A 113,724-nucleotide genomic window follows, 5' to 3' on the forward strand; every position below is an offset into this window, starting at 1 on the left:
GGCTGCACGATGATCGTTCGTCCTGCGGACCTGACTCCGCTGACGGCGCTGGCGCTGGGTGTTCTTGCCGAAAAGGCTGGCATTCCCGCCGGGGTCCTGCAGATCGTCACCGGCAAGGCGCGCGAAATCGGCGCCGAGCTGACGAGCAATGAAACGGTGCGCAAGCTCTCCTTCACAGGATCCACCGAAGTCGGTCGCCTGCTGATGGCGCAATGCGCGCCGACCATCAAGCGCATCTCGCTGGAACTGGGCGGCAACGCGCCGTTCATCGTCTTTGACGATGCCGATCTGGACGCAGCCGTCGATGGCGCGATGATTTCCAAATATCGCAATGCGGGACAGACCTGTGTCTGCGCCAACCGCATCTATGTGCAGCGCGGAATTTACGACAAGTTCGCTGAAAAGCTCGCGGCGAAGGTCAAGGAACTCAAGGTCGGCAACGGTACGGAGCCGGGCGTCGTCATCGGGCCGATGATCGAGCCGAAAGCCATCACCAAGGTCAAGGCCCATATCGATGACGCCCTGTCCAAGGGAGCGAAGCTCATCACTGGCGGCAAGGAACTGGGTGGCCTGTTCTTCGAACCGGGCGTGCTGACCGGCGTGACCGCCGACATGATCGTGGCCAGGGAAGAAACCTTCGGTCCATTGGCCCCGCTCTTTGCCTTCGACACGGAAGAAGAAGTCATCGCCATGGCCAATGACACGATCTTCGGGCTGGCAGCTTACTTCTATACGGAGAATTTCAGCCGCGCGATCCGTGTGAGCGAGGGGCTGGAATACGGCATGGTCGGCCATAATACCGGGCTCATTTCCAACGAAGTCGCGCCGTTTGGTGGCGTGAAGCAGTCGGGCCTCGGTCGTGAGGGCTCCAAATACGGCATCGATGAATATCTCGAAACCAAATATATTTGCAGCGCCTACAAGCGTTAGCAAAAGCCGGTTTCCAGTCCGTTCCCGAACTGTCCGGTGCAAAGCAATATCAAAGAGGATGGCGCGCATTGTTCGCGCCATCTTTTTTATCTATAGACGGTGTAATCGCTAATATGGCTTTCGCCGAAGATAATCCGGAAAATATATGCTGCGCCGCCTTTACGACTGGACGATTTCGCTTGCCGCAAGAAAATCCGCCGAATGGTGGCTGGCCATCATCGCATTCGTGGAAAGCTCCGTCTTTCTCGTACCCGCCGACGTCCTGTTTCTGCCGATGGCGCTAGCAAGGCCGGAGCGCGCCTGGCGCTACGCCTTCATTGCCACGGTTTCATCCGTCCTCGGCGGCATTGCAGGCTGGTATCTGGGCTATCACGCCTATGAACAGATCGCCAAGCCGGTGCTCGAAATGTACGGCAAGCTCGACACGTTCGAGCAATTGCGTGGCACGACCAGCGCCGACGCGATCCTGTTGATGCTGATCACCTCCGGCCTCGCGCATCTGCCGCCAATAAAGGTGGTGACGATCCTGTCCGGTGCAGCGGGCATCAATATCTGGCTGTTCATCGCATCGGCGATCGCGGCGCGCGGCGCACGCTTCTTCTTCCTAGCCTGGCTGCTGCGCCGCTATGGCGAACCGATCCGCCATTTCATCGAAAAGCGCCTGGGCCTGATCGCAAGTGTGGTGGCGGTTGCCCTGATTGCGCTGTTCTTTGCTGTGAAATACCTTCACGCCTGAGCGGTTCGCCCAAACTCGGTCAAAATGAACTGCTTGGAAACAAGGCAGATTTTGCGCTTAGATATATCCAGAGCACCTTTTCAGGGAAACCCACATGGCGTTTGCACTCAATAATCCGGTCGGCAAAACACAGGCATGGACCGCGGGCATAATGACCATCGGCCTTGCCGCAACCGTCGGCACGGCGCTGGGTTTCGAACATCTGGCTGGCTTCATGCCCTGCAAGCTCTGCCTCGAACAACGCACGCCTTATTATATCGGCGTTCCGGTTCTGGCGGCGGCGCGGGTCTCCTACGGCCTGAAATGGCCCCCGATCCTGACGCGCGGCCTGATTCTCATCGGCGCGCTGCTGATGACCTATGGGCTGGCGCTTGCGATCTATCACACCGGCGTCGAACTGAAATACTGGCCCGGCCCGATCGATTGCAGCGCCGCGACCATGAAGGTCACGCTGGATGCGGGCAATCTTCTGAGCGACCTCAATTCCACGCGCCCGCCCGCATGCGATAGCGCGCCGGGCCACTTCCTCGGCCTGTCCTTTGCCGGATGGAACGTCGTCGCAAGCCTGCTCTTTGCAGCGATCGGCTACTACGGCGCTTTTGCGAAAAGTGGGAAGTAAGAGCGGAAAACTATAGGAATCAAGGCTCCAGTTCGACATCCCAGTACAGAAAATCGAGCCAGCTGTCGTGCAGATGGTTGGGAGGGAAAAGGCGTCCGTTATTGTGCAGATCCTGCACGGTCGGCATGACCGGCTTCTGGCGCGGCCACATATGCGCGACGGCGGGCATCATGCCGCCCTTGCGCAGATTGCATGGTGAACAGGCGGCGACCACATTTTCCCACGTCGTCTCGCCGCCATGGCAACGCGGGGTAACGTGATCGAAGGTCAGGTCATGCGGCGACCCGCAATACTGGCACTCGAAACGATCACGCAGGAAGACATTGAAGCGGGTGAACGCGGGATAACGCGGCGGCTTCACATAATCCTTCAGGCAGATGACGCTCGGAACGCGCATGGAAAACGATGGCGAGGAAACGATGTGATCGTATTCCGCCACGATATTCACGCGTTCAAGAAACACCGCCTTGATCGCATCCTGCCAGGACCAGAGCGAGAGGGGATAATAGCTGAGCGGGCGATAATCCGCGTTCAGAACCAGCGCGGGCAAGCCACTGGTCGAGACGGTTCTGGGCGAGACGGCAACAGTCAAGGGCGCACCTCCTTCAGAGCAACTCCGAAAAAGGGCGAAATGGCTCTCCATGCGGAATTGCGCTTCTCATCGAAGCGCCGCGCGTCCATTTGGGCGCAACAACGACGCTCCAATCTCATGAAGACGGTGCGGCGATGCGCAGACAAATCAAGCTTCTGCGAATCGAAATACCGTCATCAGCCGATGTGGATAATGTAAGCCCGACGTGACAGGATTGTGAAGCGGAAACGCATTTATGCTTCGGGAAACACGCAAGATTTACAGAAGCGGCGCAGCCTCGCGTCCCTTGATAGCGGCATAATAGGCCCAGAACAATCGCGCCGCCACGCCACGCCACGGCGCCCAGTCTTCCGCAAGCTTGCGAAGCGCCACTGCATCGGGCCGGGTCTCGTGCGCAAAGGCATGGCCGACCGCCGTCTGCAACGCCACATCGCCCGCCGGAAACACGTCCGGATGACCGGCGGCAAACAGCAGATAGACCTCCGCCGTCCACGGGCCGATGCCCTTGATCGCCGTCAGAGCCGCGATCGCTTCCCCGGCAGGGAGTTCGCAAAGCCCGTGCAGGTCGAGGCCATCCCGGGCAAGCGCTTCGCTCACAGCCAGAAGCGTTCTCTGCTTTGGCCGCGAGAGACCGGCAAAACGCCAGGCCTCCTCCCCGCCCGCAATATAGGCTTCCGGCGTCAATGGATCGATTGCCTGTTTCAGACGCGCCCAGATCGCGGCCGCGCTGGCCGTCGATACCTGCTGCGCGACAATGATCGAGGCGAGACTTTCAAACCCCGGTTCGGACCGGCGCAGCGGCACCGCATGGGAGCGGCTGCGAATATCGGCGAGCCGCGTATCGGCCAGAACCAGCGCCTCCAGCCCGGCTTCAATATCGCTCAATGTATCGATCCGCCGCATCCCCTGGCCTTTCATTTCTGCGACGGGCACCGTACCAATGGAATCAGATGACAATCAACTGACATCGGCAACTGACCCGGCAACAGACATTGAACCTGCCATGACCCAACCCGTCTTCCGCTTTGCTCCCAGTCCCAATGGCCAGTTGCATCTTGGCCATGCCTATTCCGCCCTCCTGAATGCGGATATGGCGGCAAAGAGCAACGGACGTTTTCTGCTGCGCATGGAAGATATCGACACCGCGCGCTGCACACCTGCGCTGGAGCAAGGCATTTACGACGATCTTCGCTGGCTTGGCCTGACATGGGAAACCCCTGTCCGCCGCCAGTCGGAGCATTTTGGCGAATATCGCAATGCCCTCACCAAACTTGCCGACAAGGGCCTCGTCTATCCTGCCTTCCTCAGCCGGGGCGAGGTTCGCGAGCAGATCGGCGAAGCTTTCGCCAAGGGCGAGGAATGGCCGTCCGACCCGGACGGGACGCCGCTTTATCCGCAGGGCGAACGCGATCTGACCGAAAAGGAACAGATGGAGCGCATCGCTTCGGGCATGCCCTATGCGTGGCGGCTCAATATGGACAAGGCGCTTGGGGCAATTGCCGCCGCAGGCGAACCGCTGTTCAAGCCCCTGACCTGGAATGAAAGCGGTGCGGGTCCGGAAAATGAAACGGGATGCGTCGTCGCCGACCCCGCACGCTGGGGCGACGTGGTGATTGCGCGCAAGGACACGCCGACCAGCTATCACCTTTCCGTAGTGGTGGACGATGCCCTGCAAGGCATCACCCATGTGGTGCGCGGGCGCGATCTGTTTCACGCGACATCCGTGCACCGGCTCCTGCAGAAATTGCTCGGCCTGCCGGAACCGCTCTATCACCACCATGATCTGGTGCTGGGCGACGACGGATTGAAACTGTCGAAAAGCCGCCGGGATACCGCGCTCGCATCGCTGCGCGAACAGGGCTTTACCCCAGACGATATCCGCGCCAAGTTATCGCTATAGAAGCTATTTTCGCCGCAGCGTCACAGATGATGTGCCCGCGCCCCGATTGACGAACGCACGTCAAAGCGGTTCAAAGGCGGCATGACGGCTGGCACTGAAGAGTGCCGGCGGCGATTTTGTTTATTTTGAAGGAGGCGGAGCCATGGTTTCTCAGAAAGCCGGTAATTACGTTGAGATAGAAGGCTTGCGCGTTGCCCCCGAACTGGTGGAATTTCTGGCCAAGGAGGCTGCGCCCGGCACCGGTGTGGAACCGGAAAAGTTCTGGAAGGGCTTTGCCGCTATCGTCCGCGATCTCGCACCGAAGAACCGCGCCCTCCTCGCCAAGCGCGACGACCTTCAGGCCAAAATCGACGCCTGGTACAAACAGAACCGCGACAAGGGTTACACCCAGGCCGACTACCAGCAGTTCCTGAAAGACATTGGCTACCTCCTGCCGGAAGGCGGCGAGTTCAAGGTGTCGACCGCCAATGTCGATCCGGAAATCGCCCATATCGCCGGTCCGCAGCTCGTCGTTCCGGTCATGAACGCGCGCTATGCGCTGAACGCTGCCAATGCGCGCTGGGGTTCGCTCTATGATGCGCTCTACGGCACCGATGCCATCTCCGACGCCGATGGCGCGGAAAAGGGCAAGGGCTACAATCCCAAGCGCGGTGAAAAGGTTATCGCCTGGGCGAAGAACTTCCTCGATGAAAGCGCCCCCCTCGCCTCTGGCAAATGGGCCGACGTCGCCGGTCTCTCCGTGAAAGACGGCAAGCTTGAAATCAGGCTCGCCGACGGTTCGGCAACCGCACTGAAGGATGAAAGCCAGTTCAAGGGCTATAATGGCGATGCCGCCGCCCCGACGAATGTGCTTCTCGCCAAGAACAACATGCATGTCGACATTGTCGTCAATGCGGACCACCCGATCGGAAAGACCGATCCGGCGCATATTGCCGACATGGTTCTGGAATCGGCCATCAGCACGATCCAGGATTGCGAGGATTCCATTGCCGCCGTCGATGCCGAAGACAAGGTTGCGGTCTATCGCAACTGGCTCGGCCTGATGAACGGCAAATTGGAAGACACGTTCGAAAAGAATGGCAAGCAGATGACCCGCCGCCTCAATGGCGACCGCAGCTATAAGGCTGCCGATGGTTCCACGCTGACGCTCAAGGGCCGTTCGCTCATGCTGGTGCGCAATGTCGGCCACCTGATGACCAACCCGGCCATTCTCGATGCCGAGGGCAATGAAGTGCCGGAAGGCATCATGGATGCTGCCTTCACCAGCCTGATCGCGCTGCACGATATTGGTCCGAACGGCCGCCACATGAATTCGCGCGAAGGTTCGGTCTATATCGTCAAGCCGAAGATGCACGGCCCGGAAGAAGTGGCTTTCGCCAACGAGCTTTTCACCCGCACGGAAGAAATGCTCGGCATGAAGCCCAACACCCTCAAGATGGGTGTGATGGACGAAGAACGCCGCACGACCGTCAACCTCAAGGAGGCGATCCGCGCTGCCAAGGATCGCGTCGTCTTCATCAATACCGGCTTCCTTGATCGCACCGGCGACGAAATCCATACTTCGATGGAAGCTGGCCCGATGATCCGCAAGGGCGACATGAAGCAGGCCGCATGGATCGGCGCTTACGAACAGTGGAATGTCGATATCGGACTGGAATGCGGCCTTTCCGGCCACGCACAGATCGGCAAGGGCATGTGGGCGATGCCCGACCTGATGGCCGCGATGCTGGAGCAGAAGATCGTGCATCCGAAGGCCGGCGCGAACACTGCATGGGTGCCGTCGCCGACCGCTGCCACGCTGCATGCGACTCATTATCATCAGGTGGACGTTGCCAGCGTTCAGGAGAAACTGAAGAGCCGCCCGCGCGCCAGGCTGGACGATATCCTGTCGGTGCCCGTCGCAACCCGCCCGAACTGGACGCCGGAAGACATCCAGAAGGAAATCGACAACAACGCACAAGGCATTCTGGGTTATGTCGTGCGCTGGGTCGATCAGGGCGTCGGCTGCTCCAAGGTGCCGGACATCAACAATGTCGGCCTGATGGAAGACCGCGCAACGCTGCGCATCTCCGCGCAGCACATCGCCAACTGGCTCCATCATGGCGTCGTGACCGAGGCGCAGGTGATGGAAACCATGAAGCGCATGGCAGCAGTCGTCGACAAGCAGAACGAAGGCGATCCGCTTTATCGCCCGATGGCGGCGGACTTCGACAAGTCCATCGCCTTCCAGGCCGCCTGCGATCTCGTCTTCAAGGGCCGCGAACAGCCGAACGGCTACACCGAGCCGGTCCTGCATCGCCGCCGCCTAGAGTTGAAACAGGCGTCCTGATATTCATCGCCTCCTCCCCCTCATCCTGAGGAGGTGTCCTGAGCGCAGCGAAGGAAACCGTCTCGAAGGGCTGAGGGGGGCGAGCGACCCGGCGGCAATCTTGCTGCCCAAACCGCTCGGTCAGGATTGTCGTGCGTTTCCCTTGCGAGGCTTCGCTCAGCACCTCAGGATGAGGGAAGAATGCGCTTGCCAGATGGATGCAATTGTTGACGGCGGGAGAAATCCGGCCGTTTTCTTTTACATCGTGGATCAAGAGGACTATTTCAGTAAAACCTATCGCTATCGACAAGGCCCCCGCAATGAACCTCCTCATCCGCCACGCGACAGAAGCAGACCTCCCCGCCCTGCTGGCCATCTACAATGATGCCGTCGAAAACACGCTTGCCATCTGGAACGAAACGCTTGTCGATCTGGAAAACCGCCGCGAATGGCTGAAAGCCCGCAACCGCGACGGCTTTCCGGTGCTGGTTGCCGAGCGCGATGGCGCTATACTCGGCTATGCGAGCTATGGCCCGTTTCGCCCGTTCGAGGGCTTCCGCCATTCCTCCGAACTTTCGATCTATGTGGCGAGCAATGCCCGCGGCGGTGGCATCGGACGCGCCCTTTTGGCCGAACTTGTGGAGGAAGCGCGCGAGCGCAAGGTGCACGTGCTGGTTGCCGGCATCGAGGCTGGCAATGCCGCGTCCGTCGCCTTGCACAAATCGCAGGGTTTCGAGGATTGCGGCACGCTGAGACAGGTCGGCCAGAAATTCGGGCGCTGGCTCGATCTGACCTTCATGCAGAAGATTCTCTGAATAGTAATGTTCAGGAAAGAGCGCAGCTGGTCATTGCCCTGCTGCGCTCTTTTTGTTTATACAAGCGTATTCGCAAGGACCCGGTGAAAGCCCGGGTGGCTCTTCTGGCCGCCTATCCGCCAGACAACGCAACAACATCCCCCATTTTTACAATCGGCCATGTTGATACGGGCATTCCTGTCCGTTTTCTATTTGCGGAAAATTCAATGACACGTCTTGCTGCCTACCGCCGCGAGTGGTTCTCCAATATTCGCGGCGATATTCTTTCCGGCATCGTCGTAGCACTTGCCCTCATTCCGGAAGCCATCGGCTTTTCGGTCATCGCAGGCGTCGACCCCAAGGTCGGTCTTTTCGCCTCCTTCGCCATTGCCTGTGTTTCGGCCTTCACCGGCGGACGTCCCGGCATGATCTCGGCTGCGACCGCCGCAACCGCAGTTGTGATGGTCTCGCTCGTCAAGGAACACGGGCTGCAATATCTCTTTGCCGCCACCATCCTGATGGGCATTTTGCAAATTCTTGCAGGGTTTCTGAAACTGGGCCGTTTGATGCGTTTCGTTTCACGCTCGGTCATCACCGGTTTCGTCAATGCCTTGGCGATCCTCATCTTCATGGCGCAGTTGCCCGAACTCATCCATGTCCCGGTCCAGACCTACTGGATGATCGCAGGCGGTCTCGCCATCATCTATCTGTTCCCCCGCGTCACCAAGGTGATCCCCTCGCCGCTTGTCGCCATTGCCGTGCTCACCACGCTTGCCTGGACGACCGGCATGGATTTGCGAACCGTCGGCGATCTCGGCGAACTGCCCTCCGCACTGCCGGTCTTCGCCCTGCCGCAGGTGCCGCTGACGCTGGAAACCCTGCAGATCATCCTGCCCTATTCGATCACGCTTGCGGCAGTCGGTCTGCTCGAATCGCTGATGACCGCCCAGATTGTCGATGACATGACGGACACGACCAGCAACAAGAGCCAGGAATGCATCGGTCAGGGCACCAGCAACATCGCCTCGGCGCTGATCGGCGGCATGGGCGGTTGCGCCATGATCGGGCAGTCGGTCATCAATGTTTCCTCCGGTGGTCGCGGAAGGCTGTCGACCTTCGTTGCCGGATCTTTCCTGCTGTTCCTGATTCTGGTTCTCGACGATCTGGTGCGCATCATTCCGATGGCGGCGCTCGTGGCAGTCATGATCATGGTCTCCATCGGCACCTTCTCGTGGCGTTCAATCCTTGACCTGCGCCGCAATCCGCCATCCTCCTCCATCGTCATGCTGGCAACCGTTGTTACAGTCGTCTCCACCCATGACCTGGCCAAGGGTGTTCTGGTGGGCGTTCTGCTTTCCGGCGTGTTCTTCGCAGGCAAGGTCGCCAGAATGTTCCGGGTAAGCGAAACCGCGAGCGCGGACGGAAGCGAACGCGTCTATACGGTGGAGGGCCAGATTTTCTTCGCCTCGGCGCAAAACTTCATCGCAGCTTTCGATTTTTCAACGCCTGCACGCAAGGTCACGATCGATGTCAGCCGCGCTCATCTGTGGGATATCACCTCGGTCGGCGCGCTCGACAAGGTGGTACTGAAATATCGCGCCAGCGGCACGGATGTTTCGGTGATCGGCTTCAATGAAGCAAGCGCCGACTTGATCGACCGGTTTGCCGTCCACGATAAGGAACCCGGTGCCGCAAAGCTCGCGGCACACTAAGCATATATCCCAAAACCGGTTCCCACTTTGGGATAAAGACATGCGCAAAAGAAAGGGCCGCTTTCGCGGCCCTTCTTCTCAGTTCGGCTGTGGAACGGCAGTCCCGGTCGAAAGCTCCGTCAGACCGATCTCGCCTTCGACCTGATCGCTGCGGGCCATCAGGTAGAGGCCAAGCCCGCAGGTCAGAACGGCGATGAACACCAGATACCAGGCGTGGGCCATTGGGTTGACCGCCAGAAGCGAGGTCACGATCACCGGCGTCAGACCGCCAAAGACCGCATAGGAAACATTGTAGGAAAACGACAGGCCCGAGAAGCGCACCGGCGCCGGGAACGCGCGTACCATCACATAGGGAACCGCGCCGACCATGCCGACCGAAAGCCCCATTACCGCATAAAGCGCGAAGAGGACGGGCAGGGAAACCCCCGCATAGGTGTAGAAGACGAAGGTCGCGACACCGAAGAAAATGCCTGCAACGGCGAAGAAGCGCCCGCTGCCGATCCGGTCCACGATAGCGCCTGCGGCAACCGTGCCGAACATCAGGAAAAGCGTGCCGAAGCTTGTGGCGGCGAGCGATTGCAGCGGCGTGTAACCGTAGAGCTTCTGCAGGAAGGTCGCGGTCATCAGCGTGGTGACGACGATGCCGGCCGACAATATCCATGTCAGCAGCACGGAAATGACGACACCATGCATATGGTTGCGCAGCACCGTGCCGAGCGGCAGCTTGTCCTTGAGCAGATGGCTGTTCTTCATTTCGGTGAAGATCGGCGTTTCCGCCAGCCAGCGGCGCAGGTAAACGGCAAACAGCCCGAAAATACCACCGATGAAGAACGGAATGCGCCACGCAAAGGCGGACAGTTCTTCCGGCGTGAAAATCCAGTTGATGGCAGTCGCGATCAGCGAGCCGATCATGATGCCGAGCGTCAGGCCCGAGCAGAGGAACCCGCAGGCCATGCCGACGCGATTGGCCGGAACGTGTTCGGCCACGAAGGTCCACGCACCCGGCACTTCGCCGCCAATGGCAGCGCCCTGCAACATGCGGAAGACGATCAGCAGGATCGGCGCACCGACGCCTAGCGTCGCATAGGTCGGCAGGCAGGCCATGGCCAGCGTCGAGATGGACATGAGAAAGACAGAGAAGGCGAAGACGCGCTTGCGGCCGAACTTGTCGCCGAAATGTGCCAACACGATGCCGCCCACGGGGCGCACCAGATAGCCGGCTGCGAAAATGCCGAAGGTCTGGATCAGCACCAGCCAGTCCGGCATGTCGGGCGGAAAGAACAGATGGCCGATGACGCTGGCAAAGAACACGAAGATGATGAAATCATAAAACTCCAGCGCGCCGCCAAGGGCCGAGAGGCCGAGCGTGCGGAAATCCTGCCGGTCAAGCGGACGCGGACTATTGCTTGTGTGGAGATTCGTCGATGCCATCGATTCGCTCTCTTCTGATCGGGTCGCTGATATGATGCCCCTCATTTCCGGGCCGGGTTTTAATGCGCCAATTGTGTCCGCACTGCAAGACTTGACTTCCGGATGCCGAGGCATATTTTAGAATCATTCTAAACTTTGGATTCCCAGGATGCTCAGCCGATTCTTCCGCAATGACCGCCGTCCCTTCGATTCGCTTTCCGAACAGGAAATTCTGGCGCTCGCCATATCCTCCGAGGAGGACGATGCGCGCATCTATCTCGCTTATGCCGACGGCCTGCGCGACGAGTTTCCGCAATCGGCCAAAATCTTCGAGCAGATGGCAGCGGAGGAACATGGCCACCGCGATGCGCTGATCGAACGTCACAAGGCCCGCTTCGGCGATCGAATTCCGCTGATCCGCCGCGAGCATGTCAGCGGCTATTATGATCGCAAGCCCGACTGGCTGGTGCGTCCGCTTGGCATCGACAAGGTGCGCGAAGCCGCATCGGAAATGGAAGAACAGGCCTATCGCTTCTATGTCGAGGCGGCCAGGCGCGTCAGCGACGCGGACACACGCAAGCTGCTGGGCGACCTCGCCCAACAGGAAAAGCAGCACGAAGCCAAGGCTGAATCGCTGGAAAGCACGCTGACGCCGGATGACGTGCAGGACGAGGAGCGCGCTGCCGAACGCAAGCAGTTCATCCTCACTTATGTCCAGCCGGGCCTCGCGGGCCTGATGGACGGCTCCGTATCGACGCTCGCCCCGATCTTCGCCGCCGCCTTTGCAACGCAGGACACGTGGCAGACCTTTCTGGTCGGCCTGTCGGCCTCGGTCGGCGCCGGTATTTCGATGGGTTTTACCGAAGCGATCCACGACGACGGCAAGCTGTCGGGTCGCGGCTCACCGGTCAAGCGCGGCCTGTCCTGCGGCATCATGACGACGCTGGGCGGCCTCGGCCATACCCTGCCCTACCTGATCCAGGATTTCTGGACCGCCACAAGCATTGCCGCGATTCTGGTCTTCTTCGAGCTCTGGGCCATCGCCTTCATCCAGAACCGCTATATGGAAACACCATTCTTCCGCTCGGTGCTTCAGGTGGTTCTCGGCGGCGCGCTGGTGCTGGCGGCGGGCATATTGATCGGCAGCGCCTAGGCTTCGAAGCCGCTCTAAACTGTCACGGCATCCTGCGGTCGGGAAATCGGTTCCTCGAAAGCCTCGATCGCAATGCGCCCCTGCCGGGAAACAGTGACGAAACTGTTTGCCGGCACCGCCATCCAGTTGGCAGCTTCGCCATCGAGCGGCTCCGACACCACGCAAATGCCCGACGACCCGCCCAGCGTCGCCGTATAGAGCGTCGGCGCAAAGGCATCGGTCGCATAGCGGATGGCATAAAGCTGGCTTCCGTCGGAGAAGGCGGCGGTCAGCCGCAGAAATGGCGGCACGCCGCCGCGGACCGCTTCCTCGACAACCGTTGCCACCATGCGCTTCATCGCCAGAACGGGGTCATTGTCGAGGCCGAATTCCAGCATCAGCAGGAAGATCAGCTCCGAATCGGTGGCGCCGTGCTTCTGGCCGTAGATCGCATCGCTCAAATGGCTTTCCAGCCTGCGGCGCAACCGGTCGAAATGCCCGATCTGGCCGTTATGCATGAAGCTCCAGCGGCCGGAAACGAAGGGATGGCAGTTGGAACGGCTGGTAAGCCCCCCGGTCGAAGCCCGCACATGCGCAAGAAAAAGGCGCGACCGTATCTGTCGCGCCAGGCTGCGGAGATTCTGGTCGGACCATGCGGGCAGAATATCCCGGTAAAGGCCCGGCTCGTCGCGATGGCCGTACCAGGCAACGCCGAAGCCGTCGCCATTGGTCCGTGTTTTGGCTTCATGCGCATCGTGGCTTTGCGCCACGAGCGAATGGCAGGGAGACGAAATGATGTCTTCCAGATAGGTTTCAGGTCCGAGATAGGCGGCCCAACGACACATTTTTGCTCCGGCGATTACCGGCCCCGGTTATGCGTCCGCTCATAAAGCTGGCGAACGATCGTGCTCGCCGTCTTCTCGAACAAAAATGGCAAAATTGCATGAATGAGTGCTGCAAAGGCTGCACAAAAAAGCTTGAACGAAAAACGACCGGCAAAGGCCATATGTTCGAAATAGGTTTCGTCAACCGACTGTGGATGTTCGGTGAAGAGGCGTGTGATGCGAGTGGTCATTGGAAATACTCCCGTCAATGAGCAATTCGTTCCCTTTTGTCCGGCGCGGCAAGCACCTTTCTGAAAAATCATTCTAGCAAATGCATTCGAGATGAAATCTCAAAATATCCTTGCCAAAGTGGATTTATTGGGACAATCATCCCACGATGAAGCCATTTCTTGACGAGATTGACCGTAAAATCCTGGGGGAACTGCAAATCGACGGAACCTTGTCCGTTGATTCTCTCTCGGAGCGCGTGCACCTCTCCCGCAATGCCTGCTGGCGGCGGGTAAAGCGCATGGAGGATGAAGGGATCATCAAGGCGCGTGTCGCCTTGGTCGATGCCGAAACGGTGGGCTGCGGCCTGTCGGTCTTCATTCTGGTGCGCACATCGAGCCATGATCCTGACTGGCTGACGAAATTTCGCGCCGCCATGGGCCGCTTTCCGGAAATTGTCGGCGTTTATCGCATGACAGGTGATCTGGATTATGTGCTCAAGGCCCGCGTTTCAGACGTCAAGGCCTATGACCGTCTTTACCAGCGACTGATTGCGAGCGTGCCGCTCTCGGACGTTTCGGCCTCTTTCGTGATGGAGGAGATCAAGGAAACCACCGCCGTGCCGTTGAAGGAATAGCGGATTGTGCGGGACCGCTTGATCGGCCCCCCGTTCTTCGCGTCTGTCCCGGCACCTCGAGCATGATCCGTCCGGAGTGAACGAGGACGATCAGGATATGCTTCGAATGGAAGAGATGGGGTGCCGAATCTGATTCAATCGGATCGAAACACGCTCTAATGGCCAGCCATTTCGCGGCAGATGGCCGCGCACTGCTCGCACGCTTCGACGCATTTTTCCATGCCGCCGACCTCGCGGCAGGATTGGGCACAGGCTTCGCAAATCTTCGCGCAGGCTCCGCAGGTTTCACGATGAAGGGGCGTGTCGAGCAACATTATGTGCGCTGCCGCGCGGCAGCTTTCCACGCAGGCCAGCATGATGCGGTAATGTTTCGGCTCGACATGCGCCCCGCCTTCTTCAAGGCAGTGGCTGGAGGCCGTGTCGAGGCAAACGCGATAGCAATCAAGGCAGGCATCGATACATCTGGTCATTTCGGGGCTCGGCATTTTCAAATCCTCTTTCCTTCGACACGAAGTCCAACAGGCCAAGGATGGATTTGTTCCATGGGCGCGATCGGGCGTTTTTCATTCCCGGCGGACATTCCCGGTGCAAATTGCATGACCCTGTGCCGTACTATCATTGCAAAACGCCAAATAGGCGGTACACCTTTCATTGGTTTTCACGTATGAGCGTCGCCAGTTTGAGCGCATCGGGAAAAGTGTGAACGTTTTCCAGACAGATGCGCCATGAAACAATGTCTCTCGCAGGCTAATTGAACTCTCGCAGGCCAACTGAACTCTTGCAGGAAAGGCTCCCTCATGACCGCAGCATCCTCTTCCGCGCCAACGCTCGGCATCATCCGGCTCGAACATGCGAAGGACCTTGAACTCCCGGCCTATGAGACGTCTGGCTCGGCGGGCATGGACCTGCGGGCAGCCGTTGCCGAAGATCGCCAGATCGTTCTCCTGCCGGGACGTCGCACGCTGGTGCCGACCGGCCTGATCTTCGAGATTCCGGAAGGCTTCGAGGTGCAGATTCGCCCGCGTTCCGGCCTAGCCTTCAAAAACGGCATCACCTGCCTCAACACGCCCGGCACCATCGATTCCGACTATCGTGGTGAAGTGAAGGTTCTCCTGATCAATCTGGGCGATGACGATTTCCGCATCGAACGAGGCATGCGCATCGCGCAGGCTGTTTTCGCGCCGGTCGTCCAGCCGAAGATCGAAGAGCGCACCGAAGTGACCGACACGGCACGCGGTGCAGGCGGTTTCGGTTCCACCGGCACGGCATAAGCGCACCAATCGCAGACAAAAGCCCGGCTGAGCCGGGCTTTTTATTGCCGTTTTCTCACTGTGTAAGAACGGCGCGTTGACAGAGAACCCCGGTCACCTGAACGTCAGCCTCGCCCAGTTTGACACCGAGCAAGTCGAGAATTCCGAAGAGCAGGTTGTCAATTACCGGGGCAACAGGCGTCAGCAAAACTCCCAACAGCCCCACCACATCTCCTAGCGGCAGTTTTATTATTTTTAGCAGTGTCAAATCGATATCAATGTTCTTGAGAAGCGAGCTTGAAAGCGAAGACACCAAATCGTCCGAATAAGCAGTCTTGATCTTTTTATTCTGAATATCATTGTAGTTGAATGTCAGCGACGTTGTCTTTTCTCCCAGTTTCACTTCAGCTTTTGCGTCAAGGTCGACCAGTCCGATTGGAAGCCCCAAAAGGTATAACTGCACCTTAGCTATACTCGTTTTGCTTACAGAGGGTTTCCGATTCAAATCACTGAAGGAACTGACCTCACCAAGGTAAATGCCGACGATCCCGGGCTTTGCCGCAATCGTGACATTGGCGCCCGTGGGGCCCGATGCACAACTTATATTTCTGAGTTCTCCTTCACCCGAGGCAATATCGATCGCTATCGGCAAATTGACATTAAGGAGTTCCACACCGAGCAAAGGATTGCCTGATTGCCCTCCGACGCGGATACCGAGTTGCAAACGGATCTGCGCTGTGCGTACGAAAGTCCCGGCTGCACCAATTCTGAAAAATGGAGTGCCCACCGGTGCTTCTCCCACCAATACTTTTAGAGTAACGCCAAGCAGTCCTGGAACGTTCAAGCCCGACGCAATATCCACTTGGTGCTTGCCTCCAATCATGACCGCAGCTGAAACCAGCTGTAGAACATTGGCGGTTATGTTGTATCCGGCTCCGGAGCCTAAGGAAGCGTTAGCCAACGATCCGAGCCCCAGCAGCTTTCCGACCGGCAGTTTCGTAGCCAATGCAACAGCATCCTTGCCCAAAATGCCGAGTGCTGCTTTGGCCGTCGGATTGTTCGTCACCACCTCGGCCAGCACGGTCGCCAGCACGCCGACCGAAACATCCGTATTCAACAACTGGTCGTAGGTTCCAGCCGTCAACCCAACTTTGGGAGCAAGCTTGTCCAGAAAGCCGAGGAGATTGATATCGGTCGCAGCCAAGGCATTGTAATCAATAAGCTTCAGATTAAGGGAGGTTCCCAGAAGCCCGCCCAGAAGACCATTCAGCACGCTTTGATCGGTATTCAGGCTCAACAATCGCGAACCGACCGAAAATGCCGCTTCCGCCTTCGTTGCCGCCGTTCCGGTCGCTCCAAGCGCTGGTCGGCTGATGAACGACTGGCCGAAATAGAGATTGCCCGGACGCGCCAGCCGGACGCGAACCGCATCCGGGTTTGCACCGCCCGCCACGAAACGGTCTTCGACCGCACGACCCTTGTCGGGGAAATAGTTGCCCTTCTCCACCCAGACCCGCGTTTTATTGTCGGCTTTCCCGTTGACGATGGACGGGTCGTAGCCGTCTGTCATCAGCACCGGATCGACGCCGTTCGCCTGCAATTGCCGCAGCACCGCTTCATTGGCCTGCGAAAGCGAAGCCGCTCCCGCGACGGCTGCAAGGTCGGCCATGTTCTGCAACTGCCGCCGTTCCAGAAACAGCGAACTCGTGTCCACGCAGAAGGCCGCCACCGCCAGGAACAGCGGCGAGACCAGCGCGGCCATCGTCGCCAGATTGCCGCCCCGCGCACCCAGGAAACGCGATACAAAACCCCGCATGACTTATGCCCCCCAGCCCGTTTCAGATTCCGCCGAGCCTTATTGTCGATGCCCTCGTGATGATCGTGTCCGGAAGCGGCAGGCCCGTCATCAGGTTCCAGATCGGCAGGTTTTCCGCATCATATTGGATCGTCACGGTGAACTGGTTCGGGTCGGACTGAGCATTGTCCACGTTCACCTGCATCTTTTCAGGATCGATCAGCGAATATTTCGCCGCGTTCTTCCGGATATAGCTGGTCGCCAGCGCGAGCCGCTCCGGCGGATCGATGCCCGCCAATGCGGTCCGCGTCGCATCAGCCGCAAGCTGCTGCACGGCGTTCGCCACGCCTAGATAGAGGCCGAACGCAATCATGCCCATCAATATCAGAAGAAAAACCGGCGCCAATATTGCGAACTCGACCGCCGCCGTGCCGCTTTTATTACGATTGAAAAACAATAGTAATGGTATTCTTCGAAACCTGTCCGTTACGAATGAAAACCTTTTCCGCCCCATAATAAGGTAAGCCATTTGCCCTCCCGTCCAAGAGCATCGAAACCTTATTCTCATGCCATTTCCAAGCAACATGCATCATGCATGCGCCGACCATCCGCCTTCGCGGACAGGTCACATTCTGAATTATTCTTTCTACTTTCATATTTTTCTTTCCCGGCGTTATTTAACCGTGAGATAATTTAAGAACACTTAATCTGACTAATAATTTGGCTTAAACCATTCTTTTTGAAAAGAATAACCGGAAGTTGTATATTGACGCCAACTTTTCAGCATTTCACCGCTTGCTGTGGAGACAATTGACAAGGCACGGACAAGCCTCCGGCCATTGTGCCAAAGGCAATTATTGCATGACAAATAATTAAGATGAAATCCTGAGCCGGGAAGCATAGATATCCGGGAGGCAATGTGCCATCGAAGCGCGCCCTGTCCCGCTTTGGTTGCATGGTGCAAAAAATTATGCGGGACATGGTGATGAATCTCCGATGAGCGGCGGTTCAGAAAGTTTGAGGGTTTGACGGTGCTTACATCTTCCGATTCGTCCAAGACCGGGCAGCACAAGGCACCGTCGCCAAAGCGCGCGCCGCGCAAGGCGCGCCGCTGGTGGCTGTGGCTGCCGATTGCGGCAATCGCGGTGGGCGCGGGCTGGTATTTCTACGGCTCGGGGGAAGCTGGCGGCCAGAAGACGAACTATCTTGCCGAAACGGTCACGCGCGGCGATATCGAAAACGCCATTACCGCCGTCGGCACGCTCAGCGCACTGCGCAGCATCAATGTCGGCGCGCAGGTTTCCGGCCAGCTTAAAAGCGTGAAGGTCGAGGTGGGCGATCAGGTCAAGCAGGGCCAGCTCATCGCTGAAATCGACCCCTCGCCCTTCGAGAAGAAGGTGGAAATCGCCAGCGCCCAGCTCGATAATCTTAAGGCGCAACTCCTGAGCAAACAGGCGCAGCTCACGCTGAAAAAGGCCAATGCGGCACGCCAGCGCTCGCTTTTGGCCACGCGCGGCGTCTCGCAGTCCACAGTCGATCAGGCCGATGCCGACCTCGCCATGGCCGATGCTGACGTGAAGGCGCTCGGCGCGCAGATCCGCCAGCAGGAAGCCCAGCTTGCCAGCGACAAGGTCGATCTCGGCTACACCAAGATTTACAGCCCCATGGAAGGCACGGTCGTCGATCAGGCCGCCAAGGAAGGCGAAACGCTGAATGCGGTGCAAAGCGCGCCGACCATCGTCACCGTGGCCGACCTCAAAGTGATGACCGTGGAAGCGCAGGTGTCCGAAGCCGACATCGGCAGGCTGAAGCCCGGAATGCCGGTCTATTTCACCCTGCTCGGCCAGCCGGAAAAGCGCTTTACCGGCACGCTGCGCCAGATCAAGCCGACGCCCGCGACCGAGAACAATGTGGTTCTCTATTATGCGCTGTTCGACGTGCCGAACCCGACCGGCGAGCTGATGATCAATATGAGCACGCAGGTCTATTTCATTCTCGACGAGGCAAAGGATGTGTTGATCGTCCCTTCCTCGGCGCTGAACTACAAGCGTGCCGATCAGAATCAGAAAGCCCAGAACCAGAATGGCAAACCGCAGATTTCGGTGAAGGTCGTAAGCAGCAACGGCGCGGTGACCGAACGCGAGGTTCAGATCGGCGTGCGCAATCGCGTGCAGACAGAGATCATTAGCGGGCTGGAAGAAGGCGACAAGGTTATCGTCACCAGCGCTTCCAGCGGGGCCGAAGCCGCCGCCGGGCAGCGTGGCCGCAGGCCCGGCATGCGCCTGTTCTGATGAGCCGCCTCATGCCCGATAATCCCATGACCGACACGCCGCTCATCAGGCTCACCGATATCCGCAAGACCTATCACAACGGCGATCTTGCCGTTGAGGTGTTGCACGGCATCACGCTCGATATTCAGGCTGGCGAATTCGTTGCGATCATGGGCGCATCCGGCTCCGGCAAGTCGACGCTGATGAACATTCTGGGCTGTCTCGACAGCCCGAGCGGCGGGCAATATCTGCTCGACGGCGAGGATGTATCGACACTGGATGCCGACGCGCTGGCAGCATTGCGGCGCAGAACCTTCGGCTTCGTCTTCCAGAGCTATAACCTGATCTCGACATCGACCGCGCAGGAAAACGTCGAAGTGCCGGCGATCTATGCGGGACTGCCTGCCTCCGAACGCCATGCCCGCGCCGCCGAACTGCTCAACCAGCTGAAGCTCGGCGACCGTCTCGACCATCGCCCCAACCAGCTTTCAGGCGGCCAGCAGCAGCGCGTTTCCATCGCGCGGGCGCTTATGAATGGCGGGCGCATCATCCTTGCCGACGAGCCGACCGGCGCGCTCGACAGTCAGAGCGGTGAAGACGTGATGGAACTGCTGCGCTCCATGCACCAGCAGGGTCACACGGTCATCGTCATCACGCATGCCCGTGAAGTCGCCGAACGCGCCGACCGGCTGATCGAAATCCGCGATGGGCAGATTCTTTCCGACACGGTCAAGCGCGCAATTCCCGATACGCAGGCCCCCTTCCGGCTGCAGGAAAGCCTTGAAGGCAGTTCAGCCCGCATCGCCGATGTTTCGGAAGCGGTGAAGATGGCGATGCGCGCCTTGCGGGCCAATATTTTCCGCACGGTCCTCACCCTGCTCGGCATCATCATCGGCGTCAGTTCCGTGGTGACGATGCTTGCCATCGGCACCGGCGCGCAGAATTCCATTCTCGACCGCATCAATGCCATGGGCACCGATCTCATTCTGGTTCGCCCCTCCATGGCCGGTTTCCGTGGAACAGGCTCGATAGCGACACTGGTTCCCGAAGATGCCACCGCCATTCTGGAACTGCCGAACATCAAGACCGCCGTGCCGGAAGTGACCGGAACGGTGACGCTGCGGCGCGGCAATGTCGATTACCAGTCGCAGGCAAACGGCACTGTTTCCGCCTTTTCCGAAGCCAAGTCGTGGAAGGTGGCGACCGGCGATTTCATCAGCCAGAGCGATATGGATAACTATGCGCCCGTCGCGGTGCTGGGCAAGACGGTCGTCAACACCCTGTTCCCAGATGGCAGCAATCCCATCGGCCAGTATATCCTGATCCAGAAGATACCGTTTCAGGTGATCGGCACCCTGGAGCCGAAGGGCGCGGGCTTTGGCGGTGCGGATCAGGACGATGTGGTGATCGTGCCGCTTTCGACCGGCAATCTGCGGCTGTTCGGCCAGAAATATGTGCGCACCATCACCGTGCAGGTGAAGGATTCAGACCTCATCAACACCACGCAGGAACAGATCCAGGACCTGCTCGACCAGCGCCACAAGAAACCGGATACGATGATAACCAACATGTCGTCCATCCGCGAGGACGCGACGGCAATGGGCAACACGATGACCCTGTTTCTGGGGTCGGTCGCGGCAATCTCGCTTCTGGTTGGCGGCATCGGCGTGATGAACATCATGCTGGTGAGCGTGACCGAACGAACCCGCGAAATCGGCGTGCGGATGGCAACGGGTGCGAGAAGGCGCGATATCCTGCTGCAATTCATCACCGAGGCGCTGACCGTCTCGGCCATTGGCGGTGCCTTCGGCGTCGTGGTCGGGCTGGGCGCGGCAGCCGTCGCGGGCTGGGCCGGGCTTTCGGTCGGCTACAGCGTGGGGCCTGTCCTGCTGGCCTTCGCCTGCGCTTTCGCGACCGGCCTCATCTTCGGCTTCCTGCCCGCGCGCAAGGCTTCCCGCCTGCTCCCGGCTGTGGCACTGTCGTCCGAATAACCAATATCGGAAGGCAGCACAGCGATGATTCCCGTCAAGCGAACCCTGTTCGCTGCCGCAATAATGGCGGCTGCGATTGCTGCCCTGACGCAGCCGGGCCGCGCCGAAAGCTGCAACCGCGCGACCTTCGAGAACTCGGATTCTATCGTCTGCGACGCCGGAGCCGACGGCACCGGCCTGCACCTGTTCTGGAAAAATGCGGATGGCGAGCCTTACCGCAATTTTTCAAATCTGGCCGACACTGCCGCGAGCCAGGGCAAGACATTGGTTTTCGCGCTCAACGCCGGAATGTACCAGCCGGACTTTTCGCCAATGGGCCTCCATATCGAGGATGGCCGCGAACTTCGCCCGGCGAGCAAGGCCGCACCCGCCCGCGGTTCCGGCCCCGTGCCAAACTTCTACAAGAAGCCGAACGGCATCTTCTATCTGAGTGACAAGGGCGCTGGAATACTGCCGACAGACGGTTTCATGAAACAGGGGATGAAGCCGCGTCTGGCAACCCAGTCCGGGCCGATGCTGGTCATCGGCAACAAGGTCAATCCGATTTTCATCGTCGGCTCAACCGACAGGACGCGGCGCAGCGGCGTCGGCATTTGCAAGGGCGGCGTGATCCGCTTCGCGGTCAGCGAGGATGCGGTCAATTTCCACGATTTTGCAAGATTGTTTCGCGACCATCTTCACTGCCCGAACGCCCTGTTTCTGGATGGCGGCGGTGGCGCAGGCATCTACGTCCCGGCGCTGCAGCGCAACGACATATCCTGGCACGGTGGATATGGCCCGATGTTCGGGTTTGTGGAGTGATTGCGAGCAATGGAAAAAGCCGGTCTGATTAGCAGACCGGCCTTTAAAATCGCGCTTGCTTCATGGCCTACTTGAACAGCAACGGCAAGGTGATCGGCATACGCGCCTTGGCAACAGCGGCTGGCGGTGCAGGCACCGGCGAGGCTCGGCGCGCCGCTTCCAGTGCCAGTTGATCCACGTCTGGATTACCTGACGAACCGGCCAGACGGGCGGAAAGCACATTGCCCGATGGGTCAATCACGAAGGTAACCTGAACAAGCCCCTTGGCATTGCGTGATTTCCGCTGCAGGAAACGCACATTGCGCGCCATATGCGACTGCAGTTTCGAGGTCCACTTGGCGGAACTGACACCCGCGGATGCAGAGTTTTCACCTCTACGATTTGCGGCAGCACGAGCGCCATTGTCAGCATCCATCTGCGGCGCAGCGGCCTGACGGGTCTCCGGTGCTTTCTCAGCCTTCTTGGGCTTGGGCTTTTCAGCCTTGGGCGGCTTTGGCTTCTCCGGCTTTGGCTTCTCGACCTTTTTCGGTTCCGGCTTCGGCTCTGGCTTGGGTTCCGGCTTCACTTCCGGCTTTTCAACGGGCATGGGCACCGCGACTTCCGGCTTTTCCGCCTCGACCACGTCCGGAACGACTTCTTCCGGTTCCTGAACGGCTTGCGGTTCCGGCGCGGGTTCGGGCGGGGTCGCCTCTTCCGGCTCGGGCGGCGTTGGTTCTTCCTGCACGGGTTCCGGCTGCTGGGCCGGTTCCGCCAGTTCCTGCGGCGCTTCAGCCGTTTCCGGCTGGGCTTCCTCCGCCACCTGTTCTTCCATCGGCGCTTCCGGTTCAGGTGCCAGTTCCACCACCATGGCGGCAACCTGCGTCCCGTCGGGCTGGTCTTCTTCCTGCGCCATGTGGATGGCATAGGCCCCGGCGGCGTGAACGGTCAGAACAAGAATGCCCGCGCCGAGCCAGCGTCCCGCATCATGCCAGAAGGAATGATGGTGAACGTCGGTCGAAGCCACCTTTATTGGGGGATGCTCGGGCGGGAGTGCATTCATTGCGCAGCTCCCTGCGGTGCCTGCGTGGAAGGTGCCGTTCCAGGTGTCGCAACCGCCGGAGCGGTCCCGGCGTTCGCACCAACGGTTTCAAGCCCCACCAGCGCGATCTTCAGGTAACCCGCCTCACGCAGAAGGTTCATCACCCGCATCAATTCGCCATAGCCGACATTCTTGTCGGCGCGCAGGAAGATGCGCGCTTCCTTGTTCTTCTCCGACAGCACGTCCAGCGCACCGCCGAGGCGCTCGCGGTCCACGACATCGTTGCCGACGCTGACACTGAGGTCTTCCTTCAGCGTCACGTAAAGCGGCTTGTCGGGGCGCGGTGCGGGCGCTGCCGTCGAGGCAGGCAGGTCCACTTTCACGTCAACCGTGGCCAGCGGTGCCGCCACCATGAAAATGATGAGCAGAACCAGCATGACGTCGATGAAGGGCGTCACATTGATCTCGTGGTTCAACTCGAGATCGTCACCGCCGCCTTCGCGAACTTTACCAGCCATGGCGCCTACTCCGCTGCGTGCAGCGTGCCTTCACGCACACCGGCCGTCCTGAAATCGAGGTCGCGGCTGACAAGGCGCTCCACGCCCGCCGAAGCATCGGCGAGCAGCGACCTGTAGCCGGTGATCGAACGGGCGAAAACGTTATAGATGACCACGGCGGGAATAGCCGCGACGAGGCCGATGGCCGTTGCAAGCAGGGCTTCCGCGATACCCGGCGCCACGACCGCGAGGTTGGTGGTCTGCGCCTGGCTGATATTGATGAACGAATTCATGATGCCCCAGACCGTGCCGAACAGACCGACAAACGGCGCAACCGAACCAATGGTCGCAAGAACGCCGGTGCCTTTGGACAGGCGGCGTCCGGCCTTGGCTTCGATGCGCGACAGGCGCGAGGATACGCGTTCCTTGAGGCCTTCGCCGCCAGCGCGGGCAAGCGCCGGACCGGAAAGGCGAACTTCGTCTTCCGCAGCACGGACCAGAACCGCACCGGGCCCCTTTGCTCCGTCAAGCGCACGTACCGCTTCGGCAAGCGTTGCCGAATGCCCGATAACCTTCAATGCCTTATAGGCGCGGCGACGTGCACCGGCCAGTTCAAGCGATTTGGCGACCCAGACCGTCCATGTGGCAAGCGAAGCCAGCGCCAGACCGATCATCACCGCTTTCACGACCCAGTCGGCAGCCATGAACATGCCCCATGGCGACAGGTCGTGTGGGAGGATGAGGCCATTTTCGCTTTCGACCGGCGCGGCGGCAGGAGCTGCCGTCTGCGACTGGATCAGTTCAGGCGATGGCGCAGCAGCGGGAGCAGCAGCAGGCGCCGTATTGGCCGGTGCGGGACTGGAAGGCGCTTCGACGGCAGGGGTCGCCGGTGCGTTCGTCGGGGAGGATGCATCCTGCGGCGCGTTTTGGGCCAATGCAGAAGCCGCGCCCAGCAAGCCGATGCCCATCGCCGCAGCCATGAAGCCTTTTCGCCAGAAACCAGTCATTTTGTTCGCCTTTTGATTGTTCAAATCCGCGCGCACATGACCAAACCCTCATGCAGGCCGTCGCGCCGCCTGTTGGGCCTCTTCTTAACTCCCAATAATATGATGACGCAAGTCATGTTTTCATTTGAAGGGCATTTTCATCATGCAAAATTGGGGGCGGGGAAGATTTTTCGGCTCGCGCCTTTTTGCCAGTTGCACATTGGCGTCAAATCAGACCTGATAGGATGACCGAAGCGCTTCGGGATTGGTTTTAAAAACAAATTCCGGCGCGAGGGGAGGAAATGCAATTCCGCTTCGACCGGAATTTCGGAGGACATGCCAATGATGCTCAAGGATATCCAGACGCTTGAACATGCGGCACGCACTGCCATGGCTGGAAATGACGATCCCTTGCCGGTGCAGCAACGTTCGCTGAAGCCTGCCCATGTCGGACTGGCCGTCATCATGCTGGCAAGCGCGGCTTATCTGCTGCTGGCCTAGGTAGCAATTACAACCTGAAAGGGCGCCGGCCTCATTTTCGCCATTAAAAAGCCGTGCCCTTCACAATTTTGACGCTTCAATAACACGGAATTTGAGCGGAACTGAAACCGTTTCCCCTCGTTTTTTCTCCTGTTGATGGCGAGATTCGCTCTCGCCTTCGGTTTGCCTTAATTACCGACAGGAGTTTTCATGAAACGATTTCTCGCCTCCACGGCTCTTGCCGCGCTGATCGCCCTGCCCGCTTTCGCTCAGGACCGTTCGCCGATTTTCTCCGATGAGAAACAGGAAAAGCCGATCGCCAGCGAGAATGGATATTTCGTTGCATCGCCCGGCCAGCTTCTGGTGTCGGGCTTCATCGGACAGGCGGTCTATAACGGCCCCTCCAATGACGCCGCCAATATCGGCACGGTCAATGACATGATCCTCGGCGCCGATGGCAGCCCGCAGGCGGTGGTGATCGGGGTCGGCGGCTTCCTCGGCGTGGGCGAAAAGAACGTCGCAATCGGCTTCGACCGCCTGTCATGGGTGGTTCGCGAAGACGGCAAGCGCTGGCTGATCGTGGATGCCACCAAGGAACAGCTTGAAAAGGCACCGGCCTTCGACCGCAACACCGCTTTCGCAGCCGATGGCGCGCCGCGCGCCGAACCTCCCGCCGCCGAAAAGACGATCACCACCCAGAAGGCGGACAGGGTCATGCCCGAGGGCATGAAGCCGGTGCCGTCGGAAGGACTGAGCGCCGACAAGCTGATCGGGGCGACTGTTTTCGGCGCGGACGAAACCAAGATCGGGACAGTCGGCGATGTGCTGATGTCCGCCGACGGGCAGACGGAGGCATTCGTCGTGGACGTCGGCGGCTTCCTCGGCATCAATTCCAAGCCGGTGGCCGTATCCATCGCCAATCTCGATGTGGCGAGCGGCAAGGACGACAAGCTCAATGTCTTCACGCAGTTCACCAAGGAACAGCTTGAGGCGCAGCCCGCCTATTCGGACGAAGCCTACAAGAAGGACCCGGAAGGCACGATCCTGCACGGCGAAGCCGAGTAAAGCCTTCGCACTATGCGCGGAAGCATTGCAGGCGATGCTTTCGCGCCTTCCAGCCGCCATTTACCATGCCTTGCAACAACCGCCCGGTCTTGTTGCCGCTGGCGGCTTTGCATGCAACCATTGGGCGGGCAGCACGTTATCCGAACGATCAGACAAAGAATGAACAGGAGAGCCGATATGGCGCGAGCATCCGCGAAAACGAGCAAGATCGAAGAAAAGATCGAGGAAGCGCTGACCGATGCCAGCGCGGAAGACCTTCAGGCACAGGTCGAGCAACTCAAGGAAGACATTGCCGCCATCGCGGCGACACTGGCCAATCTCGGTTCGCAGACGGTCCGCGACGCCAAACGCAGCGCGAAGGAGACCTACAAGAGCGCCTATATCCAGGGCGAGGACGCCATCGATGATCTGCGCAACAAGGCCCAGGATCTCGAAGCCCAGCTGACGGCAACGGTGCGGGAACGCCCGATTGCCTCGCTCGCCACTGCACTCGGCGTCGGCTATCTGCTGGCCCTGCTCTCGCGCCGCTGAGGCGGGTCATGCTGAAAGCTCTCATGCCCCTTTTGACTGCAATGGCAGGCGAGGAACTGAAGTTCGTGGCGGGCCAGACGAAACGCGCCGCGATCTTCGGCGCGGCCATCGCGATCTTCGCGATCATCGCAGTCACCTTCCTCTGTGTCGCCGCTTTCCTGGCGCTTGCGCAGAGCTATGGCGGTCCGCTGGCGGCTCTCATTCTCGCGGCTTTGTCGCTGATCGTGGCGCTTCTCATCCTCGCGGTGATGAAGATTCAGGCTGCGTCAGAGGCCCGAAAGCGCAAGGAGAAAATGGAGGCGGACAAGACGGCCATGATGGCAACGGCCGCAATCGCAACCGTTCCCGCCATCCTCAAGCGGCCCATACTGGCCGCCGCCCTGCCGCTTGCGGGCATTGCGCTCGTCTCGCTGCTTTCCGACAAGAAGAAGCGCCCACCGCGAAGCTGATCCGCCTGATCGGGACACGCTGTCCAAACCTTGAAAACGCCGGCCTCATTGGGCCGGCGTTCGTCGTTCGGAACCCAGGGGCTTCTATTGGCCAGCCGCCTTGTCGGAGCTTTCGAGGAGCGAGGACAGACGAACGATCACTCGCGTTCCAACACCATTATCGGTCTTGCAGTAAACCGGCTTTTCGCCGAACTGCATGCAAAGCTGCTCGATGACGAGCGTCCCGAGACCGTTCTTTTCGCCGAACTTGTGATGATCCAGCCCGACGCCGTCATCTTCCACGACCAGCACGGGAACGGCATCCTCGCCCGGCTTCAGGCTGATGCGGATATGGCCTTCTGTGCGCCCCTTGAATGCATGCTTGATCGCATTGGTGACGAGTTCGCCCAGAATGATGCCGATCGTCGTCACATCGCGGGCTTTCAGGTCAAGCGGCGCCAGATCGGTGGTGAACTCGATCTTCCGGTCCTGCCCGATGGCGTTGCGGATATCATCGATGACGGTGCCGAGAAAATCGTCCACGCGGGCTGATTCCATGTCCTCGCCCAGACGCAGGCGGCGATGCGCCGTCGATACGGTCTGGACGCGGTCGCGGGCGGCGGCTAGCGCGGCGCGCGCATCCTCGCTGCGGGTCTGGCGCATCTGGAGGCCAAGCAGCGATGACACGGTTGCCAGCGAATTGCCGATGCGATGGTTGGTGTCCTGCAGCAGAAGCTCGACCCGCTGGCGCTCGCGCTCGGCGATGCGGCGCTCCTCTTCCAGCTCGGCGGTCCGTTCCTTCACGCGCTGCTCCAGCAACTGCTTTTCGGAGCGCAGCACAGTCTGCCCCTCGAACATAGACCGCGCATAACGCTGCACGCGGCTGAACAGCAAAAGCGCCAGCATGGCGGCGGAAGCCAGCGCCACGATGGAGGTGGCGGTCATCCAGTAGCGCATGCGGTTGATGCGCTTGTTGCGCTCGAGAAGCTGCTGTTCTTCCGCATCGATGAATTGCGTCACCGTGCTGGCAAGCTGGTCCATCAGCACCTTGCCCTCGTCGCCGCGCACTTTCTCCACCGCTGCCGCCACATTGCCGGCCTGCGCAAGACCGACCGTCTCGCGCACATCTTCCTGTTCACGTTCGACCAACGCGCGTATCTGCTTGACCCGCGCATCCTGCAACGGGTTCTGGTCCGTCAGGGCTTCAAGATCGGCGAGCGTCTTGTCGACGCTCAGGATCGTGTTGCGATAGAGATCGAGATAGGTCTCATCGAGCGTCAGAAGATAGCCGCGTCGGCTCATCTCAATATTGCTGGCAAGGCGCGCAACCTTGTCGACCTGCTGGCGCAGGGCATAGTTGCGGGAAATATCGATCACCTGGTGGTTTACGCCCGACGACAGAAACAGCGTCATGATCGCCGACAGAAGCACGAGCCCAAGCGAGACGATAACCGCAACCGGCTTCGACGTCGATTGAAGCAGTTTTTTCCACAAGGCTGATGGCAAGACGCAACCCACAAACAACAATCACTGCGCCGACAAGAAATATCAGCAACCGCTAACCTACAAGTGACTGGAGATAAAAAGCAATCGCTGCGAGCAAAAACCCGCACAGGTCCGGGTTTTCTGCAACAAAAGCTCTCCCCTGTCCGGCGGACAAGGGCATCAAAGATGCATCATGCGAAGCTTCTCAACGTGGCCCGCGATGAATCCGCATCGGGACCGTAATCGCTTTCGCCCTCGATCTTGAGGATTTCCTGCAGGCGCGTGCGGGCACGGCTGACGCGGCTCTTGATGGTTCCGACGGCACAGCCGCATATTTCGGCAGCTTCCTCATAGGCAAAGCCTGATGCGCCGATCAGGATGATCGCTTCGCGCTGGTCATCCGGCAACTGCTCCAGCGCCGCACGGAAATCCTGCAAGTCGAGCGTGCCATATTGGGAAGGATGCACGGCGAGCTGCTCGCTGAACACGCCATCCGTGTCCTGCACCTCGCGGCCGCGCTTGCGCATCTGCGTGTAGAACTCATTGCGCAAAATGGTGAACAGCCAGGCCTTCATATTGGTCCCCATCTCGAAGGACTCCTGCTTGGCCCAGGCTTTCATGATCGTATCCTGTACGAGATCATCCGCCTTGTCATGCTGGCCGATCAGCGACACCGCGAAGGCGCGCAGGCTCGGCAGCGACGACAGGAGTTCTCGCTTGAACTGTGCATTACTCTCAACCGACGGACCGGGTGCTGTGTTCACGCATACTCTCCTGTTCAGCCTGATCGAGTTTTTCGAGAAGATCGAGGAAGCGATCCGGGATCGTCTCGTCCTGTATCGAGGTGTACAGTGCCTTTAGTTTCAATCCGACTTCACAATTTGGTCCTAATATATCCTTCTGAACGCGGCGGGTCGACCGAACCCCGGCTCCGTTCATAAGAAGGTTTTCTTTTTCTGCCATATCTTGATCATTCCGGGCTGATTGCCCTACCCTATTAATCTAAGCCCCTGCTTGTCCGGGAAATGCGCGGGTTTCTAAAAAGTTCCCGATTATATTTCCAACTTGCGGAACTTTTTTCAAAACGCCCCGTTTAGGGTAACATAATGCTGCGCTCAAAGCATAGGCGGGAGAGGGTCAAACCTGTTCGCCAATGTGCATTCAATGAACGAAAGCGGCAGTTGAGGAGTTCCATTACCATGACGTTATCGACGCGTATCGCGCCGCACCTTCCCTATCTTCGTCGTTTTTCCCGCGCTCTTACCGGCTCGCAGGCTTCCGGCGATGCCTATGTGGCGGCGGCGCTTGAAGCATTGATCGCCGATGTGAGCATATTCCCGGAGGGTTCCTCCGACCGGATCGGTCTCTATCGCCTTTTCTGCAACCTCTACAAGACGGCCTCCGTCCGCGTGCCGGAACCGGCGTCGGAATTTGCATGGGAACAGCAGGCGGCAAGAAATCTTGCCCATATCGCCCCGCTGCCGCGTCAGGCCTTCCTGCTTGTGGCAGTAGAGGGTTTTTCCGACAAAGAAGCCGCCGAAATTCTCGAACTGGACGACGCCGAACTGAGCCGCGTCCTCTCGGTCGCTTCCACCGAAATTTCGCGCCAGGTGGCGACGCGCATCATGATCATCGAGGATGAGCCGCTGATCGCGATGGATATCGAGCAGATGGTGGAAAGCCTCGGCCATGAGGTCGTGGGCATTGCGCGCACCAGGGACGAGGCGCTGGCGCTCTACAGGCAGGAGAAGCCGCGCATGGTGCTGGCCGATATCCAGCTTGCCGATGGCAGCTCGGGCATCGATGCGGTGAATGAAATCCTGCAGAACGATGCGATACCGGTCATCTTCATCACCGCATTCCCGGAACGCCTGTTGACGGGCGAACGCCCGGAACCGACCTTCCTCGTCACCAAGCCGTTCAATCCGGATATGGTGAAAGCACTGATCAGCCAGGCGCTCTTCTTCGAGGAAGCCTCGCAGGTCGCAGCCTAGCGGCAGGGAGCGAAGCGATTGCCTTGATACGAAGTCCCGGAAGGCATGCCTTTCGGGACTTCGGCCCGTTAGCACTTCGCCCATCTGTCAATCACCCCGCCTTACGCCCCGTTATGAGTATTTAGAGTTGTGAGCGCGCTAATTTTCCCCGGACCACGGAACAAATACCGCTTGGATGGCGTTTCTTCTTCACCCAATAAAGAGGAGACCGAAAATGCTTTACTATGCGCTTGTATTTCTCGTGGTGGCACTCGTAGCAGGTGCGCTTGGCTTCGGCGGCATCGCTGGTGCGTCGGCTGGTATAGCGCAGATTCTGTTCTTTGTGTTCCTTGCCTTGCTCGTCATTTCGCTCATCGCGTCGGCGATCCGCAAGGCCTAGACCGCACAAAACCGAAGGCTGTTTTTGACCTCCTGAAAGCCCAGCCTATATTAGACTCCAGTGAAGGTGACCGCCGCATAAGCCATGCGGCGGTTTACCGATTTAAGGATTTGGGCCGGTTCAAGGACCGGAAAATGAAGGCTCGACCGCGACCCGCCAACCGGTCGAAGAAAACGGACGCCATGGCACGCAGATTTCCGATCAGTCTTTCCGGAGTTTTTGACGTGTCGCCAATGGGCGGTCCGGCTATTTGTTTCGTTGCATCCTCCACCGCAAAACCGCTTGGCACTTTTGCTGGAAATGCGCTGAGTGGGCTGCGGGTTGAATGAGGCAGACATGACAGCTGGCACAAAATTCAACCTGCAGGATGCCGAGCCGGACGCAGCGCGTCTGCGGGCCCTGTTGCGGGCAGTGCGCAACAGCAATGTCTGCGTGCTCTATCAAGGCCCCGACCTCGCCTATTCGTGGGGCGAGAACATTCCGCTCTACTGGCAGGAAAAGTGGAAAGTGGGCGGCAACGACTGCGACTTCATCTTCTCCGCAGCCCTGCACAAGCTTGTCGGCGCCAAGCAGGCGGCGCTTGATACGGGCGAAGCGCAGAATGTGGAGATCGCCATCAATGACGGCGACAAGCTGCGCTGGATAGAGTTTCATGTCGATTGTGACCGCGACGACGAGGGCAATATTCAAGGCCTCGTCACCACGGCGATCGAGATCAGCGAACTGAAGCGGCGCGAGCAGGTGCTGAAGACCCTGCTGCGCGAAGTGAGCCACCGCTCCAAGAACCTTCTGGCCATCGTGCAGAGCATCGCCAGCCAGACGGCGCGCTTTACCGACACCATCGATGATTTCCTGCTGAAGTTTCGCGGGCGCATCCAGTCGCTGTCCTATTCGCAGGATCTGGTGACGGATTCGAACTGGCGCGGGGCATTGTTTCGCGATCTCGTGCATTCCCAGGTCGAGAAATATATCGACGTCAGCGACGAGCGCCTGAGCATCGAAGGGGATAACCCCTATCTTTTCCCGGGCGCGGCCCTGCATGTCGGCCTTGCGCTGCACGAACTCGTGGTCAATGCGACCTCTTTCGGCGGTCTTTCCATCCCCTATGGCCGGGTGAAAATTTCGGCGAAGGTCCTTCATCTGACGGGCGGCGTCGACCAGCTGGAATTCCTCTGGGAAGAAACCAATCCGGCGATGCCCGAGGTTTTCGAGCATGACCCGCGGTTCGGCAGCGCCGTGTTGCAACGCATCGTCCCCGCCTCCGTCAATGGTCACGCCGATTATCGCATAGACGGTACCGGGGCGGTCTATTCGCTCACCATCCCGACGGAGCAGTTCGACGCCTGATGCGTAAGGCGTTAGAGCATTTCCAGCAAAAGTGTGAAACGGTTTTGCGTTGGATAATGCGATAAAACAAATAGTTAGAGCGGTTCCGGCGATTCTGTTAGAACAGGAACCGCTTTAGTGGGCGTTCCGGGGCATTCCAGGAAATTCGAGGGCATTTGGGAGATCAAAAAAAGCCGCCATGGTCCGGCCTTGAGCCTGAACCACGGCGACTTGCTCTGAATTTGCGGAACGCCAGCTGCTTAACGTTTGACGGTCAGCGCGGCATTCTCGCCGCTCGCCTCGTGCGGGGAGGTTGAGGCGAACTGTGAAGACCGCGTTGTGGGGGCGGGGTCACGGCCTTCATGGGCGCTAAACGCGGCAAACGAAATTTGGTTCCGTCAGTTTCCGATTTTTTTGCAATAAAGTTCGAGCCGGTGATGGACGATCTCGTAACCGAGCGACCGGGCGATTTCTTCCTGCAGCTTTTCGATCTTGTCGGAGCGGAATTCGACCACCTCGCCGGAATCCATGTCGATGATATGGTCGTGATGCGCGCCGCTTGCCTGCTCAAAACGCGAGGGCCCGCCCGCAAAGGCGTGCCGGTGAATCGCGCCGCGCTCTTCCAGAAGCTTCATCGTTCGATAGACGGTCGACAGCGAAATGCTGCTGTCGATCTCGACCGCCCGGCGGAAAATCTCCAGCGCGTCGGGGTGATCTTCCGTCTCGGTCAATATGTTCAGGATGATCCGGCGCGGCCGCGTGATGCGGACGCCTGCCTGGCGCAGTTCCTGTTCATAATCGGGTTTCTTGTACGATTCACTCATGCGGCAATTATGCACTGTCCGGGCTCCAGTTGCAAATTTTTGCAACTGGCAGCGCAGCGATCTCCCCAGCCCTTGTTGGGATTGCGCATGGGAGCGCATGTCGATCTGGTTGAATCAGATCGGCGCTCCCAATTTCGTCTGTTTGAAGCATGATCTTGTCGATCATCGCTTCACTCCGGCCGGATCATCCTCCAGTGACCGGGCTCAACCTGCGAGCCGGACACTTTGTCGTTCAAATGGTATTGTCCCCTGCCCACCCGCACGAAAAGCGCATCGCCTTCCGGTTGATTGGCGGTACAGTTTTCGGCGAGGAAGGAGAAGTATCTGGAGTAAGGCCAGCCGGGAGCGACGCGACGCACGTCTCTCGGTGTGAAAGGTTCGGCAAGAATGCCCTTCACCCTGACCGCATTATGGATTTGAGGATAAATAGTCGATCCAATTTTCCACATGTTCCGATACTATCACTACCATGCGTAGCATTCATATCCCGTGAACACGGGATGCGCGTTGGAATATGTTACTTGGAGCGCCTATGGATTCAGCCGGATCAGCCCTTCGATCTACGCTTACCCCTCTTCCGCTCCCTGTCTGGCCGATATCCACGCTATCGCAAACGCGAAACGATCCGACGGAAAGAAAATACTGAAGCACTCTAAATAATAGAAAGACGGAGCCGGAGTAGACTGACATCGTCTGCGATTCTCTTGACAACGCCGCAGCAGATCCGCATCAAGAGAAAGATATTACAATCTCAACGATACTACACAACATACCGCCCTTTCTTTCAAACTATCTAAATTAGTATTGTTCAATGCCGAAGGTCAGCGTTGTAATTCCAGCCTTTAATGCGGCAAGCTCCATCGGCAGAGCCCTCAACTCGCTGATGCGTCAATCGCGAGACGATTTCGAAATCATAGTGGTGGACGATAGAAGCACCGACGAGACGATGGAGATCGTCAGTCAACACATTCTCGCGCTTCAAGGTAAATTGCGCGTCTACTCGCAGCCCGACAATTACGGACCCGCCGCGGCTCGCAACATGGGTTGGTCCTTGGCCCGCGCGGATTATGTGGCCTTTCTCGATGCCGATGACGCCTGGCATGAAGACAAGCTGAAGAGGCAAATCGCCATCATGGAAGACGGCGCCGATATTTCCGGCCATCGAACACCCCTGATCCACTCCGAAATCCGGCTCAGCGAGACATTGCTCCGAGCAGTGACGGCGAGAAATCTCCGCCGCTCGGACGTGCTCCTCAAAAATCCGTTCAACACCTCTTCGGTTATTGTCCGTCGCGATCTGCCTCTTCGCTTCTCCGAACAGTTGCGATGCACCGAGGATTATCTGCTTTGGTGCGAGATCGTCATGGGAGGGTATCGGAGTGTGGCGCTCGATCCGCCCTTGGCGTTTGTATTCAAGCCGTTCTATGGACATTCTGGCTTGTCGGCGGATTTGCGCGCCATGCAACAGGGGGAACTAACCGTCTATGATCGATTATATGAGGCGCGACAGCTGTCAAGCGCAGCATGTCTCGGGTTGAAAGCCTGGTCCTGCATCCGATATTGGCGGCGATGCCTGATTAGCCGACTCAGGACACATCAGTGCCATGACCGATAAGTCGCTTCGGGTATATTTCCTCTATGTCGGTTTTGTCTGCCTGATATTTGCTGTTGCATGGCACCGGCCCCTGATGTCGCCTGATAGCTGGGCATTGTATGATCTCAGCCGCTGGCTTTGGCATGGTGAAACAGTGACCGGCATTCGCCAGTACCGTGTAGGCACCGATCTGCCGATCAGCCATCCATTCTTCTTCCCGTTTCTGAGCGGCGGGCTTGACCAACCGTTCGGTACAGGTTTTCGCTCCGGCCTCGTCGTGAATATTGCAGCAATCCTGCTTTTGCCGTGGCTCATCTATCTGGCCATAAAGCCGATTGCAGAAAGCAGGAAGGACGCGGTTTTCATTTCATGGGGAGCGACTGTCGGCCTCTGCCTTAACTGGTTTTTCCTCGAGGAAGTCGTCGCCGGACGCACAATACCCGTTGCTGCCTGCCTTGTGGCGCTGGCACTGCGCTTTTTCTTCCTTGGCGCCCAACAACGCAATCTGGCCTTTGCGATCCAACTGGGATTGGTGCTCGGCGTTCTTGCGCTCACCCGGTTCGATACGCTGTCATTTGGCGTTATACTGGCTGTCGGCACATGGCTGGTCTGGGCACCCGGGAGAAAGCGCTGGATGGCGCTGCTTATCACCACTGTCCTGTTTCTCGTCGGATATACACCTTATCTGGTCTATTCCATCCAGTGTTGCGGCACCGTTCTCGCAACAGAAACCCGAGGCATTGCGATAACAGCACCGCCAACAAGCCCCACGACTTACTGGCCTGTCCCTCCGCCAACCCTTCTGGATGCGCCGGCAATCTGGATGGAGCGGCTGGTCCGGTCCATGCTTGATTCCGGCCGGGCCTTGTTGCTGGCCGTCCTCATTTCCCCTCTCCCGGCACTGCTCGCTTTCACCCCGATTTTTTCAGGCCCGTCGACGAAACACCCGCCGCAGTCGGCCACTGTTGCGATTATTCCGATCCTCGCGCTGGCGTCGATCGCTTTCGGCCCGGTCCTCCTTTCTTTTCCTCAAGGCCGATATTTCGTGCTGCCCGTCGTGTTTATCTGCTCAATCGTGGCTGCAAATTGGGGCGGCTCGCTTTTTGATCACGCGCCATACCGCCATTGGCTGAAATTTGCTGCCATATATGCTGGCATCATTGGAATTGCCGCCTGCGGCTATGGCTGGAGTCGCAGCACGCCGCTCCTTCCCCAATCCCTGATCGACGCGGCAGCCGAATGTGCCACGGGCGGTCGATTATTGGTGAAGGGGCAGCGTGGTCCGGAAACTGCGGCCCGGAGCAGGGCACCCACATTGCTTGAGCCGGACAATTGGAGTTTTCTGGTTGCAGCCGAAAAGGATCAGTTCCTGCATGACTACCGCGCAAGCGCCATTTTTGACCCGAAAAGTGGCATTTGCGAGCGTTTGCCTAATGCGGAGCCCGCCTTCAGAAACTGATATGCAGTCCTGGCAGCCAGCTTTGCCGGTCAAGCAGACAGGAAGTTTGAACGCTGCAAGAGATGCCGGGACATGGCCCGGTGCAGCAGACCTTGAAGCGCTATGGATGATAGCAATGTACCCAGGGCGGCACCGGTCAGCCCAAAGGGGAGAGCAAGTGCTGAAACAAACATCACTTCGATAACCAGCCCGATCCCCAAACTATACAATGCGGTCTTTTCACCGTTGGTCAGGGATAGCGCCAACTGAGGAAACAGGGCGGCAGCGCGGACGACATGGACAAGCAGAAGCGCGGTCAGTGCGAAATGTCCTGCATCATATCCCTCGCCGAAGGCGGTACGAAGCGCATCGCCGCCAATGAAGAGCGAGGCTGCGACCAGTGGCAGTATCAAGGCAAGTGTCACACGCCGCGCCTGTCGTAATATGGCTACAGGGCTTTCGCCCTGGCGATAAGCCTTTGCAATGGCGGGAGCATAAAGCAGCGAAGTCGCCAGCGCCGGGAACCCGCCTATTTCCGAAACCGTCAGCACGGCTCCATAGAGGCCCGCAGCATCAGCGCCCGAAATATAACCAAGTATCAACAGGCCCAGTCGCGAGAGAAGCAACTGCCCCGTCGCAAGCAGTGTGAGCCAGAAAGCGACCGATTGCAGCCTGATCCGCAAGGCTTTGGCTGCGGCCCAGTCGGCGGAAACCCCATATCCCATTTGCCGGGCGAGCAGAGCTGTCACGACCATTGCCACACCGGCTCCGCAACAAACGAGCAACAGCGCAAAGACGGACGAGCCGAGACGCATTCCCAGAAGTGAAAGGATCAGCAGGACGGCAAGCGGCAAGCCATCGCGCAGAAAGCGTTCTGGAGCATGTCCAGCTTGCGGATAGCCCAGCCCCGTTAGAATTCCCGCAAAAAAACGGGTGCTGGCCAGTAATGGAGTGAGGAGACAGATCAACGCCACCAGTTCAGGAGACAGCACCTGCCGGTAGAGGATAAACCAGACCGACCACGTGATTGCCGCCATGGCAAGGGACGCCATGACGATCATTGAATGACCGGCAAGGACAAATGCACCCCTTATCCGAGGAGCATCTTTCCACTCCTGCACATGACGCGAAGCAAGCACATCGTATCCGCATAACGCACCCCAGCAAGTTATCGATGCGATCGACATGGCAAGCATGTAGGAGCCATATTCCGCGAGAGACAGGGAACGGGCCAAGACAAGATTGAGACCAAGCGCAAGCAGGCTTCCGCCAGAGATTTGAGCGACGAGACCCAACTGGCTGATTATGGCGCGCATGAGAAACGGGATTTGGAGCCGGGCGTACAACACAGTTAATTCTTATGGCGTGGAAACTTTGGTCAAGGAGCAGCCCTCTTTGTCAGCAGCTATCATTTTCATGCCTTCGTTATCGAGAAACATCTCCTCCAGCTCTCGATCACCCACGCTTATATTCGACACGGCCACTGACTGGATTTTGATGTCAGCATAGTCCGCCAGCGGTCCGAGCTTTTTCATGTCGAGTTCCACCTGGTCGCCAGCCCGCGCGAAAACGGGGAAGGAGAACGAGCCTACATCCGTCGGCAGGCTGACGGGCGTCGGCGGCAGCAGGGAAGTGTCCACTCCGTCTATTGAAATGAGATAGCGCGTCGAACGGCCGATTACGGGGATATAGGAGACAGAATTCGTCACATTGTAGCTGATGACCACTTCTCTCAGTGTAAAGGCACAGCTGTCCGACGCATCGACGGGCGGAAGCTTGACAGGCAAGGAGGACGAAATCTGCTGCGCTGCCGTTTCCCGGTAGTCGGTCGCATCATCCCTTTTCCAGAGACCGAAATCAGGGTTGGAGTATTGCAATTTATAGTGTTGGAGCACTTGCTTGAACAAAGGCCAATGCCAGTTCTCCAACCATGCCGTGAAAGGACTGACCTTCGTAAAACTGAAGTAGTCTGGAGCGGCAGAGGCGAATGTCCTGTAATAATGTTCGCGATCCTTGCGAGACAGCGCATGGATCGACAGCTCTACCGGCGCCGGATTTCTCTTGTCGTAGAGAATATTGACCATGCTGCCGGGATAGATTTCCCAGATCGTCTTGTCGTGAACATTGCTGGGACGTGGTTGAGGGGAAGCCGCTCGATCATCTGTCGCCGTAACGAGCTCGAGATTCATGCTTCTGTTCCATACCTCTTCCATCGAAATCTGCCCTTGTTTACCGAAAGCGGCAGCGAACGACTGTTCTTGCTTCTCCGTCAAATCTTCCCAACGGGCGATGGTGCGTTCTAGACCATCCACGATCAGGCTATCATGTTGGAGACATGATCGAATTTCCGATATTCCAAACTGTTTTTTCAGTAACCACTCCGCAGCAACACCCGACAAACCATCGAAAAAAACACCATCGTCGGACTCGACCCCTGCCAGGCAGGCCTGCATCGCCAGGGATGTCAGAATATCTATTTCCAGATTATCTCCATTCGCCGCTCCAACAAAGAACGGGCCACCGCCCGAATCCAGGCTTATCAACGCCCCTTGTTTGATACGGGAGGCAGGATGGACAGCCACGCGGAACTTGCGTTCGCGCCCATTCAGGAACACCTCGTTGGAAACGGGATTAACCCTGATCATCAGTCCGCGTGCCGGCGCCGATTTGTTCGCGGTGACGGCGATAATATTCACACGATTGAAAAAATGGGCTTGCAGCCTGTCTCCGCCCAGAAGCACAAAATATCCGCTCGCCAGTTTCATGACGGACTCAATTTTCCGCTTGTCGCCAGAGGCGAAGTTGACAGTATCTCCAATGGTGGGCCTGAAACGCGGCTTCCCTCTGCCAAAACCGCTCACGTAAATACCACGTCCATCGGTGCCTGATATGATACCTCCGTGCAAATTGGTGGCGATGTTCGTAGCTGAGACGATAGTTATCTCTTCACCGGAGCGTTTAGTCCCTTCGAGACTCGTTACCTGCGTCGGAAAGAAGTTGATCGGAAGATTGCCAATCACAACAATTTCCGAGTTGGTGCCCGATGCGATCACAGCTTCAACGCTGTGGCCGCTTCCATCGATCAGCTCAACCCACTGTCCGATCAACGAGGCCGGAAAATCTTCCAATGGCAAAATGCTGATCCTGGTGGAACGCTGAATGCCGAAAATATAATCGTCGTTGGTGACAGGCTTCACCGGTATCAGCTGGCGATTGGGTCCTGACCGGGCCAGCCAGTCAGCTCCAGGTTTTTCGATGGCCCAGTGGAAACCGCTATCCGCTTCGCCAAACGTCCGCGACAGCTCCCCTAAATAGAATGCATAGGCGCTGCTATTGCTTTTGGTGCCAACGACGTCTCGAATGTCATTGAACTTCGACATATGAACGCCGGAGGCCCTGTTGAGACTATAGGAATCCGCTTCCTTATAATTATACGCCGTGCGCATTTGTCCCCACCACGTCAAAGCCGTCACGATAGAAAGGACAGTGAGCAGAACGCTGCATGCGAGGGATGTAGCCCGACCCGGCAATGATGAAAGTTTTTTGATCACTGGGAGGGCTCCGAGGTCGCGACTTTTTCAGTGTGCGGCGAGCCGGTCACCTTGCCGGCGATCGCTGTCGCCGACAAGACAAGGGCCATGATGCACGTCCGCAGAAATAAAGGCGCCTGATGTTGGCCGATATAGCCAAAGTTAGCGACCCAGGACAGCAGGCCCCCTGCAAACAGGACGAGAACAACCAGGAAGGCTGGAAGCGTCAGCACCTTTCTGAACAAAAGGCCGAAGCACAAAAGCAGCGCAACAATGCCTGCAATTGTTCCTGCCTGGCTTGGAACAGCGGCTGTCACTCTCAAGGTAAAAAACTCGGTCCAACTGGCGAAGAAACTGTTCGGAAATACGCCATAAACCCAAACCTGATTATCCGAGATATCTTTGAGAGCGGCAATCGTTTCGAGCGATCCGAACAGGACGAGCAAGGCAGCAACAAAACATAGGCTGAAGCTGACCAGAACAGTTGCAGTAAAGCCTATGCGCTGCAGAATCCTCCACCTGCGCCCTCCCAGAAAGAAAACCGCCCCAGCAGCTGCGGCAACAGCGTAAAAACCTTGCTCCGCCCCTAAAAGAGGCATCGCCGCGCCTACCGCGCCGACTATTATCAATCGCTGCAACGTAGCGGGAAAGGATATCTCCCCGGTTGAAGTGCGTAACGCGACCTTTGCCACCGCGATGGCCATGAATATATGCGGCGACATTCGCACGCCCATGGGGGCGCCAATGAAAAGCGGGGAAAGAAGAGCACCCAGCACTGGAAAATAGACCACGCTCAATGCGAATAGCATTAATGCAATTAGCGAACCCTGCCGCTCCATGAAGAGACGACAAAGGTAATACATTGGTATAAACAGGAATATAAAATTGATTAAATATGTCGAAGCCATGGATGATGCTACATCCCCACCCAGAAATATGGAGGCTATTTTATAAAAAGGAAATATAATATAAGGTATTCCATTTCCGTGAAAGTAATAAAAATCACGACCCGGAAATTCACCTTGATCCAATTTCCGCAAGGGAAATAAGGTTTGGAAAATGCCATCGCCCGGCGGATAGTTGAAATACATAATTGTACGGGCTTGGATCAGCACAATTGCGATAACTGAAGCTAAACCGAAGACAATGCAAAATAACAGCGATATTTTTTTTAGCTTATTATCAAGTTCGTACAAGTCGAATTTAGGTATTCTCATCGCCCCGCCCCTTGGAAAAAATAGATTTGTTGGACGCAATCAACACTTACCTGATCGTCAATCCCCCAAATGCATTCATGGATATAAGTATCTACAAATGCAGGGCGTCTATCACTCTGCGATTTGAACGCTTATCATCGAATCTTTGTTTCGCGATTTTTCGACTATTCTTTCCCATTTCTTTGATCAGATCTGGTCGTTCGGCCAGCTTGCGCATAGCCGCAGCGAGAGCCGCCGGGTCCCGAGGGGGCACCAGAAGCCCGTTTTTCCCCTCCTCTACAGTATCCCGGCATCCCGGAACCGTGGAGGTAATGATGGGCATTTCCATTGCCATCGCTTCCTGGATACTGCGCGGAACCCCTTCTCGATAGAATGAGGGGAGGACAAAGATACTGCTCTCTTCAAGCCATGGCTTGGGTTCCACATGGCCGGGCCATTCGAGAACGCCGTCCTCCACCCAGCCCTGAAGCTCAGACCTCCGCACCGCCCCCGGATGCAGGTCCAGATCGCCCAGCAAGATGAAACGGGCATCCATGTTTTCCCGCCGAAGCTGCTGTGCAGCAGCTACAAAATCATACACTCCCTTGTCGCGGATCATTCGCGCCATCATGACGAATGCTGGTGTTGCGGGCTTTGGCCTTTGCCGGGTCCAGTAATCAAGGTCGACACCGATGCCCCCGAGCAATATGGCCTGTCCGGGCCGAAGCAGGTCGAGACCTTCAAAATCCTTCACATCGGCTTCGTTGAGGAAAAACACATTGTCTGCAGCAGCGAGCGCCTGTCTGTAGAGCGCCACGGATACGCCGCGCGCTACCTTGCGTCTCAGTTCCTCCATAATCGTGCCGCCTGCTCCAAAGGCCCACCCCAACCCCTCGATCATGGCAAAACGTTTGGGAACCCCGGCCTTCTTTGCGGCCAGGGTGCCAAGGATGGCGGGCTTGGGTGTGTAACCCAGAGTGATGTCGGGCCGGATTTCAGCAATCCGGGCTGATATTTCGCGGTATGCGAAGAGGTCCCGGAAGGGGTCCATGCCCGTTCTGGAAAGCGTGAGATCGATCGGTGTAGCGCCCAGTTCCCTCACCGCTGACCGCGTTGCATCCGTGTAACCCGGCGCCAGCGCAAAACACGCGACACCGCGCTCCGACAAATCCTTCAACAGGCTTCCCCGAAAGTTGACGACGGAGAAAGCCTGATTCCCGATCAGGACAAGACGCTTAGCCATGGAAAGCACCTGCGGCTGTGCGTTTTCCATAGTGCTTTTCCAGAATCTGGACAGAGTTCCTGATTGCCTGCTTCCAGTTATCGGTTTGGCGCATTTCCACGCTTATCCAGCCGCTATAAGCACTGCCGAGCAATGTGGCGCCGAGTTGTGCGTGATCCACGCCAGAACTGCCAATCGGTACGAGATTTGGTTCGCTGACATGAAAATGCCGCGCCGCTGACAGCACGGCTCCATCCACCATGTGAGATTCATCATTGGCGAAATAAGTGCCTGAATCGAACTGCAGGCCGAAGCCACGCATGCCGACCGCTCCAACAAGCGCCAGCGCATCGAGGGTGTGTGTAATGAAACGACAATTATAGATTTCCGGATTGGCTTCGAAGCATAAAGCCGAATTGCGCGCGGCAAAAAGGGGCGCAACGGCGCGAAAGAAGCGTTGCGCGTCGTTCATGGCATCGGAGAGCGTCATGTCGCCGGGATTGCGCAGTGCAGGAGCGCCAAAAACACAGGCTCCAGCGCCAAGCCACCCGGCAATATCTGCAACACGGTTCAAACGCTCATAAAGCGCTTCTTCCTCACTTTGCGTACCGAACAGCCGCGCCTCGGACGCTGGGAACAAGATGGCCTGCATCGCCGGTATGGCCAGCCCGCATTGTTGAAGCTGTTTGCGATAGAGACGCACTGTTTCTTCGCTGACATCGGAAAGAGCGCCAAAAATTCTGAATGGAGCGATCTCGATACCATCGAGCCCGAGTTCGGCGACAAGGGCAATCGCTTCTTCCTCGGCAGTTTCCGGCCAGGCAATATTGGAAATTGAATAGCGAAGCCGCGCTTTAGTTGCCCCCATTTTGCCTCTCCCGCGCGACGAATTTGGCAATATCGTCCATTACGCTGCTGGCCGGTGCGATATAGCGACCCGTCTGACCAAAAACCCCGGCATGTCGCGTACAAAGCCGGTAGGATACAGGCGCGTCAGAAGGCTTACCGACGAAAGCATCGGGAAACAGCTTATCGAGAATTGCGCGTGTGGGGACCGGCTCGGGAAAAAGATTGACCAGCTTGAGACCGGCGTGGCCGGCAGTCTCGATGTCATTCCAAAGACGATCAAGGCTATACCATTGGAAACTGCTTGCCGGATCGATTTTGTCGGTCTGGTTGTCGTGAAGCAGATCGAAGATCACATTCTTCTTCAGACCGGGTCCGAAGAGAGCAGGAAGACGAACTATCATAGTATCGGAAAAATGCGCGGTGGCCCATTTTTCAACTTCAAGCCTGTGCTTTCCGTAAGGCTGTGCTTCCGGATCGAAAGGATCTTTGCTTTCGTCATGTAGCTTGGACGGGTTCGAATAAACGTCAATCGTCGAAATCAGAATAAAGCGATCGGCAGTCACCTTCGACAGCGGGTCGATCAGTGCAGCGATTTGCTCCCGATCCCGGTCGGGTTCTTTATTGGCTTTCCACTTAACCGCCGGAACGCCAGCGCAGACCAGCAGGTCGTAATGCTTGCCGACAATGTTTCCAATATTGGAAGAATTGTAGAGGTCGTCGAAACTGCGGGCGCGAAGCAAGTTTGAACCGACAAACCCAGTATATCCGATCAATGCCGATGCCATGTTTTTTTCCAGAGTCTTCAAGCACTCGCCCTGCCGGAGCGATGCATGATTTGCCGAACAAGCAGATAATTTACGAGAAAGGATGCCGTGACTGCGGTGCCAAGCTGGAACAAGATCAACTTGTCGCCGAGTAAAAAGGATAAACTGGTCAAGACCAGCGCGCGCGTGACTAGAGCAGTCAGCGCCGTTATCAGCGTTTGTACCAGCCGCCTGATCGAAAAGCGGCCACCGCCGCCGAAGGTCCAATGCTCATGGACGAAATACACGAGAGCCGCAGCGGTAAATAACGAAACAGCGCTGGCGGCCAGAACGCCCATCCCCCAAAATTGAACAAGCACGTAGGACAGCGCTATATCGAAGATCACGCCGCCCAGGCTTGCGGCGAAAAAGCGCTGGAATTCCAGAATGCGCTTGCGATCAAACCTCATCATTCCACCAACTCGAGCAAATCATAGATGTTGTCGATCTTGCTGCCGAGAACAGACCACAGGCCGGGCATGTCGTCGTGATGCTGCAAGAGTATCGGGCGGCCGTCATCGTGTTCGTTTTTGATGAGAACGGTCTTCACGTCGTAAAGCGATTGGATCCACCGAACATCGCCAATTGCCGGCATATAGCGCCGCGCATCGTTCACCATATGTTTCCAACGTGTCCCCGTTTCCATTTGCCCTGCCATGTCGTAGGCGCTGAAGGGTGCGATATCGTCGGTCCAGTTATGGTGCGGGGTATAGCGAACATGCGTGAGCGAATAGGCTTTTCGGGCCGGATAGGGCATGGACGAAAAATAATCCCCGTCCATCACGGTCACGCCAAATGGCCGCAGCGCCGGAGGCGGTTCGACCAAGGCAATCTCGACCAGTTCATGTTTGAGCGGTAGCGGTCTCAGACCGCTGGCCATCAGAAGCGCATTCAACTGGGCGTAACCGACGTTGAATACGCGTGCCGCCTGCGCCCTTTTCCCGCTCGCGAATTCAACCGTCAGCTGGTCCCCTTGCGCACGGACCGTATTCGCGGGGCAGTGGAAAGCGATTGTAACGCCGGTTTTTTCAAGACGCCGGAAAACGCTGCTTCGCAGAATCGTATAGTCAAACGCATCCTCGCCACAGACGAATACATCTTCGATCAGACCGGCATCGAACATCGCGCGCTGCGATGGTGTTGCTTCCTGAATTGGCGCGTGCATGGCCTTATACATGCCATAGAAACGTTGCGCATTAACCTTGGTGCCATGCCTTGCGATGGCGTAGAGCATCTGGAAATCCGAGACCAGCGCCTCGCTGTAATCCTCGATAAAGCGTGGCCTGTTATGGAGCGACCGCAATGCGGTTACGAGGCTGCGTGGATAATGAAAACCGGTGTGCACGCGCGCCTGGTTTACCGCCGAGGCGCGGGACATGGCTTCACCTGCCCGCTCGCTCAGAAGAACTCGATAACCGAGTTCCGACAGATGGGCCGCAAGGACACAGCCATAGAATCCCGCCCCCACAATAATCACATCATAATTGCCATCCATGGCATCGGCACAAACTATATTCATGGATTGTAGCGGCCCGCCAAAGTGCAGAAGATAATCTTCATGAGACCGATGTTGCCGGCCATATTGATCTTGGTCGGGATCGGGCCATGATCTGGATAGGCGCGGGTCGTCGGAATTTCTTCAGTCTTCAGGCCAAGTTGCGAGGCGCGAACCGTGAGATATGCCAGAAGCTCATAGGTCATGAAGACGTCACGCAGCGGCTGGACGCGCGGGTGCAGCAGATAGCGACGGCTATAAGCACGAAAACCCTGCGTGGTGTCCGTATAACGACGACGAGCCGCAAGGCTGAGTATCGGGGCGTGGAGGAACTTGATCGCCAGTTCGCGCGAACGCGGCGTATTGATAGCCTTGCCACCCGAAATGAACCGCGAAGCTTGCGCGTAATCGACACCGCGGTCCAAAGCATCGATGAACAGTGGGATGGACTCAACGGAGTCCTTGCCATTGCCGTCGATGGTAATGATGCCCTCATATCCGCGATCAAGCGCGTAAGCATAAGCCATCCGAAGCTGTGCCGACAGCTTGCCGCCCCCCGTCTTGGTCAAAAGCACCGACACGCCATTGGCGCGCAACATGGCATGCTTCAGGGAACCATCTTTGGAGCCGCCGTCTGCAATGATGATGTCAGCGGCTTGCGCCTGGCCAAGGCGATGCATATCGACAAGCTGCCTGCTAATGCGTTCACCCTCGTTGATCACGGGAATTACGATGCAATAGCGGGCCGTCTTCGGCGCAAACTCCATGACCTCATAGGCTGGGACGTCTGTGTCCGGAACGGATGAAGCTGATCCGACGGCTGCTTTGGTCAAGGCCGCAACTCCTTCGGCATATTTTGATGAACGGCATCGACCGAAAGTGTCGCGTCTTCGACATTGAGAAGATTGGAGCGCCGGAACAGATCGCCGATCAAACGATCCCCGACCACGCGCGGCGTGTTCCGGGCCTGCTGGAGTTCGAGCGCCCGCGAAATGCCGAGGCACATCACTGCGGCGGCAGCGAACTGTATGCACGCCCAGGCACTGATCATGGCAATTGTCGAGCTCCAGCCCTCCATGACGTTCCACCCGATTGCCCAAAGCAAGACCGGATACGTCATGGTGAAAAGCGCGCCCAGGGACAGCAGCGCACAGCAGGCAGTGGCAAGACGCAGGAGACGAACCGACGACACTGAGATAAGATGCAAGACCAATTCAAGCCGCGAGACCAGATGCCTTACCGAACCGCGGACCCGCGGCAATTCAACCGTAACGGTCTTCTGATTGCGGATATGGCCTGCGACCGTAAAACGGATCAAATGCGACTGAAACGGTATCTTTAGCAGATCGCTCACGATCTGGCGTCCCAGCGCGAGTGTACGATAATAACGTATGTCTACTTCGAAACCGGTGAGGACGCGCATGGCTGAAGCGACGGCCCTCGCAAAAAATGAGCTGCCTTTGCGCTTAAGGCGCACGAACTGAGCACCCGCCCGAATGGGTGCGAGCAATACTTCAAGATCGATAAATGGCAGTTCGTCGGACGAGGATATGATAATCGTATCCCCAATCGCTTCCTGATAACCATGGATAGCCAGATCATCGAAGTCATTGTCGCCATCGATCTGCAGAAGCCGCAACTGTGCTACTTCTCGCCCCAATACTTGTAGGGCGTCATCTGCATAGCGATCAGAATCATTAGCGATAATTAAGACTTCGTAGAAGGCATATCGCTCCGAAATAAAGCGGGCAGCATTAAAAATTGGCTTTTCCGCTCCAAGGAGATTTGGCGAAGCCACAATAATCAAACTAACTAAAACACCAGTATCTAATACGCTGGACCCGTCATAACCACTTGAACGATTCCCCATCATATCTTCCTAAAAGATAAAATTCCGCCGAATACGCTCTACGAATGCTATAAATACTACCTATTTATTTATAACTAACCTGAACCGGCTTCATCAGCAAGGAATAAACGAGGTGGGTCAGCCTTGCGATGAGGAAAGGCCACTTAAAGGGAGTGCAGCGCCTTCCCGGCCAAATCGAAAGACCGGTGACAGGCACTGCGCCTGCCCGGGCTTTGATGAAGCTCTTCAATACAATGACAGGACGGACAGGCCGCGTTCCCCCGATTCATGTCCGCGCGAAAAGGGGTGCGCTCAATATCGCGTTCGGGATTAGCGTGCGCGGGATAACGTGCAAAATCACCGACCAGCATGCCCTCCAAAGGAGAGTTGCTGTGGAATAGCGATTGATTGAATTTGCTGGTACGCCCAAGGGGAATCGAACCCCTGTTTGCGCCGTGAGAGGGCGCCGTCCTGACCGCTAGACGATGGGCGCCTGAGCCATATTGCTGATATAAGCGCCAAAAGGAAAAAGCGCAATCCTCGCAGGCAGAAAGAAACAGGGCGGCAATCATGCCGCCCTGATCAGTTTGTCCTGGAGCATTTCCAGCAAAAGTGCGGTGCGGATTTGCGCAGGATAATGCTTTAAAACAAATAGACAGAGCGGTTCCACGATTCCGTATTAAACGGAACTGCTCTATTCGACATTGCCGAGCTTGATGCGGCCGATGATGCGGGACTCGCGATAATCATAGATGATGAGTTCCGTGCCGCCGTCCGGCAGCAGCGTTTCCAGAGAAAGTTCGTTACCCGAAAGGCTTTGCGAAAGAAGGCGGGTACCGGGCGTCAGGTTGATCTGCGATTCGATCAGCTTCGGCGGCTCCGGCTTTGCGGGCGCAGGCGCGACCTGTCCGGGAATATCGGAACGGGCTTCGTCAACCGGGGTTTCCGGCGCACGATTGATCTTGTAGACAACGGCGACAAGCACCGCCATAAGACCGATCAGCATGACACCGATGGAGACGGCCAGAAGCCGGATCATTTTGCGGCGCACACGTTCCATGGCTGGATCAAGCGCGGGCTCGCCCTGTTCATCCGGGTAATAGCCCTGCTGATAGTCCTGATAACCCGAATCCTGATGATTCTGGTATCTTGGATAGTGTGGATCCTGCATTCAACGACTCCGGTTCGAACTGCGCCGTGTTACGGCGTGTGGCGCGTGATAGAGCATTTTGCAGCCAAATGGAAACATTTGACGTCGCATAAATGCGGTAAAATCAAGAGACAGAGCAGTTCTGACGATTTCGTTAAGACAGAGCCGCTCTCAACAAGGAAGACACGAGTGAAAGAGCTTACGACCGACTCCGATGCCACAGGCAAGCGTCTCGACCAGTGGCTGGCCGCAGCATTGGGGCCGGACCTCTCGCGCAGCCGCGTGCAGTCCCTCATTGCCGAAGGCCATGTGACCATCGACGGCGTGCCCGCCCGTGAAACCAAGCAGAAGCTGCGCGAAGGCATGACAATCGCCGTCGTGCTGCCTGAACCGGAGCCAGCCGAACCGATTGCCGAGAACATCCCGCTCGATATTCTCTACGAGGACGATGATCTCATCGTGATCAACAAACCCGCCGGGCTTGTCGTTCACCCCGGCAACGGCAACTGGACGGGAACACTGGTCAATGCCCTTATATATCATTGTGGCGATAGCTTGTCGGGCATCGGCGGAATCCGCCGCCCCGGCATCGTCCATCGCCTCGACAAGGATACGAGCGGCGTCATGGTCGTTGCCAAGAACGATCTTTCGCACCGGCATCTGAGCGAACAATTTGCCGACCATGGCCGCACCGGCGATCTGGAGCGCGCTTATCTCGCCCTCGTCTGGGGCATGACCGAACGGCCGCAGGGCTACATCGACGCCCATCTCGGGCGCTCGCACCGCGACCGCACCAAGCAGGCCGTGGTCAATGAAGAGCGCGATGATGCCCGCCACGCCATCACCCATTATGCCACGGTCGAAAAATTCGGCCCCCGCGAAGACGCGACCGCGCTCGCCTCGCTCGTCGAATGCCGCCTTGAGACCGGCCGCACCCACCAGATCCGCGTGCACATGGCCCATATCGGCCATCCGCTTGTCGGCGACATGGATTATGGCAGCGCCTACAAGACCAAGGCCAACAAGCTGCCGGAACCGCTGAAGGAGGCCGTGCGCGGTTTCCACCGGCAGGCCTTGCATGCCTTTCTTCTGGCTTTCACCCATCCATCCAGCGGGGAACTGATGCGTTTTGAAGCGCCGGTGCCGGAAGATATGAAGCACCTTCTGGAAAATTTCCGGAAGCATTCTATATAATACTGGCAACCGTCACGGTTGGCCGGAAGGATGGACAACTGATAGGTCTGAAGGCTGACCAACACCGGGATCGGGGGCGCGGTTGTGGTGAAACCGCTCTCTCAACACCAAAGCATTTCCAGCAATAGCGCGAAGCGGTTTCGTGCCGGATAATGCTTGAGAACAAAGAGATGGAGCATTTCCGGTGACAGGGAAAATGCTCCGCCACCTTACATTTCATACGGTTGCGAAACCTTTGCCCCCTGACCAACGTTCACATTGTAGTGACAGTTTGTTTCATGAGTTAAAGGATCGTGTTTTTGCCAAAATCATGCCTATATATGGAGGCTCGCGAGAGGGAAGTGCAGGAGGCAGCCCCCGCGACAGGTTCGCCAGACGGGAACCTGAAATCATAAAGGAGGGTGCTCTATGGCCCAGATGAATCTCCCAAGCATCACGTCAGGTGACGGCGGTCTTACCCGTTATCTGGAAGAAATCCGACGTTTTCCCATGCTTGAGCCGCAGGAAGAATATATGCTGGCCAAGCGCTATCACGAACATACCGATCCCAAGGCCGCCCACAAGCTGGTGACGAGCCATCTGCGTCTCGTGGCCAAGATCGCCATGGGCTATCGCGGCTATGGCCTGCCGATCGGTGAAGTCATCTCGGAAGGCAATGTCGGTCTCATGCAGGCCGTCAAGCGTTTCGAGCCTGAACGCGGTTTCCGTCTTGCCACCTATGCCATGTGGTGGATCAAGGCTTCGATCCAGGAATATATCCTGCGCTCGTGGAGCCTTGTGAAGATGGGCACGACCGCCAATCAGAAGCGCCTGTTCTTCAATCTGCGCAAGATGAAGAGCAAGATTCAGGCGCTCGACGACGGCGACCTCAACCCCGATCAGGTCAAGCAGATCGCGACCAAGCTCAATGTGAGCGAAGACGAAGTGGTGTCCATGAACCGCCGCCTGTCCGGTGACGCCTCGCTGAATGCGCCGCTGCGCGCTTCGGAAGGTGAATCGGGCGAATGGCAGGACTGGCTGGTCGATGACAGCAGCAGCCAGGAGCAGATCCTGATCGAACAGGACGAGCTGGACAACCGCCGCTCCATGCTGGAACAGGCGATGGATACGCTGAACGACCGCGAACGCCGCATTTTCGAGGCCCGCCGCCTCTCCGACGACCCGATGACGCTGGAAGATCTTTCCAGCGAGTTCAGCATCAGCCGCGAGCGCGTGCGCCAGATCGAAGTGCGTGCCTTTGAAAAGGTTCAGGCCGCGGTCAAGGCCGCAGCTTTCAAGCAGCAGAAAGCGCTGAACCATGTCGAGGAAGCGCACGCCTAAAGCGCGTTTCAGATATGCTCTGCTGATCCTTTTACTGCCGCAGAATGGGAAAACATTTTGCGGCAGAACTATTTGAATACTACCGGCCCGCCTCGCCTTTCGTGAGTTCAAACCCCTCATCCATCCAGCCTGTCAGCCCGCCCGCCATGATCTTGACGGGACGGTCGAGGTTGGCGAGCCGCAAGGCGCCCCGTGCCGCGCCATTGCAATGCGGCCCGGCGCAGTAGGTGACGAAAACCGTATCCTGCGGCCACTCCGCCATCTTTGACGCGATGATCTTCCCGTGCGGCAGATTGATCGCGCCCGGTATGTGACCTTCCGCAAAAAGCGCTGGGCTGCGCACGTCCAGAAGCACGAAATCGGCGCCTTTCGACAAGGCGTCGTGCACGTCCGAACAATCGGTTTCGAAGGTGAATTCTGCCGCGAAATGTTCGCGGGCCACCCCGCTCGGTGCTGGTGGAATAGCCGTCACGGCTGATCTTTCCCCGGTCTTGGCTGCACTGTCCATGGACGATCTCCTGTTTTCTTCAGGAAGATTTCGCCTATTTGCCAATGCGCTTGCAATTGGCGAGATTGACAATATACGTAAAGATAATGACAAACCGCACACCAGACCTGCAAGGCCCGCTCGTCGTAGCACTGCTCTATGACCGGCTTTGCACTTTTGAATTCGGCATCGTCGCCGAAATTTTTGGCCTGCCCCGGCCGGAAATGGGACGGGGCTGGTATCGCTTTGCCAGCTGCCCGATCGAAGAGGGTCCGTTGCGCGCGCACGGCGGTTTGCTCATCACGCCCGATGGCAGTTCCGACCTGATCGACGAAGCCGACATCATCATCGTTCCGGGCTGGAAAGGTGCGGACATTCCGGTGCCGGAAGCGGTCAGCGAAAGGCTGCGCCGCGCGCACCGGCGCGGGGCACGCCTTGCCTCCATCTGTTCGGGCGCGTTCGTGCTGGCCGCGACGGGTCTGCTCGACGGCGGCACCGCCACCACGCACTGGCGCCATGCCGAGGCACTGCGCAAAAGGCACCCCGAAATCGATGTCGATGATGCATCGCTCTACCGCGAACATGATCGCATATTCACCTCGGCTGGAAGCGCGGCGGGAATGGACCTCCTGATCGAAATCGTGCGGCAGGATTTTGGGGCGCTCGCCGCGAATTCCGTTGCCCGACGGCTGGTCATGCCCGCCCATCGCACCGGCGGGCAGGCACAGTTCCTCGAACGGCCGGTGACGAGGCGCGAGGGCACGGCAATCAGCCCGGTTCTGGACAGGATGCGCGCCAGTCTGGCGGCGGAATGGACAATCGAGCGCATGGCGGCGGAATGCCGGATGAGCCCGCGCACATTCCTGCGGCGCTTTGCCGAGGCGACCGGCGCCACCCCCGGCGACTGGCTCACCATGGAGCGCGTCGCAGCGGCAAAGGAACTGCTCTCGCAAGGAGAGGCAAGCATCGATGATATCGCCGCTTCGGTCGGTTTTGGAAGCGCCCACACGCTCCGCCATCATTTCCGCCAGAAGATCGGCATCAGCCCGGCGGAGTATCGCAGGCGCTTCCTCGTCGAAACCGTCATCCAACCGATATAAAACCGTCAAACAACTGTAATGGATTGGCTTTAGGGACGAGGGCGTGTTTCACCCCAGCTTCAAGGTCATCCCATGAAAAAGCTCCTGCTCGCCGCAGCTATCGCGCTTACCGCTGCCACCGCCGCATCTGCTTCCGAATATGTCTCCTTCCTCGACTATCCGCAGAAGGAACAGGACGGGAAGGAGTTCTTCACGGCTATCGAAATCCCGCAGGGCAGCTTCACCAAATACGAAATCGACGACAAGACCGGCCATATCGTCGTCGACCGCTATCAGTCCATGCCTGTGGTTTATCCGGCCAATTACGGCTCGATCACCAGCACCCTTGCCGGTGATGGCGACCCGCTCGACGCCCTGATCTACACGCGTGAGCCGATTGTTCCGGGCGCAATCATCAAGGTTCGTCCCATCGGCGTTTTGAAGATGATCGACGGCGGCGACCAGGACGACAAGATCGTTGCCGTGCCGACCACGGACATCGATCCGACCTATGACAACATCAAGGAAATCACCGATCTGCCTAAGATCGAACAGCAGCGTCTCGAAGCCTTCTTCCGCGTCTACAAGCAGCTGCCGGAAGGCCGCAAGGTCGTGGAACTCGCAGGCTTCGACAGCGCGGAAGCCGCGCAGAACGAAGTCGCCAAGGCAATCAAGGCCTTTGCCGAAAAGAAGTAATCCTGTTCGTCAGCAAACAAAAAGGCCGCTCGAAGCGGCCTTTTTTCGTTTTGCGGGAAGATTAATTCGCACCCAGCACGTCGTTGAACGCCTTCTCGCCCGGCACGCCTTTTTCAAGGCTGATAAGGGCGCGGCGGCCATTGCGGTAGGAGATCGGAATATCGATCCATTGCAGGCGGCGCATCAGCGATAGATTGGTATCCTGCGCGGTGCGGGCGTCGTTCAGCCATACGATGAAGAAATTATCGCCGATCTTCGACGGCACGGCGATCAGCGGATTGCCCGCCGCCTGTTCCGTGTCTTTGAAGGTGACGCGCTGTACATTATCCACCACGCCTCCAGAGAAGCCCTCGGGCACCGTGAATACCATTTCGATCAGATGGCTTGCTGGAATCGACTGGTCCGTATTCTTGCGAATGGTCATCTTCAGCTCGACCTTGCTGGTCGGCATCGTGACGGTTGCGCGCACGGCGGGCTGCGCAGGCTGGCCGTCTTCCGGGCTTTCCTCGATCACCGACCAGACCACATTGCCGCGCTCGACCGAATCCGACCCCGCACCGCCGCGCTCTTCATAAAGAAGCGCCTGCTGGCCGACGGCGACGGTCTGGTTCTGTCCGGGCTGCGCGCCCGCTGGCGAGTTCGTCTCGGCAGGTGCAGGGGTGGAAGCGGCGGTGGAGGTGCCCTCCCCGATCCCGTTCGCGCCACCGGCAGGCCCGCTATCGGTTTCGCTGCCGTCCGGCATCAACCGCTGCGTCAGCTTCTGCTCGCCCGCAGGCTGTTGCGGTTGTTCCGGCGTCTGTTCGCCGCCCGTCGTCGCCGCATTGCTGTCGGCTGGCGGCGTCGTGTCTTGAGGCTGCGTCTGGCTGTCGGAACCGGTCGCAGGCGCGTCGCTGCGGCCAAGGCTCGACGCGAGTTCCTGAATCTTGTCCTTGTTGTTCCAGACAACGTAGCCAGCGGTTCCGAGAGCCAGAACTGCGATCAACGCGACAACCGGCCCCTTATAGGAGCGCTTCTCCTTCTTGGACGTGCGCTCGATATATTCGCTGCGGCGGGCCTGCGCCTTTTCCTTGGCGCGGTCCAGCTTCCAGTCGTCGTTGCGCTCGGCCACGAAAGCCGGTTCGTCGTCATCCTCGCCGGAAACGCGGCCGCGGCGCTCATCGTGCGGGGCGGCGGAAAATGCAGGCTCGTCGTCATGGGACGGCGCACGATCCACAGCAGCGCGATTCGCCTCCTGCAGAAAATCATCCAGCGCATCCTCGACCGGCGGCTCCGGCGGGGTGGCGGGCGGCGCATAAAAGGCTTCAACCTCGGCAATGGCGTCTTCGAGAATATTACGCTGGCGGACAGCCACGGCCTGCGAGGCGTTTGCCGTGACAAGCTTCTGCTCGATCGTCGCACGCGCTTTCGCATAAACGCGCTGGCGCAATTCAGGAGACTTATCCGCCTGCGCATCGATCGTCTTTTTCAGTACCGCTACAAAATCCGCCATTCCGTCTTACCCGGTTTCCGCCCGTCCAGATGAACAATAAGCACAGGATGCAATAAATGTCCCAATAATCACAATAATCAAGGGAAAGCAAAGTCTCCGGCTACGATTTAGCGAAGACTTTCAAAACGATGCGGTGAAATAGTGGCAAAATTCACCCTGTTGCGAAGCTTTATGCAGCCGATTGCGTTCTTTGTACAACGGCCGAAACGAAATCGGAGCAGCTTCCGAAAAAGCCGCTCCGAAGATATCGCTCATTGACTGCAAACAATCAGTCGTGGAACGGATCGGTGACGAGGATGGTATCCTCGCGTTCCGGGCTGGTGGAAAGCATGGCCACCGGCGCGCCGATCAGTTCTTCGATGTGGCGGACATATTTGACCGCCTGCGCCGGAAGATCGTTCCACGAACGCGCACCTGCGGTCGTTTCCGACCAGCCCGGCAGCGTTTCATAGATCGGCTTGACGCGAGCCTGCGCGCCCATGGAGGACGGCAGATAGTCGATGCGCTTGCCATCGAGTTCATAGGCGACGCAGATCTTGATTTCATCCAGGCCGTCGAGAACATCGAGCTTGGTCAGCGCGATGCCGGTAATGCCGGAGGTGCGGACCGTCTGGCGCACGATCACGGCGTCGAACCAGCCACAGCGGCGCTTGCGGCCTGTCACCACGCCGAATTCATGGCCCTTGGTGCCGAGGAATTCGCCGATCTCGTCATTGAGTTCGGTCGGGAACGGGCCTTCGCCGACGCGGGTCGTATAGGCCTTGGTGATGCCGAGCACATAGCCGATGGCCGTCGGACCGAGGCCCGAACCGGCGGCAGCCTGACCGGCAACCGTGTTGGAGGACGTCACGAAAGGATAGGTGCCGTGGTCATTGTCGAGCAGCGCGCCCTGCGCGCCTTCGAACAGGATGCGGTCGCCCGCCTTGCGGCGTTCGTCGAGAACGCGCCAGACCTGATCGATATAGGGCAGGATCTGGTCGGCAACCGAGGTCAGCTCGGTCAGAATGGTTTCGACCGCGATTTCCTCAAGGCCCATGCCGCGACGCAGCAGATTGTGGTGGGCGAGCAGACGTTCGACCTTCGGCTCAAGCGTTTCCGGCTCGGCCAGATCGATGACGCGGATGGCGCGACGGCCAACCTTGTCTTCATAAGCCGGGCCAATGCCGCGCTTGGTCGTGCCAATCTTGAGGCCCGAATTGGAGCCTTCGCGCATGGCATCGAGATCGCGGTGGATGGAGAGGATGAGCGGGGCATTTTCGGCAATGCGCAGCACGTCCGGATTGATGTCGATGCCCTGCGCTCGCAGTTTCTCGACTTCGGAAACGAAATGATGCGGATCGACAACGACGCCGTTGCCGATGACGCTCAGCTTGCCGCGTACAAGGCCGGATGGCAGCAGCGAAAGCTTGTAGCTGACGCCGTCGATGACCAGCGTATGACCTGCATTATGACCACCCTGGTAGCGCACGATGACATCGGCGCGTTCGGACAGCCAGTCAACGATCTTACCCTTGCCCTCGTCGCCCCATTGCGACCCGACGACAACCACATTTGCCATTGAAGAAACTCCTTGGCTTCTATTTGAAAATCCAAGGATCGAAGCGGCCCGGTCATCGCCAGCTGAGGCTACAGGGTGCTGATCCCTCGTCTCTATACAGATTGAAACGGGATTGCGCGACTCTTTCGTGCAAGAAATTCCCGATTTTTGAACGCCACCAGAAGCGATGGGCGCTTGGGTCGCTTGAGATTCCGTTTATGGCGTGGCGAAAATGGTGCGATTTGAGAACCGGCGCGCAGCGTACTTAAAAAAGTACGTGAGCACCGGAAGCGAAAAATCACGCCATTTGCAGACCGCCAGAATCGGAATATCTGCGACCTAGCCGGCGCGGACCATATAAAGGGCATCCTCCGAATAGCTTTTCAGCTTTTCCTCGAGCGCCGGGAGATCGCGCACCACAAAGCCCTTCTTTTCCCAGAAGCCCTGCGAGCCGTTGACGGCGACGAGCGACATGGTGACGAAACCATCACGCTCGGCCTGCAACGCCATCAGCTCGACGACGCGGGTGGCGCCGCCGCCGGAGCGGGCTTCGGGCAGAAGTGCAATATCGTGGATGTAATAGGTATTGGTGTCTTCCGGCAGCGCGCCCAGAACGGCGTTGAGGGCCGGAACCGTATCGAGCTTCCACGGGTGACTGACGCCGTAACCCAGAATCTCGTTCTCGCGGGCCAGCACGAAGCAGCCTGCCGGATAGAGTTTGAAGCGGTCCCGGAAGACCGCCTCATCTTCGAAGAAATCGAGATGGACAACATTGGCGACGGCGGTCACGCTCGCAATATCATGCTCGTGCATGCGCCGCCATTCCGGCTGTACCATCTCTTCAACCATTTTCTCAAACTTCTCCGACGTTGAACTCAAGCGGTGTTGCCGCCTTGATTGCCTCTTGAGCCGTCAGTTCGTCAAGTGCTGCCTGTGGAATCTGTTCATCCACATAGAGCATGGCAATCGCGTCGCCACCCGGATGATCGCGCCCAAGCGAGAAGTTTGCGATGTTGACATTGTGCTTGCCGCAGATCGTGCCAAGCAGGCCGATCATGCCCGGAACGTCCTTGTTGGTGACGTAAAGCATGTGCGGACCGACCTCGGCGTCGAGATTGATTCCCTTGATCTGGATGAAACGCGGCTTGCCGTCCGAGAAGCAGGTGCCCGCGATCGAACGCTCGCGCAGGGTGGTCTTCACCGTCAGCTTGATATAGCCGTCGAAGATGCCCGACTTGTCGCGCTTGACCTCCGAAACGATGATGCCGCGTTCCTTCACCATGATCGGCGCGGAAACCATGTTGACGTCGGCAACCTGCGGACGGATGAGACCTGCGAGGGCCGCGCTCAGGAGCGCGCGCGTGTTCATCGTGGCGGTGGAACCGTCGAACAGCACTTCCACTTCCTGGATCGGCTCGTCCGTCACCTGACCGACGAAGGCGCCAAGCACATCGGCAAGCTTTACGAACGGCTTGAGGCGCGGTGCTTCTTCCGCGGTGATCGATGGCATGTTGATGGCGTTGGAAACGGCACCCTTCACGAGATAGTCCGACATCTGTTCGGCCACCTGAAGCGCGACATTTTCCTGCGCTTCCGCCGTCGACGCGCCAAGATGCGGCGTGCAGACGACATTCGGCAGCGAGAACAGCTCGTTCTCCGTAGCCGGTTCCGTTTCGTAGACGTCGATACCGGCGCCTGCGACATGGCCGGATTTCAGTGCTGCCACCAAGTCCTTTTCCACGATCAGCCCGCCGCGCGCGCAATTGACGATGCGCACGCCCGGCTTGGTCTTGGCGAGGTTTTCCGCGTTGATGATATTTCGGGTCTTGTCGGTCAGCGGCGTGTGCAGCGTGATGAAATCGGCGCGGGCGAGCAGTTCGTCCAGCTCGACCTTTTCAACTCCCAGTTCCTGCGCACGGGCTTCGGACAGGAACGGATCGAAAGCCACCACATGCATTTTCAGGCCGATGGCGCGGGTCGCGACAATCGAACCGATATTGCCGCAGCCGACGACGCCGAGCGTCTTGCCGGTGATTTCGACCCCCATGAAGCGGTTCTTTTCCCACCTGCCGGCGCGGGTAGATGTGTCTGCCTCCGGCAATTGCCGGGCGACAGCGAACATCAGCGCGATGGCGTGTTCGGCAGTGGTGATCGAATTGCCGAAAGGCGTGTTCATGACGATGATACCGCGGCGCGAAGCCGCCGGAATATCGACATTGTCGACGCCGATACCGGCGCGACCGACGACCTTGAGCTTTTTGGCGGCGGCAATCAGCTTTTCCGTGACCTTGGTGGCCGAGCGGATCGCCAGACCGTCATAATCGCCGATGACTTCGAGAAGCTTTTCCTTGTCCTTGCCGAGATCGGGCAGATAGTCGACTTCCACGCCGCGATCCTTGAAAATCTGGACGGCAGTGGGCGAAAGCTTATCGGATACGAGAACGCGAGGTGCCATTGAGGCCTCCTTCAAACATTTTCAAACCATGCATTTCCTGTGATGACGCAGACCGTTCTGCTTCAGGAAATGCGCTGTAATGGGGGAATGCGGACCGTGGCCGCCCCAACGCGGACCACGGTGTCATGCATGGATCTGCTCAAGCCGCAGCTTTAAGCGCAGCCTTCTGCGTTGCAAAAGCCCAATCCAGCCAATGCGTCAGCGCTTCCAGATCGGAAGCTTCCACCGTCGCACCGGCCCAGATGCGCAGGCCCGAAGGCGCGTCGCGATAAGCGCCGATGTCATAGGCGACGCCTTCCTTGTCGAGCGCAGTGACGATGCCCTTGGCGAAAGCAGCCTGCTCGTCGGCAGACAAGGCGGTTACTTCCGGATCGACGATCGTCAGGCAAACGGAGGTGTTGGAGCGCGTTTCCGGCTTCACGGCCAGATTGGCGATCCACGGCGTCCTCTCGACGAAATCGTTCAGGACGGCGAAATTGGCGTCGGCCCGCGCAACCAGCGCATCGAGGCCGCCGAGCGACTTCGCCCATTTCAGCGCATCGAGATAGTCTTCCACGCAGAGCATGGACGGCGTGTTGATGGTTTCGCCGACGAAAATGCCTTCGATCAGCTTGCCGCCCTTGGTCATGCGGAAAATCTTCGGCATCGGCCATGCGGGCTTGTAGCTTTCCAGACGTTCCACCGCACGCGGGGAAAGGATCAGGATGCCGTGTGCGCCCTCGCCGCCCAGCACCTTCTGCCAAGAGAAGGTGACGACATCGAGCTTGGGGAAATCGAGACGCTGCGCGAAAGCGGCAGAGGTCGCGTCGCAGAAGGTCAGGCCCTTGCGGTCTGCCGGAATGAAATCGGCGTTCGGGACGCGCGCGCCCGACGTGGTGCCGTTCCAGGTGAAGACCACATCGCGGTCGAAATCGACTTTGGAAAAATCGACAATCTCACCGTAGGGCGCTTCGAAGGTGCGAACGTCTTCGAGCTTGAGCTGCTTCACCACATCCGTGACCCAGCCTGCGCCGAAGCTTTCCCAGGCGACCATATCGACGCCGCGCGCGCCCAGCATGGACCACAGCGCCATTTCGACAGCGCCGGTGTCGGAAGCGGGCACGATGCCGATACGGTAATCGGCAGGCACCTGCAGCACTTCGCGGGTAAGGTCGATGGCCTCTTTGAGCTTGGTCTTGCCGATTTTCGCGCGGTGCGAACGGCCAAGTGCCGCATCGACCAGCGCATTCAGCGACCAGCCGGGACGTTTTGCACAGGGACCGGATGAAAAATTAGGATTAGCCGGGCGAACTGCCGGCTTCGCAATCGTCGTCATGTTGTTTCTATCCTCTCAGATAGCACGCGTCTCGTTGGGGAGACGTGGCCCACTTACCGGGATAGCCGAAAGCGCGTTTTTCCTCAATACGGCTTTCGTGGAATATTTTCATCAAACCCGCCCGAATTGCTTCGGGCGGGTAGAATTTCCTTATCGCGTGACCGTTTGCGTCTCCGTCGGCTCGTCTTCCATGCGCGCATAGTAGCTTGCAATCAGCGCGCCGGAGATATTGTGCCAGACACTGAAGACAGCGCTCGGCACTGCCGCCAGCGGCGAGAAATGCGCATTGGCGAGCGCGGCGCCAAGCCCGCTGTTCTGCATGCCGACCTCGATGCTGATCGCCTTGCGCTTGGCAAGCGACAGCCCTGCGAAACGCGCCGCGAAATAGCCAAGCAGCAGACCGAAGCCGTTGTGCAGGAACACGACCGCGAAGATCAGCAGGCCGGATTGCGCGATGGCGGCTTTGTTGACCGCGACCACGGCGGCCACGATGAGCACGATACCGATGACCGACACCAGCGGCAGCATGGGGATGGCCGCCTTGACCAGGCCGGGAACCAGTTTCTGCAACACGAAGCCGAGCGCCAGCGGCACGAGGATCACCTTCACGATGCTGATGAACATGCTCATCGCATCGACCGGCAGATACTGGCTGGCGAAGAACCAGACCAGAAATGGCGTCACGAGCGGCGCAAGCAGCGTGGTGACGCTGGTGCAGGCAACGCTCAGCGCCACGTCACCCTTGGACAGATAGGTCATGACGTTGCTGGCCGTGCCGCCGGGGCAGCAGCCGACCAGAATAACGCCCGCAGCCACTTCCGGCGACATGGGGATGATGCGCGTCAGAAGCACGGCCAGAAGCGGCATGATGATGAACTGCGCCAGCACACCGATGGCGACGTCAAAAGGCCGTCTGGCGACCTCGGCAAAATCCTTGCCGGAAATCGTCAGGCCCATGCCGAACATGATGATGCCCAGCAGAACCACGATCCACGGCGCAAATACGCTGAATGTCGACGGCAGGACGAAGCCGAGAACAGCGAAAATAATGACCCAGACGGCGAAAGTCCGGCCTACGAAATCTGAAAATGCTGCGATTGCTTTCATAACCCTCCCCCCTTTCAGGAAATGCGTTCGACGCATTCGTTCACCTGTAAGGATTTGGGCCGTATATGAAAACCAAAAATTCGCCAAACCTGAAACAATGAACTGCAAGGCGGGCCCAAAGGGCCCGCTGCAATTATAGCAGGGCGTTAAATTGCTAACGCAAAATGCTCAATGGCCGCACGGGCCTGACCAAGTCTCGATGAGACCTGGGTATTACCAGGTCGTGAAGCGCACACCGGCGCGCAGTTGGTGGGACTGAATGTCCTTGTCGCTCAGGGTGATGCCTGCCGCGCTTGCAATATCCGCCCCCTCGATAACCCCATAGCGATAGCCGACATCGAGCTTGATATTGGAGGCCACATCGATGCCCACGCCAGCCATCAGCGCCCAGGCGAGCCGATAATCATCATCCGCCTTGTATGCGCCATAGACCGTATCGATGGAATAACGCACATTGGCAAAGCCGAGACCGGCGCCCAGATAAGGCGTGAAACCGTAGTAATTGCCGAGATCGACATAGGCATTGGCCATCATATCCCAGCTGCGAACATCGACGTCCAGATCATCGAAGCTCTGCTTGGAATAACCGAACGTCACGTCGCCGCGCAGATTATCCGTGAACTGATAGCCGACGCCCACGGACGGCACGACATTCTTGTCCAGATCGTAGCCTTGCGACGCGCTCCAGAAAGCTGTCTCCGTCTGGACCTTGACCTTGGAGGAGATGTTGTAGCCGATATCGCCGCGCAGATACCAGCCGGACCCAACCTCGACTGGCTGCTGCGCCGGAGCGCCCGGCTCATAGCTGATCATATCGAGATCGGCGGCAAAGGACTGCGATACGATGCATAATCCGGCCAGCAGCGCAGCCGGCGAACAGAAGGCACGCCATTGCATGGACATGATGAAATCCCCGCTTATGAATGTATCATCATGTATGAACGGACATGGTTAAGATCGCATGAATATAGGGATCTGTTTACCGTGTTTCTAAAGCATCTGCCGCAAGGGCGCGCGTCTGTCCAGAACCTGTTGAAACGCGCTCTAAACGAAAAGGGCCCGGATAACCGGGCCCTGATTGCTTTGCTGTATCTTCGGCTTACTTGTAAACCGGGCCGTCCACGATAGTGGAGACCTGCTGCGGCGCATAGGCCGGAGCCGCACCGCCGAACATGTAGCGCAGGCCGACGCGCACATCGTGCACATTCATGCCCTTGTCGTAGCCGTCACCGATCCACTGGTTGCCCTCGAACATCTTGCCGCCATTGATATGGCGATAGCGATAGCCCGCATCGAGCTTGAGATTATGCGTGAGGTCGACCGATGCGCCAGCCATGAGCGCATAGGTAAAGCGCCAGTTGGCAGCGCCTTCCTGCGTGCCGCCATAACGAACATCGTCGAGATCGCCCCACTTTACGCGGGTGCCGCCGATACCGGCGCCGACATAAGGCGTGAAGCCGGCGAAATTGCCGAGATCGACATAGGCATTCGCCAGAATGGAAAGTGCGGAGAAACGGCCGCGCTCGTCGGAAGCGCAGTTGATATCGCCGTTACAGGCCGAACCATAGGTATGGCCGTCGAACTTGGCGCGGGTCATGTAGTCGACCGTAAGGTCGGTGCGGAAATAATCCGTCACCTGATAGCCGACGCCGCCGCCCACAAGGAATGAGCCCTTCAGGTCGCCGTAGAGCGTGTTGCTGCCGAAGGTCGGCGAGCCGCTGCCGCAAGTGTCGCAATTATCAATGGTTGCGTAATCCGCATCCTTGAACTTGGCCTTGGAGTAGCCAATGTCGCCGCGCAGATACCAGCCGCCAACGGCAGGCGGAGCGACAACGACTTCAGGGACTTCCGGCACAGGTTCGATGATATCGGCCGCCAGCGCGACAGATACCATGGCCGTGAGGGCAACCGATGCCGCCACACCGGCAAAAAGAGTTTTCGTAAGACTTTTCATATGTCTGCCCCATCGGAGAATCACGCCGCCGGAAGCGACGGTACGGATGTTTGTGGGGAAGACTATTCGGCAAAAGTTAAATCCGACTTAACCTTGTTTTTTTACCAAGCTCATTAAGAATCACTAATATACCGGCAGTGATCCAGCTGTCGGTTCTCACTCTTCGGGACGCGCCAAACAAAAAGCGCGGGACAGAACCCGCGCTTTGCTGAAATTGCTCATGGAGTGATCAGGCGGCAGCACTGCCCTCGGATGAGATCACGTCGATAATGTCGTTGACGACCTTTTCCACCAGACCGCGGTCGTCGCCTTCCGCCATGACGCGGATGAGCGGTTCGGTGCCGGACGGGCGGATAACCAGACGGCCCTGACCGCCAAGGCGCTCGGTTGCCTCAATGATTGCGCTTTTCACGCGCTTGTTCTCCAGCGGCTTGCCGCCAGCGGTGCGAACATTCTTGAGAAGCTGCGGCACCGGATCGAACTTGCGGCAGACTTCACTGATCGGCCTGCCCTGCTCCTGCGCGACGGCAAGAATCTGCAAGGCCGAGATCAAGCCGTCACCCGTCGTCGCGAAATCGGACAGGACGATATGGCCGGACTGCTCGCCGCCGACATTAAAACCGTGCTCGCGCATATGCTCGACCACATAGCGGTCGCCCACCTTGGTGCGGGCCAGCGTCAGATGACGGTCGGGCAAGGAAGCGCTCGAGGCCAAGATTGGACATGACGGTCGCCACGATGCCGCCGCCTTCAAGCCGGTCGCTCGCCGCCCAGCTTTCGGCGATGACGGCCATCAACTGGTCGCCGTCGATGACCGTGCCGTTTTCATCGACCAGCAGCACACGGTCGGCATCGCCATCGAGCGCAATGCCGACATCGGCGCGCACTTCATGAACCTTTTTCATCAGGCCGATCGGATGCGTCGAACCGCAATCCTCATTGATGTTGATGCCGTTCGGCTCGTTGTTGATGGTGATGACTTCCGCGCCCAGTTCCCACAGCGCAGCCGGGGCAACCTTGTAGCCCGCGCCATTGGCGCAGTCGACCACGACGCGCAGACCGTTCAGGTCGATATTGCGCGGCAGCGTGCGCTTGGCGAATTCGATATAACGATAAATGTCACCATCGACGCGCTTGGCGCGACCGACATCGCCGTGGCTGGCGAGATATGGAGAGAGATCGCCATCGATCATCGCCTCGATCTTCAATTCGATCTCGTCGGAAAGCTTGTATCCGTCTGGGCCGAAAAGCTTGATGCCGTTGTCGTAGAACGGGTTGTGCGATGCCGAGATCATCACGCCGATATCGGCGCGCAGCGAGCGGCAAAGCATCGCAACGGCAGGCGTCGGGATCGGGCCAAGCAGGAAAACATCCATGCCTGCGGCAGTGAAACCGGCCACCAGCGCGTTTTCCAGCATGTAGCCGGAACGGCGCGTATCCTTGCCGATCACGACGCGCGAAGCTTGTCCCTTGCGACGGAAGATGTGACCCACCGCCATGCCGACTTTCATGGCGACTTCCGGGGTCATCGGAAAGCTGTTGGCCTGTCCGCGAATGCCATCGGTTCCAAAATATTTGCGTGCCATCTGTTTCGCCTTGCGCTGAGCCATGAATTGCTCTCTGTCTTCAAATATATGCCGCCCAAAATGATCGGCGAGCAATGGCTGCCGGTTGGCCGGGCAGCAGATTTTCGCTGTTCTTAACGCGAAAACCTTCACAAATGCAATTTCGTCTTTGGCGGCAAGTTCGTCCTTCCCCCGTCCAAAGTCGTAAGCTGGTGCAGTATGATGCGCCGAAATCCTTAACGAGCCTTTGCGACAAGCCCCATAAAGCCGGATAACAGAAAGCCGGGACTAGCCCGGCTTCCTGCATTTCTTTTCGAGCAGCTTATTGCGGCTGCGGCTCCATACCCGGTTCGCTGCCTGGCTCACTGCCCTTGCGCTTGCGCGGGCTGCCAGCCTTCGGAACGCCTGAACCGCGCGACGGCGTATCGCTGCCCTGATCGCGCGACGGCTTGTTGCCCGCGATCAGTTCCTTGATCTCGTCGCCGGAGAGCGTTTCATATTCGAGCAGGCCTTCGGCAAGCGCGATCCAGTCCTTCTTCTTCTTGGTCAGGATGCGGGTCGCTTCGGCATAGGCCTCATCAATCAGGCGACGCACTTCGGCATCGATGATCTGCGCGGTTTCTTCCGAAATGTTCTGCGTGCGGGAAACCGAATGGCCGAGGAAGACTTCTTCCTGATTGTCGCCATAAGCCACGCGGCCGAGTTTGTCCGAATAGCCCCATTGCGTAACCATCGAACGGGCGAGCTTGGTGGCCTGCTGGATATCGGAGGAAGCACCGGAGGTGATGTTTTCCTTGCCGAATTTCAGCTCTTCGGCCACGCGACCGCCCATCATGATGGCAAGGCGCGACACCATCCAGGTATAAGTGGCCGAGTAACGGTCGCCTTCCGGAAGCTGCATCACCATGCCAAGCGCACGGCCGCGCGGAATGATGGTTGCCTTGTGAACAGGGTCTGCCTTCGGCACGTTGAGCGCAACGATGGCATGGCCTGCCTCGTGATAGGCCGTATTGGCTTTTTCTTCCTGCGTCATGGCGGAACGGCGTTCCGCACCCATCATGATCTTGTCCTTGGCGTCCTCGAATTCCTGCATGGTCACGAGGCGCTTGTTGCGGCGCGCGGCCATGAGGGCGGCTTCGTTGACGAGGTTGGCGAGATCGGCACCGGAGAAGCCCGGCGTGCCGCGTGCGACAACCTTGAGATCGACATTGGGTGCGAGCGGCACGTTGCGCACATGCACTTTGAGAATCTGTTCACGACCGACGATATCCGGGTTCGGCACCACGACCTGACGGTCGAAACGGCCCGGGCGCAGCAGTGCGGGATCGAGAACGTCGGGACGGTTGGTTGCCGCGATCAGGATGATCGATTCGTTGGCTTCAAAACCGTCCATCTCGACCAGAAGCTGGTTGAGCGTCTGTTCGCGTTCGTCATTGCCGCCGCCGAGACCGGCGCCGCGATGACGGCCGACTGCGTCGATTTCGTCAATGAAGATGATGCAGGGCGCATTCTTCTTGGCCTGCTCGAACATGTCGCGGACGCGGCTCGCACCGACGCCGACGAACATTTCAACAAAGTCCGAACCGGAAATCGTGAAGAATGGCACATTGGCTTCGCCCGCGACCGAGCGCGCCAGAAGCGTCTTACCGGTGCCGGGAGGGCCAACGAGCAGAACGCCACGCGGAATCTTGCCGCCCAGACGTTGGAATTTCTGCGGATCACGCAGGAATTCGACGATTTCCTCAAGGTCCTGCTTGGCTTCGTCTACGCCGGCGACGTCCTGGAAGGTCACGCGGCCGTGCGCTTCGGTGAGAAGCTTGGCCTTGGACTTGCCGAAGCCCATCGCGCCCCGCGAGCCGCCCTGCATCTGGCGCATGAAGAAAATCCACACGCCGAGGATCAGGATCATCGGCAGCCACGACAGGAGAATGCCGATCAGCGAGCTGGAACCGTCGGTTTCCGGGCGTGCGGTGATCGCGACACCCTTGTCTTCAAGGCGCGAAACGAGACCCGTATCGCCCGGCGAATAGGTCTGGAAGGTCGAACCGTTGTCAGCAAAAGTACCGGTGATCCGCTGGCCGGTGATCGTCACCGATTTCACGCGACCGTTGGATACGTCGTCTATAAATTGCGAATAGGAAACTTCACGGGAATTGGAGCGCTGACCTGGGCTTTGGAACAGGTTGAACAGCGCGATCAAAAGAAGAGCAATGATCGCCCAGAGGGCGAAGTTGCGATAGTTCGGATTCATATCGGGTCCAATCGATACCACGGCCATTCCGCGGGCACGGAACGATGTTTCGGTCTAACATAGGATCGAAGGATGGCCTTGCCAAGGCGCGTTTGACCCCGCATCCTCGATTCTTCGCACTCTGGTTTATAAAAAGAGCATTTCCAACCAAAGTGCGAAGCGTCTACGCGGGGAAATCAGTTCACTGGACTGGTTTCTCATCCCGCTTCGATTCGGCGCAGACGCGCCCGATGCGGGCTTCCACAGCCATTGCAAGATCGAAATCATGTCCCGGCAACACGTGATCGAAGATCGCAAAATGCCGTTCGACATGAATGTCTTTCGGAAAATCCCCTTCCCGCCGGAAAGGCAGGGCATAAAGCCTGCCATCCCTGTAAAGGGCTGGCGAAACTAGCAGGGCCTCACGTTTGCGGGATTCGATCTCGATGTTCTGCGCCTTCAGGAAATCGGCGAGTTCCTGCCGTCCCGGTGCAGCGAGCTCGAAATCAATTGAGCCTTCATTCGAGAAACGGAAGCGTCCGTCCCAGACGATTGGCTTGCCCGGCTCCAGATGGAGCTTGGGGAGATTGCGCTTTTCGCGAAGAAACCGATGCGGCGAGCCGTCCGCGCCGCGCTCGATAAGCGCGCCGAACACAGTCAGGCGATGATTGTCATCCTCTCCCGAAAGAACCCGTTCGATGCGTGAGCGCTCGCTGTCGCCCGGCAGGAAACGGCGTCCGCCCGCAATCGCCGCCAGCAATCCGGCGAACAGTCGCCTGGCGTTGTCGGGAAGCGCGGCGTAAAGCTGCGGATCGACCAGCAAGGCTCCGTTCGCATCGATGCGCAGGCTCGCCGGGTCGGCGAGTGCGGCAATCAGGACGGCATTGTCCCGCTCGCGCGCGGCTCCGGCCTCGGCAATCTGGTCGAGCACCGCCTGTCTGTCCGCCTTCGCCGCGACGCCCAGACGAACCCGTGGGCGTTCATAGTCCGTATTGGCATTGCTGGGATCATCGATCCAGCCGATGCCCCTGCCCCGCAACTCTTCACGCAAGACCTGCCGGGAAATGGAAAGCAGCGGGCGGTCGAGTTCTACCGATCCCACCCGCCCGAAGCCGCCCAGTAACGAGCGCGATGACATGGCGGCAAGCCCCCGCGCTTCGGCATGGGCGCTGCGCTCCCTGCGCATCAGAAAGGTTTCGATCTGGTCGTCCTGCGTATGGCCGGTGACGATGAAGGCAGCGCCTGCCTCCTGCGCCGCCTGCGACAACAGGCGATAACGCGCCGTGCGCGCAGCCGCGGCAAGTCCGCTCGTCGGTTTCGCCTCATCCCAGGTGAGAATACGGTGCTCGATCCCGTAGTGGCTGCAAAGCCGACCGACATTTTCGGCCTCGTCTCTGGATTCTGCGCGCAATTGATGGTCCACCGTCGCGGCGATCAGCCGGGGCGGGTCCTTGAGCATGGCCATGTAATCCCGAAGGAGAAAAAGCAGGCCGAGAGAATCGCTGCCGCCTGACACGGCGGCAATCACGGCCCTGGCCTGCTCAAATCCGAATGGCTCGAATAATTTGAAAATATTGCTTGGGCTAAGCCCCACGAATTAACTCCGCCATTAGCATTTCCAGCAAAAGCGTGAAACGGTTTTGCGTTAAATAATGCGACAAAACAAAAAGTTAGATCGGTTCGACGGCTGTGTTCTAACGGGAACCGCTCTAGCACTTTGCGCGCGTGCGCTCATCGGCAACGCGCTTCAATATGGCAGGCGCCGCCTTGGGGTAACGTTCCGGTATCTGCGCGAAGGTCGCGCAGGCAACATCGCGATTATCCATTTTTTCCAGCGTCATGCCGAGCTTGAACATGTTTTCCGGCGCGCGCTTCGAATCGGGATAATCGCGCTGCGTATCGATGAACACCGTGGCGGCTTCAGAATAACGGCCCTGACCGTAAAGCGATTCTCCAAGCCAGAAGCGTGCTTCAGCCGTGCTGGGATCAGCCGGATAGCGCTTCACATGCTCGCGGAAGCCGGTTTCAGCTGCCTTGTAGTCGCCCGACATCAGATATTGATAGGATGCCTGATAGAGCGAACTGGGATTATCGTCGGTCGGAAGCGATGCAACCGCATCGCCTGCTGCCGTTCCGCCTGCGGCGGTTCCCGGTGCTGCGCCCGGCTGCACCGTGCGCGGCGTGGCGTCGAGTGTTTCGCCGATTACATTGCCACTGGCGTCGAAGCGGATGGAGCCCAGCGTTTGCGGCGGCTCGCCACGTGCCGGTCCGCCCTGTGCGGGCGCATTCGAACCAATAGCCATGGAATCGGCGCCAGACGACTGGCTGGCCGCAGCCTGCGTGGAAGCGTCATATCCGCCATTCTGCGGGGCGCTTCCGGAAACCCCGCCATCGAGGTTTCCGTTGCTGCCCTGATCGGAACCGGCAGCGGCCAGCGACGTGTCGCCCCCAGCCTGCTGAATTTCCGTATCGGCGCGTTTCCCGGTTTCCAGAAACTGGAAGCGGGTTTCGTTTGCTTCCTGCATCTTCTGCATCTGATCCTGCATTTCGAGGATCTGGAAGTTCATGGCTTCCGCCCGCGCGCTCAACGCATCGGCAATCGCGGCCGCGTTGCCGACGCCCTGTGCGCAGAGATCGGCGCCCGGCGATGCTGCGGCGGGCGCAGGCTGAGCCGCGCTGCTCGAAGCAGGCGAGGTTACGCCATTCTTCTTTTCCAGTTCTTCAAACCGGAATTCATTGTCTTCCTGCGTCTTTTGCAGCTGATTGTCGGTGAACGAAATCTGGGCGTCCACATCCTCGACCTTGCCGGTCAGGTTGCGCACCAGTTCCTGCTGCAAGCCGGGGCTCTGATAGCCGCCCTGCCCGCTACCGCCACCATTGTCCCGCATCGCTTCGTCGAGAATGGCCGTCGACCCGATGCTGACGCGATGCTGTGAACCCCCGCGCCCCTTTTCCAATGCCTGGAAACGCGCTTCATTGTCGCGCTGGATTTTCAGCATCTTGTCGCGAAGCTGCAAGATGCGCGCATAGGACTGGGCATTTTGATGTGCCAGATTGCAGACCTGCTGCGAAAACTGATCTCCGCCGGGAGCACCTGCCTGCGCGAGCCGAATTTCCCCTTGCGAAGAAACAGATGCCGCCAGAGCCGGAGCACTCGCCAAAAGCGGCAGCATGGCAATTGCCAGCGTCACTTTCCTCATTGGTTTCCTCATTCCCTTTGCCCCTGCAAATTCACCCATCCAATTCACGCGAACCGGATGATCGAGTGCCGCGCCTGAACAGACGCTGAATGCGTTTGCCGCACGATCAGCTCCGCTTTTAGAGCATTTCCAGCAAAAGTGCGAAGCGGTTTTGCGCCGCAAAATGCGAAAAGCGAAGGTTTCCTGGCGCTCACTATGACAGGGGTGACTTCGGCCAAAGTTTGTCGAAACGCCCAAACAATCGGCCCAAAACGAAAAAAGCGGCCCGAAAGCCGCTTTTCCGTAACACTATCTGATATTGGCAGATCAGCTGCCCGCACCGTTGAGAACGGTAACGGCGCGGCGGTTCTGCGACCAGCACGAGTCGGCATCGCAAACTGCGACCGGACGTTCATTGCCGTAGGAGATGGTGCGCATACGGTTGGTCGGCACGCCGCGCGAAGCGAGGAAGTCGCGGGTGGCGGCTGCACGGCGCTGGCCGAGAGCGAGGTTGTATTCACGCGTACCGCGTTCGTCGGCATGGCCTTCGATCGTGATCGAGTACTGCGGATAACGCTGCAGCCACTGGGCCTGCTTGGAAAGCGTCTGCTGTGCATCGGCGCGGATCAGCGAAGAATCGAGATCGAAGAAGATGCGATCGCCGACATTGACCGTGAAGTCCTGTGCGGAACCTGGCGTTGCGGCGCCTGCACCGAGACCCAGATCACCGGCATTGTTCGGAAGGTTCTTCTTGGACGCACAGCCGGCAACGGCGAGCGACATGAAAAGGGCGATAGCGATCGGGCTACGTGCAATCGACTGGATACGGCGCATGGGCCGGAGCTCCTTAAGATTTGATGTTCCTGCGTAACCATCCAATAATCATATTGAGGTTAAGACAGGCTCAAGAAGTATGGTTAATATTTTCTTGCTGCCTCAGCCCTTGGGGGCAAAATACGGCAGAAACACGGCTTTCCGGCAAGGATTGTGGCGCATTGCCATGAAAAAGGCGCGAAACACCAGTTTCGCGCCTTCACTTTCCATAACCGGAGCATTTCCAGTTCAACTGGATCGTCTAAACTGCTCTATTCGAGCAGCGGCGACCATGCCGGATCGGACGCGAAGTTCGGCGTCTGGATCTGGCGCTCGTTACGGCCGGTCAGGTCGATGGTGAACAGCTTCGGACCACCTGCCCCTGCCGCCTTGCGGAAGAACATCAGCACGCGACCGTTCGGAGCCCAGGTCGGACCTTCATTGTGGAAGCCGGAGGTCAGGAGGCGTTCGCCGGAACCGTCGGTCTTCATCACGCCGATGGAGAACTGGCCCTGCGACTGCTTGGTGAAGGCGATGAGATCGCCGCGCGGAGACCAGACCGGCGTGGAATAGCTGCCGTCGCCCATCGAGATGCGGCGCGGGTTGGAGCCGTCTGCACCCATCACATAGAGCTGCGGGCGGCCGCCGCGGTCCGAGGTGAACACGATCTGCGAGCCGTCCGGCGAATAGGAGGCGCCGGTGTCGATGGCCTGGCTGTTGGTCAGGCGCGTGGTCGAACGGTTGCGCAGGTCCATCGTGTAGATATTGGCGCTGCCATCGTCCTGGAGCAGGCTCATCACGACCTTCTGGCCATCGGGCGAGAAACGCGGAGCAATGGTCATGCCGGGGAAGTTGCCGACGAGCTCGCGCTGGCCGGTTTCCAGCTGCAGCAGATACACCTTCGGCGTACCGCCTTCATACGACATATAGGTGACTTCCTGACGGTTCGGCGAGAAACGCGGCGTCAGGGAAATGGCGCGGCCGTCCGAAATATAACGCACATTGGCGCCGTCCTGATCCATGATGGCCAGACGCTTCACGCGCTTCTGTGCCGGACCGGATTCGTCGACGAAAACGACGCGCGTATCGAAATAGCCCTTTTCACCGGTCAGGCGCTCATAGATCGCATCGGCGATGATGTGGGCGACGCGGCGCCAGTTGTCCGGCGTGGTGAAGAATTGCTGGCCGATCATCTGCTGGCCGCCGAACGTATCCCACAGGCGGAACTCGGCCTTGAGACGGCCATCCGGCTGCTTGGTGATGCGGCCCGTGACGAGCGCCTGCGCGTTGATGACCTTCCAGTCCTCGAAACGCGGAGCCGCGTCCGGGTTGGAAATCTTCTCGATGAAGGCACCCTTGTCGATGGGAGCGAACAGGCCCGACCGTTCCAGGTCAGCCGCTATGACCGAGGTGATATTCGGTCCGAGCTGGTCGGCCGAAAGGAAATCGGTGATGGCGATCGGCAGCGGCTCGATCACACCCTTGTTGATGTTGATTTCCACGACGGCGCGCGCCGGCATGGTGCAGACAAGGCTTGCGGCAATCATACACGCGAAAGCCGAAAAGACCGTCCGGATCTTTGTATTGATGATGCCGATTTTCATGTCTTCTGGGACCTCTTTGTCCTTGCAGTGGTTGGCGACCGGAAACCCGGTCAGAACATTTCGCTCGGGTCGAAATTGACGATCACTTCCGACCATGAATCATATTTGTCGACTGGCAGATTGTACGGTGCGCAGCGTGCGACAGCGCGCTTGGCGCTCTCGGCTGCTGCTCGGCCCACACCATCGCCGCCGCCGCCCGATGTCACCTCCGGAACGCCCTGAATGGAGCCGTCCTGGTTCAGCTTCATCTTGACGGTTACGATCAGCCCCGGCGCGTCCGCCACACCGGCGGGAACGTTCCAGCACTTCGAAATCGCACCGCGCAGCGCATCCATTTCGCTCTGGCTGAGCTTGGAGCCGCCGGTATTCTTCTTGCCGCCCAGCGATGCCTGATCGGTGGACCGCTTGGCGCCGCCGCCTGCCGCCTTCTGCTTGTTGAGAAGGGCCGCAACCTCGTCTGCAATCGCGTCGTTCTTGGACTGCGACGACTGGGACGCGCTCTGCGTCGGCTTCTTTTCCTCGGTGGGCTTACGATCCGGCGTCTTGGCGGTCTGCGCCTGCGGCGGCTTCGGCTTGGCTTCGGGAGCGGGGACCTTGTCCGGCAGCTTCGGCGTCTGGGCGTCGGGCGATTCAGCCTGCTTGTCGATGGCTTCCGCCACCGGATCGGGCTTCACTTCCTGTTTTTCCACCGGCTTGGTCTGCACTTCCGTCGCGGGAACCGGCGTCGGCTTGGGCTCGGGCTTCGGTTCCGGTTTAGGCTCCGGCTTCGGTTCGGGCTTTTTCACCGGCTCCGGCTGCGCCTTCGGCTCTTCCGCTGCCTCGATCGGCTTGGCCTTCGGGTCAGGCTTCGGTGGTGTCTTGGTATCGATATCCTGATCGCCGAAATTCTCGGCGTTGGGAACTGTCTGCGGTTTGGTTGTCGGCACGGGAGCCGACTTTTCCTTCATGGGCGCAGTCTTTTCGCCCTGCTGGATCTGCGTCAGCGATTCAATCGGTACGATATCGACCGGGAACGATTCCGAATCCTGCACGTCGAAAGCCTTCGGCGAGGAAAACGAAACCACTGCCAGCGCGACCGCAACGGCATGCAAGGCAACAGAAGATGTCAGGCCAGCCTTCATGATGGCGTCAGCTATCCTGCTCCTGGAGGGTCACAAGGCCGATATTCTTGAAACCGGCGGCGGAAATGCGGGCCATGACCTTCATGACGGTGCCGTAATCGGCAGCCTTGTCACCGCGCACGAAAATGCGCTCCTCATAGCCCGTCTTGGCGATGGCCTGGAGTTTCGGCACTACTTCTTCGATCGGGATTTCGGTTTCCTGAAGGTAGATCTTGCCCTCGCTGTTGACCGAAACGGTGATCGGCTGCGTGTCGGCATTCATGGCCTTGGCCTGCGTATCGGGCAGGTCGATCGGCACGCCGACCGTCAGAAGAGGCGCGGAAACCATGAAGATGATGAGAAGGACGAGCATCACGTCGACGAACGGCGTCACGTTGATTTCGCTCATCAATGCCTTCTTGCGACCGCGCCTGCGGCGTCCGCCCGACTGCATTCCCTGATTTCCGACCGACATGCCCATTGCAAGATTCCCGAAGGCTGAAACTACACTCGATGCTTGATGCCGCTTAATTACGCGGCGTCAGCTTCTCATCAATTTGGCGCGACAGTATGGCGGAAAACTCGTCCGCAAAACCTTCCAGCCGCCCGCCGATCTTGCCGGCATCCGCAGACAGCTTGTTGTATGCGATAACGGCAGGAATAGCGGCGAGAAGGCCGATGGCCGTTGCAAGAAGCGCTTCGGCGATACCCGGCGCAACGACGGCAAGGCTGGTGTTCTTGGAGGCTGCGATTGCCTGGAACGAGGTCATGATGCCGACAACCGTGCCGAACAGGCCGATGAAGGGAGCTGCAGAGCCGATGGTTGCCAGAAAGCCCAGTCGCGATTCCAGCTTTTCGCCTTCACGCGCCAGCGCCACGTCCATGGCCTTGTCGATACGCATCTGGAGACCGATAGGGGAACGGGCGCCCTTTTCAAATGATTTCTTCCACTCGCGCATTGCCGCCATGAAGATGGATGCCATGCCGGTGGTGCGGCGTTCGCCGAGATTGCGATAAAGTTCTTCCAGCGACTGGCCGGACCAGAAGGTCTGCTCGAAGCGATCAATCGCGCGCCGCGCCCGTCCGTAAGCAATCGTCTTGTCCACGATGATAGCCCAGGTCCAGATCGAAGCGAACAGAAGGCCAAGCATAACCAGCTTGACGACCCAGTTCGCCTGCATGAACAGGCCCCAGAGGGTAACATCGGCGGCGGGGGCCGCTAACGCAACATTTTCCATCGATCTACCGTCCTCGAATCCAAACGCCCGGCCACATGACCGGGCGGTATCGCAAATCCGTTACCCAGCGTCTGAAAACAGACACTCCAACCTTGCGCAGCTTTTCAACGTGAAGCCGTACCTGCCCGACGAGCGGCCGACACTTCGCACCGCAACCGCCATTCCGGATTTCAACTTTAAATCCATCAGGCGCTTGTTACGGTTAATTTTGGTGAAAGGAAGGCGCTGCGCTGCGAGCCAGCCTCTCTACCGATTCCGTCAGGGTGATTAATGGAATATTATGGTTAAAGATGCGTTAGCATTTGCCTAAATAGAACGCACCCCAAAAAAGTGGAAACGATTTCGGGCGGAATAATCCGCAGCTCAGCCCTTGCGGCTGCTGGTGAAGGCCTCTCGCCATTCATCGGGAATGCGGCGCGGATGGCCTTCCTTGGTAATCATTACGGCCTCTACCTTCGCTTCCGAAAGCAGCCGCTCTCCACAGGTGATCTTCTGCGCCATGATGACCCGTGCCCCGCGAATTTCGCTGACGCGGGTTTCGATCAGGATGAGGTCGTCCATCTTCGCCGGCGATTTGTAGTCGATCTCCATGCGGCGGACGACCCACACCATTTCTTCGCCAAGCGCGCCTTCCGCCAGTTCGATATGGTGAACGTCCTGCAAGCGCAAAAAGTCCGTGCGCCCGCGTTCGTAGAATTCCAGATAGCGGCCGTGATAGACGAAGCCGGAAAAATCCGTATCGGCATAATAGATGCGTGCATAGAGCAGATGCGCGCCGTCCTTCAGTTCGCCCGATACGGCAGCCTGCGCCAATTGTTCCTGTCGTTCCGTCATTCGTCTTCCATGAAGAGGCCGTATTGCGACTGCTGGATGATTTCAGCGGGCGCAGGCAATCCGAGATGCTGCCATGCAACGGCGGTCAGGACCCGGCCGCGCGGCGTGCGTTGCAGGAAACCCTGCTGAATCAGATAGGGTTCGATAATGTCTTCAATCGCGTCACGCGGCTCGGACAGACCGGCAGCGATGGTTTCGATCCCCACCGGCCCGCCACCGAAATTGCGCGCGATAATATTGAGATAGCGCCGGTCGAGCTGGTCCAGTCCGCGATTGTCCACCTCAAGGCGCGACAATGCCTCGTCAGCTATCTTGCGATCGATGACATCGGCGCCCGCCACCAGCGCAAAATCGCGAACGCGGCGCAACAGCCGCCCGGCGATGCGCGGGGTGCCGCGCGAACGCCGCGCCACTTCCAGCGCACCATCCGGAGAAATACCCATCTGCATGATGCGCGCGCCACGGCGCACAATATATTCCAGTTCCTCGACCGTATAGAAGTTGAGCCTCACCGGAATGCCGAAGCGATCGCGCAATGGCGTGGTCAAAAGGCCGAGACGGGTCGTTGCCGCGACGAGCGTAAACTTGGCAAGATCGATCTTCACCGAACGGGCGGCAGGGCCTTCACCAATGATGAGATCGAGCTGAAAATCCTCCATGGCGGGATAGAGGATTTCTTCCACTGCAGGGCTCAGGCGATGAATTTCATCGATGAAAAGAACGTCGCGCTCTTCGAGATTGGTCAAAAGTGCTGCGAGATCGCCCGCCTTGGCAATGACCGGGCCGGAGGTGGAGCGGAAATTGACGCCGAGTTCCTTGGCCATGATCTGCGCCAATGTCGTCTTGCCGAGACCCGGAGGGCCAACGAACAGCACATGGTCGAGCGCCTCACCCCGCACCTTGGCGGCCTCGATGAAAACTTTCAGATTGGCGCGCGCCGCCGCCTGGCCGACGAAATCGTCGAGCATTTGCGGGCGCAGCGTATTGTCTTCATCTGCGCGGCTGTCGGGATTGATGAGAGGGTTGCGGTCGCTCATGCCTTCCTCCTCGCATGAACATATCGCTCAGGCAAGCTGCGCAGAGCCTGAATCAAAAAGCGGCAGGCCGTGGCGAAAATGGCGATTTTCGAGTACCGGAGCGGAGTGTACTTCATGTACATGAGCACCGGAAAGCAGGAAAGCGCCGTTTGCAGACCGGCATGGCGACTTTTGGAACAGGCTCTCACCGCGACAATTCCTTCAAACCCAGCCTGATAAGCTTTGCCGAATCGGCATTCTCTCCCGCCTCTTTCAGTGCGGCTGCAACGGCATTGGCTGCCTGATCCCGGGAATAACCGAGATTGGAAAGCGCCGACACCGCATCGGCCACCGGTGCAGGCGCGGCACCCGCGCCAAGTTCCTGCTTGAGCCCGATCGTGCCGCTCGCATCGCCGGCAAAGGCAGGCGCCTTGTTCTTCAGTTCAGTCACGATGCGCTCTGCAACCTTCTTGCCGACGCCCGGCGCGCGCGACACCATCGCGATATCGCGCAATGCGATCGCATTGGCGAGTTCGGACGGCGACAGCGTGCCAAGCACCGCAAGCGCCACCTTGGCGCCGACGCCCTGCACATTCTGCAACAGGCGGAACCATTCGCGCTCAAGCTGATTGGCAAATCCGTAAAGGCGGATCATGTCCTCGCGGACATAGGTTTCGATGAACAGCACCGCCGCCTCGCCCGCGCCACCGAGATTGCCCAGTGTCCGCGCCGAGCAGAACGCGGCATAGCCGACCCCATGCACATCGATGACCGCATGATCCTCGGCGATTTCATCGATCACGCCTTTAAGCTTGCCGATCATTCTGGTCTCACCCCGCTAACAGCGCCTGCATCCGGCGAGCGCTTACAATGCTCTGACGATGGTGCGCATGGCAAATGGCAATGGCAAGCGCATCGGCAGCATCGCTCGTATCGAACGATGCACGCGGCATCAGCACTTTCACCATCATGTGAATCTGCTGCTTTTCACCGTGACCGACGCCGATGACCGCCTTCTTCACGGCATTCGGCGCATATTCCGCAACAGGCAGGCCAGCTTGTGCCGGAGCCAGCAAGGCAATGCCCCGCGCCTGACCAAGCTTCAATGTCGCCGTTGCGTCCTTGTTAACGAAAGTATGTTCGACCGCCGCCTCGTGCGGCATGAATTCATGCAGGACCTTGGAAAGCCCTTCATGGAGCTGGCAGAGGCGCGATGCGAGATCCATCTCGGCATTCGAGGTCACGGTCCCCGAGCCGATGAAATGCAGTGAATTGCCAAGCGATTCGACAATGCCCCAGCCGGTGCGGCGCAGGCCCGGATCGATACCAATGATGCGAATCGTTTCTTTCATAAGCGAACCCTATCCTCAGACGGATTCACTTGACAGCAGAAAAGTGAACAAAAGAGAAACATGCGCCCCGAAGGGCGCGGATGCTCAATGGTTATTCAATGTCAGGAAGCACCGAAAGCAGTTTTCAGCAACACGATCTGTTCGGAAACCGGATTGCCGCGCGGGATGCCCTGCAGCGAAACCACTTCACCGTAGACCTCGCGGTCCATCCGGCGCACGCGGGCCTGAAGGCGCATCGAGCGTTCAACCAGTTCCACGAAGGCGGCGGGCAGTTCGGACCAGCCCTGTGCGGCTTCACCCGCGGACGGAGTGTCGAGGCGCACCTTGGCCTTTTCGGCGGAAACCTGCTGGCGGGACATTTCTCCGCTGCGCGCGGCGCGCTGGAGCAGCAGCCAGGACGCAATCTGCATCAGGCGCGTGGTCAGCCGCATCGATTCGGCGGCATAGAGCGTCGCGGCCACGCGCGACAGATTGCGCGCATCCTCACGGCCTTCGCCATCAAGGTAGCTTGCGGCTTCCTCGACCATATCCATGCCTTGCGTATAGATCGGCTTGAACGAATCCGAGAAGACCATGCGCTCCGCGAGGCTGATCATATTGCTCGGCATCTGACCCTGTTCGCTAATCACTGCTCTGCCACCTTGCATAACCGCCGGCATCGGCGGCCCATTCCGTTGCCGTAGCCCTCCGGTGGGATTTGCCGGACGGATACGAATGAAACCATTGAACCGCTGTTCGACCATGGGGGAGGCTGAGACGGAACAGCTGTGCTAAACAAGTCCACGACAAACTGCACTTTCATGCACCGTCGCGCAAGTTTATGTTTAACGTTCGGTTAACATTTTCAGGGGCTTTTAAAGAAAGTCCGCAAATAGAACGGATCGGCAGTTGATTTCGTTCCACGTGGCGGCGCGTGGAAAGCCGACATTTCCGGGATGTGCAGCAAAAAGCGCATAAAAAAAGAGCCGCAAGGGCGGCTCTCAGGAGTTTAACAGGGAGGCGTCAAACAGAGTGGCTAAACCACTCGGTAAGAATCCAGCCGAACTGGATGTAAACTATTTAACATTCTTAAGATTAATGAATGGTTAATTTCCGCTCCGCTCTGTGGATAATCTCAAACGATTCCGCGCCTCCACCGAAAGAAAAGCCGCCCGGAGCGGCGGCTTATCCGTGGTCAATATCGCTGCATCGCAGGCTTGCCGCTTGTGGCGAGCTGCATCTTGACGGGTTCGGCAGCGGGAACGCCGGGCTTGACCGAAGCGGCTGCGCCCTTCTTGCTCCAGCCGATGGTCGGCAGCCATTCCAGATAATAGGCCAATGCGAATTGCATCACGATTCCGGTTGCGATCAGCAGCGTGTCATATGGCAGGCCGCCGGGGTTCACCAGCTTCATCACCTGTGCCACCATCGCCAGCAGCGTACCAGCAATGAAGACCGGCAGCGAATGCTTGCCGAGAATGGCGAGCGGGTTGTCGGGCGCAGTGCGGGCGATGTGGTTCAGCGTCGGGACCACGGCAATAAGATAGGCAATAGCCAGCACGTGCAGCAGGCGCGGACCCGACAGGAACGTCTTGTCGAAGCCGGTGATGACCATCGGCATTCCCATCGATGCATCGATACCCCAGAGCGGGATGCGCACCCACGCCAACGCCAGCACCAGATAGCCGACGGCAAGGCCGATCAGCAGCGGATGCTTCGGCAGTTCGCCTCCGCGGGCGCACATGCATCACGCCTGCGATACCGATTGCGAACAGGAACTGCCAGGACAGCGGATTGAGAAACCAGACGCCCTCGGTCGGATAATTGACCGGTGCCACGTGATAGAGGCCCGAGAGGAACCAGACCGTGCCGGAAACGCCGAGCATCAGCGGCAGGCTGATGCGCGCCAACAGAAGCAGGACCGGGGTCAGGACCAGCATCACGGCATACATGGACAGGATATTGTTATAGCCGAGCTGGTGGCCCATCGTGACGATGCCGAACAGCGCTTCGACCGGATGCTTGACCAGCGGAGCGATGTTGATCTGCGTCAGGAGTTCCGATCGCTTGAGGAAAAGGGCAGCGGCCGCGAAGATGGCGATGGTCGCCATGGTCGTCATGATATGCGCGGTATAAAGTACACCGGCGCGGCGCCACATCTTGAGCGACAGAAGCAGGCGATTGCCGGGAGCGAACTTCGATCCATAGGCAAGCGCGACGGCCATGCCGGAAATCAGCACGAAGGCTTCGGCCGAATCGGAAAATCCTAGATTTCTGTGTGTAAGATTCTCGTAGATCGTGCCGGGTACATGGTTGATGAAGATCGTTAGCAGCGCGAGTGCACGGAACACGTCAATGCGCGTATCGCGCATTTTCGCATTGGTTGCGTGCATCGCTTCTCCAGCGGTCGCAATATTCATTTACCAGCCTGCCTATCCTTGAAGGAAAGCACCCGCACTTGGGATTGCGAGGACTTTCCAATCTTCTTCGTGTCATTCCGGATGGGTGGCCGGAACGGTTTCACACGTTCTGCCGGGGCGTTCAGTGCCCGGTCTTGGTGTGGGTTATATATCCGTAAATTCGTGCAGAACCGGGTTGGTTCCGATCAACTTTCGTTCCAGTGGATAACATTATGCCAGTCCGGACTGGCCTGACCGGGAACGTGTTTCGCCAATGAATACTTGCCGAAGCGCGGTTGCGTCGCATAAATGCGATAAAACAAATAGATAGAGAGCCGCTTCCGTTTCCGGTAAACAGAACGCCTCTATTGCCCGAATTCCATCACGTTTTTCCCGTTAGGCTTCGTTCATGAACACGCCCGCTCACCAGACTGAAACCGACCGCTGCCGCATCGTGCTGGTTGCGCCCCCGCTTGCCGACGGCGCGGCGCTCGCAAAACTGTTGACGGCTGCGCTTTCGGGCGGTGACGTTGCAAGCGTCATTCTCGACCCCGGCGATCTCGACGAGGCCACTTTTCAGGCCGCCGCCGAAAAGGCGATCCCGGTCATTCAGGAAAAGGGCGCTGCCGCGCTCATCCTCAATGATACGCGCATTGCAGGTCGCGTCGGGGCCGACGGCATCCATATCGAAGGCAAGGCTGCCGATCTGGCCGAGGCGATAGAAAAGCACACGCCGAAGATGATTGTCGGCACCGGCAATCTGCGCGACCGCCATGGTGCGATGGAAATCGGCGAATTGCAGCCCGACTATGTGTTCTTCGGAAAAATCGGTGCGGACAACAAGCCGGACGCTCATCCGCGCAACCTGGCGCTCGCCGAATGGTGGGCACAGATGGTGGAGATCCCCTGCATTGCGCAGGCCGGAAGCGCGCTGGAAAGCATTATCCCGGCCGCGGAAACCGGCGCGGATTTCGTGGCGCTCGGACGTGCAGTCTTCGACGCCGAAGACCCGGCGCAGGCTGTTGCGGAAGCCAACCGGCTGCTCGACGAAAAAGCGCCGCGCTTTGAAAACTGATACCTCATCAAGGTCTTGCCGATGCCCATGAAGAACAAATTTCTTCTCGCTGCCGTTATGTCTCTCGCGCTGCCGGTGCTGCCTGTTCTGGCAGCCGGCGAGCCGGTGCACGGCCAGAAGAGCGGCAAGCAGGGCAATCATCAGGGCACGAAGGCCGACAAGCCTGCCAAGCCGGTCATGCTGCCGCAACCGGCAACCACGGAACCGATGCCGCATATCGATCCGAGCCGTTTCGGCGACAAGCCGGCGGACGAGGCTTTCGGCGCATTCCAGCGCGGCCTTTATCTGACCGCCTTCAATCTGGCCAAACCACAGGCCGAAAAGGGCGACCCGGCATCGCAGACGCTCATCGCGGAGATTTATGCGCGTGGTCTCGGCATTCCCGCCAACCAGAAACTGGCGGCGGAATGGTACGAGAAGGCGGCCAATAACGGTGTTGTCGAAGCGCAGTTCCGGTACGCGGCTCTTCTGCTTCAGGGCACCTATACCGCGAAAGACCCCGTCAAGGCGGAAGAACTGATGAAGAAGGCTGCCGAGGGCGGCAACGCCATGGCGCAGTTCAACTACGGCCAGATGCTGATGGTGAAGACGCCGGGCAAGCCCGGCCTCGACCTCGCCTTCCCGTGGTTCGAGAAGGCAGCCGAGGCGAAGCTTGCCGATGCGCAATATGCGGTCAGCCAGGTTTACGCCAATGGCACCCCGACCATTCCTCGCGACGACAAGAAGGCGCGCGTCTACCTCCTGCTCGCAGCAGCGCAAGGCTATGACACCGCACAATTCGACCTTGGCCGCTGGCTGATCGAGGGGCGCGGCGGCGACCGCAATTACGAACAGGGTTTCGGCTGGATGCAGCTTGGCGCGCAGCGCGGCATGGTTATGGCGCAGGCATGGCTCGCGCGTCTCTACCGCGATGGCATCGGCACCGAAGGCGATCTGGTGAAGGCCGCCGCCTGGTATATCGTCGCACAGCGGGCCGGTTTCCGCGCGCCGGACCTCAACGACATGATGGACGGACTGGCTGACGATCAGATCAAGCAAGCCATAGAAACCGCCAATAACCTGCGCGTCCGCTGATTTTTGAGCGGTTTTTTCAAACGGGACCGGCCCTCTTTTCGTGGTCAGGCTTGCACAAAGCGTCGTTTTATGGTCTTGGGAACGCGATTATCGCGGCTCGAATATGAGATGCTCAGGCAATCCCCGAAATAAAGCCGGGCCGCACATAGTTTCACATTTTCATTCCGGATCAAGCTCATGAAGATCAATGGTAACGAAATCCGCCCCGGCAATGTCATCGAACATGCTGGCGGCCTGTGGGTTGCAGTCAAGACCAATGCCGTCAAGCCCGGCAAGGGCGGCGCCTACAATCAGGTCGAACTGAAGAACCTCATCAACGGCACCAAGCTCAACGAACGTTTCCGCGCCGCCGAAACCGTCGAGCGCGTTCGTCTGGAACAGAAGGATTTCTCGTTCCTCTACGAACAGGGCGAAGCGCTGATCTTCATGGACACGGAATCCTACGAGCAGCTCGAACTGGCCAAGGATTTCGTCGGCGACCGCTCCGCCTTCCTGCAGGACGGCATGATGGTCACTGTCGAACTTTACGAAGAAAAGCCGATCGGCATCCGCCTGCCGGATCAGGTCACGCTCGCCATCACCGAAGCCGATCCGGTCGTCAAGGGCCAGACCGCCGCTTCGTCCTACAAGCCGGCGGTGCTTGAAAACGGTATCCGCATCCTCGTTCCGCCATTCATCGAATCGGGCGAACGCGTAATCGTCGACACCAACGAACTGACCTACGTCAGCCGCGCCTGATCCGTCTCTGACTATGGCGGCGTCCCGCCGTGGCGCCGCATGTCGCATCCTTGCGACCGTTCTTTCTCAGATCGCTCAATTCCCTGACCGTCCGCCGTATATGTTCGCGGCTGGATGTTCGCCCTCCCTTTTTAACGAAATGCATGATCCTCTTTAAACTCCACGCTTAGGGATCGTGCTTACAAGGACAATGAAATGGCCCGCTCAGCCCTTCTCAACGTTATGGTACAGGCCGCTATGAAGGCCGGCCGCAGCCTCGCTCGCGATTTTGGCGAAGTCCAGAATCTTCAGGTTTCTCTCAAGGGCCCCGGCGACTATGTCAGCCAGGCAGACCGCCGCGCCGAAAAGATCGTCTACACGGAATTGAGCCGCGCCCGCCCGGATTACGGCTTCCTGATGGAAGAATCCGGCGAGATTGAATCCAAGGACGGACAGCACCGCTGGCTGGTCGATCCGCTCGACGGCACCACGAACTTCCTGCACGGCATTCCGGTTTTTGCTGTTTCCATCGCCCTTGAGCGTCAGGGACAGATCGTCGCCGGCGTCATCTACAATCCGGCCATGGACGAGCTTTACACCGCAGAACGCGGTGGCGGCGCATTCCTCAACGACCGCCGCCTGCGCGTCGCATCGCGCAACAAGCTGGTCGATTCCGTCATCGGCACCGGCATCCCGCATCTGGGCCGCGGTCATCACGGCCATTATCTGGTCGAGCTGCGCAATGTCATGGCCGAAACCGCAGGCATCCGCCGCATGGGTGCGGTCGCGCTTGATCTCGCCTATGTCGCGGGCGGCCGCCTGGACGGCTTCTGGGAAGATGGCATGCATCCGTGGGATCTCGGCGCCGGCATCCTGATGGTGCGCGAAGCTGGCGGTTTCGTCTCGGACAAGAATGGCGGACAGGATATGTTCACCAATCACTCGATCGTCGCCGGCAACGAAACCATTCACGGCGCGCTTCTCAAGACGATCAAAAAGCCGATCTGATATTCCCAGCATTATTCGCTTTTTGAATCAGCGCGTCGCATGAAAGCGGCGCGCTGAAGCATTTCTGCCTTCATTTTTTCGTAACCAGACGATTCCGCTTCACGAATTAATGAAGTAGGCTCCTGTGCAAACACGCGACCATGGAGCGCAACGCATGAGCGATTTGAGACTTTCCCGGGAACGTCTGGATGAGGGACGCGATTACGACCCCTACCGCCTTTCGAGCCCGCGCATTGTCATTCTCACCATGGCGATCTTCCTTATTATTGTAGCCTTTCTGGCTGCAATCCTAATGCGGCAGATTCACACGTTCTTCGTCACCAATCCCGGGCTCAACGGGCTTATTCTCGGCGTTCTGCTGGTCGGCATCCTGCTCGCTTTCGGACAGGTGCTCCGGCTTCTGCCGGAAATTCGCTGGGTCAATTCATTCCGCGACGGCGACCGCGAGGGCACCGCGCGCCCGCCCGTGCTGCTGGCGCCGATGCGCGCACTCATCGGGCGTCGCCAGTCGATGGCGCTTTCCACCGCCTCCATGCGCTCGATTCTCGATTCCATCGCGACCCGCCTTGACGAAAGCCGCGATATATCGCGCTATCTGATCGGGCTTCTGGTCTTTCTTGGCCTTCTCGGCACCTTCTGGGGCCTTCTGGAAACCGTCGGCTCCATTGGTCGGACTATCCAGACCCTCGATCCCAATTCGGGCAGTACCGGTGACGTTCTCGATGCATTGAAGGCAGGCCTGCAAGCACCGCTTTCCGGCATGGGCACGGCTTTCTCGTCGTCGCTCTTCGGCCTCTCGGGTTCGCTGATCCTTGGCTTCCTCGACCTGCAAGCGGGCCGCGCACAGAACCGCTTCTATACGGAACTGGAAAACTGGCTTTCCTCCGTCACCGATCTCGGCTCGGACGCGGACCAGCACGGCGGCACGGAAGAAATCCGTAATCTGGCCGACCGGCTGCAGAACATGCATGGCGGCGATGCATCCACGCAGCGCACAACGGCAGCACTTGCCAATCTTGCCGAAGGCATACAGGGCCTCGTCAAGAACATGCGCAGCGAACAGCAGATCATGCGCGACTGGGTGGAAAAGCAGGCCGACGAGCAGAAGGCGATCCGCCAGACGCTCGACCGCCTCACCCGGGCCATCGGAGAGCGTCCGCATGACCGCAAGTCCGACCGCACGGACAAGGCGGAGTAATTCCCATGGCTCTTGCCCGCAACCGCCGCACCCAAAGGCATGTCGATTACTGGCCGGGTTTCGTCGATGCCCTGACGACGCTGCTCTTGGCAATCATGTTCCTGCTGACCGTTTTCGTGCTGGCGCAGTTCCTGCTCAGCCGTGAGGTCAACAACAAGGACAGCGTGCTTGCCCGCCTCAACAGCCAGATTCAGGAACTGACTCAGCTCCTGTCGCTGGAGCGCAGCAATTCGCAGGACATGCAGGACACCATCGCCAATCTGCAAGCCTCGCTGTCCACGGCGGAAACCGAGCGTTCGCGCCTGCAAAGCCTGCTGAACGAAGGAAGTGGCGCAGGTGCCGCCGCTGAAAAGCGCGCCGGGGAACTGTCGGCAAGCCTCGATGCCGAAAAGCAGGTCAGCGCCCGCGCGCTCAGTCAGGTAGAGCTGCTGAACCAGCAGATTTCGGCTCTGCGCCGCCAGATCGCGGCACTTGAAGATGCGCTCAACGCTTCTGAAAGCCGCGACCGCGAATCGAATGCCAAGATCGCCGATCTGGGGCGCCGCCTGAACGTTGCGCTGGCCCAGCGGGTGCAGGAACTGAACCGCTACCGGTCGGACTTCTTCGGGCGTCTGCGTGAGATCCTGTCCGACAAGGAAAATATCCGCATTGTCGGCGACCGTTTCGTCTTCCAGTCGGAAGTGCTGTTCCCGACAGGCTCGTCTGATATCAATCCCGCCGGTCAGGACGAAATGAAAAAGCTCGCCGATGCGGTAAACCAGCTCAATCAGGAAATCCCGGACGACATCAACTGGGTGCTGCGTGTCGACGGCCATACCGATAATGTGCCGCTGGCAGGCACCGGGCGCTTCCGCGACAATTGGGAGCTTTCATCGGCCCGCGCCACCGCTGTAGTCAAATTCCTGATCGCCAATGGAGTCCCGGCCAACCGGCTCGTTGCCGCAGGCTTCGGGGAATATCAGCCGCTCGATGCCTCGGACACCGCCGATGCCCGCGCCAAGAACCGCCGCATCGAGCTGAAACTGACGGAGAGATAAAGGCATAAACGGGGAGAAGGGGTCCCCGTCTATTTGGCGACGAAGACCTCTTGTCACTTTATGTATCTAATGGATTTTTCGAATTTGACGTTTGAAACAGCATCTCATTCAGTCGGGATTCAAACGTCAAATTCAATCCACTAGCCCCGCATTGAATTGCAGTTTGGCGAGGCGGGCATAGATACCGCCCTTCTCGACGAGGGTTTGATGCGTCCCCTCTTCGACGATGCGGCCATGGTCGAGGACGAGGATGCGGTCGGCCTTGAGCACGGTCGCAAGCCGATGAGCGACGACAAGTGTCGTGCGGTCAGCCATCAGGCCGTCCAGAGCCTTTTGCACCAGCATTTCGCTTTCAGCATCGAGCGCCGATGTCGCCTCGTCAAGCAACAGGATGGGCGCGGCACGCAGGATTGCCCGGGCGATGGCGATGCGCTGGCGCTGGCCGCCCGAAAGCGTCACCCCGCGTTCGCCCACTTCCGTGTCATAGCTCTTGTCGAGCGACATGATGAAATCATGCGCGAGGGCGGCTTTTGCCGCTGCCATAATTTCCTCATCGGTTGCGCCCGGCCTGCCGAACGCGATGTTTTCGCGCACGCTAGTGGCGAAAATCGCCACATCCTGCGGCACGGTCGAGATGCGCGCGCGAACGGCCTGCGGGTCGGCATCAGGCAAGGCAACACCGTCGATGAGTATCCTGCCCGACTGGGGATCATAATAGCGCATGACCAGCGCGAAGATCGTGCTCTTGCCCGCGCCCGAGGGCCCGACAATCGCAACCGTCTCGCCGGGCTTCACCGTAAAGCTGACGCCGTTGAGCGACGGCGCATCCGGTCGCGTCGGATAGGAGAAGTGCACGGAATCGAACACGATCTCGCCTCGCGGCGGCGCCGGCATGGCAACGGGCTTCGCAGGCGGGGCAATACCCGGCTGCTCATCGAGAATTTCGACAAGCCGCTCCGTCGCGCCTGCGGCCTGCGCCAGCTCGCCACCCACTTCCGACAAGGCCCCGAAGGAACTGCCTGCAAAAACGGCATAGAGCACGAACTGGCCGAGCGTACCGGCAGACATCGTACCGGCCAGCACGTCACGCGAACCGAACCACAGCACGGCCACGATGCTGGAGAAGATGAGGAAAATGGCAAAAGCAGTCAGAACCGCGCGCGCCTGAATGGAAGAGCGTGCTGCCTGGAAAGACTTTTCCACGGCGCTGCCAAATCGACCCACCACCATTTCCTCGTTGGTGAAGGCCTGCAATGTGCGCATCGCGCCGATCTGTTCGCTGGCATAGGCGTTGGCTTTCGCCAGCATGTCCTGTGTCATGCGCGAGCGGCGGCGCACGGAGCGCCCGAAGGCGATAAGCGGAATGACGATGACCGGAATGGCCGCGATGACCAGCGCCGAAAGTTTCGGGCTCGTGACAACCATCATCGCCAGCGCCCCGACACCCAGAATCATGTTGCGCAGCGCAACAGAGGCCGTCGCGCCGACCACAGACTTGATCTGCACCGTGTCGGATGACAGGCGCGAGACAATTTCTCCCGACTGCGAGCGGTCGAAAAATTCCGGCGAAAGCGCCGTCACATGCGAGAAGACCGCATTGCGCAGATCGGCCACCACCCGCTCACCGAGCGAGATCACGAAGAAGTAGCGCAGGCCCGATGCAAGCGCGAGAATGAGCGCCAGCGCCACGAGCATGCCGAAGTAATTATTGACGAAGATCGCATTCGAACCGGTGAAGCCGTGATCGATCATGCGGCGCAACGCGACCGGCACGGCAAGGGTCGTCACGGCGGCAAGCACCAGCGAGAAGAGCGCACCTGCAACCAGTCCCTTATAGGGCGCGAGGAACGGCGCCACTCTCTTGAGTGGCTTCAGCGAACGGCGTTGGCGGCTTTCTTTTGCGGTCAATTCATGATTCATATCAATTTCAGTATCCCGGTCGGCCATTCTTGTGTTTGCGCCCTTGTTATTGCCGTGCGCCTGATGTATAGGCTCGCCAACCCTTTTGGAAGCCGTTGCCTGCAGGTAATGGGTCTTCATATCTGCCATTGGGCGAAAGTGCCGCAGTTTCGATAGTCAAGGCTGCGCTTTTCACCCCAGACTTTCAGGATTGAGAAGATGAAAGCCAATATCCATCCCGACTACCACACCATCAAGGTCGTGATGACCGATGGCACCGAATACACGACCCGCTCGACCTGGGGCAAGGAAGGCGATACGATGAACCTCGATATCGACCCGACCACCCATCCGGCCTGGACGGGCGGTTCGCAGACCCTGCTCGATCGCGGCGGTCGCGTTACGAAGTTCAAGAACCGTTTCGGCAATCTCGGCATCTGATCCGATATTGCATCTGGTTGAAAAGCCCCGCCTCGGCGGGGTTTTTTATTGCCCTGGTTTTTCGTTTCGCAAGGCACAAAAAATCCCGGACAAGGCCGGGATTTTTCAAAAACAATCTTGAGAACCGGATCAGGCGCTCAGCTTTTCCATCACTTCGTCGCTGACTTCGAAGTTCGTGTAGACGTTCTGCACGTCGTCATCGTCTTCAAGCACGTTGAGAAGCTTGAGAACAGAACGCGCCTTTTCCTCGTCCAGTTCGGTATTGGTCTGCGGCTTCCAGATCGTCTTGATCGATTCGGCCTCACCGAGAGCAGCTTCCAGAGCCTTCGACACTTCGCCGATGTCTTCAAACGCGCAGATGATGACGTGTTCTTCTTCGCCGGACTGCACATCGTCAGCGCCAGCTTCGATGGCTGCTTCCATCACCTTGTCGGCGTCGCCAACAGACGACTTGTAGATGATTTCCCCAACGCGATCGAACATGAAGGAAACCGAACCGGTTTCGCCCAGCGCACCGCCCGACTTCGTGAAGGCTGCACGGACATTGGATGCCGTGCGGTTACGGTTGTCCGTCAGCGCTTCCACGATGACCGATACGCCGCCGGGACCACGGCCTTCGTAGCGCACTTCATCATAGTTCTCGCCGTCATTGCCGGCAGCCTTCTTGATGGCGCGCTCGATATTGTCCTTTGGCATGGACTGCGCCTTGGCGTTCTGGATCGCCAGACGCAGACGCGGGTTCATCGCAGGATCAGGCAGACCCTGCTTGGCAGCGACGGTGATTTCGCGCCCGAGCTTGGAAAACATTTTCGACCGCACCGCATCCTGACGGCCCTTGCGGTGCATGATATTCTTAAACTGTGAATGGCCGGCCATGGCACCCCTGTTCTGTTTAAAATGCTGCGCACGGAAGCGTCACGCATGAAACAGAGATCAAGCAGAGAAGGGCCGCGGTCGGGCCACAGTGCTTTCCGTGCAGAATGGCGGCGTTATAAGGAATTCAGGCCCATTCGTCCAGCAAAAGCGCTACAAACATCGATTCCCTGTCAATAAAGGCAATATCGCTCGACCCGGCGGGCAAAGCCGATTATCTATAAATTCATGATTCAGCCTCCCCACAACACCCCCGGCGAAACCATCGCAGCCCGCATCAGCCGCATCCTTGCCGACCGCATCATTGCGGGCGAGATCGAACCGGGCACCAAACTGCGACAGGATCACATCGCGGAAGAATTCGAAACCAGCCATGTGCCGGTCCGCGAAGCGTTCCGACGATTGGAGGCTCAGGGCCTTGCAGTATCGGAACCGCGACGCGGCGTCCGGGTTGCGTCGTTCGATATTGGTGAGATCAGGGAAGTTGCGGAAATGCGGGCGGCTCTGGAAGTTCTGGCGCTCCGCCACGCGGCACCGCACATCACGCAGGCAACGCTCGACGCCGCCGAACAGGCAACGCTGGAAGGCGACAAGTCGCGCGACGTCAGAAGCTGGGAAGACGCCAACCGCCGCTTTCATCGGCTCATACTCGACCCCTGCAAAATGCCGCGCCTGCTCGCCGCAATCGATGACCTTCACGCCGCCAGCGCGCGGTTCCTTTTCGCCACATGGCGCTCGGAATGGGAAGCCCGCACCGACCATGACCACCGGGCGATATTGCAAGCGCTGCGCCAGAACGATGTCGACAGCGCCGCCACGATACTCGCCAGGCACGTGCAATGGATCGGACACCGCCCGGTCAAGACTGCATCGGGCAAGACGCGCGATTCGTTCGCGATCGTCGGCTGACGCGATCGCACGCGCTTCCTTCCGACTTTAACCTATCTCTATACCCACGCGGATTTCAGGCGGCGGAGCGGGCTTTTTGCGCGCAACTTTCACAGCAAGGGATCGTGCCGTTCGTTCGGCTCTTGCGTTTATCGTCAGGAGCTTTAAAAAGATATAGATCGAATCTCAATTTTATCTATAATTCGAGGTAACCATGTCGACCATCACTCAAACGCGCCCATCCTTCAGCCCGCTTAATCTTGAAGCCCGCTCCCCGGCAATGCGCCTTGCGGCTGTAGCATTTGGCACGCTGGTTCTCGCCGTCTCGTCACAGATCGAAGTTCCGATGATTCCGGTTCCGATCACGCTGCAGACCCTGATCGTTCCGCTGATCGGCGCGCTCTATGGCTGGCGTCTTGGCATAGCCACGGTTCTGGCCTGGCTTGGAGAAGCAATGATGGGCCTTCCGGTTCTCGCAGGCGGCGCCGGTGGTCTTGCGCATTTCGCAGGCCCGACCGCAGGCTATCTCGTTTCCTTCCCGCTCATTGCTGCACTGACCGGTTATCTGGCCGAACGTGGCTGGAACGGCAACCGTGTCGGCCTCGCATTCGTCTCGTTCCTTGCTGCCAACATGATCTGCCTCGCTCTCGGTGCAGTCTGGCTGTCCACCCTCATCGGCGCTGAAAAGGCCGTCGCCTTCGGCGTGACGCCGTTCCTGCTCGGCGCTCTCATCAAGTCGGCTCTCGGCGCAGCGATCCTCAAGGCTGCAGCGCCGAACCGTTGACCATACGTCTGCGTGGCCATCATCTTCTTTGCATGCTGACTTATGTCGGCAAGGGCTACAGCCCGGCTTTCGTGGAAAATTACGATGCGATTGCCGGGCGGTTGAGCCGGGGAGAGGATATTCTTCTGGTCGATGGTCCCGATGACATCTGCGCGCCCCTGCTCTGCGGGGGCGACTGTCATTGTTATGAAGCAAGCGTCAGGAGACGCGACGCACTGGCGCTCAAGACCGTGGGCGAACTTCTGGGAACGGTACTTACCACGCCTTCCCCGTTCACGCTCGATGCGGAGCGGCTGGCAGCAATGCGCTCGAGCTTCGCCGACGGCACGCTGCGCGCGGCCTGCGAGCATTGCGAATGGTCTGATCTGTGCACCCGGATTGCGGGGCCGGAAAATTTCGAGGGCGTGAAAGTCACCGCACCTGTTTCTGCAACCGAAAGCGGTCGCTGAAACGGTTAACTCCAGAACGCCGGTATCGTCTCTTCCAGATGCGCGCCGATGCGCAGGGGAGCGGCCTTTTCTGCAAGCCCTGTGCGGTCCGAAATCTCGATGCCGACGCCGCAGATGGTGGCAGGGCCGTTCGCCGCCTCGAACCGTCCTTTCGGCACTTTGGACAGGAAGCGGTTGAGCGGCTCTTCCTTATCCATGCCGAGCGACGAGTCGTAATCGCCGCACATGCCTGCATCCGACATATAGGCCGTGCCATTGCGCAATATCTGGCAATCGGCTGTCGGCACATGCGTATGTGTGCCGACAACCGCGCTTGCGCGGCCATCGACAAAGTGGCCGAAACACTGTTTTTCGCTGGTCGCTTCGGCGTGGAAGTCGAAGAAGACGGCATCGGCCTGTTCACCAAGCGGACAGGCTTCCAGAATTTTCTCTGCAGCGATGAAAGGATCGTCGAGATCCGGATGCATGAATACCCGGCCCATGATGTTCGAAACCAGAACACGAGCGCCGTTCTTGGCGATATAAAGCCCCTCACCCTTGCCCGCCGTCCCTTTCGGGAAATTGGCCGGGCGCAGGAAGCGATCTTCGCGCCTGGAGAAATCCAGCGCCTCGCGCTGATCCCACACATGGTTGCCGGTCGTCACCACGTCGGCACCGGCACGAATGGTGTCGTGAAAAATCTCTTCGGTAATGCCGAAACCGCCAGCGGCGTTCTCGCCGTTGACGATAACGAAATCCAGCTTCAGATCGGAAATCAGCCCCGGCAGCTTTTCATAAACCGCGGTACGGCCCGACCGGCCCACCATATCACCAAGAAAAAGCAATCTCATGAGATTGCCTTATAAACCTGCGCCAAGCGAACGCAAGCCGGTCAGGGCATTTTGGAGTCAGGCGGCATCGCCTGACATCGCATAAATGCAGGAGCAAAAACTAGAGCGCCGACCCGGTTCCAAGCGAACGCAGGCCGCTTTCAGTCAGTATCTGGTTGAGCGCGATATCGTGCGGCTCATCGGGCACATGTTCGACTTCCTGACAGTCGAAGGCCATGCCGATCAGCAGCGGCTGCAAACCGCGCTCGGTAAAGCGTGCCAGCGCGCGGTCGTAATGCCCCGCACCGTAGCCGAGCCTGTGGCCACGCCGGTCGAAGCCGGCAAGCGGCATCAGCATGATCGCCGGATCGACAACCGGCGCGTCTTCCCCCGGTCCCATCGTGCCGAAACCAGTCTGCACCAGCTCGGTGTCCGGCAGATATTCACGAAAGGCAATCGTTTCCTTGTCCAGAACGACGGGCAGGCAGAGCCGTGCGCCTTTGGCGCGGAAGGCGGACAAAAGGGGACGCGGATCGATTTCGGACCGGATCGGCCAGTAGCCTGCAATCAGGGTGCCTTTGGGAACGTCGATCGCGGCCTCACCCTTTTTGGCAGCCGCCAGAGAAGCCTCGTAATGAAAGCGCGGATCAAGCGCATCGCGGATTGCAAGAATCCTGCGTCTCAGCTCCTGCTTTTCCAGACCGGGGCTACGCTCCGTTGCCGTCATGCCAAGCCACTCCCTGCTGCCGTGTTTCGCCATGCAGTGGAACCGCAATATGACAATCCGTCAAGTGACTCCGCCCGCCCCTTGGGCGATCTTCTCGGAACGGTCGCGGATGACCTTCAAAACGACGCGATGGAAGTCATTCAGGAACAATTTTCCCCACAGGTCGCAATAGAAATCGATCGGCGTTGCGATCTGGTAATGGGTCGTCAGCGTAAGGCGCGTATGGCCGTTCGTCAGTGGTTCGAGACTGTAGTCGCCCTGGGCAAGCTTAAGATAGGTGCTGTCGACCTTGATATGCGCCTCAACCTCGGGCGGTATGGACCCCGGGCCGAAGCGGAAATCCCACGCCAGAAGCCGGTTTTCTTCCCATTGCGTGACAATTTCCTGAAAATTGACGCCATGTGTCCACCGGAGCTGGCGCACCGCCCCGATGCCCTCTCCTTCAAGCCGCGCATCCACCGGCTGCGGCACACCCAATATGCCATGACTGAATGTCCACGACAGTTCGTGGGGGCGCACATCGCGGATTTCGACCGTCTGCCGCCAGACAACTTCCGGCGGGGCTGCGATTTCGACTACCGTCGTGACGAAACTGTCGTGCGGAGCATAGGTCATCTGAAGCTCGGCAGGCAGCACCAGCAGCGGCAGCGCAATGACCAGAGTGGTCGAGTGCCGCGAGCGGAACTGCCGGATGATCCATAGTGTCACCGCCGAACCGAGCGCCGAAAACACCATGAAAAATGGAGCGGCCATGGCCACGCAAATGCCAGCCTCATGGAAAAGCACCATGCTGGTCACGACAAGCCCGCCAATGATGGCCCAGCCCATGCGCACATGACGCCAAAGCCCCTTTTGCGCGCGCGGGTCCGACAGGCAGGAGGCGAGGCTCGCAACAGCCATCGGCAACAGGGCGAGCCCGGCAATGACCGGCATCGCGTCCATGTAATGGCGCGACCAGATCATGACATAAAGCAGAAGCCCGTAAACGAATGCGACGGGTATCGCGATGGCCAGTCTTTCCGATGAATCGGGCGATGCTGTTTCGGGAGATTTCATCAAGATGCGCAAATGGTTGGAGTTTTGCGCCTGTTTACGAACAAATTGTCCGCAAGATCAAGCCTATAGCGAACATGCTACAAGCCGGGAAAAGAAAGCGGCGACCACGACGACCGATGGTAGTGATTGATCCCGGGAACCTACAAAGTAGGTGGGCGCCATATGCGAAAGCCCGCAAGCCTTCACAGGGACAGCTCCCTTAGAGATCAATAAGGCCCCGGGGATGCTGTTACACCTGTCGGGAAGCGCAGTTCGCCAGCGACCAATATAGTATCTGCCGGACAGGAACGCCAGTGGCTTGCGCCAGCCCAACAGGAAATCTTTTCAGAAAAATCTGAACTGCCATGTGGGCAGGACCACGGGTCCTGACCCTAGAGCGGTTCCTGTTCTAACAAAATCGCCTGAACCGCTCTAACTATTTGTTCTATCGCATTATCCAACGCATCGAAGCGGGTTAAGAAATCAGTCCAGTGAACTAATCTCCGCGTAGACGTTTCACACTTTAGCTGCTTCGCGGCGCGATGCGGGATGCCACCTGCTCGATGCGTGATGCCACATCCGTCAGCAGGCCGGTCAGGGCGGCATCGTTGCTGTCGGCGCGTCCGAGCGCTTCATCGCGGGCACGGCGCAGCGTGTCGACTTCGCTCTCCAGACCGTTGATGCGCTTCTGCATCTCGGCCATCTCGTCCATCACCATGATCCCGGCCATGACGGTCAGGCGCAGATCGCCAATCTCCCCGAAGGACGACTTCAGATGGGTCACATACTGGTCGAAACGGTCGGCGAGCCCGGAAAGGTGTTCTTCCTGCCCCTCGTCGCAGGCCATCCGGTAAGCCTTGCCATCAATGGTAACGGTTACGGTCGCTATGGTAGCCTCCTATCGGTCCAGAACGGCGCGGATTGTCTCCATCGCAGTCACGAGGCGGCGTGAAACCTCGCGGTTGGCGGCTTCAAGCCGCTCCGCGCGCGCTTCGGACTGGTCGAGTTCCTGGGCGAGACGGCTGCGATCCGCATTCATGCGCTGCACCTCTTCCTCGGCTTCGGCGAAATCGCCTTCCTTGTCCAGCCGCAGATCGACCGCTTGTTCAAGCGCGTTGAGTGCCTTTTCGAGCCGTTCCAAGACTTGCCTGAGGGTCGTATCGGGTGCCATCCATGTCCTTTCCAATGCCAATCGCAAGCCCAATTCAGGGACATCGAATCGCGCCTGCGGGACGGGCATCTTTGAAAAGATTGTAATAATCGACTGCCCGATAAGCAACAAATGAGGGGCATATACGAGCGTTCATACACCGTTATCGGTGCAAAAACGGCTTTTCAGTGGTTGCATATAAGCTGTCAGCGCTACTCAATCGATTAGTCGCGGACAGTTTATTACCCAAAACTCATCGGTTTATTGACTCCTTATGTGCAGGTGCTATGTGTCCCGGTGCCTTCTGGAGCGTGATCCTAAAACGCATGAAACCGTTTTCGATACGGATCGTACTCAGGCAAAAGGCATCGCCGCAACCCCGTTAACCCCTCCCAAGGAAAGACGGCTGAGACCATGACCAATTCCGACAAACAAAACCAGATGGCCAACGCAATCCGCTTCCTCTCCATGGACGCGGTCGAGAAAGCCAATTCGGGCCATCCCGGCCTGCCGATGGGCGCAGCCGATATAGCGACGACGCTTTACACCCGTTTCCTCTCGCACGACCCGCAGAACCCGCACTGGCCGGATCGCGACCGTTTCGTGCTTTCCGCAGGCCACGGCTCGATGCTGCTTTATTCGCTGCTCTATCTTTCGGGCTACGAAGACATCACCATCGACGAGATCAAGAATTTCCGCCAGCTTGGCTCGCGCACCGCTGGCCATCCGGAATATGGCCACGCCGCCGGTATCGAAACGACGACCGGCCCGCTCGGCCAGGGCATCGCCAATGCCGTCGGCATGGCGCTCTCCGAACGCATCCTCAATGCGCAGTTCGGTGACAGCCTCGTCAACCATTACACCTATGTGATCGCCGGTGACGGCTGCCTCATGGAAGGCATCAGCCAGGAAGCGATCGCGCTTGCCGGTCATCTGAAGCTGAACAAGCTGATCGTGTTCTGGGACGACAACAACATTTCGATCGACGGCCCTGTCACGCTGTCCGACAATACCGACCAGCCTGCCCGTTTCGCCGCTTCCGGCTGGAACACCATGGCTGTCGACGGTCATGACCAGGACGCAATCGCCAAGGCCATTGAACTGGCCAAGGTTTCCGACAAGCCGACGCTCATCGCCTGCAAGACCACCATCGGTTTCGGCGCGCCGAACAAGGCTGGCACCAACAAGGTGCATGGCTCGCCGCTCGGTGCTGAAGAAATTGCCGCCACCCGCAAGGCTCTGGGCTGGAGTGCAGAACCTTTCGTCGTTCCGGCAGAAGTGCTGGACGCATGGCGTGTGGCTGGCCTCAATGCGGCCAAGAAGCGTCAGGAATGGGAAAAGCGCCTTGCTGCGGCCGACGCTGAAACCCGCGCCGAATTCGAGCGCCGGATGCGTGGCGACCTGCCCGCAAACTTCGATGCGACCATCATCGAATACAAGAAGAAGCTTTCCGCCGACAAGCCGAAAGTGGCGACCCGCAAGTCTTCGGAAATGGCTCTTGAAGTCATCAATGGCGTTGTGCCGGAAACCGTGGGCGGCTCTGCCGACCTCACCGGTTCCAACAACACCAAGACGAGCCAGACCAAGGCTGTAACGCCGGAAGATTACGGCCAGCGTTATGTCCATTACGGCATCCGTGAACACGGCATGGCTGCCGCCATGAACGGCATGACGCTGCACGGCGGCCTCATCCCTTACGGCGGCACCTTCCTGACCTTCTCGGACTATTGCCGCCCGGCCATGCGTCTTTCCTCGCTGATGGGCATCCGCACCATCTATGTCATGACCCATGATTCCATCGGTCTTGGCGAGGATGGCCCGACCCACCAGCCGGTCGAGCATCTGGCTGCGCTGCGCGCCATTCCGAACCACAATGTGTTCCGTCCTGCCGACGCGGTGGAAACCGCCGAATGCTGGCAGATCGCCCTGCAATCGAAGAAGACACCTTCGACGCTGGCGCTCACCCGCCAGAACCTGCCGACGGTCCGCACCGAGCATCGCGACGAGAACCTGTCGGCTTACGGCGCCTATGAGCTTGCTGCCGCAAGCAAGGACGCCAGGGTGACGATCTTCGCAACCGGCTCGGAAGTGGAAATCGCGCTCAAGGCCCGCGACCTTCTGGAAGGCAAGGGCATCGCGACCCGCGTCGTTTCGGTTCCCTGCTTCGAGCTTTTCGAGCAGCAGAGCGACGCCTACAAGACGGCAACCATCGGCGACGCGCCGGTGAAGGTAGCCATTGAAGCGGCAATCTCGCTCGGTTGGGAACGCTTCATCGGCGAAAACGGCATCTTCATCGGCATGAAGGGCTTCGGCGCTTCGGGTGAGATCAACGATCTCTACAAGCATTTCGGCATCACGGCAGAACATGCCGCCGAAGCCGCGGAGAAGAAGCTCAACGCCGCATGATTTAAGGAAACGCCGGCGTCACACAAACGTCGGCGTTTCAATGTTTGAACCTACCAGTTCTAATGAGACGCATCGCAAGATGCAGAACCCAATCGGGAGAATAAGAGAAAATGGCAGTTCGCGTCGCAATCAATGGCTTTGGCCGCATCGGTCGTAACATCCTCCGCGCCATCGTCGAATCTGGCCGCACCGATATCCAGGTCGTCGCCATCAACGATCTCGGTCCGGTGGAAACCAACGCGCATCTTCTGCGTTATGACAGCGTTCATGGCCGTTTCCCCAAGGAAGTGAAGGTCGCCGGCGATACCATCGATGTCGGTTATGGCCCGATCAAGGTTCATGCCGTCCGCAACCCGGCTGAACTGCCGTGGAAGGAAGAAGGCGTCGATATCGCTCTGGAATGCACCGGCATCTTCACCTCGCGTGACAAGGCCGCCATGCATCTAGAAGCAGGCGCCAAGCGCGTCATCGTTTCGGCTCCTGCCGATGGTGCCGACCTGACCGTCGTCTACGGCGTCAACCACGACAAGCTGACCAAGGACCATCTGGTCATTTCCAACGCTTCGTGCACCACCAACTGCCTTGCGCCGGTGGCTCAGGTCCTCAACGATGCCATCGGCATCGAAAAGGGCTTCATGACCACGATCCATTCCTATACGGGCGACCAGCCGACGCTGGACACCATGCATAAGGATCTCTACCGCGCCCGCGCAGCCGCTCTTTCCATGATCCCGACCTCGACGGGCGCTGCCAAGGCTGTCGGCCTCGTCCTGCCGGAACTGAAGGGCAAGCTCGATGGCGTTGCCATCCGCGTTCCGACCCCGAACGTCTCGGTCGTGGACCTCACCTTCATCGCCAAGCGCGAAACGACTGTCGACGAAGTCAACAACGCAATCCGTGCAGCCGCCAATGGCCGCCTGAAGGGCATCCTCGGCTACACCGACGAACCGCTCGTCTCGCACGACTTCAACCATGACTCCCATTCCTCGGTCTTCCACACGGACCAGACCAAGGTCATGGAAGGCACCATGGTGCGTATCCTGTCGTGGTACGACAATGAGTGGGGCTTCTCCAGCCGCATGGGCGATACTGCTGTCGCCTTCGGCAGGCTGATCTAAGCGCCGATCATGTTTCGCGCCCTTCTCCCCACCGCTGCGCGCTGGCGTCCGCTGGAAGGAGAAGGGCTCGAACATCTCAATCTCAGCCCTACCGGCCGCACGATCCGTGCCGAAAGCGTGGTGATTGGCGATCGCGGCGGCGCCCCCTACGGCGTACGCTACAGCATCGACTGCAACAGCGCCTGGCATGTCCTTCATTTCCTGATCGAAACCATGTCCGGCCACCGGCTGGAGCTGGCTTCCGATGGCGCCGGTCACTGGAACACGATGGCGGGCGATGCACTGCCTGAATTTGACGGCTGCATCGATATCGATCTGGCGGGAACCCCCTTCACCAACACGCTGCCCATCCGCCGCCTTGGCCTGACGCCGGAAAGCGGCACCGTACAGCTCGACATGCTTTACGTGCCCTTCGACAGCTTCCGCCCGCTGCGCGACCAGCAGCGCTACACCTGTATCGAGGCAGGACGGCGCTATCGCTACGAGGCAGCCGACCGCACCTTCACCGCTGAATTGCCCGTCGACGAGGACGGGCTTGTCACCGACTATCCAACCCTTTTCCGGCGCCTGCCTGTTTGAGCACACTGCTCCATCGGCACCCGAAAGACAGTTCTGGGAGAAAGATCATGAGTTTCCGCACTCTCGACGATGCCGACGTCAAGTCCAAGCGCGTACTGGTCCGCGTTGATCTCAACGTGCCGATGGCGAATGGCGAAGTCACCGACCTGACCCGTATCGAGCGCATCGTTCCGACCATTGCCGAACTTTCCAGGAAAGGCGCAAAGGTTATTCTGCTCGCCCATTTCGGTCGTCCCAAGGGCGTTGCTTCGGATGAAAACTCTTTGAAGCATGTCGTGAAGCCGCTCGCCAAGGTGCTTGGACACGGGGTTCATTTTGCCGAAGACTGCATCGGGGACAAGGCAAAGGCCGCGGTCGATGCGTTGAAGGACGGCGATGTCCTGCTTCTGGAAAATACCCGTTTCCACAAGGGCGAGGAAAAGAACGATCCGGAATTCGTCGCAGCTCTGGCAGCCAATGGCGATCTTTATGTGAATGACGCGTTTTCGGCTGCCCACCGCGCGCATGCCTCGACGGAAGGGCTTGCCCATGTCCTGCCCGCCTGTGCGGGCCGCGGCATGCAGGCTGAGCTTGAAGCGTTGGAAAAGGGCCTTGGCAATCCGGCTCGCCCGGTTGTGGCCATCGTCGGCGGCGCAAAGGTCTCGACCAAGCTCGACCTCCTGTCCAACCTGATCGAGAAGGTCGATGCGCTCGTCATCGGTGGCGGCATGGCAAACACCTTCCTCGCCGCCAAGGGCTATGATGTCGGCAAGTCGCTCTGCGAGCATGAACTTGCTTCCACCGCCCGCGAAATCATGGCCAAGGCCGAAACCACAAAGTGCGCGATCATCCTGCCGGTCGATGCCGTCGTGGGCTGGCACTTTGCAGCCGACACGCCGAACCAGACCTATGGCGTCGATGCCGTGCCAAGCGATGGCATGATTCTCGATGCAGGAGCACTTTCGATCGATCTGATCGCCTCGGCTATCGATGACGCCGCCACGCTCGTCTGGAACGGCCCGCTCGGTGCCTTCGAGCTGCGCCCCTTCGACGCCGCCACGGTCAAGACTGCCAAGCACGTCGCAGCCCGCACCAAGGCAGGCAAGCTGGTTTCGGTTGGCGGCGGCGGCGATACGGTCGCTGCCCTCAATCATGCGGGCGTTGCCGACGACTTCACCTATATCTCGACCGCAGGCGGCGCCTTCCTTGAATGGATGGAAGGCAAGCCCCTCCCAGGGGTCGATGTCTTGAAGAAGTAACGCCCCACATCAGGTTTCAGTAAGCCCGGTTCCGCCGGGCTTACTTTTTTGGTGTCAGCTTCAGCAACCGGCCCGGATTATCGTCTTCGATCAGCCAGATGGCGCCATCCGGCCCCACCGCCACATCGCGGATACGGTTTTCCATTTCAAAGCGCTCCGCTTCGTCCGCCTTGCCGTCCTTGTCGATCACGACACGCACCAGCGACATGACCGAAAGCCCGCCGATGAGCGCCGAACCGCGCCATTCGGGGAACATGTCACCCTCGTAGAAGGCAAGCCCGGCCGGAGCGATAACAGGCGTCCAGTACACCAATGGCGGCTCGAATTCCGGGCGTGTGCTATGGCGCGGGATCGGTCGGCCACTGTAATTGTCGCCGTTCGAGACAAGCGGCCAGCCGTAATTGAGACCGGGCTTGATGAGGTTGAACTCGTCGCCGCCGCGCGGCCCCATCTCATGTTCCCAGAGCTTTCCATCGGGACCGAAGGCCAGCCCGTAAGGGTTACGATGGCCGGTCGACCAGGTCAGTGCCCGCACACCCTCCGCATCGGCATGCGGATTATCCTTCGGAACGGACCCGTCGAGATTCATGCGGAGGATTTTTCCCATCGGCGCTGCATCGTCCTGCGCGGTTGCAGGCAACATGCGATCACCGACGGAGAAGAACAGATGCTTGCCGTCCGGCGCAAATGCGATAATGCCGCCCGGCTGTCCGCCACGCGCCGCCGCATCCTGCTTCCAGATGGTGGTCCTGTTCTTCAGCGCCGCCTTGCCGCCACCTTCATCCAGAACAGCGCGTGCCAGCACCACGCTGCTGCCGCTCTGAGCCGGTTCGTTATAGGAAAAATAGACCGCCTTGCTCTTCTCGAAGTCGGGCGCGGGCGCGATATCAAGCAGACCGTTCTGACCGCCGAATGCGACTTCCGGCACGCCCTCGACGGCAATTTTGTCACCCGTTTGCGTGACAATGAAAATCTTGCCACCCTTCTCCGTCAGAAGCAGCCTGCCATCGGGCAGAAAGGCGATCGCCCATGGCGTGTCGAATTCGGCCACCGGCGTTACCGCAAACGGAGCATTTGCTGCGGCCTGCCTGCCGCCGGCGTTGATACTCTCAGCCGAAGCGTTCGCCACCGGCAGGGCGACCATCGATGCAGCCAGAACAAACGGCAGGCTAAAAAGGACACGTCGCATACTTCCTCCTCAAATCTCATCGACGGAAACAGGCGGGGTTTCCTCACTGGTTTCTTACATGGGGTTCGCAACCCGGATATAAAACCAGTTTCGGCAAAAACATGCGATGCCCGTATGAAAGACCTAAACCGTTTGAAAAATATTTCAAACGTTTCAATGACTTGCGCTCGCCATAGTTTTAACCAACACTCCCTCATCGCCTTGATAGAAGGAGCGTTGCATATGACCGAACGTCTTGAAGATATTGCGATTGCACTGGTAGCGGCAGGAAAAGGCATTCTCGCCGCCGATGAAAGTTCAGGCACCATCAAGAAGCGTTTTGACGCGATCGATCTCGGATCCACCGAAGACACGCGCCGCGACTATCGCGAAATGCTCTTCCGCGCGGACGAAGCGATGAAGAACTATATTTCGGGTGTCATTCTGTATGATGAAACCATAAGGCAGAAGGCCAAGGACGGCACGCCGCTTGTCGAAATCATCCGCAGCGCTGGCGCGGTCCCGGGCATCAAGGTCGATGCGGGTGCAAAACCCCTCGCGGGTTTTGAAGGCGAAACTATCACCGAGGGGCTGGATGGCCTGCGCGAGCGGCTCAATGAATATCATGCGCTTGGCGCACGTTTCGCCAAATGGCGCGCGGTGATCTCGATCTCCGACGGCCTGCCCACATGGGGGGCGGTGAAGCAGAATGCGCAGGCTCTCGCCCGCTACGCCGCCCTCTGTCAGGAAGCAAACATCGTACCGATTGTCGAACCCGAAGTGCTGATGGACGGCAAGCCGGGCAATCACACCATCGACCGTTGTTATGACGTGACGGAATGGGTTCTCAAGACGGTATTTACGGAACTTTACGATGCCCACGTCCGGCTCGAAGGCATGATCCTGAAGCCGAACATGGTCATCGACGGCAAGAATGCCCGCAAGGCCTCCGTGGAAGAAGTGGCGGAGAAAACCGTCCGCTGTTTCCGCAACACCGTTCCGGCAGCAGTGCCCGGCATCGCCTTCCTTTCCGGCGGCCAGACGGGCGAAGAAGCGACAGCCCATCTGTCCGCCATGAATGCAGGCTTCGACATGCCATGGAAAATGACCTTTTCCTATGGCCGGGCCTTGCAGGCGGCGGCACTGGAAGCCTGGGGCGGCAGGGATGAGAATATCGCAGCCGGTCAGCGTGCTTTCGCGCATCGCGCAAAGATGAACGGCCTTGCTGCCACCGGCGGCTGGAAAAAGGAACTGGAAAAGGCGGCCTGAGCCGCCTTTCATCCCTCGTGCAGATGAAAGCCGACCGCCAGCGCCATCACCATAATGGCGATGGCGGCGATTTTCCAGAAATCGCCGCGCCGCTTCAGGCCCGGCAAGCCGAGGGGTTTGATGATGTGCAGGCCCATCAGAAGAACGAGCAGCACGGGCAGGATTTTTGTCACGGATCACCTCTCTGCCTCCTTGTGACGCAGACAGGTGATCGCCGCAAGACGCGCGCAGCAGACACAACCGTTTTACCGGCATGCTTCGCCTTCATCTTAAGTTTCATGGACGAATTACCGTTGGGCGGCATAAACTGTACGCGGAGGTGATGAAAGGCGCATGGAGGAGATGGGCCGCAGGGGGCCGATCTTGCGCTTTCGTCAGCAGACTAATCATGCGCCCGCCCGCTGGCGTTGCGCGTGCTTCTGGGAGGAAGAGCATGACTTCGAAATATGCCGAAACCTATGCCGCATGGCTGGCCGATCCTGAACGCTTCTGGGCTGAAGCGGCGCAGGCAATCGACTGGTTCAAGCCATGGGATCAGGTTTTTGCGGGCGACGAAGGTGTCTATGGCCGCTGGTTCAAGGGTGCTGAGTGCAATACCTGTTATAATGCGCTCGACCGCCATGTCGCCAACGGGCGCGGCCAGCAGGTCGCGCTGATCTATGAAAGCCCTGTGACCGGCAAGGTCCGGAAATTCACCTATCGCGAACTGCTGGAGGAAGTGGAGGCGCTTTCCGCCGTCATGCTCGACAATGGTGTGACGAAAGGCGACCGCGTTCTCATCTATATGCCGATGGTTCCCGAAGCAGCCGTCGCCATGCTGGCTGCGGCCCGCATCGGCGCCGTCCATTCCGTGGTTTTCGGCGGATTTGCCGCCAATGAGCTTGCAACCCGCATCGACGACGCCAAACCGGTGATGATCATCGCCGGGTCCTGCGGCATCGAACCGACGCGCGTGGTGCCATATCAGGCCATGCTGGATAAAGCGATTTCACTCGCGCACCATAAAGTCGATCATTGCATCATCTTGCAGCGCGAACAGCACCGGCACGAGCCGGTCGCAGGCCGCGACATCGACTATCGCGAAGCCGTCGATGCCGCGCGTGGCCGCCATGTCCCCTGCGTAGCCGTCGAGGCAACCGATCCGCTTTATGTGCTCTACACCTCCGGTACGACCGGGGAGCCCAAAGGCGTCGTGCGCGACAATGGCGGGCATATGGTGGCGCTCGCCTGGTCCATGAAGCATGTTTTTGGCGTGGAGCCCGGTCAGGTATGGTGGGCGGCGTCCGATGTGGGCTGGGTCGTCGGCCATTCCTATATCGTCTATGGGCCGCTGATCCATGGCGCGACCAGCATCCTGTTCGAGGGCAAGCCGATCGGCACACCGGATGCGGGCACCTATTGGCGCATCATCGCGGAGCATGGCGTCGAGGTGATGTTCACCGCACCGACAGCACTGCGCGCCATCAAGAAGGACGACGCTGACGGCAATTTCGTGCGCCGCTACGACCTTTCGAAGTTCCGCGCCCTTTATCTTGCTGGTGAACGCGCCGATCCGGACACGATTCACTGGGCCGAAAACCTGCTGGGCTGTCCGGTGATCGACCATTGGTGGCAGACGGAAAGCGGCTGGCCCATGGTCGCCAATCCGCTTGGCCTCGGGCTTCTGGAAACGAGATATGGTTCACCGGCCGTCTGCCTGCCGGGATATGATATCCGCGTGCTGGACGATGAAGGCCATGAACTCGAACGCGGCCAGCTTGGCAATATCCTCATCAAGCTGCCGCTGCCGCCGGGCTGCCTGCCGACGCTCTGGAATGCTGACGAGCGCTTCCGCAAGGCCTATCTGAACGAATTTCCGGGCTACTATAAAACCGCCGATGCGGGTTACATGGACCAGGACGGCTATCTCTACATCATGAGCCGCACCGACGACATCATCAATGTCGCTGGCCATCGCCTGTCGACGGGCGCGATGGAAGAGGTGCTTTCAAGCCATCCCGACGTCGCCGAATGCGCAGTGCTCGGCATTTCCGATCCCCTCAAGGGGCAGGTTCCCTGCGGTTTCCTGGTGTTGAAATCCAACATCGAACGCGATCCCCAGGAGGTCGAAAAGGAATGCGTCAGCATGGTGCGGGACATCATCGGCCCTGTTGCCGCCTTCCGGCTGGCGCTGACCGTCAAACGCCTGCCGAAGACGCGCTCCGGCAAGATTTTGCGTTCCACGATCCAGAAGATCGCTGACGGCGAAGAATGGAAGATGCCAGCCACAATTGACGACCCGGCTATTCTGGACGAAATCAGCACCGTTCTGCGCGAGCGTCACACTGGCTTGGCCTTCGCCTGATCCATTCCCGAACTATTGACCGGCGGTTTCCGCCGGTCCAATCTCCACGCAAACTGGAGATCGACCATGCAATTAGAAGGCAAGGTGGCCATCGTCACCGGCGCTGCCCGCGGTATTGGCTATGCCATAGCAAAACGCTTCCTGTTGGACGGTGCAAGCGTTGTCCTGTCCGACATCGACAATGCCGCAGCCATGCGCGCAGCCAGGGATCTGGAGCAGTTCGGCCCTGTGCATCCCATGGCTGCCGACGTGGGCGACAAGCTCGACATTCACAATCTCCTGACCTTCACCATAACCAATCTCGGCGAGATCGATATTCTCGTCAACAATGCGGGTATCGTGCATCAGGCGGATTTCCTCGATCTCAAGGAAGAAGATTTCGACCGCGTGATGCGGGTCAATCTCAAGGGTGCGTTTCTGTGCGGACAGGCCGTGGCCAAACGCATGGTGGAGCGCGTCGAATCGGGCGGCGATCCGGGCACAATCATCAACATGTCGTCGATCAACGCCATCTTCGGCCTGCCCGAGCAACTCGCCTATTCCGTTTCCAAGGGCGGATTGAACCAACTGACACGCTCCATGGCAGTAGCGCTCGCTCGCTGGGGGATTCGCGTCAATGCGATCGGCCCGGGCTCCATAGAGACCGACATGCTTTCCGCCGTGAACACGGACGCCGATGCCCGCAACGCGATCCTGTCGCGAACGCCGCTCGGTCGTATCGGCCAAGCATCTGAAATTGCTTCGATAGCTTCATTTCTGGCATCGCGGGACGCGAGCTATGTGACAGGCCAGACCATCTATGCCGATGGCGGACGCCTCCCTCTCAGCTATACGGCAGCACCGCGCTACAAGGCGTGACGTTGCGATCCCGTCCCATTGGGACGATAATAAAGGACGGATTTGCTCCTGACAGATAGCTGTCAGGAGGGGTGTGCGATACTGCGTATCCAAGGATGAGGGAGTTTTCACCATGGCACTCGCAATCGCACCATTGATCGCAGTCTTGAAGGAATACAAGCGCAGGCAGGACGAACGCCGCCGGTTTATCCGCACACAGCGCGTCATCGACGGTCTGTCAAAAGACCTGCGCAAGGATCTGGGCTGGCCGGATCGTTATCTGGAACAGCGCAAAACCAGATATTGCAACGGAGAATAAAACGGAATGCGCCGTGCAGACCGCCTTTTCCAGATCGTTCAGCACCTGCGCGGTGGCAGGCTTGTCACCGCGCGCCAGCTGGCCGAACGGCTGGAAGTCTCCGAACGCACCATCTACCGCGACATCTCCGACCTGCAATCGACAGGCGTCCCCATCGATGGCGAAGCAGGCGTCGGCTACATTCTGCGGCAGGGTTTCGAGTTGCCGCCGCTGATGTTCACGCGCGACGAAATCGTGGCGCTTGTCGCGGGGGCGCGCCTCATCCGCGCCTGGGGCGGTGTCTCCATGGCGCGGGGCGCGGAAGAGGCTCTCGTCAAGATCGAAGCCGTGCTGCCCAAGGAAGAGCGCGCCCGCATCACCAGCACGCAGATTCACGCGCCAACGGCGCGCATCAGCATGGACGAGCGCCGCATCATTGACGCGGTGGAACGCGCCGTCGATCAGGGCAATGTCCTCAACATCCGCTATCGTGATCTGGAATCGCGCGAAAGCGAGCGTGATATTCGTCCGCTCGGCCTCTGGTTCTGGGGCAAGGTCTGGACGGTTATTGGCTGGTGCGAATTGCGCAATGCTTTCCGCACATTCCGCACCGACCGCATCGTGGAGGCGAGCGACGCAGGCCGCCTCTTCCGGGCCGAACGCGGCAAGACGCTGGCAGATTTCTACCGTCTCATGGAATTGAGCGAATATAACGCCTTCAAGGACTGAACACTTCGGCCACTCCCAAGCAACCGCCGCTTGAACCGGTTCGGCAGTCTGTTCACAACAGACCTGTCGAACCGGTTCTCTTTTCCATCATGATCCTGACCAACTGCTCGATGACATATTGTACCCCGCGATCTTCCTGACGGCGCTTGTGCCAGGCGATATGCAACGGAAAACCTGCAACGGGAATCGGCGGCGGGAAAGCCGCGAGGGAAGACGTGTCCTCGGGCATACAGCGCGATGGCAGCATGGCGATCATATCGGTATTGGCCAGCAATTCCGGCACCATGTCGAAATTCGGTACAACCACACCCACCCGGCGGCTTAATCCCCGCTCCGCGAGCGTGCGGTCGACCGGACTGCTGTCGTCTCCGCGCCCGGAGACGAGGATATGCGGATATTCAAGCCAGCTCTCCAGCGAGAAGGCGTTTGCTGCCGCATGATCCCGGCGCATTGCAATAATGTAGTTCTCCTCCAGCAGCAGGCGGCGCTGAAGCTCCTTATCAGCATCAGGAAAGACGGAGAGGGCTAGATCGCTTTCTCCTGTCACGAGCGCCACCCGCGCCGCCTCGGCACCATGCCACGGTTGGACAATGATATTGATCCCCGGTGCAGTGTGCGCAAGCGTCTTCAATAGAGGCCCTATGACGAAGATGGCGGGATAGTCCGCCATGCAGACCCGTATCGTCTGCTGCAGCGACACAAGCTGCACTTCGGGCGGATCAACCAGATCGATCACCCCTGCCAGCAAAGTTTTCAGAGGAGCACGCAATGTTTCCGCTTTCGGAGTGCGCCGCATCGTGCCGCGCGTCCTTTCCAAAAGCTGGTCGTTGAACAAGGCGCGGCAGCGCTGCAAAGCATTCGATACAGCAGGCTGAGTCAGGTTAAGCCGGTCGGCGGCCCGGCTCACATGCGCTTCATCGAGAAGGGCATCCAGTACGACGAGAAGATTGAGATCGAGCGAACGTAAATTCATGAAATCAATAATAGTATATATCTATTATAAATTGGAGAAATTTAATTACTGGTGGCATCGTTTCCGTCAGCCCGAAGGAGACAACCATGTCCAAGACGCTGATCTTACTTTTTCATCCCGATCTGGCACGATCCCGCGCCAACGCAACGCTTGCCGCCGCAGCTGCAAAATTGCCCGGCGTGAAGATCGTCGACATGCAGGCCGCTTATCCGCAGGGGATCGATTTCTTGAAGGATAGCGAGCGTGAAGCATCGCGACTTCTGTCGGCTGATCGCATTGTCTTGCAATTTCCGGTCCAATGGTATTCCACACCGCCGCTTCTCAAGGCGTGGCAAGATGCCGTCCTGACTCGCATGTTCTACGTTGCCTATGAGCAGGAGGGCCGCAAGCTCGAAGGGACGCCGCTCCTGATCGCCGCGACAGCAGGAAATGTCCCTGAAGCCTATCGCGAAGGCGGGCGCAACATGTTCCCCATGATTGAGCTCTTCGCCCCATTGCGGGCAACAGCGAACCGTTGCGGGCTCGGCTGGGCAGCGCCGTTTGTGCTGTATGCCGCCGACAAGATATCAACCGAAGCGCTGGAGGATGCGGCAAACCGCTATGTGGACGCCCTCAAAGTCTGGATCGCCGCCACGTCCACTCCCAACAGCGAGGCAGCAGCTTGACCTGACAAAAAAAGCCCGGCAGAACCGGGCTTCTTGCATTTCGGCAAGCGATGTCGCTTCCCGACTATTCTTCCTCGTCTTCGTCGTCTGTATTCGCGCCCTTCAGCGAAGAGAGCTTGGCGAAAACCTTGTCGGCATCGAGCTCGTCTTCCGCGGGCTGCTCGTCACGATAATCGAAATTCTCGGTCGCAGAAGCTGGCAGCAAGGTGCTGTCCGCCTCGGGCGCGGCCGGACGATTGCGCGACGCACGTTCGACTTCGATGTCGAGATCGATCTGCGAGCAGAGGCCGAGGGTAACCGGGTCCATCGCCGTCAGATTTGCCGAGTTCCAGTGCGTGCGGTTGCGAATCTGCTCGATGGTCGACTTGGTCGTGCCGATCAGGCGGGAAATCTGCGCATCCTTCAGTTCAGGATGATTGCGTACCAGCCAGAGAATCGCATTCGGGCGGTCCTGACGCTTGGAAAGCGGCGTATAACGCGGACCCTTGCGCTTGGCTTCGGGAACACGAACCTTCGGTTCGGCAAGCTTCAGGCGATAATAAGGGTCCTTTTCGCCCTTCGCGATTTCTTCACGCGAAATCTGGCCGGTAATGACCGGGTCGAGACCCTTGATACCCTGCGAAGCTTCACCGTCGGCAATAGCCTTCACTTCCAGCGGGTGCAGCTTGCAGAAAGCGGCAATCTGGTCAAACGACAGGGCCGTATTATCGACAAGCCAAACGGCCGTTGCCTTCGGCATAAGAAGCTGGGTGGCCATTAGATATAATCCTTCTGTTCGTCCGCTCCGGTGGCGCGGGACGTGGGCAAAACCACAATTTCCGGGAAATCACGGCCTATATATCGTTTTTTTGTCGCCAGAGCAAGAATGGCTCTCAAGCTAAAGAGCCTGAACCACAAAGCGCCATTTGCCACCACACAGGACGGCTTTGGAACGGCTCTAGGCAATATCGAGTACGATCTTGCCGATATGCCTCCCCTCCTCCATCCGTTCATGCGCGCGCCAGGCATCTTTCAGCGAAAAGATCATATCCATCACTGGCGCGACGCGGCGCTGCGCCAGAAGCGGCCAGACCTTTGCCTCCAGTTCCCGCGCAATGCCAGCCTTGAACTCGACCGGCCGCGGACGAAGCGTGGAGCCCGTATGGGTCAGGCGCTTGGTCATCAACAGCGCGAAATTGGCCGTGGCTTTCGCCCCATTGAGAAAGGCGATCTGCACGATGCGGCCATCTTCGGCCGCAGCCTTGTAATTGCGATCAACGTAGTCACCGCCGACCATATCGAGAATCACATCGGCACCTCTGCCTTTGGTCACGTCCTTGACGACCTCGACAAAATCCTCGTCCCTATAATTGACGGCGCGATCAGCCCCCAGCTTCAGACAGGCGTCGCACTTTTCCTTGGAGCCGGCAGTCGCAATGACGGTCGCGCCGAATGCCTTGGCTAGCTGGATAGCCGTCGTGCCGATCCCCGACGAGCCGCCATGAACCAGAAGCGTCTCGCCTTTCTTCAATCCTCCGCGCTCGATAACATTGTGCCAGACGGTGAAGAAAGTCTCCGGGATCGCAGCCGCTTCGATATAGCCATAGCCGGAAGGCAGGGGCAGAGCATTGCTTTCATGCACGACGGCATACTCGGCATAGCCACCGCCAGCCAGTAATGCGACGACCTGATCGCCGAGCTTGAAACGCTTGACGCCGCTGCCGACGGCTACAATGTCACCGGCAATTTCCAGGCCCGGAATATCGGACGCGCCGGGCGGCGGCGCATATTGTCCCAGCCGCTGCAAGACATCGGGACGGTTGACCCCGGCAGCACGCACCCGCACCAGAATTTCACTTTCCTTCGGCTCCGGCACCGAGCGCTGAACAGGGCGAAGCATATGGGGTCTGCCCGGTTCGGAAATTTCGATAGCGGTCATCTGTGAAGGAAGGTCGGTCATCATGCTTAAGACTCCATTCAGATTTCGTACCCTACGCCGTGGTCAGGTGCCCCATCGGCACCGTCGCACAAATGCCGCATGCGGATGCAAGACACCGCGTTAGGGAAATCGTCATCGATTTTCCCAAATATATATGCGACGATTCAAGGTGTTAAATCTTTTCTGAGCCATCATTGACCACGGAGGACGGCTATGAGCGGTTTCGATGAGGATGTGGCGAAGCCCCGCAGCAGCGTGGCGCTGAGCGAGGAGGAACTGTCGCTGCTTTCGGTCACCGAGATCGACCAGCGCATTGCCCTGCTGCAATCCGAAATAGAGCGATTGAAGGCAGAACGCCTCAAGAAGGGCGACAGCCGCGCGGCGGCGGAAGCATTGTTTCGATAAGGGAAACTCGTCAGCGGAAATGGATGCCGGAGCAAAATCGCCGGAACCATTTCCGGACGAATTGTTTAGGAACAATAGTCACTGATCGCAATGGCCGCTCGACATCGACGGCCCAGCTTCAAGTTGCGGGAATAGAATTTTGCGCATTTACATTCAGGTTCTGGCCCTCCTTTGCGGCACAGCCTTTCTCCTCATCGCCTCAGGTCTTCATGGTCTCCTGCTGCCTCTGCGCGGTGGCGCGGAAGGATTTTCGGTCACATCGCTGGGCATGCTCGGCACCACCTGGGCAGGTGGTTTCGTTGCGGGCTGTCTGTTCGCGCCGCGCCTGGTGCGCCGCGTCGGCCATGTACGGGCATTCGGATGTTTTGCAGCATCGGCTGCGATCATCGCCCTGCTTTCCGGCGTTTTCGTGGATGCAACCATCTGGGTCATCCTGCGCGCTTTCACCGGCTTTTCCATGGCCGGTGCCTTCATGGTCATCGAAAGCTGGCTGAATGAGCGGGCGACCAACGAATCGCGCGGCAAGATTTTCGGCATGTACATGATGGTCAACTATGGGGCCACCATGTCCGGGCAAATGCTGGTGGCTGCGGGCGATGTGCGCTCCGATCACCTGTTCATGATAAGCGGCGTCTTCTTCTGCCTGGCCCTTATCCCGACCGCGATTTCCACGGCTGTAAGCCCCAAGCCGCTGACAGAAGTGCAGCTCGATCTCAAGGCGCTCTATAACAACTCCCCCGCAGCCTTTGTCGGTTGCATCCTGATCGGCATCGCCAATGGCGCCTGGGGTACGCTTGGAGCGGTCTTTGGCGCGAAATCCGGGATCTCGACCACCGAGATCGCCTTGATGGTCAGCGTCACCATCGCAGCCGGTGCCCTGATGCAGATTCCGATCGGTCGCATTTCCGATCTGGTGGACCGGCGTTTCGTACTGGCCAGCGTTGCGGCTCTGGCGGCACTGGTTGGGCTGATCGCCTTTCTCGTCGCGCCTACCAGCGGCTCCGTCATTATCGCGATGACCGGCTGCTACGGCGCGCTCGCCTATGCGCTCTATCCCGTTGCGGTCGCCCACGCGAACGACCATGCAACATCGGAAAGCTTCGTGAAAGTGTCGAGCGGACTTCTGCTGCTTTACGGGTTCGGCACGATGCTTGGGCCGCTTCTGGCGGCCGCGGCGATGGATATTTTCTGGCCTTCAGGCCTCTTTGCCATCACCATGCTCGCGCATATTTCCATCACCGGTTATGCGCTGTTCCGCTCCCGCAGGCGCGCTTCGGTTCCCAAAGAGAACAAGGACCAGTTCATGAGCATGCCATCGGAACGCGGTGCTACGCCGGAAGCGCTGAACCTTGATCCGAGAGCGGAGACGGAAGGTTGACGGCGTTAAAAATCGCCATCGACAAACAGAACCAATCAAATAATTGAACCAATATGTTCGGCGGCTGTGGCACAGCCGCCAATGCAGCAATCCAGCGTCATGACCATGACATGGAAAAGCGCACTGCTGTGGTGCAACATTCCATGTCCGCGACAAGGCAATTCAGGCTCGCGAGAACCTTTCAACAGCCAAAGTCTTTGGTTTGATACGCCTTATCCAACCGCGATCAAAACGCGGCTTCCCTGTCAGTGACGCGTTACCTGGGATCTCAGTTTTTCGATCTGGTCCTTGAGCATAAGCTTCTTGCGCTTGAGAGATGCAACGTGCAGGTCATCCATTGCCGGTGACGCCAGGGCTTCGGAAATTTCCTGCTCCAGAGCGCCGTGCTTCTTTTCGAGCGTGGCAAGATGGGACTCGATAGCCATCATCAGATCTCCTTTGGTTGATTTCCCTGATTTACGGAACGGCGTGGACCTTGTTTGCCCGCCATCCCGCCATTCAACCTGCATGAGCGCCCGGCACATCTCCTGTATTTCCGGGCCAAACACACAGTCCCGGCTGCCAAGGATGCGGTGGTGTTTGTCGCCTTCGACAGCCGCGTCCATGACAGAACCATGACAGTTTGGCATGAGTTTGATGCAAAGTCGATTTTGTCGTGGTAGCATTTTCCTGACGCGAAAAATGTGATAAGGGCTTCGCCGGAAACGGGCTGACGCCGCACCTTTTCATGGGTTGGCGCAGCCCGTAAAACTATTCAACAGAACGGGGCACCGCATGTCCGATCAGGAACAGGCCGAAATCAGATTGGCCGTCGCACGTCTGAAACAGGAACACGCGGACTTCGATGCTGCCATAAACGCCATGATAGCGGTTGGCTGCGACCAATTGCGCGTGCAGCGCATGAAAAAGAAAAAGCTCGCAATCAAGGACAAGCTGCAGGAAATGGAAGATCGGGTGATCCCCGACATCATCGCCTGAATGTCCATGACGATCCATAATTAGAGCCGGGGTTCGCCCGGCTTTATCTTTTCAGCATCATCCACCAACTACATGAAAGAAGCGGAGCAGGAAGATCAATGAGCGTTACTGCCGATGTCGCCATCATCATGGGAAGCCAGTCCGACTGGGAAACCATGCGCCATGCAGCGGACACACTCGAAGCACTCGGCATTTCCTTCGATGCCCGGATCGTTTCCGCGCATCGCACCCCTGATCGTCTCGTTGC

Annotated in this window: 112 protein-coding genes, 1 tRNA gene, 1 other RNA gene, 3 pseudogenes and 1 other annotated feature (2 of these 118 only partly in view); of the genes and pseudogenes, 51 read left to right on the plus strand and 66 right to left on the minus strand. The window is 58.6% G+C overall.

All coding sequences use genetic code 11. The features are described 5' to 3' along the window. The 3 genes from OINT_RS09830 to OINT_RS09840 all read left to right on the plus strand — a co-directional run. Window positions 1-930 carry the 3' portion of an NAD-dependent succinate-semialdehyde dehydrogenase gene (locus tag OINT_RS09830; protein WP_006467645.1) on the plus strand. It extends 522 nt beyond the left edge of the window, so the window shows 930 of its 1,452 coding nt (coding positions 523-1,452); its start codon lies beyond the left edge, outside the window; its stop codon occupies window positions 928-930. Window positions 931-1,075: 145 nt separating this feature from the next. Beyond that, a complete protein-coding gene (locus OINT_RS09835; protein WP_006467646.1) occupies window positions 1,076-1,666 on the plus strand; it encodes a YqaA family protein in 591 nt (196 codons plus the stop codon). Between the two features lie 94 nt (window positions 1,667-1,760). Beyond that, complete coding sequence (locus OINT_RS09840) at window positions 1,761-2,285, plus strand: disulfide bond formation protein B (protein ID WP_006467647.1); 525 nt, start codon at window positions 1,761-1,763, stop codon at window positions 2,283-2,285. A 19-nt stretch (window positions 2,286-2,304) separates the two neighbouring features. Here OINT_RS09840 and OINT_RS09845 read toward each other — a convergent pair whose 3' ends face one another. After that, window positions 2,305-2,877, minus strand: coding sequence for an HNH endonuclease (locus tag OINT_RS09845; RefSeq protein WP_006473253.1), 573 nt, complete (start codon window positions 2,875-2,877; stop codon window positions 2,305-2,307). A gap of 258 nt (window positions 2,878-3,135) precedes the next feature. After that, window positions 3,136-3,780, minus strand: a complete 645-nt coding sequence (locus OINT_RS09850; RefSeq protein WP_025090934.1) for a DNA-3-methyladenine glycosylase family protein — start codon at window positions 3,778-3,780, stop codon at window positions 3,136-3,138. Between the two features lie 100 nt (window positions 3,781-3,880). On the opposite strand from OINT_RS09850, the gene gluQRS reads away from it, so the two are divergent. The 4 genes from gluQRS to OINT_RS09870 all read left to right on the plus strand — a co-directional run bounded on the left by gluQRS (window position 3,881) and on the right by OINT_RS09870 (window position 9,591). Continuing rightward, a complete protein-coding gene (gene gluQRS / locus OINT_RS09855; protein WP_006473251.1) occupies window positions 3,881-4,777 on the plus strand; it encodes a tRNA glutamyl-Q(34) synthetase GluQRS in 897 nt (298 codons plus the stop codon). Window positions 4,778-4,919: 142 nt separating this feature from the next. Continuing rightward, a complete protein-coding gene (locus OINT_RS09860) occupies window positions 4,920-7,106 on the plus strand; it encodes a malate synthase G (RefSeq protein WP_006467651.1) in 2,187 nt (728 codons plus the stop codon). A gap of 299 nt (window positions 7,107-7,405) precedes the next feature. Beyond that, window positions 7,406-7,900: a GNAT family N-acetyltransferase gene (locus tag OINT_RS09865; protein WP_006473249.1), complete on the plus strand. Its 495-nt coding sequence runs from the start codon at window positions 7,406-7,408 to the stop codon at window positions 7,898-7,900. Window positions 7,901-7,973: 73 nt separating this feature from the next. Further along, window positions 7,974-8,029, plus strand: a sequence feature (sul1 is cis-regulatory element that is thought to sense ions involved in sulfur or methionine metabolism; They are found in Alphaproteobacteria). Window positions 8,030-8,106: 77 nt separating this feature from the next. Continuing rightward, entirely contained in the window at window positions 8,107-9,591 is a 1,485-nt protein-coding gene (locus OINT_RS09870; RefSeq protein WP_006473248.1) for a SulP family inorganic anion transporter, read from the plus strand. Window positions 9,592-9,669: 78 nt separating this feature from the next. On the opposite strand, the gene OINT_RS09875 is transcribed toward OINT_RS09870, so the two are convergent. Then, window positions 9,670-11,022, minus strand: a complete 1,353-nt coding sequence (locus OINT_RS09875) for an MFS transporter (protein WP_006473247.1) — start codon at window positions 11,020-11,022, stop codon at window positions 9,670-9,672. A gap of 148 nt (window positions 11,023-11,170) precedes the next feature. Between OINT_RS09875 and mbfA the strand changes: the two genes are divergently transcribed. Beyond that, complete coding sequence (gene mbfA, locus OINT_RS09880; protein ID WP_006467655.1) at window positions 11,171-12,154, plus strand: iron exporter MbfA; 984 nt, start codon at window positions 11,171-11,173, stop codon at window positions 12,152-12,154. A 14-nt stretch (window positions 12,155-12,168) separates the two neighbouring features. Here mbfA and OINT_RS09885 read toward each other — a convergent pair whose 3' ends face one another. Further along, window positions 12,169-12,978, minus strand: coding sequence for a class II glutamine amidotransferase (locus tag OINT_RS09885; protein WP_006467656.1), 810 nt, complete (start codon window positions 12,976-12,978; stop codon window positions 12,169-12,171). 14 nt (window positions 12,979-12,992) lie between these two features. Beyond that, a complete protein-coding gene (locus tag OINT_RS09890; RefSeq protein ID WP_006473246.1) occupies window positions 12,993-13,208 on the minus strand; it encodes a DUF6356 family protein in 216 nt (71 codons plus the stop codon). Between the two features lie 146 nt (window positions 13,209-13,354). On the opposite strand from OINT_RS09890, the gene OINT_RS09895 reads away from it, so the two are divergent. The 3 genes from OINT_RS09895 to dut all read left to right on the plus strand — a co-directional run bounded on the left by OINT_RS09895 (window position 13,355) and on the right by dut (window position 15,093). Continuing rightward, window positions 13,355-13,822, plus strand: a complete 468-nt coding sequence (locus OINT_RS09895; protein WP_006473245.1) for an Lrp/AsnC family transcriptional regulator — start codon at window positions 13,355-13,357, stop codon at window positions 13,820-13,822. Window positions 13,823-13,980: 158 nt separating this feature from the next. Continuing rightward, complete coding sequence (locus OINT_RS24360) at window positions 13,981-14,490, plus strand: hypothetical protein (protein ID WP_036566030.1); 510 nt, start codon at window positions 13,981-13,983, stop codon at window positions 14,488-14,490. 129 nt (window positions 14,491-14,619) lie between these two features. Next, on the plus strand, window positions 14,620-15,093 hold the full coding sequence (gene dut, locus OINT_RS09905; RefSeq protein WP_006467659.1) for a dUTP diphosphatase: 474 nt from the start codon (window positions 14,620-14,622) through the stop codon (window positions 15,091-15,093). Window positions 15,094-15,148: 55 nt separating this feature from the next. On the opposite strand, the gene OINT_RS09910 is transcribed toward dut, so the two are convergent. Both OINT_RS09910 and OINT_RS09915 read right to left on the minus strand, forming a co-directional pair. After that, window positions 15,149-16,888 carry a pilus assembly protein TadG-related protein gene (locus OINT_RS09910; protein ID WP_006467660.1) on the minus strand — a complete coding sequence of 580 codons (1,740 nt, stop codon included), beginning with the start codon at window positions 16,886-16,888 and terminating at the stop codon, window positions 15,149-15,151. 22 nt (window positions 16,889-16,910) lie between these two features. Continuing rightward, the gene (locus OINT_RS09915) at window positions 16,911-17,324 is read right to left on the minus strand and encodes a TadE/TadG family type IV pilus assembly protein (protein ID WP_021587964.1); all 414 of its coding nucleotides are present in this window, start codon (window positions 17,322-17,324) and stop codon (window positions 16,911-16,913) included. Between the two features lie 574 nt (window positions 17,325-17,898). Here OINT_RS09915 and OINT_RS09920 point away from each other — a divergent pair. Genes OINT_RS09920 through OINT_RS09930 form a run of 3 tightly spaced genes read left to right on the plus strand, consistent with a single transcriptional unit; the run spans window position 17,899 to window position 21,929 of the window. After that, the gene (locus OINT_RS09920; protein ID WP_006473240.1) at window positions 17,899-19,158 is read left to right on the plus strand and encodes an efflux RND transporter periplasmic adaptor subunit; all 1,260 of its coding nucleotides are present in this window, start codon (window positions 17,899-17,901) and stop codon (window positions 19,156-19,158) included. 26 nt (window positions 19,159-19,184) lie between these two features. Next, window positions 19,185-21,128, plus strand: coding sequence for a MacB family efflux pump subunit (locus tag OINT_RS09925; protein ID WP_031352900.1), 1,944 nt, complete (start codon window positions 19,185-19,187; stop codon window positions 21,126-21,128). A 24-nt stretch (window positions 21,129-21,152) separates the two neighbouring features. Beyond that, window positions 21,153-21,929: a phosphodiester glycosidase family protein gene (locus OINT_RS09930; RefSeq protein ID WP_006467664.1), complete on the plus strand. Its 777-nt coding sequence runs from the start codon at window positions 21,153-21,155 to the stop codon at window positions 21,927-21,929. A gap of 67 nt (window positions 21,930-21,996) precedes the next feature. Here the strand turns inward: OINT_RS09930 and OINT_RS09935 are convergent, their stop codons facing one another. From OINT_RS09935 to exbB, 3 genes are read right to left on the minus strand one after another with little or no spacing between them, the layout of a single operon-like run. Beyond that, complete coding sequence (locus tag OINT_RS09935) at window positions 21,997-22,968, minus strand: energy transducer TonB family protein (RefSeq protein ID WP_006467665.1); 972 nt, start codon at window positions 22,966-22,968, stop codon at window positions 21,997-21,999. Then, window positions 22,965-23,465, minus strand: coding sequence for a TonB system transport protein ExbD (gene exbD, locus OINT_RS09940; protein WP_006467666.1), 501 nt, complete (start codon window positions 23,463-23,465; stop codon window positions 22,965-22,967). Before exbD ends, OINT_RS09935 begins: the two co-directional genes overlap by 4 nt. A 5-nt stretch (window positions 23,466-23,470) precedes the next feature. Next, on the minus strand, window positions 23,471-24,487 hold the full coding sequence (exbB, locus tag OINT_RS09945; protein WP_006467667.1) for a tonB-system energizer ExbB: 1,017 nt from the start codon (window positions 24,485-24,487) through the stop codon (window positions 23,471-23,473). Between the two features lie 285 nt (window positions 24,488-24,772). On the opposite strand from exbB, the gene OINT_RS23825 reads away from it, so the two are divergent. From OINT_RS23825 to OINT_RS09960, 4 genes are all read left to right on the plus strand, one after another. Continuing rightward, window positions 24,773-24,931, plus strand: a complete 159-nt coding sequence (locus OINT_RS23825) for a hypothetical protein (protein WP_006467668.1) — start codon at window positions 24,773-24,775, stop codon at window positions 24,929-24,931. A gap of 189 nt (window positions 24,932-25,120) precedes the next feature. Beyond that, entirely contained in the window at window positions 25,121-25,975 is an 855-nt protein-coding gene (locus OINT_RS09950) for a PRC-barrel domain-containing protein (protein ID WP_006467669.1), read from the plus strand. 177 nt (window positions 25,976-26,152) lie between these two features. Further along, window positions 26,153-26,506, plus strand: a complete 354-nt coding sequence (locus OINT_RS09955; protein WP_006473237.1) for an ElaB/YgaM/YqjD family protein — start codon at window positions 26,153-26,155, stop codon at window positions 26,504-26,506. Between the two features lie 8 nt (window positions 26,507-26,514). Then, complete coding sequence (locus OINT_RS09960) at window positions 26,515-26,955, plus strand: phage holin family protein (protein WP_006467671.1); 441 nt, start codon at window positions 26,515-26,517, stop codon at window positions 26,953-26,955. Window positions 26,956-27,039: 84 nt separating this feature from the next. Here OINT_RS09960 and OINT_RS09965 read toward each other — a convergent pair whose 3' ends face one another. From OINT_RS09965 to OINT_RS09975, 3 genes are all read right to left on the minus strand, one after another. Further along, entirely contained in the window at window positions 27,040-28,440 is a 1,401-nt protein-coding gene (locus OINT_RS09965) for a sensor histidine kinase (RefSeq protein ID WP_036566035.1), read from the minus strand. A 170-nt stretch (window positions 28,441-28,610) separates the two neighbouring features. After that, a complete protein-coding gene (locus OINT_RS09970) occupies window positions 28,611-29,183 on the minus strand; it encodes an RNA polymerase sigma factor (protein WP_006467673.1) in 573 nt (190 codons plus the stop codon). Continuing rightward, the gene (locus tag OINT_RS09975) at window positions 29,155-29,382 is read right to left on the minus strand and encodes a NepR family anti-sigma factor (RefSeq protein WP_006467674.1); all 228 of its coding nucleotides are present in this window, start codon (window positions 29,380-29,382) and stop codon (window positions 29,155-29,157) included. Before OINT_RS09975 ends, OINT_RS09970 begins: the two co-directional genes overlap by 29 nt. A gap of 236 nt (window positions 29,383-29,618) precedes the next feature. Here OINT_RS09975 and OINT_RS09980 point away from each other — a divergent pair, with 236 nt between their 5' ends. The 3 genes from OINT_RS09980 (at window position 29,619) to OINT_RS09990 (ending at window position 32,139) form a co-directional block, all read left to right on the plus strand. Continuing rightward, window positions 29,619-30,413 carry a response regulator gene (locus OINT_RS09980; RefSeq protein WP_022569738.1) on the plus strand — a complete coding sequence of 265 codons (795 nt, stop codon included), beginning with the start codon at window positions 29,619-29,621 and terminating at the stop codon, window positions 30,411-30,413. A 214-nt stretch (window positions 30,414-30,627) separates the two neighbouring features. Next, the gene (locus OINT_RS22945; protein WP_006473348.1) at window positions 30,628-30,792 is read left to right on the plus strand and encodes a DUF1328 domain-containing protein; all 165 of its coding nucleotides are present in this window, start codon (window positions 30,628-30,630) and stop codon (window positions 30,790-30,792) included. A gap of 336 nt (window positions 30,793-31,128) precedes the next feature. Beyond that, window positions 31,129-32,139, plus strand: coding sequence for a sensor histidine kinase (locus OINT_RS09990; protein WP_036566113.1), 1,011 nt, complete (start codon window positions 31,129-31,131; stop codon window positions 32,137-32,139). A 377-nt stretch (window positions 32,140-32,516) separates the two neighbouring features. On the opposite strand, the gene OINT_RS09995 is transcribed toward OINT_RS09990, so the two are convergent. Next, window positions 32,517-32,942, minus strand: a complete 426-nt coding sequence (locus tag OINT_RS09995) for a Fur family transcriptional regulator (protein ID WP_006473346.1) — start codon at window positions 32,940-32,942, stop codon at window positions 32,517-32,519. Window positions 32,943-33,112: 170 nt separating this feature from the next. Then, on the minus strand, window positions 33,113-33,391 hold the full coding sequence (locus OINT_RS24095) for a hypothetical protein (protein WP_006467679.1): 279 nt from the start codon (window positions 33,389-33,391) through the stop codon (window positions 33,113-33,115). Between the two features lie 362 nt (window positions 33,392-33,753). Between OINT_RS24095 and OINT_RS22500 the strand changes: the two genes are divergently transcribed. Both OINT_RS22500 and OINT_RS10010 read left to right on the plus strand, forming a co-directional pair. Beyond that, entirely contained in the window at window positions 33,754-34,557 is an 804-nt protein-coding gene (locus tag OINT_RS22500; protein WP_006473345.1) for a glycosyltransferase family 2 protein, read from the plus strand. Continuing rightward, the gene (locus tag OINT_RS10010) at window positions 34,547-35,995 is read left to right on the plus strand and encodes a hypothetical protein (protein WP_006473344.1); all 1,449 of its coding nucleotides are present in this window, start codon (window positions 34,547-34,549) and stop codon (window positions 35,993-35,995) included. The genes OINT_RS22500 and OINT_RS10010 overlap by 11 nt, the downstream gene beginning before the upstream one ends. A gap of 29 nt (window positions 35,996-36,024) precedes the next feature. On the opposite strand, the gene OINT_RS10015 is transcribed toward OINT_RS10010, so the two are convergent. The 12 genes from OINT_RS10015 to OINT_RS10075 form a co-directional block, all read right to left on the minus strand. Beyond that, entirely contained in the window at window positions 36,025-37,290 is a 1,266-nt protein-coding gene (locus tag OINT_RS10015; protein ID WP_006473343.1) for an oligosaccharide flippase family protein, read from the minus strand. A 42-nt stretch (window positions 37,291-37,332) separates the two neighbouring features. Further along, window positions 37,333-39,525 carry a hypothetical protein gene (locus OINT_RS10020; RefSeq protein ID WP_006467681.1) on the minus strand — a complete coding sequence of 731 codons (2,193 nt, stop codon included), beginning with the start codon at window positions 39,523-39,525 and terminating at the stop codon, window positions 37,333-37,335. Beyond that, the gene (locus OINT_RS10025; protein ID WP_006473341.1) at window positions 39,522-40,721 is read right to left on the minus strand and encodes a hypothetical protein; all 1,200 of its coding nucleotides are present in this window, start codon (window positions 40,719-40,721) and stop codon (window positions 39,522-39,524) included. The genes OINT_RS10020 and OINT_RS10025 overlap by 4 nt, the downstream gene beginning before the upstream one ends. A gap of 91 nt (window positions 40,722-40,812) precedes the next feature. Continuing rightward, the gene (locus tag OINT_RS10030) at window positions 40,813-41,943 is read right to left on the minus strand and encodes a glycosyltransferase family 4 protein (protein WP_230349217.1); all 1,131 of its coding nucleotides are present in this window, start codon (window positions 41,941-41,943) and stop codon (window positions 40,813-40,815) included. Continuing rightward, the gene (locus OINT_RS10035) at window positions 41,936-42,790 is read right to left on the minus strand and encodes a sugar phosphate isomerase/epimerase family protein (RefSeq protein ID WP_006473340.1); all 855 of its coding nucleotides are present in this window, start codon (window positions 42,788-42,790) and stop codon (window positions 41,936-41,938) included. The genes OINT_RS10030 and OINT_RS10035 overlap by 8 nt, the downstream gene beginning before the upstream one ends. After that, window positions 42,777-43,556 carry an NAD-dependent epimerase/dehydratase family protein gene (locus OINT_RS10040; RefSeq protein ID WP_006473339.1) on the minus strand — a complete coding sequence of 260 codons (780 nt, stop codon included), beginning with the start codon at window positions 43,554-43,556 and terminating at the stop codon, window positions 42,777-42,779. Before OINT_RS10040 ends, OINT_RS10035 begins: the two co-directional genes overlap by 14 nt. Window positions 43,557-43,573: 17 nt before the next feature. Further along, the gene (locus tag OINT_RS10045; RefSeq protein WP_006467686.1) at window positions 43,574-43,987 is read right to left on the minus strand and encodes a GtrA family protein; all 414 of its coding nucleotides are present in this window, start codon (window positions 43,985-43,987) and stop codon (window positions 43,574-43,576) included. Beyond that, window positions 43,984-45,093 (minus strand): FAD-dependent oxidoreductase, encoded by a 1,110-nt coding sequence (locus OINT_RS10050; RefSeq protein WP_006467687.1) that lies wholly within the window; start codon window positions 45,091-45,093, stop codon window positions 43,984-43,986. The genes OINT_RS10045 and OINT_RS10050 overlap by 4 nt, the downstream gene beginning before the upstream one ends. After that, window positions 45,090-45,902, minus strand: a complete 813-nt coding sequence (locus OINT_RS10055) for a glycosyltransferase family 2 protein (RefSeq protein WP_006467688.1) — start codon at window positions 45,900-45,902, stop codon at window positions 45,090-45,092. Before OINT_RS10055 ends, OINT_RS10050 begins: the two co-directional genes overlap by 4 nt. Next, window positions 45,899-46,939 carry a glucosyl transferase gene (locus tag OINT_RS10060; protein ID WP_138920921.1) on the minus strand — a complete coding sequence of 347 codons (1,041 nt, stop codon included), beginning with the start codon at window positions 46,937-46,939 and terminating at the stop codon, window positions 45,899-45,901. The genes OINT_RS10055 and OINT_RS10060 overlap by 4 nt, the downstream gene beginning before the upstream one ends. A 397-nt stretch (window positions 46,940-47,336) precedes the next feature. Continuing rightward, window positions 47,337-47,411: transfer RNA gene (locus tag OINT_RS10070), tRNA-Glu, on the minus strand. A 201-nt stretch (window positions 47,412-47,612) separates the two neighbouring features. Further along, window positions 47,613-48,089 (minus strand): hypothetical protein, encoded by a 477-nt coding sequence (locus OINT_RS10075; protein ID WP_006467691.1) that lies wholly within the window; start codon window positions 48,087-48,089, stop codon window positions 47,613-47,615. A 168-nt stretch (window positions 48,090-48,257) separates the two neighbouring features. On the opposite strand from OINT_RS10075, the gene OINT_RS10080 reads away from it, so the two are divergent. Both OINT_RS10080 and rpoH read left to right on the plus strand, forming a co-directional pair. Further along, window positions 48,258-49,262: an RluA family pseudouridine synthase gene (locus OINT_RS10080; RefSeq protein WP_006473336.1), complete on the plus strand. Its 1,005-nt coding sequence runs from the start codon at window positions 48,258-48,260 to the stop codon at window positions 49,260-49,262. Window positions 49,263-49,670: 408 nt separating this feature from the next. Further along, window positions 49,671-50,582, plus strand: a complete 912-nt coding sequence (rpoH, locus tag OINT_RS10085; protein WP_006467693.1) for an RNA polymerase sigma factor RpoH — start codon at window positions 49,671-49,673, stop codon at window positions 50,580-50,582. A gap of 79 nt (window positions 50,583-50,661) precedes the next feature. Here the strand turns inward: rpoH and OINT_RS10090 are convergent, their stop codons facing one another. Continuing rightward, the gene (locus OINT_RS10090; protein ID WP_006473335.1) at window positions 50,662-51,090 is read right to left on the minus strand and encodes a rhodanese-like domain-containing protein; all 429 of its coding nucleotides are present in this window, start codon (window positions 51,088-51,090) and stop codon (window positions 50,662-50,664) included. 86 nt (window positions 51,091-51,176) lie between these two features. Between OINT_RS10090 and ftrA the strand changes: the two genes are divergently transcribed. After that, window positions 51,177-52,169 (plus strand): transcriptional regulator FtrA, encoded by a 993-nt coding sequence (gene ftrA, locus OINT_RS10095; RefSeq protein ID WP_006473334.1) that lies wholly within the window; start codon window positions 51,177-51,179, stop codon window positions 52,167-52,169. Window positions 52,170-52,241: 72 nt separating this feature from the next. Beyond that, entirely contained in the window at window positions 52,242-52,844 is a 603-nt protein-coding gene (locus OINT_RS10100; protein WP_006467695.1) for an inorganic diphosphatase, read from the plus strand. A 61-nt stretch (window positions 52,845-52,905) separates the two neighbouring features. Here OINT_RS10100 and OINT_RS10105 read toward each other — a convergent pair whose 3' ends face one another. From OINT_RS10105 to OINT_RS10215, 24 genes and pseudogenes are all read right to left on the minus strand, one after another. Then, window positions 52,906-54,333, minus strand: coding sequence for a hypothetical protein (locus tag OINT_RS10105; protein WP_006467696.1), 1,428 nt, complete (start codon window positions 54,331-54,333; stop codon window positions 52,906-52,908). Between the two features lie 268 nt (window positions 54,334-54,601). Then, a complete protein-coding gene (locus OINT_RS10110; protein ID WP_006467698.1) occupies window positions 54,602-55,891 on the minus strand; it encodes an adenylosuccinate synthase in 1,290 nt (429 codons plus the stop codon). A 318-nt stretch (window positions 55,892-56,209) separates the two neighbouring features. Further along, window positions 56,210-56,719 carry a GNAT family N-acetyltransferase gene (locus OINT_RS10115; RefSeq protein WP_006473333.1) on the minus strand — a complete coding sequence of 170 codons (510 nt, stop codon included), beginning with the start codon at window positions 56,717-56,719 and terminating at the stop codon, window positions 56,210-56,212. Window positions 56,720-56,723: 4 nt separating this feature from the next. Beyond that, entirely contained in the window at window positions 56,724-58,325 is a 1,602-nt protein-coding gene (gene serA, locus OINT_RS10120) for a phosphoglycerate dehydrogenase (protein ID WP_006473332.1), read from the minus strand. Window positions 58,326-58,464: 139 nt separating this feature from the next. Next, complete coding sequence (locus OINT_RS10125) at window positions 58,465-59,640, minus strand: phosphoserine transaminase (protein WP_006467701.1); 1,176 nt, start codon at window positions 59,638-59,640, stop codon at window positions 58,465-58,467. Window positions 59,641-59,790: 150 nt separating this feature from the next. Continuing rightward, on the minus strand, window positions 59,791-60,747 hold the full coding sequence (locus OINT_RS10130; protein ID WP_006473331.1) for a bile acid:sodium symporter family protein: 957 nt from the start codon (window positions 60,745-60,747) through the stop codon (window positions 59,791-59,793). A 213-nt stretch (window positions 60,748-60,960) separates the two neighbouring features. Continuing rightward, complete coding sequence (locus OINT_RS10135; RefSeq protein ID WP_006467704.1) at window positions 60,961-61,650, minus strand: outer membrane protein; 690 nt, start codon at window positions 61,648-61,650, stop codon at window positions 60,961-60,963. Between the two features lie 196 nt (window positions 61,651-61,846). Beyond that, entirely contained in the window at window positions 61,847-62,701 is an 855-nt protein-coding gene (locus tag OINT_RS10140) for an outer membrane protein (protein ID WP_006473330.1), read from the minus strand. Between the two features lie 229 nt (window positions 62,702-62,930). Beyond that, a pseudogene (glmM, locus tag OINT_RS10145) lies at window positions 62,931-64,287 on the minus strand (phosphoglucosamine mutase). Between the two features lie 301 nt (window positions 64,288-64,588). Continuing rightward, window positions 64,589-66,517: an ATP-dependent zinc metalloprotease FtsH gene (gene ftsH / locus OINT_RS10150; RefSeq protein ID WP_006473328.1), complete on the minus strand. Its 1,929-nt coding sequence runs from the start codon at window positions 66,515-66,517 to the stop codon at window positions 64,589-64,591. A gap of 181 nt (window positions 66,518-66,698) precedes the next feature. Then, complete coding sequence (gene tilS, locus OINT_RS10155; RefSeq protein WP_006467707.1) at window positions 66,699-68,090, minus strand: tRNA lysidine(34) synthetase TilS; 1,392 nt, start codon at window positions 68,088-68,090, stop codon at window positions 66,699-66,701. Window positions 68,091-68,205: 115 nt separating this feature from the next. Further along, the gene (gene ybgF / locus OINT_RS10160) at window positions 68,206-69,708 is read right to left on the minus strand and encodes a tol-pal system protein YbgF (RefSeq protein WP_006473327.1); all 1,503 of its coding nucleotides are present in this window, start codon (window positions 69,706-69,708) and stop codon (window positions 68,206-68,208) included. A gap of 294 nt (window positions 69,709-70,002) precedes the next feature. Continuing rightward, window positions 70,003-70,509 (minus strand): peptidoglycan-associated lipoprotein Pal, encoded by a 507-nt coding sequence (gene pal / locus OINT_RS10165; protein ID WP_006473326.1) that lies wholly within the window; start codon window positions 70,507-70,509, stop codon window positions 70,003-70,005. 251 nt (window positions 70,510-70,760) lie between these two features. Then, window positions 70,761-72,092: a Tol-Pal system beta propeller repeat protein TolB gene (tolB, locus tag OINT_RS10170; RefSeq protein WP_006473325.1), complete on the minus strand. Its 1,332-nt coding sequence runs from the start codon at window positions 72,090-72,092 to the stop codon at window positions 70,761-70,763. Between the two features lie 50 nt (window positions 72,093-72,142). Then, window positions 72,143-73,213, minus strand: coding sequence for a hypothetical protein (locus tag OINT_RS10175; RefSeq protein WP_006467712.1), 1,071 nt, complete (start codon window positions 73,211-73,213; stop codon window positions 72,143-72,145). Between the two features lie 7 nt (window positions 73,214-73,220). Next, the gene (tolR, locus tag OINT_RS10180; RefSeq protein ID WP_006467713.1) at window positions 73,221-73,673 is read right to left on the minus strand and encodes a protein TolR; all 453 of its coding nucleotides are present in this window, start codon (window positions 73,671-73,673) and stop codon (window positions 73,221-73,223) included. Between the two features lie 46 nt (window positions 73,674-73,719). Then, window positions 73,720-74,430, minus strand: coding sequence for a protein TolQ (tolQ, locus tag OINT_RS10185; protein ID WP_006467714.1), 711 nt, complete (start codon window positions 74,428-74,430; stop codon window positions 73,720-73,722). Between the two features lie 363 nt (window positions 74,431-74,793). Then, a complete protein-coding gene (locus tag OINT_RS10190; RefSeq protein ID WP_006467715.1) occupies window positions 74,794-75,264 on the minus strand; it encodes a YbgC/FadM family acyl-CoA thioesterase in 471 nt (156 codons plus the stop codon). Next, a complete protein-coding gene (ruvB, locus tag OINT_RS10195; RefSeq protein WP_006467716.1) occupies window positions 75,261-76,301 on the minus strand; it encodes a Holliday junction branch migration DNA helicase RuvB in 1,041 nt (346 codons plus the stop codon). The genes OINT_RS10190 and ruvB overlap by 4 nt, the downstream gene beginning before the upstream one ends. Before the next feature lie 38 nt (window positions 76,302-76,339). Beyond that, window positions 76,340-76,489: pseudogene (locus tag OINT_RS22950) on the minus strand (flagellar basal body P-ring protein FlgI); the annotation flags it as partial. Beyond that, on the minus strand, window positions 76,486-77,103 hold the full coding sequence (gene ruvA / locus OINT_RS10200) for a Holliday junction branch migration protein RuvA (protein WP_006467718.1): 618 nt from the start codon (window positions 77,101-77,103) through the stop codon (window positions 76,486-76,488). The pseudogene OINT_RS22950 and the gene ruvA, both read right to left, overlap by 4 nt. Before the next feature lie 7 nt (window positions 77,104-77,110). Beyond that, window positions 77,111-77,632, minus strand: coding sequence for a crossover junction endodeoxyribonuclease RuvC (ruvC, locus tag OINT_RS10205; RefSeq protein WP_002964793.1), 522 nt, complete (start codon window positions 77,630-77,632; stop codon window positions 77,111-77,113). A gap of 101 nt (window positions 77,633-77,733) precedes the next feature. Beyond that, complete coding sequence (gene rcdA, locus OINT_RS10210; protein WP_006473324.1) at window positions 77,734-78,240, minus strand: protease adaptor protein RcdA; 507 nt, start codon at window positions 78,238-78,240, stop codon at window positions 77,734-77,736. A 566-nt stretch (window positions 78,241-78,806) separates the two neighbouring features. Then, window positions 78,807-80,031: pseudogene (locus OINT_RS10215) on the minus strand (OpgC family protein). Window positions 80,032-80,419: 388 nt separating this feature from the next. Here OINT_RS10215 and OINT_RS10220 point away from each other — a divergent pair. The 6 genes from OINT_RS10220 to OINT_RS10245 all read left to right on the plus strand — a co-directional run bounded on the left by OINT_RS10220 (window position 80,420) and on the right by OINT_RS10245 (window position 86,119). Beyond that, window positions 80,420-81,085: a thiamine phosphate synthase gene (locus OINT_RS10220; protein ID WP_006467722.1), complete on the plus strand. Its 666-nt coding sequence runs from the start codon at window positions 80,420-80,422 to the stop codon at window positions 81,083-81,085. A 27-nt stretch (window positions 81,086-81,112) separates the two neighbouring features. Continuing rightward, entirely contained in the window at window positions 81,113-82,159 is a 1,047-nt protein-coding gene (locus OINT_RS10225; protein ID WP_036566021.1) for a tetratricopeptide repeat protein, read from the plus strand. 177 nt (window positions 82,160-82,336) lie between these two features. After that, window positions 82,337-82,897 (plus strand): elongation factor P, encoded by a 561-nt coding sequence (efp, locus tag OINT_RS10230; RefSeq protein ID WP_006467724.1) that lies wholly within the window; start codon window positions 82,337-82,339, stop codon window positions 82,895-82,897. Between the two features lie 195 nt (window positions 82,898-83,092). Continuing rightward, window positions 83,093-83,884, plus strand: a complete 792-nt coding sequence (locus tag OINT_RS10235; protein WP_006467726.1) for an inositol monophosphatase family protein — start codon at window positions 83,093-83,095, stop codon at window positions 83,882-83,884. Window positions 83,885-84,038: 154 nt separating this feature from the next. Beyond that, window positions 84,039-85,082: a MotA/TolQ/ExbB proton channel family protein gene (locus tag OINT_RS10240; RefSeq protein ID WP_006473228.1), complete on the plus strand. Its 1,044-nt coding sequence runs from the start codon at window positions 84,039-84,041 to the stop codon at window positions 85,080-85,082. A gap of 5 nt (window positions 85,083-85,087) precedes the next feature. After that, the gene (locus tag OINT_RS10245; protein ID WP_006467731.1) at window positions 85,088-86,119 is read left to right on the plus strand and encodes a peptidoglycan -binding protein; all 1,032 of its coding nucleotides are present in this window, start codon (window positions 85,088-85,090) and stop codon (window positions 86,117-86,119) included. Between the two features lie 132 nt (window positions 86,120-86,251). Here the strand turns inward: OINT_RS10245 and OINT_RS10250 are convergent, their stop codons facing one another. Beyond that, the gene (locus OINT_RS10250) at window positions 86,252-88,168 is read right to left on the minus strand and encodes an ABC transporter transmembrane domain-containing protein (protein WP_006467733.1); all 1,917 of its coding nucleotides are present in this window, start codon (window positions 88,166-88,168) and stop codon (window positions 86,252-86,254) included. Between the two features lie 69 nt (window positions 88,169-88,237). Here OINT_RS10250 and rpmE point away from each other — a divergent pair, with 69 nt between their 5' ends. Further along, complete coding sequence (gene rpmE, locus OINT_RS10255) at window positions 88,238-88,459, plus strand: 50S ribosomal protein L31 (RefSeq protein ID WP_006467736.1); 222 nt, start codon at window positions 88,238-88,240, stop codon at window positions 88,457-88,459. 129 nt (window positions 88,460-88,588) lie between these two features. Here the strand turns inward: rpmE and OINT_RS10260 are convergent, their stop codons facing one another. Then, window positions 88,589-89,335 carry a YebC/PmpR family DNA-binding transcriptional regulator gene (locus OINT_RS10260; protein WP_006467737.1) on the minus strand — a complete coding sequence of 249 codons (747 nt, stop codon included), beginning with the start codon at window positions 89,333-89,335 and terminating at the stop codon, window positions 88,589-88,591. Window positions 89,336-89,560: 225 nt separating this feature from the next. Between OINT_RS10260 and OINT_RS10265 the strand changes: the two genes are divergently transcribed. From OINT_RS10265 to OINT_RS10275, 3 genes are all read left to right on the plus strand, one after another. Then, window positions 89,561-90,241: a GntR family transcriptional regulator gene (locus OINT_RS10265; RefSeq protein ID WP_006467738.1), complete on the plus strand. Its 681-nt coding sequence runs from the start codon at window positions 89,561-89,563 to the stop codon at window positions 90,239-90,241. 193 nt (window positions 90,242-90,434) lie between these two features. Further along, the gene (locus OINT_RS10270) at window positions 90,435-91,004 is read left to right on the plus strand and encodes a biotin transporter BioY (RefSeq protein ID WP_006467739.1); all 570 of its coding nucleotides are present in this window, start codon (window positions 90,435-90,437) and stop codon (window positions 91,002-91,004) included. Beyond that, window positions 91,001-91,453, plus strand: coding sequence for a DUF1284 domain-containing protein (locus OINT_RS10275; protein ID WP_006467740.1), 453 nt, complete (start codon window positions 91,001-91,003; stop codon window positions 91,451-91,453). Before OINT_RS10270 ends, OINT_RS10275 begins: the two co-directional genes overlap by 4 nt. 5 nt (window positions 91,454-91,458) lie before the next feature. On the opposite strand, the gene OINT_RS10280 is transcribed toward OINT_RS10275, so the two are convergent. The 6 genes from OINT_RS10280 to OINT_RS10300 all read right to left on the minus strand — a co-directional run bounded on the left by OINT_RS10280 (window position 91,459) and on the right by OINT_RS10300 (window position 95,195). Continuing rightward, the gene (locus OINT_RS10280; RefSeq protein WP_006467741.1) at window positions 91,459-92,283 is read right to left on the minus strand and encodes a TIGR00282 family metallophosphoesterase; all 825 of its coding nucleotides are present in this window, start codon (window positions 92,281-92,283) and stop codon (window positions 91,459-91,461) included. Window positions 92,284-92,383: 100 nt separating this feature from the next. Beyond that, complete coding sequence (locus OINT_RS10285) at window positions 92,384-92,989, minus strand: 5-formyltetrahydrofolate cyclo-ligase (RefSeq protein WP_006473229.1); 606 nt, start codon at window positions 92,987-92,989, stop codon at window positions 92,384-92,386. 60 nt (window positions 92,990-93,049) lie between these two features. Then, a complete protein-coding gene (locus OINT_RS10290) occupies window positions 93,050-94,045 on the minus strand; it encodes an SRPBCC family protein (RefSeq protein ID WP_006467743.1) in 996 nt (331 codons plus the stop codon). A 98-nt stretch (window positions 94,046-94,143) separates the two neighbouring features. Continuing rightward, window positions 94,144-94,302: non-coding RNA, 6S RNA (ssrS, locus tag OINT_RS22955), on the minus strand. A gap of 245 nt (window positions 94,303-94,547) precedes the next feature. Continuing rightward, complete coding sequence (locus tag OINT_RS10295; RefSeq protein WP_025090848.1) at window positions 94,548-94,913, minus strand: cell division protein ZapA; 366 nt, start codon at window positions 94,911-94,913, stop codon at window positions 94,548-94,550. 9 nt (window positions 94,914-94,922) lie between these two features. Continuing rightward, a complete protein-coding gene (locus tag OINT_RS10300; RefSeq protein ID WP_006473231.1) occupies window positions 94,923-95,195 on the minus strand; it encodes a DUF4164 domain-containing protein in 273 nt (90 codons plus the stop codon). Between the two features lie 393 nt (window positions 95,196-95,588). On the opposite strand from OINT_RS10300, the gene tkt reads away from it, so the two are divergent. From tkt to OINT_RS10320, 4 genes are all read left to right on the plus strand, one after another. Beyond that, the gene (gene tkt / locus OINT_RS10305) at window positions 95,589-97,580 is read left to right on the plus strand and encodes a transketolase (RefSeq protein WP_006467746.1); all 1,992 of its coding nucleotides are present in this window, start codon (window positions 95,589-95,591) and stop codon (window positions 97,578-97,580) included. Between the two features lie 110 nt (window positions 97,581-97,690). Continuing rightward, a complete protein-coding gene (gap, locus tag OINT_RS10310) occupies window positions 97,691-98,698 on the plus strand; it encodes a type I glyceraldehyde-3-phosphate dehydrogenase (RefSeq protein ID WP_006467747.1) in 1,008 nt (335 codons plus the stop codon). A gap of 9 nt (window positions 98,699-98,707) precedes the next feature. Further along, complete coding sequence (locus tag OINT_RS10315; RefSeq protein ID WP_006467748.1) at window positions 98,708-99,277, plus strand: putative glycolipid-binding domain-containing protein; 570 nt, start codon at window positions 98,708-98,710, stop codon at window positions 99,275-99,277. A 47-nt stretch (window positions 99,278-99,324) separates the two neighbouring features. Continuing rightward, window positions 99,325-100,515 (plus strand): phosphoglycerate kinase, encoded by a 1,191-nt coding sequence (locus OINT_RS10320; protein ID WP_006473232.1) that lies wholly within the window; start codon window positions 99,325-99,327, stop codon window positions 100,513-100,515. Between the two features lie 40 nt (window positions 100,516-100,555). Here the strand turns inward: OINT_RS10320 and OINT_RS10325 are convergent, their stop codons facing one another. Next, window positions 100,556-101,704 carry a PQQ-dependent sugar dehydrogenase gene (locus tag OINT_RS10325; protein WP_006467750.1) on the minus strand — a complete coding sequence of 383 codons (1,149 nt, stop codon included), beginning with the start codon at window positions 101,702-101,704 and terminating at the stop codon, window positions 100,556-100,558. A gap of 222 nt (window positions 101,705-101,926) precedes the next feature. On the opposite strand from OINT_RS10325, the gene OINT_RS10330 reads away from it, so the two are divergent. Further along, complete coding sequence (locus tag OINT_RS10330; protein ID WP_006473233.1) at window positions 101,927-102,952, plus strand: class I fructose-bisphosphate aldolase; 1,026 nt, start codon at window positions 101,927-101,929, stop codon at window positions 102,950-102,952. A gap of 8 nt (window positions 102,953-102,960) precedes the next feature. On the opposite strand, the gene OINT_RS23830 is transcribed toward OINT_RS10330, so the two are convergent. Continuing rightward, a complete protein-coding gene (locus OINT_RS23830) occupies window positions 102,961-103,125 on the minus strand; it encodes a hypothetical protein (protein ID WP_006467752.1) in 165 nt (54 codons plus the stop codon). Between the two features lie 260 nt (window positions 103,126-103,385). Between OINT_RS23830 and OINT_RS10335 the strand changes: the two genes are divergently transcribed. From OINT_RS10335 to OINT_RS10350, 4 genes are all read left to right on the plus strand, one after another. Further along, the gene (locus tag OINT_RS10335) at window positions 103,386-105,296 is read left to right on the plus strand and encodes a propionyl-CoA synthetase (protein ID WP_039852779.1); all 1,911 of its coding nucleotides are present in this window, start codon (window positions 103,386-103,388) and stop codon (window positions 105,294-105,296) included. Window positions 105,297-105,362: 66 nt separating this feature from the next. Then, window positions 105,363-106,154: an SDR family NAD(P)-dependent oxidoreductase gene (locus OINT_RS10340; protein ID WP_006473422.1), complete on the plus strand. Its 792-nt coding sequence runs from the start codon at window positions 105,363-105,365 to the stop codon at window positions 106,152-106,154. Window positions 106,155-106,266: 112 nt separating this feature from the next. Beyond that, window positions 106,267-106,452: a hypothetical protein gene (locus OINT_RS10345; RefSeq protein ID WP_022570043.1), complete on the plus strand. Its 186-nt coding sequence runs from the start codon at window positions 106,267-106,269 to the stop codon at window positions 106,450-106,452. 6 nt (window positions 106,453-106,458) lie between these two features. Further along, window positions 106,459-107,160: a helix-turn-helix transcriptional regulator gene (locus tag OINT_RS10350; protein WP_006467756.1), complete on the plus strand. Its 702-nt coding sequence runs from the start codon at window positions 106,459-106,461 to the stop codon at window positions 107,158-107,160. A gap of 52 nt (window positions 107,161-107,212) precedes the next feature. Here the strand turns inward: OINT_RS10350 and OINT_RS10355 are convergent, their stop codons facing one another. Next, window positions 107,213-108,133 (minus strand): LysR family transcriptional regulator, encoded by a 921-nt coding sequence (locus OINT_RS10355; RefSeq protein WP_006467757.1) that lies wholly within the window; start codon window positions 108,131-108,133, stop codon window positions 107,213-107,215. An 86-nt stretch (window positions 108,134-108,219) separates the two neighbouring features. Between OINT_RS10355 and OINT_RS10360 the strand changes: the two genes are divergently transcribed. After that, window positions 108,220-108,798 carry an NAD(P)H-dependent oxidoreductase gene (locus OINT_RS10360; RefSeq protein ID WP_006473421.1) on the plus strand — a complete coding sequence of 193 codons (579 nt, stop codon included), beginning with the start codon at window positions 108,220-108,222 and terminating at the stop codon, window positions 108,796-108,798. A 64-nt stretch (window positions 108,799-108,862) separates the two neighbouring features. Here OINT_RS10360 and OINT_RS10365 read toward each other — a convergent pair whose 3' ends face one another. Both OINT_RS10365 and OINT_RS10370 read right to left on the minus strand, forming a co-directional pair. Then, the gene (locus OINT_RS10365) at window positions 108,863-109,555 is read right to left on the minus strand and encodes a DUF1013 domain-containing protein (protein WP_006467758.1); all 693 of its coding nucleotides are present in this window, start codon (window positions 109,553-109,555) and stop codon (window positions 108,863-108,865) included. A gap of 180 nt (window positions 109,556-109,735) precedes the next feature. Beyond that, complete coding sequence (locus tag OINT_RS10370) at window positions 109,736-110,740, minus strand: NAD(P)H-quinone oxidoreductase (RefSeq protein WP_006467759.1); 1,005 nt, start codon at window positions 110,738-110,740, stop codon at window positions 109,736-109,738. Between the two features lie 189 nt (window positions 110,741-110,929). Between OINT_RS10370 and OINT_RS10375 the strand changes: the two genes are divergently transcribed. Then, window positions 110,930-111,121: a DUF1192 family protein gene (locus OINT_RS10375; protein ID WP_006467760.1), complete on the plus strand. Its 192-nt coding sequence runs from the start codon at window positions 110,930-110,932 to the stop codon at window positions 111,119-111,121. A gap of 139 nt (window positions 111,122-111,260) precedes the next feature. Then, a complete protein-coding gene (locus OINT_RS10380; protein WP_006467761.1) occupies window positions 111,261-112,499 on the plus strand; it encodes an MFS transporter in 1,239 nt (412 codons plus the stop codon). Between the two features lie 245 nt (window positions 112,500-112,744). Here the strand turns inward: OINT_RS10380 and OINT_RS10385 are convergent, their stop codons facing one another. Further along, complete coding sequence (locus OINT_RS10385) at window positions 112,745-112,927, minus strand: YdcH family protein (protein ID WP_021588029.1); 183 nt, start codon at window positions 112,925-112,927, stop codon at window positions 112,745-112,747. A 346-nt stretch (window positions 112,928-113,273) separates the two neighbouring features. Here OINT_RS10385 and OINT_RS10395 point away from each other — a divergent pair, with 346 nt between their 5' ends. Both OINT_RS10395 and purE read left to right on the plus strand, forming a co-directional pair. After that, window positions 113,274-113,477, plus strand: coding sequence for a YdcH family protein (locus OINT_RS10395; protein ID WP_006471281.1), 204 nt, complete (start codon window positions 113,274-113,276; stop codon window positions 113,475-113,477). Between the two features lie 98 nt (window positions 113,478-113,575). Next, a protein-coding gene (purE, locus tag OINT_RS10400; RefSeq protein ID WP_006467764.1) for a 5-(carboxyamino)imidazole ribonucleotide mutase crosses the window boundary here: on the plus strand, window positions 113,576-113,724 show its 5' portion. It continues 346 nt past the right edge of the window; the window shows 149 of its 495 coding nt (coding positions 1-149); its start codon is at window positions 113,576-113,578; its stop codon lies beyond the right edge, outside the window.

This window comes from Brucella intermedia LMG 3301 (genome assembly GCF_000182645.1).
Lineage (GTDB): Bacteria > Pseudomonadota > Alphaproteobacteria > Rhizobiales > Rhizobiaceae > Brucella > Brucella intermedia.

Bases quoted from the DNA above. Each gene is read 5' to 3' on its own strand.
- OINT_RS10025 (WP_006473341.1), bottom strand. From the start codon at position 40,721: ATGAGAATACCTAAATTCGACTTGTACGAACTTGATAATAAGCTAAAA.
- OINT_RS10375 (WP_006467760.1), top strand. From the start codon at position 110,930: ATGAGCGGTTTCGATGAGGATGTGGCGAAGCCCCGCAGCAGCGTGGCG.
- OINT_RS10090 (WP_006473335.1), bottom strand. From the start codon at position 51,090: ATGGACAGTGCAGCCAAGACCGGGGAAAGATCAGCCGTGACGGCTATT.
- OINT_RS10235 (WP_006467726.1), top strand. From the start codon at position 83,093: ATGGCCCGCTCAGCCCTTCTCAACGTTATGGTACAGGCCGCTATGAAG.
- OINT_RS10240 (WP_006473228.1), top strand. From the start codon at position 84,039: ATGAGCGATTTGAGACTTTCCCGGGAACGTCTGGATGAGGGACGCGAT.
- tolB (WP_006473325.1), bottom strand. From the start codon at position 72,092: ATGAAAATCGGCATCATCAATACAAAGATCCGGACGGTCTTTTCGGCT.
- OINT_RS10355 (WP_006467757.1), bottom strand. From the start codon at position 108,133: ATGAATTTACGTTCGCTCGATCTCAATCTTCTCGTCGTACTGGATGCC.
- tkt (WP_006467746.1), top strand. From the start codon at position 95,589: ATGACCAATTCCGACAAACAAAACCAGATGGCCAACGCAATCCGCTTC.
- OINT_RS10300 (WP_006473231.1), bottom strand. From the start codon at position 95,195: ATGGCACCCGATACGACCCTCAGGCAAGTCTTGGAACGGCTCGAAAAG.
- OINT_RS10140 (WP_006473330.1), bottom strand. From the start codon at position 62,701: ATGAAAAGTCTTACGAAAACTCTTTTTGCCGGTGTGGCGGCATCGGTT.
- OINT_RS09860 (WP_006467651.1), top strand. From the start codon at position 4,920: ATGGTTTCTCAGAAAGCCGGTAATTACGTTGAGATAGAAGGCTTGCGC.
- OINT_RS10360 (WP_006473421.1), top strand. From the start codon at position 108,220: ATGTCCAAGACGCTGATCTTACTTTTTCATCCCGATCTGGCACGATCC.
- OINT_RS10010 (WP_006473344.1), top strand. From the start codon at position 34,547: ATGACCGATAAGTCGCTTCGGGTATATTTCCTCTATGTCGGTTTTGTC.
- OINT_RS10385 (WP_021588029.1), bottom strand. From the start codon at position 112,927: ATGATGGCTATCGAGTCCCATCTTGCCACGCTCGAAAAGAAGCACGGC.
- OINT_RS09950 (WP_006467669.1), top strand. From the start codon at position 25,121: ATGAAACGATTTCTCGCCTCCACGGCTCTTGCCGCGCTGATCGCCCTG.
- OINT_RS09850 (WP_025090934.1), bottom strand. From the start codon at position 3,780: ATGCGGCGGATCGATACATTGAGCGATATTGAAGCCGGGCTGGAGGCG.
- OINT_RS09935 (WP_006467665.1), bottom strand. From the start codon at position 22,968: ATGAATGCACTCCCGCCCGAGCATCCCCCAATAAAGGTGGCTTCGACC.
- OINT_RS10035 (WP_006473340.1), bottom strand. From the start codon at position 42,790: ATGGGGGCAACTAAAGCGCGGCTTCGCTATTCAATTTCCAATATTGCC.
- OINT_RS10060 (WP_138920921.1), bottom strand. From the start codon at position 46,939: ATGGGGAATCGTTCAAGTGGTTATGACGGGTCCAGCGTATTAGATACT.
- OINT_RS22500 (WP_006473345.1), top strand. From the start codon at position 33,754: ATGCCGAAGGTCAGCGTTGTAATTCCAGCCTTTAATGCGGCAAGCTCC.
- ftrA (WP_006473334.1), top strand. From the start codon at position 51,177: ATGACAAACCGCACACCAGACCTGCAAGGCCCGCTCGTCGTAGCACTG.
- OINT_RS10045 (WP_006467686.1), bottom strand. From the start codon at position 43,987: ATGATGAGGTTTGATCGCAAGCGCATTCTGGAATTCCAGCGCTTTTTC.
- OINT_RS10015 (WP_006473343.1), bottom strand. From the start codon at position 37,290: ATGCGCGCCATAATCAGCCAGTTGGGTCTCGTCGCTCAAATCTCTGGC.
- OINT_RS10340 (WP_006473422.1), top strand. From the start codon at position 105,363: ATGCAATTAGAAGGCAAGGTGGCCATCGTCACCGGCGCTGCCCGCGGT.
- rcdA (WP_006473324.1), bottom strand. From the start codon at position 78,240: ATGCCGAGCAATATGATCAGCCTCGCGGAGCGCATGGTCTTCTCGGAT.
- OINT_RS09835 (WP_006467646.1), top strand. From the start codon at position 1,076: ATGCTGCGCCGCCTTTACGACTGGACGATTTCGCTTGCCGCAAGAAAA.
- OINT_RS10270 (WP_006467739.1), top strand. From the start codon at position 90,435: ATGTCGACCATCACTCAAACGCGCCCATCCTTCAGCCCGCTTAATCTT.
- dut (WP_006467659.1), top strand. From the start codon at position 14,620: ATGACCGCAGCATCCTCTTCCGCGCCAACGCTCGGCATCATCCGGCTC.
- rpoH (WP_006467693.1), top strand. From the start codon at position 49,671: ATGGCCCAGATGAATCTCCCAAGCATCACGTCAGGTGACGGCGGTCTT.
- ruvA (WP_006467718.1), bottom strand. From the start codon at position 77,103: ATGATCGGCAAGCTTAAAGGCGTGATCGATGAAATCGCCGAGGATCAT.
- exbD (WP_006467666.1), bottom strand. From the start codon at position 23,465: ATGGCTGGTAAAGTTCGCGAAGGCGGCGGTGACGATCTCGAGTTGAAC.
- OINT_RS10040 (WP_006473339.1), bottom strand. From the start codon at position 43,556: ATGGCATCGGCATTGATCGGATATACTGGGTTTGTCGGTTCAAACTTG.
- OINT_RS22945 (WP_006473348.1), top strand. From the start codon at position 30,628: ATGCTTTACTATGCGCTTGTATTTCTCGTGGTGGCACTCGTAGCAGGT.
- serA (WP_006473332.1), bottom strand. From the start codon at position 58,325: ATGGCACCTCGCGTTCTCGTATCCGATAAGCTTTCGCCCACTGCCGTC.
- OINT_RS24360 (WP_036566030.1), top strand. From the start codon at position 13,981: ATGGCCAGCCATTTCGCGGCAGATGGCCGCGCACTGCTCGCACGCTTC.
- OINT_RS10330 (WP_006473233.1), top strand. From the start codon at position 101,927: ATGACCGAACGTCTTGAAGATATTGCGATTGCACTGGTAGCGGCAGGA.
- OINT_RS09980 (WP_022569738.1), top strand. From the start codon at position 29,619: ATGACGTTATCGACGCGTATCGCGCCGCACCTTCCCTATCTTCGTCGT.
- OINT_RS10100 (WP_006467695.1), top strand. From the start codon at position 52,242: ATGAAAAAGCTCCTGCTCGCCGCAGCTATCGCGCTTACCGCTGCCACC.
- OINT_RS09865 (WP_006473249.1), top strand. From the start codon at position 7,406: ATGAACCTCCTCATCCGCCACGCGACAGAAGCAGACCTCCCCGCCCTG.
- tolQ (WP_006467714.1), bottom strand. From the start codon at position 74,430: ATGGAAAATGTTGCGTTAGCGGCCCCCGCCGCCGATGTTACCCTCTGG.
- OINT_RS09930 (WP_006467664.1), top strand. From the start codon at position 21,153: ATGATTCCCGTCAAGCGAACCCTGTTCGCTGCCGCAATAATGGCGGCT.
- OINT_RS10125 (WP_006467701.1), bottom strand. From the start codon at position 59,640: ATGACGACGATTGCGAAGCCGGCAGTTCGCCCGGCTAATCCTAATTTT.
- OINT_RS10260 (WP_006467737.1), bottom strand. From the start codon at position 89,335: ATGGCCGGCCATTCACAGTTTAAGAATATCATGCACCGCAAGGGCCGT.
- OINT_RS10350 (WP_006467756.1), top strand. From the start codon at position 106,459: ATGCGCCGTGCAGACCGCCTTTTCCAGATCGTTCAGCACCTGCGCGGT.
- OINT_RS10315 (WP_006467748.1), top strand. From the start codon at position 98,708: ATGTTTCGCGCCCTTCTCCCCACCGCTGCGCGCTGGCGTCCGCTGGAA.
- tolR (WP_006467713.1), bottom strand. From the start codon at position 73,673: ATGGGCATGTCGGTCGGAAATCAGGGAATGCAGTCGGGCGGACGCCGC.
- OINT_RS09960 (WP_006467671.1), top strand. From the start codon at position 26,515: ATGCTGAAAGCTCTCATGCCCCTTTTGACTGCAATGGCAGGCGAGGAA.
- OINT_RS09885 (WP_006467656.1), bottom strand. From the start codon at position 12,978: ATGTGTCGTTGGGCCGCCTATCTCGGACCTGAAACCTATCTGGAAGAC.
- OINT_RS09990 (WP_036566113.1), top strand. From the start codon at position 31,129: ATGACAGCTGGCACAAAATTCAACCTGCAGGATGCCGAGCCGGACGCA.
- OINT_RS10220 (WP_006467722.1), top strand. From the start codon at position 80,420: ATGAACACGCCCGCTCACCAGACTGAAACCGACCGCTGCCGCATCGTG.
- ybgF (WP_006473327.1), bottom strand. From the start codon at position 69,708: ATGAGGAAACCAATGAGGAAAGTGACGCTGGCAATTGCCATGCTGCCG.
- OINT_RS10395 (WP_006471281.1), top strand. From the start codon at position 113,274: ATGTCCGATCAGGAACAGGCCGAAATCAGATTGGCCGTCGCACGTCTG.
- OINT_RS10290 (WP_006467743.1), bottom strand. From the start codon at position 94,045: ATGAAATCTCCCGAAACAGCATCGCCCGATTCATCGGAAAGACTGGCC.
- efp (WP_006467724.1), top strand. From the start codon at position 82,337: ATGAAGATCAATGGTAACGAAATCCGCCCCGGCAATGTCATCGAACAT.
- gluQRS (WP_006473251.1), top strand. From the start codon at position 3,881: ATGACCCAACCCGTCTTCCGCTTTGCTCCCAGTCCCAATGGCCAGTTG.
- OINT_RS09925 (WP_031352900.1), top strand. From the start codon at position 19,185: ATGACCGACACGCCGCTCATCAGGCTCACCGATATCCGCAAGACCTAT.
- OINT_RS10175 (WP_006467712.1), bottom strand. From the start codon at position 73,213: ATGAAGGCTGGCCTGACATCTTCTGTTGCCTTGCATGCCGTTGCGGTC.
- OINT_RS10335 (WP_039852779.1), top strand. From the start codon at position 103,386: ATGACTTCGAAATATGCCGAAACCTATGCCGCATGGCTGGCCGATCCT.
- OINT_RS09870 (WP_006473248.1), top strand. From the start codon at position 8,107: ATGACACGTCTTGCTGCCTACCGCCGCGAGTGGTTCTCCAATATTCGC.
- OINT_RS10130 (WP_006473331.1), bottom strand. From the start codon at position 60,747: ATGAAAGCAATCGCAGCATTTTCAGATTTCGTAGGCCGGACTTTCGCC.
- OINT_RS10320 (WP_006473232.1), top strand. From the start codon at position 99,325: ATGAGTTTCCGCACTCTCGACGATGCCGACGTCAAGTCCAAGCGCGTA.
- OINT_RS09890 (WP_006473246.1), bottom strand. From the start codon at position 13,208: ATGACCACTCGCATCACACGCCTCTTCACCGAACATCCACAGTCGGTT.
- OINT_RS10075 (WP_006467691.1), bottom strand. From the start codon at position 48,089: ATGCAGGATCCACACTATCCAAGATACCAGAATCATCAGGATTCGGGT.
- OINT_RS09840 (WP_006467647.1), top strand. From the start codon at position 1,761: ATGGCGTTTGCACTCAATAATCCGGTCGGCAAAACACAGGCATGGACC.
- OINT_RS10110 (WP_006467698.1), bottom strand. From the start codon at position 55,891: ATGGCAAATGTGGTTGTCGTCGGGTCGCAATGGGGCGACGAGGGCAAG.
- OINT_RS10105 (WP_006467696.1), bottom strand. From the start codon at position 54,333: ATGGCGGATTTTGTAGCGGTACTGAAAAAGACGATCGATGCGCAGGCG.
- OINT_RS10370 (WP_006467759.1), bottom strand. From the start codon at position 110,740: ATGATGACCGACCTTCCTTCACAGATGACCGCTATCGAAATTTCCGAA.
- OINT_RS10225 (WP_036566021.1), top strand. From the start codon at position 81,113: ATGAAGAACAAATTTCTTCTCGCTGCCGTTATGTCTCTCGCGCTGCCG.
- OINT_RS24095 (WP_006467679.1), bottom strand. From the start codon at position 33,391: ATGTGGAAAATTGGATCGACTATTTATCCTCAAATCCATAATGCGGTC.
- OINT_RS10285 (WP_006473229.1), bottom strand. From the start codon at position 92,989: ATGACGGCAACGGAGCGTAGCCCCGGTCTGGAAAAGCAGGAGCTGAGA.
- OINT_RS10265 (WP_006467738.1), top strand. From the start codon at position 89,561: ATGATTCAGCCTCCCCACAACACCCCCGGCGAAACCATCGCAGCCCGC.
- ruvB (WP_006467716.1), bottom strand. From the start codon at position 76,301: ATGAGCGACCGCAACCCTCTCATCAATCCCGACAGCCGCGCAGATGAA.
- OINT_RS10280 (WP_006467741.1), bottom strand. From the start codon at position 92,283: ATGAGATTGCTTTTTCTTGGTGATATGGTGGGCCGGTCGGGCCGTACC.
- OINT_RS10030 (WP_230349217.1), bottom strand. From the start codon at position 41,943: ATGGCTAAGCGTCTTGTCCTGATCGGGAATCAGGCTTTCTCCGTCGTC.
- rpmE (WP_006467736.1), top strand. From the start codon at position 88,238: ATGAAAGCCAATATCCATCCCGACTACCACACCATCAAGGTCGTGATG.
- OINT_RS09895 (WP_006473245.1), top strand. From the start codon at position 13,355: ATGAAGCCATTTCTTGACGAGATTGACCGTAAAATCCTGGGGGAACTG.
- OINT_RS09975 (WP_006467674.1), bottom strand. From the start codon at position 29,382: ATGGCAGAAAAAGAAAACCTTCTTATGAACGGAGCCGGGGTTCGGTCG.
- OINT_RS10135 (WP_006467704.1), bottom strand. From the start codon at position 61,650: ATGTCCATGCAATGGCGTGCCTTCTGTTCGCCGGCTGCGCTGCTGGCC.
- mbfA (WP_006467655.1), top strand. From the start codon at position 11,171: ATGCTCAGCCGATTCTTCCGCAATGACCGCCGTCCCTTCGATTCGCTT.
- OINT_RS23825 (WP_006467668.1), top strand. From the start codon at position 24,773: ATGATGCTCAAGGATATCCAGACGCTTGAACATGCGGCACGCACTGCC.
- OINT_RS10365 (WP_006467758.1), bottom strand. From the start codon at position 109,555: ATGGCCACCCAGCTTCTTATGCCGAAGGCAACGGCCGTTTGGCTTGTC.
- OINT_RS09995 (WP_006473346.1), bottom strand. From the start codon at position 32,942: ATGAGTGAATCGTACAAGAAACCCGATTATGAACAGGAACTGCGCCAG.
- OINT_RS10245 (WP_006467731.1), top strand. From the start codon at position 85,088: ATGGCTCTTGCCCGCAACCGCCGCACCCAAAGGCATGTCGATTACTGG.
- OINT_RS10325 (WP_006467750.1), bottom strand. From the start codon at position 101,704: ATGCGACGTGTCCTTTTTAGCCTGCCGTTTGTTCTGGCTGCATCGATG.
- ftsH (WP_006473328.1), bottom strand. From the start codon at position 66,517: ATGAATCCGAACTATCGCAACTTCGCCCTCTGGGCGATCATTGCTCTT.
- OINT_RS10115 (WP_006473333.1), bottom strand. From the start codon at position 56,719: ATGGTTGAAGAGATGGTACAGCCGGAATGGCGGCGCATGCACGAGCAT.
- OINT_RS09955 (WP_006473237.1), top strand. From the start codon at position 26,153: ATGGCGCGAGCATCCGCGAAAACGAGCAAGATCGAAGAAAAGATCGAG.
- OINT_RS09910 (WP_006467660.1), bottom strand. From the start codon at position 16,888: ATGCGGGGTTTTGTATCGCGTTTCCTGGGTGCGCGGGGCGGCAATCTG.
- gap (WP_006467747.1), top strand. From the start codon at position 97,691: ATGGCAGTTCGCGTCGCAATCAATGGCTTTGGCCGCATCGGTCGTAAC.
- OINT_RS10250 (WP_006467733.1), bottom strand. From the start codon at position 88,168: ATGGCAGATATGAAGACCCATTACCTGCAGGCAACGGCTTCCAAAAGG.
- OINT_RS10050 (WP_006467687.1), bottom strand. From the start codon at position 45,093: ATGAATATAGTTTGTGCCGATGCCATGGATGGCAATTATGATGTGATT.
- ruvC (WP_002964793.1), bottom strand. From the start codon at position 77,632: ATGAAAGAAACGATTCGCATCATTGGTATCGATCCGGGCCTGCGCCGC.
- pal (WP_006473326.1), bottom strand. From the start codon at position 70,509: ATGCGCCGTATCCAGTCGATTGCACGTAGCCCGATCGCTATCGCCCTT.
- OINT_RS10345 (WP_022570043.1), top strand. From the start codon at position 106,267: ATGGCACTCGCAATCGCACCATTGATCGCAGTCTTGAAGGAATACAAG.
- OINT_RS09875 (WP_006473247.1), bottom strand. From the start codon at position 11,022: ATGGCATCGACGAATCTCCACACAAGCAATAGTCCGCGTCCGCTTGAC.
- OINT_RS10190 (WP_006467715.1), bottom strand. From the start codon at position 75,264: ATGACGGAACGACAGGAACAATTGGCGCAGGCTGCCGTATCGGGCGAA.